We start from the raw sequence: 108,232 nt of genomic DNA, 5'->3' as shown, positions 1-108,232 counted from the left end.
GATCACCAACGGCCTGTCCAAGCTCTGCGCGGACGTCGGCGGCGGCTCGACCGCCGCCGGCGCCCAGATCATCCAGTGGACGTGCACCGGCGCCGCCAACCAGAGCTGGCAGGTCACCCCCGCCCCCGCGGGCGGCTACCGGATCGCCTCGCAGAAGAGCGGGCTGCTGCTCACCACGGCCTCCACCGCCGACGGCGCGCTCGTCACCCAGCAGGCCGACACCGGCTCGGCGCTCCAGCGCTGGACCGTCGGCTGACCCTCCTCCGGCGGGGTCCCGTCCGGGCCCCGCCGGGCCACCCCCCCATCTCACAGGACAGGCGGTGCCGCTCGATGAGCTCATCCCGATCCCACCCCATCCGCCGGACGTTCGCCGGGCTCGCCGCCGGCGCGCTGGCCCTCGGCCTGGTCACCGCCTGCGGCGGCGACGCCCAGGACGCGTCCGGCAAGGAGCTCGTCTACTGGTCGATGTGGAAGCAGGGCGAACCCCAGCAGGTGGCCCTGCAGGCCGCGATCACCCGCTTCACCCGGGCCACCGGCATCGAGGTCAGGGTCGAGTGGGCCGGCCGCGACGTGGTCAAGCAGAAACTGCCCGCCGCGCTCACCACGTCCAAGGTGCCGGACGTGGTCGACCAGTCCGACGACACGATCCGGCCGTTCATGGTGACCCCGGGCGTGGCCCGGGGGCTGGCCAAGGTGTACGAGGCCGACGTGCCCGGCGAGGCGGGCAAGAAGGTCAAGGACGTCATCCCGGCCAAGTACTCGCAGAGCCCGGCGTTGCGGCTGCCGGACGGCCAGCCGTACATGGTGCCCTACAGCGTGGCCGGCATCGGCCTGTTCTACGACGCCGCCACCCTCACCGAGACGCCGCCGAAGGACTGGACGGCGTTCCTGGCGCTGCTCGGCACCCTCAAGGACGGCGGCCGGACGGCCCCGCTCACCGCCGACGGCGAACAGTACTGGTCCGACTCGTACTGGATGAACTACTACCTCTACCGGACGATCGGCGCGGACGGCCTCAAGGCCATCGCCGAGGACCGCACCGGGCAGTCGTGGAAGAAGCCCGAGGTGCTGGCCGCCGCCCGGCAGATCGAGCGGTTCGCCAAGGAGGGCTACCTGCTCAAGGGGTACGACGCCGGCAAATACCCCGAGCAGCAGAAGAACTGGGCCCAGGGCCGGGCCGCGTTCATGATCATGGGTTCCTGGCTGCCCAGCGAGGTCGGCTCGTACGCCAGGGCCGGGTTCAAGCCCGCCTCCATGCCCTTCCCCGAGGTCGGCGGGCCGGCGAAGGGCGAGGAGGTCGTGCAGTTCGGCTTCGCGATGCCCGCCAAGGCCAGGAACGTCGAGGCCGGCGAGCGGTTCATCGCGTACCTGACGACCAAGGAGTTCGCCGACGACCTGGCCAGGACGGCCTCCGTGCTCTCGCCGCGGGCGGACGCGTTCGTGCCCGAGGCGCTGGCCGGGGTGAAGCGGCAGCTCGACAGCGTGCCCGAGACCTTCCCGTTCGCGGCCGGGCTCAGCGTGCCGGGCTGGACCGACAAGGTCTACTACCCGGCGGTGGGCGAGCTGTTCAACGGCAGGCTCACCGCGCAGGGGTTCGTGGACAAGATCACCGCGGTCCAGGCCGGCTTCTGGAAGAACCAGGGCAGCTGATGGCGGCCGAACCCGAGACGCGGCCCGGCCCGGCCGTACGGGCCCGGCAGCGGGCCTTCGTCCCCATGGTCGGCCCGGCCCTGGCGCTGCTGGGCGTCTTCGTCCTCGGCCCGGCCTGCTACGCGGTGTGGATCAGCCTCCAGCAGACCGCCGGGTACGGCGACTCCCGCTTCGTCGGCCTGCGCAACTACGCCCGCCTGCTGGGCGACCCGGTCTTCCACACCGCGCTGCTCAACACCCTGAAGCTGCTGGTCGTCGGCGGCGGCGTGACGTTCGCCGCCGGGTTCGCGCTCACGATGGTGCTCAGGGAGATGCGCGGACGGCTGGTCGCGCGCAACATCCTGTTCTTCCCCAACATCGTCAGCGCGCTGGTGCCGGCCATCGTGGCGGGATTCCTGTTCAACCCCGACGGGCTGGTCAACACCGTGCTGAGGGGCGTCTTCGGGGTGAGCGACCCGCCCAAGTGGCTGGCCGTGGACAACACGTTCACGCTCATCATGATCGTGGCGATCTGGGCGGCCGTCGGGTACTACACCACGATCATCATGGCCGCCGTCGACCGCATCCCCGCCTCCTTCCACGAGGACTGCGCGCTGCTCGGGGCCACGTCCTGGCAGCGGCTGCGGCACGTCACGATCCCGCTGACCTGGGACGTGCTCAGCGTCTGCGCGCTGCTGTGGACCATCAGCTCGATCAAGGTGTTCGAGCTGGTGCTGGTGTTCGGCGGCGGCACCGCGGGCACGCCGCCGAGCAGCACCTGGACCGTCGCCCTCTACAGCTACGCGGCCACGTACGGCGGCTCAGGCTCGCCGCCCGAGCTGGGGATGACCGCCGCCAGCGCGCTGTTCAGCCTGCTGATCGCGGCGGCCGTGGTGCTCCTGCTGCGGCGGGCGCTCGACCGTGAAGCCGTCCGGTTCTGAGAGGGGGCCGACCATGAGACCGACGAGGCTCGCGCCCATGAAGGCAGTCGTGTGGGCGGTCGTCGCCGCCGACGTGGCGCTGCTGGCGTGGGTGCTGATCACGTCGCTGAAGACCACCCGCGACGTGTTCGACCATCCCTGGCGGCTGCCGATCCCGCCGACGCTGGACAACTACCTGACCGCGCTGGAGGTCGGGAACTTCGGCCGGGCCGCGGTCAACAGCGCGGTCGTGGGCGTGCTGTCCTCGGTGCTGGCCGTGGTGGTCGCCGCGCCGGCCGCGTACGCGCTGACCCGGACCGCGAACCGCGCGGGACGGCCGCTGACGCTGCTGTTCGCGCTCGGGACCGGCGTGCCCACCCAGGTCATCCTGCTGCCGATCTTCCTCATGCTGAGCAGCCTGGAGCTCACCTCCACCCTGACCGGCCTCACCCTGGCCTACGTCGGCACGGCCATGCCGTTCACCGTCTTCCTGCTGACCGGCTTCTTCCGGTCGCTGCCCGGCGAGCTGGAGGAGGCCGCCGCGCTGGACGGCGCCGGGGTGTGGCGGACGTTCCTGCGCATCGTCGTGCCGGTCGCCCGGCCGGGGCTGGTCACCGTGTTCGTGCTGCAGCTCATCGTCTCCTGGAACGAGACCATGCTCGCCCTGGTGCTGATGCAGGACGACGAGAAGGAGACGCTGCCGGTGGCGCTGATCGGCTTCGCCCAGCAGCAGCAGTACACCGGCACCAACTGGGGCGGTATGTTCGCCGGCGTCTGCGTGGTCGTGCTGCCCATGGTGGTCCTGTTCGCCTGGGTGGGACGCCGCGTCACCGAAGGCATCACCCTGGGGATGGGGAAATGACGACGACCGTCCGCCGCATCATGATCACTCTGCCGGTCGCCCTGCCCGGCCCGGACAACCCGCTGCCGCCCCTCGGCGAGGCCGCCGGGCCCGCGGCCACGGTCGCCGGCGCGCCGCCCGACATGGCCTTCCAGCTCTCCTACGGCAGGCTCGCCTCCGTGCTGCCCTGCCGCGTCCAGGACGGCTACGACCGGGCACGCCGGCCCCGCCGGGTCGAGGCGATCCAGCTCGCCAACGACCGGCTGACCGCGACCGTGCTGCCCGGCTGGGGCGGACGGCTGTACTCGCTGGTCCACCGCGACCACGGCGAGCTGCTCTACCGGAACCCGGTGCTGCAACCGGCGAACTTCGGGCTGACCGGCGCCTGGTTCTCCGGCGGCGTGGAGTGGAACTCCGGCTCGACCGGGCACACCACGCTGACCTGCCGCCCGGTCTTCGCCGGGGAGGCCGAGGGGCCCGACGGCACGCCGATGGTCCGGATATGGGAGTGGGAACGCACCCGGGACCTGCCGTACCAGGTCGACTTCTGGCTGCCGCGCGGGTCGGACTTCCTGTACGTGGGCGTGCGCATGCGCAACCCGCACCCGCACGAGGTGCCGGCGTACTGGTGGTCGAACATCGCCGTCCCCGAGACCGGGCGGACGCGTGTGCTCGCCCCGGCCGGCACGGCCTGGCACTTCGGCTACGCCGGGCGGCTCGAACAGGTCCCGATCCCGGTCTGGGACGGCCTGGATCGCAGCTACCCGGCCCGCGCGGACCACGCCGCCGACTACTTCTTCGAGCTCGGCGACCGCCGTCCGTGGATCGCCGCGCTCGACGGCTCCGGCGCGGGCCTCGTGCACACCTCCACGCGGTCGCTGCACGGGCGCAAGCTCTTCCTGTGGGGACGCGGGCCCGGCGGACGCCGCTGGCAGGACTGGCTCACCGAGCCCGGCACCGGCGGCTACCTGGAGATCCAGGCGGGGCTGGCCCGTACCCAGCTCGAACACGTGCCGCTGCCCGGCGGGGGCGAGTTCTCCTGGCTGGAGGCGTACGGGCCGCTGCGCGCCGACCCCGCCGCCGCGCACGGCGCGGACTGGTCGGAGGCGGTGCGGGCGGCCGAGGAGGAGCTGGCGGCCCGGCTGCCGGCCGCCGAGGTGTCCGCCGCCTGGCGCAAGTGGCGGCCGCACGCCGACCAGGAGCCCGTCCGGATCCTGGCGGAGGGGTCCGGCTGGGGCGCCCTGGAGGTGGCGCGCGCCGGCGTCACCACGCCAGGCACCCCGTTCCCCCGGTCCACCCTCGGCGCCGGCCAGTCGCCCTGGCTGACTCTCCTCACCACCGGCGCCTTCCCCCGTCCCGAGCCCTCTCCCGGCGCGGATCCCGGGCACAGCCTCGTGTCCGCGCCGTGGCGGCGGCTGCTGGAGCGGGCGCCGGAGACCTGGGTGACGGCCTACCACCTGGGCGTGGCCGCCTGGCACGCGCAGGACCATGAGGGGGCGGTACGCGCGTGGCGGCGCTCCGCCGAGCTGCGCCCGAACCCCTGGGCGACCCGCTGCCTGGCCCGCACCACCGCGAACCCGGACGAACGGGCCACCCTGTACCTCACAGCCCTCCGCCGGACGGCCGGACTCGTCCGGGAGCGCCTGGCGGCGGAGGCGGCCGTCGCGCTGCTGGAGGCCGGCAGGGCCGCCGAGTGCCTGGCCGTCCTGGACACGCTGCCCGCGACCGGCCGGGCCGTCCTGCTCCGCGCCCGCGCCCTGCTCGCCGCAGGGGACCGGGACGGCGCCCGCGCGCTGTTCGACGCCGGCTTCGACGTCGATGACCTGCGAGAGGGCGAGGCCGTCCTGCACGACACGTGGTCGCGCCTGACCACCGACCCGCTGCCCGGACGCTACGACTTCCGCATGCACCCGGACGACGCCTGACCCCGCGCCGGAGTACGGCCGCTCTCGGCTCCGCGGTGGTCAGCCCAGCAGCGGGAAGCGGTCGTCGGCGGACGGGAGCCGTCCGGTGGCTTCGAGCACATACGTCGTCAGGTCCAGATGGGCCGGGCGGTCCGCGCCGAGCAGCCCGTCGAGCGTCTCGCCCGCCAGTTCCAGCGCCTCCCGGGCGGGCGGCCGCGCGGCCCGCAGGTCGAGGTGGTGGACGGCGGCCTCGGTCGCCAGCGTGGCCAGGAAGTCGGGCACGGCGATCACGTGGCCCTGCGTGGCGACGTGCCCCGCCGGGTCGGCCGCGAGCGCCGCCCGCACGGCGGCCGGGGCGGTGTCCTCCCACACCCGCAGCACCCCGGAGGGCCGGGTGAAGGCGGAGGCGGACCTGCGCACCCACCAGGCGTGGGCGTCCGCGCCGCCCCCGGCGCCCTCGGGGGCGTCCGGGACGGGCTGGAAGGAGCTCCAATAGGTGACGTGGTCGACGTCGGGCGGCCCGTCGGCGGGGGTGGCGAACGCGACGAGGGCTCGCTGGGCGTCGCACAGCACGTGAAACAGCAGATCCACCCCCGCCCAACCGGCACACCGGGTGGGGCTCAGCAGATCGGTCTCCTTCACCGCAGCCGTGAACTCCCGATAGGCGGCGTCGAGGGCGGTACGCGCACGTTCGATGTCCATGACCACGATTCTTCTCCCGCCCATGGCGACCATCCCCCCGGCCCGGCGCACACCCCGGCCGCTGCGGGAGGCGGGCCCGCCACTCCGCGCACGTCAGCCACCCGGCCCGTGGCGTCGCCGGCGGCCCGGCGTCGGCCGTGCCGGCGGCCCGGCGTCGGCCGTCCGGACGGAGCTCGACACTGTGAGGGCGGCAGGCTGGATCTTGAGTGGGCCGGCACCGCACGCTCGGGGGGCGGGCCTGTCCGCGTGCCGGACCGGTGTTCGGGTCCTGGACAGCAGAAAGGCCAGCCCTGTCGTTCCGGGCTGGCCTTGGAGTGTGGTGGACGATACTGGGATTGAACCAGTGACCTCTTCCGTGTCAGGGAAGCGCTCTCCCGCTGAGCTAATCGTCCTTGGAGGTGGAGACGGGATTTGAACCCGTGTGGACGGCTTTGCAGGCCGCTGCCTCGCCTCTCGGCCACTCCACCGAGTCGAACCACTCCGAGCGGAAGACGGGATTCGAACCCGCGACCCTCACCTTGGCAAGGTGATGCTCTACCACTGAGCCACTTCCGCGCTGTTGCGTGCCTAACTCTAGCGCCTTTTCCGACCAGATGCTTCCCGCTACTTGCGGAGCCGGCGAGCGACGCCGCGTTCGGTGGCCGGCAGGCTCAGGAAGATCTCCAGGATCCGGGTGAGCCGGTGGACCTCGATGCGGTGGAAGGCCGGACCCTCGGAGCGGGCCAGCAGCAACGTCAGGGCGAGCGGCGGGAGCGGGGCGTGGATGGCGTGCACGCCGCCGTCGAGCGTGAGGGCCGCCGGGCGTGGCGGGGCCGGGCTGGGGACGGTCAGGCCCTGCGGGGCGCGCCAGCTCGCGTAGACCACGCCGTGGTCGGCGGCGGTGGCGGCCCAGTCGGCGCTGAACAGCACCGGCAGCGAGTCGACGAGCGTGGTCAGCGCGCGGTCGCCCGCCGTGGTGATGTACTTGAGTATCTCCAGCTCGGGGTAGGTGCCGGCGGTCTCGCGGGTGGTCCAGATGCCTTCCACGCGGACGTCGTCGACGCTCTCCAGGCTCTTGACCAGCACCTCCCGCGGGGTGCTCTCGGGGCAGAAGACGGTGATGTCGTCGACCGCCGAGCCGGCCCCCCGGTCGAGGACGGTGACCTGGGTGATGTCGGCCCCCGCCGTGCCCAGGGCCTTGGTGACCTGGGCCAGAGACCCCGGACGGTCGGGCAGCGCCACGCGCACGCGAAGAAGCATCGATCCCTCCCTGGTGATGCCGTCCACAGCCTATAGGCGAATACCGCTTCCGGCCTGAGCTGCGCTACAACTGACGGAGTGAAGATTGGGCCGATTGGGGCATGGCCGCCCGTGGTGCTGGCGCCCATGGCGGGCATCACGAACGCGCCGTTCCGGGTGTTGTGCCGGGAACAGGGCGCCGGGCTGTTCGTGTGCGAGATGATCACGACGCGGGCGCTGGTCGAGCGCAATCCCAAGACGCTCAGGATGATCAGGTTCGCCGAGTCGGAGCGGCCGAGGAGCCTGCAGCTCTACGGCGTCGACCCCGACATCGTCGGGCGGGCGGTCCGGATGATCGCCGAGGAGGACCTCGCCGACCACGTCGATCTCAACTTCGGCTGCCCGGTGCCCAAGGTGACCAGGCGTGGGGGCGGGTCGGCGCTGCCGTACAAGAGGAACCTGCTGCGGCGGATCCTGCGGGCGGCGGTGGCGAACGCGGGGGCGCTGCCGGTGACGATGAAGATGCGCAAGGGCATCGACGACGACCACCTGACCTACCTCGACGCCGGCCGCATCGCGGCCGAGGAGGGCGTCGCGGCGATCGCCCTGCACGCCCGCACGGCGAAGCAGCACTACGGCGGCGTGGCCGACTGGGCGGCGATCGCGCGCCTGAAGGAGGCCGTGCCCGAGATCCCGGTGCTGGGCAACGGCGACATCTGGTCGGCCGACGACGCGTTGCGCATGGTGGCGCGCACCGGCTGCGACGGCGTCGTGGTCGGGCGCGGCTGCCTCGGGCGTCCGTGGCTGTTCAAGGACCTGGAGAACGCGTTCAACGGCAGCCCCGAGCGGGTCCGCCCGACGCTCGGCGAGGTGGCCGGGACGATGGAACGCCACGCGGCCGGCCTCACCGAGTGCTTCGACACCGAGCGGTACGCGATCGCGGACTTCCGCAAGCACGTCGGGTGGTACCTCAAGGGGTTCGAGGTCGGGAGCGCGCTGCGGCGGGAGCTGGCCACGGCCGAGTCGCTCGACGGGCTCCGGGAGGGGCTGGCCAAGCTCGACCGCGACCAGCCGTGGCCGCCGAACACCGACACCCCTCGCGGCAAGTCGGGCGAGCGTCAGAAGGTGCAACTGCCTGACGGGTGGCTCGACGACCCGTGGGACTGCGTGGTCCCGGACGAGGCGGAGTCGGACATATCCGGCGGCTGACGGACCGGTTCCTGGTGGGGCGGTCAGTGGGGGCCGGTGGCCTCGGTGCCGCAGGGGCCGCCGCCGGCCGACGGCTCCAGCAGCACGCGCTCGCCGTCCATCGTCAGCGTCTCGTACCAGGACGAGATGCGCTCGGCCGAGCGGCCGGTGTAGTGGCAGATGAAGCTGCGCCTGAACCGGTCGGCCGTGCTGTTCGGCTCCGACCCGTGCACCAGGCTGCCGTTGAAGAAGAGCACGTCGCCGGGCTGCATGTCCACGGGCACCCGCTCCAGGCCCGGCGGGGGCGGGACGTACTCGCGGGTGAAGGAGAGGTCCTGGTCGGCCTCCTCCGGGCAGAACAGGTCCATCAGATGGGTGCCGGGGACCACCTCCAGGCCGCCGTTGGCGCGGTCGACGCGGTCCAGCGCCACCCAGGCGGCCACGCACGTGCCCGGCTCGACGCGCAGGTAGAAGTTGTCCTGGTGCAGCGCCTGCCCGCGGGCGCCCGGCGGCTTGAAGTAGAACATGCTCTGGGCTGCTATCGGCTCCTCGCCCAGCAGCTCGCGCAGGATCGCGGCGAAGCGGGCGTCGAGCAGGTAGCGCAGCGCGACCTCGTTCACCTGGTGGGGGTGCATGATCCGGGGGTAGTCGCGCAGGGCGTCGTAGGGCGCGCCCGGCTCCTGCGGGACGGGCGAGAAATGCCCGGGTATCGGGCCGGCCGCGTGCAGGGCCATGAACTCCTCGCGCAGCTCGGCCACCTCCTCGGGAGCCAGCAGCGCGGGGACGAGCACGTACCCCCGGTCGTGGAAGTCGTTCAGCCTCATGCCCTTCACCGTAGGGACCCGGCGCGTGGGACGGTATGACCGTGACCGCTGAGAACCTGTCTGTTCCTGCTGCCGAGCTGATGATCGTCGGCCACTACGACAAGCCGGCCGGGTACGGCACCCGCCGCCCCCACGGTTCGCCGAGCTGGCTGCTGCTGTGGACCCAGGCGGGGGAGGGGCGGGTCGAGCAGGCGGGGGCGGCGTTCACCGTGCGGGAGGGGGACCTGGCGGTGCTCGGGCCGGGCTCGGCGCAGCGTTACCGGGTCGCGCCGGGGGCGGGGAGATGGCGGTTCTGGTGGGTGCACTTCCAGCCGCGCCCGTCCTGGACGGCCTGGCTCGCGCCGTACGCCCTGGCCACCGGCTGTCACTTGGTCGAGGGGGTGCCCGTCGGGGTGCGCGACCGCGTCGACCGGGCCTTCGACCGCGCGTTCCAGGACGCCCGCTGGATCCCCGGCCACACCGCCCCCGCCGCGCTGCCGTCCGCCGCGCCCGCCGGGCCGCCGTCGCCCGCGCCGGCGGTCGTCATGGCCAGTCCCGCCCGGGAGCTGGTGCTCGGGGCGGTGGAGGAGGTGCTGGTGCTGGCCACGGCCTCGGCGGGGGCCGTTCCCGCCCCTGGGGCCGAGGGCGGGGACGAGCGGGTGCGCCGGGTGCTCGACCTCATCGCCGCCGAGCCCGGGGCCCAGCACTCGGTCGCCTCGCTGGCCCGCGCGGTGGCGTTGTCGCCGTCCAGGTTCGCGCACCTGTTCGCGGCCGAGACCGGCCTGACCCCGATGGGCGCCGTGCGCCGGGCGCGGGTGCGGCACGCCGCGAGCCTGCTGGAGGTGACCGACCTGGACGTCGGCCAGGTGGCCGCCGCCTCGGGGTTCGTCAGCCCGTTCCACTTCAGCCGCGCCTTCAGGCGCGAGTACGGCCTGCCGCCCCGCGACTACCGCGCCCGCCTGCGCCGCCCCTGACCCCCGTCAGCCCCGGCCCGGCTCAAACCTCGACCGGCTCAGACCTCGACCGGCTCAGACCTCGACCGGCTCAGACCTCGACCGGGCCGCCGCTGCGCCAGTAGACGTTGCCCTCCCTGGACAGCAGCCCCTCGTCCACCAGGTAGCGGCGCAGCGCCGCGAAGTCGTCGTGGAAGGCCCGCAGAGCCACGTTGACGTCGGCCTCGGGGTAGCGCACGCCCGGCTCGAACACCCGCGAGACGTAACGCAGCACGATCAGCCGCTTGTCGCGGCGCATGCCCATGGTGGTCAGCCGGCCGTCGACCAGGAACGTGCGCAGCACCCGCTCCTCGGCGCTCAGCTCGGCGGGGGGCTCGGCCCGCTCCCGCAGCAGCTCGCGGAAGCGCTCCGGCCGGGCCCGCCACTTGCCGTCGTCGTCGCGTTCGGCCAGGCCGCCGCTGGCCAGGCGGTCGAGCGCCTTGGGGGGCAGGTCGCCGGTGTCACCGAGCACCAGGGACGCGAGTGCGCGCAGGGTGTCGTCCTGGCAGAGCAACCCGAGCACGCGTCTGAGGTCTTCGTCGCTCACCCCTACCATTTTGTCCCATGATCGCAGCACTGTTCGTCGCCGTCGGCCTGGCCATCCCGGGCAACTTCCTGCTGTACGAGAAGGACGCCGCCAAGAAGGACCCCAACCCCGAGCACAGCTGGACGGTGTCGGGCAGGAAGAACGCCCAGCTCGTCGTGAACCCGTGCCAGAAGGCGGGGCTGGGCCAGGCCGGCCGCACGGCGGCCAGGACGATCGTCTACACGTCGGTGCCCGACTACTCCAAGTCCGAGCAGGTGATCCTCTACTCCTCGCCGGAGGCGGCGGGCAAGGCGGTCGGCGACCTCAGGGCGGCCGTACGGGCCTGCGGCACCGCGGCGTACCGGTACGGCGCATCCAAGATCGCGCTCGGCGACGAGGGCCTGCTGGTCACCGGCCAGGCCTACGACCACGGCAAGCCGGCCGTCGGCGGCGAGCGGGCCGTCGTGACCCGTCGCGCCAACGCCCTGATCGTCTACACGGCGGGCGGCGAGTGGGGCAAGCCCGCCAAGGCCGACTTCAGCCGGCAGCGGAAGGACGCGGGCACGATGCTCGCCAAGATCTGCACGCTCGCGGAGTGCTGAATGTCTCGATCTTGAGACGTCGCCATGACCGGACGCCTACTTTCGCCGTCCGACAATGAAGCGACAAGCCGGTGCCGGAACGCCCTTGCCAGTCCGTTCCGGCACACGGCTTGTTCTCTTTCCGCAGCCGCTCAGAGCCGGTTGAGGCCGAGCACGTGCAGCACGGCCCGGCCCTCCTCGTCGGAGGAGGTCAGGTCGACCTGGGCGTCGATGCCCCAGTCGCCGTCGCCGGCCGGGTCCTTGATCGTCTGGCGCACCCGCCACAGGCCGCTCTCCTCCTCGATCCGCAGCAGCGCGGGCCCGCGCGCGTCGGCGTCGGTGAAGATCTCCTCGTGGTCGGCGTAGTACGCGTCGAGCGCCGCGCCCCAGTCGACGTCGGGGGCCAGCTCCTCCAGCTCGTCCTCCTTCTCGATGGCGCACAGCTCGACCAGCCGGAACATGGCGTTGCGCACCAGCACCCGGAAGGCCCGCGGGTTGGCCGTGACCGGCCGCACCTTGGTCTCCAGCTGCGCCTGGCGCTCCAGCGCCTCCTCGGGGTTGGTCAGCTTCTCCCACTCGTCGATCAGCGAGGAGTCGACCTGCCGGACCAGCTCGCCCAGCCACTCGATGAGATCGACCAGGTCCTCGGTCTTCAGGTGCTCGGGGACCGTGCGCGACAGCGTGCGGTAGGCGTCGGCCAGGTAGCGCAGCACCGTGCCCTCGGAGCGGGCCAGCTCGTAGAACTGGATGTACTCGCCGAACGTCATCGCGCGCTCGAACATGTCGCGCACCACCGACTTCGGGCTGACCGTGTAGTCGCCGACCCACGGGTGGCCGCGCCGGTAGGTCTCGTACGCCCCGAGCAGCAGGTCGTCGAGCGGCATCGGGTACATGACCTCGGCGAGCGCCTCCATGCGCTCCTCGTACTCCATGCCGTCGGCCTTCATCTGGGCGACCGCCTCGCCGCGCGCCTTCTTCAGCTGCGCCGACAGGATCTGGCGGGGGTCGTCGAGGATGGACTCGACGATCGAGACCATGTCCAGCGCGTACGAGGGCGACTCGCGGTCGAGCAGGTCGAAGGCGGCCAGCGCGAACGTGGACAGCGCCTGGTTGAGCGCGAAGTCCTCCTGCAGCTCGATCGTCAGCCGGGCCCGCCGGCCCTGCTCGTCGGGCTCGGCGAACTGCTCGACGATGCCGCCGGCCAGCAGCGACCGGTAGATGGCGATGGCCTGGCTGATGTGCCGCCGCTGCCACTTGCGGTCTTCGTGGTTGTCGGTGAGCAGGTGTCTCATCGCCTGGAAGCAGTCGCCCGGCCGGTTGATCACGGCCAGCAGCATCGCGTTGCTCACCTTGAAGCGGGAGTTGAGCGGCTCGGGCTCGGCCTGCTGCAACTTCTCGAACGTCTCCTCGCTCCAGCCGACGAACCCCTCCGGCGGCTTCTTGCGCGCGTAGCCGCGCCGCCGCTTGGGGTCGTCGCCGATCTTGGCAAGGGCCTTGGCGTTCTCGATGTCGTGCTCGGGGGCCTGGCAGGCGACGTAGCCGATGGTGTCGAAGCCCGCCCGCCCGGCCCGCCCGGCGATCTGGTGGAACTCGCGGGCGCGCAGCCGGCGGACCTTGTTGCCGTCGTACTTGGACAGGGCGGTGAACAGGACCGTGCGGATGGGCACGTTGACGCCGACGCCGAGCGTGTCGGTGCCGCAGATGACCTTCAGCAGCCCCGCCTGGGCCAGCCGCTCCACCAGCCGCCGGTATTTGGGCAGCATGCCGGCGTGGTGGACGCCGATGCCGTGCTTGACCAGCCGCGACAGCGCCCGGCCGAACCGGGTGGTGAACCGGAAGCCGCCGATCATCGCGGCGATGGCCTCCTTCTCGGCCTTGGTCGCCATGTTGATCGACATGAGCGCCTGGGCCCGCTCCATGGCCGCGGCCTGCGTGAAGTGCACGACGTAGACGGGGGCCTGCCCGGTGGTGAGCATCTCCTCCAGCGTCTCGTGCAGCGGCGTCATCCGGTAGGAGTACACCAGCGGCACCGGCCGCTCGGCGTGCTTGACCACCGCCGTGGGCCGCCCGGTGCGCCTGGTCAGGTCGCGCTCGAACATCGACACGTCGCCGAGCGTGGCCGACATCAGCACGAACTGCACGTTGGGCAGCTCCAGCAGCGGCACCTGCCAGGCCCACCCGCGGTCGGGCTCGGCGTAGAAGTGGAACTCGTCCATCACGACCTGGCCGATGTCGGCCGCCGCGCCGTCGCGCAGGGCCACGTTGGCCAGGATCTCGGCCGTGCAGCAGATGATGGGCGCGCCCGGGTTGACGCTGGCGTCGCCGGTCATCATGCCGACGTTGGCGGTGCCGAAGACGGCGCACAGGTCGAAGAACTTCTCCGACACCAGCGCCTTGATCGGCGCGGTGTAGAACGTGCGCATGTCACGGGTCAGCGCGGCGAAGTGGGCCCCGGCGGCGACCAGCGACTTGCCCGAGCCGGTCGGCGTGGCCAGGATCAGGTTGCTGCCGGAGACGACCTCGATGAGGGCCTCCTCCTGGGCGGGATAGAGCGTGAGCCCCCGTTCGGCGTTCCAGGCGACGAACGCGTCGAATATGACGTCGGGGTCGGCGTCGATGTCTTCCGGCAGGCGGTCAACGAGAAGGCTCACGTATCTATCCTGCCGAAGTTTGCCGGGTGGTCGAACCCGCGGCCCCTACCGGAGGTCGAGTTGCATCAGCACGGTGTCGATCCAGCGGCCGTGCTTGAACCCCACGTTGCTCAGCCGTCCCGCCTCCTGGAACCCGAAGGCGGCGTGCAGCCGCAGCGAGGCGGGGTCGCCGCCGTCGGCGATCACCGCGATCAGCGAGCGGGCGTCGGTCGCCGACGCGCGCCGGATCAGCTCGCCCAGCAGCAGGCGGCCGAGCCCGCGGCCGGTGGCGCCGGGCGCCAGGTAGATCGAGACCTCCAGGCTGTGCCGGTAGGCGGGCTTGGGCCGGTACTGGCTGAGGTAGGCGTAGCCGATGACCGGGCCGGTGACCGGGCCGTCGTCCGCGGCGTCGTCCGCGGCGTCGTCCGCGGCGTCGTCCGCGGCGTCGTCCGCGCCGTCGTCCGCGGCGTCGTCCTCGGCGACCAGGAACGGCAGCCCCGCCGCCGTGAGCGCCGCCGCCTTGGCCCGCCACTCGCCGGCCCCCGGCGGCGTCTCGTCGAACGTGGCCACGCCGCCGGTCACGTAGTGGGCGTAGATGGCGGTCACGGCGGGCACGTCGGCCTCGGTCAGGTCGCGGATCGTCGTCATGCCGCCCGATTGTGGCCGGGACGCGTTTCGCCGATGTTACGCGCGGGCCTTCGGCGCGGTCAGCAGCAGGCCGCCGAGCACCGCGAGCACCGCCAGGAACGGCCCGCCGCCCGGCACGAAGCCGCCCACGGTCAGCGTCAGGATCCCGGCCCCGACCAGCCCCGCCGCCCCCAGCATGACCCCGCGGCCGGCCGTCCCGTACGGCAGCGACGGCGGCGTCTCGAACCTCGCGAACGCCCGCACCAGCCCCCACATGACCAGGCACAACATCCCGAACCACACCGGCCAGCCGGCGAACCAGAACAGGCTGCCCGGCTCCGGCGTCTCCACGCCCAGCAGGACCACGACCACGCCGGTCACGGCGAACAGCGCGGGCATGTGCCACAGGTAGACCGTCATGATGCGCGGGCCGGCCCAGTCCAGGACGCGGCGCAGGGGCAGCCGGACCAGCCAGGGGCGCAGCAGCACGGCCAGGCCGATCTGGCCGATGCCGACGGCCATGATGGCCAGCGTGGGCGGGGCCATGTTGGACACCTCGGCGCCGGGCAGGCCGATCATGCTGCCGGGGTAGGGGCCGAACCCGACCAGCAGCGCCGCCACGCCGAACCCGCCGGCCGCCAGCAACGCGGGCAGCCGCACCCGGCCCTCGGCGTAGAAGAAGCCGATCTGGTGGACGGCCAGCCACACGAAGACGATGTTCACGTACCCGGCCGCCTCCAGGCCGGTCGAGAAGCGCACGACGTCCGTCAGCACCGCCCCGGCCGCCAGCGCGACGGGGACCAGCACGCCGAACCTGCGGTGCAGGCGCAGCGCGTACGGCGTGACCGTGACCGCGATCAGGTACACGGCCAGGAACCACAGCAGCTGCCCGGTCAGCTTGGCGCCCACCGCCAGCGGCTGCTCCGGCACCCCCAGCGTGAGCAGCACGTGGGGCAGCGGGATCCACACCGCCGCCAACGGCAGCAACGGCCAGGCCAGCCTGCGCAACCGCCCGGCCAGCCACTCCTGGTCGCTCTTGACCGACCGGCCGCGGCTGATCGCGTTGGCCGCGCCGCCGGCGAAGAACACCAGCGGCATGACCTGGCTGAGCCACGTCACCACCCACACCCCCGGCGTGGACAGCGCGTTGCCCGTGGTCAGGCGGCCGCCCTCGTAGGACAGGACGGGGATCGTCCAGTGCTGGAGCACGATGAGCGCCATGCCGAGCACGCGCAGCAGGTCGATGAACGGGTCCCTGGCCGTCGCGCGCGGCGCCCGTACCGGGGCGGGACGATCGAGCAGGACGGTCATGGGGGAGCCTCGTTTCGAGCGGGGGAGCGGATGACTCAAGGCTTCCGTCCCGGACGCCTGAGCACACTGCCGCGGGCCGCCGTCTTCAGGTCAAGATCACACCACCATGGGGGGTAGGGCCAGCCCTACCCCCGGACGCCTGCGTACCTGCTCGTACCGCTGCGCCGGGGGACTTAGCCTTCATTGCATGCGCTCCCTGATGAGGCGTGTCCTTCTCGACACCCGCTACACGCTGGTCGGTTTCCCGACGGCCGTCATCGGCTTCGTGACCATGGTCGCCGGTTTCGCCGCCGGCGTCGGCACCGCGGTCGTGTGGATCGGCGTGCCGCTGCTGGCCGGCACGCTCCTGGTCGCGAGGGGCTTCGCCGACGCCGAGCGCGGCTGGCTCTCCGACGTGCTCAAGCGCCCGCCGGTGCGGCCGCGCTACCGTCCGGCGCCCGAGGGGGCGGGCCGCTTCCGCCGCATCGTCAACCCGCTGACCAACGGCCAGTCGTGGCTCGACCTGCTGCACGGCATCCTGAACTTCCCGTTCGCCATCCTGGCGTTCGTGCTGACCGTGGTGTTCTGGGCGATCCCCGTCCTCGGGCTGACCTATCCGCTCTACGGCCTGGTCACCTCGCGCATCCCCGGCAACGCGGAGCTGCCCGAGCTGCTCGGGCTGGGCTCCGGCTACCTGGTGAACACGATCTTCTACGTCTCGCTCGGCCTGGTCTTCACGTTCGTCATGCCGTTCATGGTGCGCGGGGCCGCGCTGGTCAGGGCCGGGCTCGGCCGGGCGCTGCTGACCGGCGTCGCCGAGTTGCAGGAGCGCATCGACGACCTGGCCGAGGGCCGGGCGGCGGCCGTGTCGGCCGAGGCCAACGCGCTGCGCAAGCTGGAGCGCGACATCCACGACGGCCCGCAGCAGCGCCTGGTCTCCCTGGCCATGGAGCTGTCCAGGGCTCAGCGGCAGCTCGCCAAGGACCCCGAGGCCGCCTCGGCCACGATCAGCTCGGCGATCAGCGCCACCCGCGAGACGCTCGACGAGCTGCGGGCCCTGTCGCGCGGCATCGCGCCGCCCATCCTGTCCGACCGCGGCCTCGCGCCCGCGCTGGCCGCCCTCGCCGGGCGCTGCACGGTGCCGGTCGACCTCGACGTGCAGATCGTGGGCCGCTTCCAGGCGGCGACCGAGAACGCGATCTACTTCGTCTGCGCGGAAACCCTGACCAACGTGGCCAAACACAGCCGCGCGACCATCTGCACGGTTCAGCTGCTCCGCATCGGTGACGTCCTCATGCTCACGATCGGGGATGATGGTGTGGGCGGCGCACACGTCGCCAAGGGACACGGCCTGGCCGGTCTGGCCGACCGGCTCCGGGCCGTCGACGGGGAGCTCACCGTCAGGTCGCCGGACGGCGGGCCGACGGTGATCGTGGCGGAGGTGCCGTGCGCGTAGTCGTGGCCGATGACGCGGTTCTGATCAGGGAGGGCCTGGTCAGGCTGCTGGAGGAGTTCGGCTGCGAGGTGGTCGCCACCGTGGGGGACGGCGACGCCCTCGTGGAGGCGATCGTCGAGCACAGACCCGACGTGTCGGTGGTCGACGTGCGCATGCCGCCGTCGTTCACCGACGAGGGGCTGCGGGCGGCGGTCGAGGCCCGGCGCCGGGTGTCCGGCGCCCCGGTGCTCATCCTGTCGCAGTACGTCGAGGTCTCCTACGCCGACGACCTGCTCGCCGACGCCCGTGGCGCGGTGGGCTACCTGCTCAAGGACCGGGTCGTCGACGTCGACGAGTTCCTGGAGGGCCTGCGGCGGGTGGCGGCGGGAGGCACCGTGTTCGATCCGCAGGTGGTGTCCCAGTTGATGGTCCGCAGACGCAAGGACGACCCGCTGGCGCAGCTCACGCCGCGCGAGCGCGAGGTGCTCGGGCTGATGGCCGAGGGCAAGTCCAACCCGGCCATCGGGCGGCAGCTCGTCATCAGCGACGGCGCCGTGGAGAAGCACATCAGGAGCATCTTCAACAAGCTGGGCCTCTACGCCGACGACAGCGACCAGCATCGCCGCGTGCTCGCCGTGCTGGCCTACCTGAGGTCCTGACCTCAGCCTGACATCGACCGCCTGAGGTTGACCCCTCGGCCGGGCCCGCCGTGGAGCGTGCGCCGCTCTCCGGCCCCTCCTGGCCCTACGAGGGGTCGCCGGCCGGTCCGCGCGACGTGGCGCGCGGACCCGGCCGCCCGGTCCTAGCCGAGCGCGTCGACCAGCTTCTTGCGCTGCTGGGCGCCGAGGCCGCCGAGACGGCGCTTCTCGTCGACGCCGGCCTCCTCCATCAGCGCGGTGGCCTTGGCCGGGCCGACGCCCTTGACGGCGCGCAGGGCCTGGGACACCTTGATCTTCTTGGCGATGTCGTCGTCGCGCTCCAGGAGCTGGGCGAAGGTCAGCTCGCCCGCCTTGACCTTGGCGAGCAGGGCCGTGCGGGCCGCGCGGGCCTCGGCCGCCTTCGCCAGAGCCGCCTGACGCTGCTCGGGGGTGAGAGTGGGAAGTGCCATCTCGTTCTCTCCTCGGGGAGTTGGGTTCGGGAAACTGTTTCCCGTGGTGCAGTGGCTAATCATGGCGGATACCAGCGGTTCGTGTTGCGGAAAGCGCCCGCTCAACGAGTCCGCCACACCAGGGCGGCCGCTTCGGCGCACGCCACGTCCTGGCTGATCGTGCCGCCGCTGACCCCCACGCCGCCGGCCACCCGCTCCCCTTCGCCGTTGTCCGCCCAGAGGGGGATGCCACCCCCGAAACAGACGAATCTGTCACCAGTCAGACCGAAGAGCTCGCCGCCCGGCGCCACCAGCGGAGCGAGGTCCGCGGTGGCCGCGCGAAGGGCCACCGACGTGTACGCCTTGCCCGGCGCGAGCACCGGCCCGGCGATCTCCGCACCCGCCATACGCTGGAAAGACACCAGATGTCCGCCCGCGTCCACGACCGCCACCGAGACCAGCGCGCCCTCCCGGACGGCCTGCTTCAGAGCGGCCTCGGTCATGCGGAGCGCGAGTTCGAGATCCACGCGTTCACACCCCCGTCGATGATCATGAGCGCGCCGGGCCCTTCCATCCGTACAGTGCCGGGGGAGGAGGGCGCAAGATCGCCTGGTCGGGGCTCGTGCCGCCGGAAGTTATTGCAAGATTTTCCTCTTGAGGGTGGAATGCGTCACATTTCGTGATCCGGGCGTGTCGGCGCCCTGGTCGGGGCCCCTTTCGCGCCATCTCTCCAGCCCTTCGGGGGTCAGGAAGGCGTCGAACACCGACTCCATGGCCCCCAGCAGGGCCGCGCGCCAGCCCAGCGCGGCGGCCTCGATCCGGGGCGGACGCTCCCGCCGGATGGCCATCAGCGCGGGCCGGCAGGAGTCCGTCAGGGCCTCGCCCGCGCGCTCCAGCAGCGCGACGCCGTGCCCGGAGAGTGTGACGACCTCGGGGTCGTGCGCGTTGACCAGGGCGGCGATGCCCCGGCCGAGCGCGCGGGCCCCGGCCTCGACCGCCTCCGGGCTGCTTGCCAGCACCTCCTCCGCCTGCGCGCGGCCCCGGCCGCCGCCGTGGGCCAGGCCCACGTGGCGCAGCAGCGCGTTCGCGCCCACCTCCTGGCCCCAGCAGCCGGTCGCGCCGCACGCGCACGGCCGGTCGCCGCCGCCCAGCGGCATGTGGCCGAACTCGGCGCCGGGGCCGCTCGCGCCGTCCAGCGGCCGGCCGTCCACGACGAGGACGCCGCCGAGGTCGAAGTCCACGTGCAGGTGCAGGCCCACCCGCACGCCGCGCAGCCGTCCGCGCCGGGCCTCGGCCAGGGCGGCCAGGCCCGTGTCGTTGCCCACCAGGACCGGGTCCGGGCCGGCCGGCCGCCAGGCGAGGCCCAGCAGGCGGGGCACGTCCACCGACCGCCAGCCCAGGTGGGCGATGTCCACCAGCCCGTCGTGCCGGACCGGGCCGGCGAGGGCCACCCCGAGGCCGACCACCCGCCGCGACAGGTGGTCGGCCACCGCCTGGCCGAGCGAGGCCAGGGCGCCCTCCGGGGTGCCGTCGTGCGGCTGGACCTCCAGCACGCTCACCCGTCCGCCCAGCTCGCACGCCGCCAGCTCCCAGGCGTCCTCGCGCACGTCGGCGGCCAGGGCCAGCGGGCCCAGCGGGTGGGGGCCGGGCACCTGGGTGGGCCGTCCCCTGGGGTGCCCGGCGGCCGGCTCGGCGGCGGGCTCCTCGTGCAGCAGGGCGTCCTCGGCCAGGCCGGCGACCAGCACCGACGCCGTGCCCCTGGCCAGGTTGAGGTCGCGGGTGAGCTGCGACCTGGTACGGGTCGCCGCGCAGTCGTGCACCGCGCGCAGCAGCCTGACCCGGTTGTGCGCGCGAAGTTCGCCGCTCGTCGTAGCACTTTTCACAACTCCCAGCTTATGCTCTAGACGTGAACAAAAGCCTCATTGATGCCAGACGGGCACGTGTCGGAGTCTTCGGTCTCTTCTCCCTGAGCGGATTCGTGATGGGTCTGTGGGCGGCCGGCCTGCCCTCGTTGAACGACCGCCTCGGCCTCGGCGCCGCCAGGCTGGGCACCGTCCTGTTGCTGATCTCCGGCGGCGCGCTGGTGTCGATGCTGGTGGCCGGGCGGCTGGTGGACAGGTGGTCCAGCCGGCGGGTGTCCTGGATCGGCGGGCCGCTGTCGGCCGTGCTGCTCCTCGGGCCCGCGCTGGCCCCCTCGTACGGGCCGCTGATGGCGCTCGCGCTGGCGTTCGGGATGGGGCTGGGGGTGGTCGAGGTCGCCATCAACGCCCACTCCGTCGAGGTCGAGCGGGTCTACGGCCGGCCCGTCATCTCGGCCTTCCACGGCACGTGGAGCCTGGGCGGGGCGGCCGGGGGCGTGCTGACGTCCCTGGCGCTGCGGGCGTCGGTCGACCCGCAGGCGCTGCTGGTGGCGGGGGCGGTCGTCGTCCCGTTCCTGTACCTGCTGGCCTGCCGCCTGCTGCTGCCCGACGCCGCCCGGCAGGCCGGCGAGCAGGCCGACGGCGGCGAGGGCGCCGGCACGCTGAAGTGGGCGCTGATCGCGCTGCTCGGGGTGGCGGCCTTCGCCGGGCACCTGAGCGAGGGCGCGGCCATCGACTGGGCCGCCCTGCACGCCCGCTGGGTGCTGCACACCGACCCGGCCGACGCGCCGCTGGCCTACACGATCTTCTCGGTCGCGATGACGACCGTCCGCCTGCTCGGCGACCCGATCAGGGCCAGGCTGGGCTCGGTGCGCACGATCCAGCTCGCCGGCGGCTTCGCCACCCTGGGATACGTCCTGGTGCTCGCCGCCCCGGCGCTCGGCGGGCCGCTGCGCGTGGTGTGCGCGTGGACCGGCTGGGCGCTGGCGGGCGTGGGGCTGGCCACGGTCGTGCCGGTGCTGTTCAGCGCGGTCGGCGCGGCGGGCGGACCGGTGGGGCGCGCGCTGGCCATGGTGACGGCCTTCGGCTACAGCGGGCTGCTGCTCGGCCCGGCGGTCCTCGGGTACGTGGCCGAGGCCACGGAGTCGCTGCCGGTCGCCCTGATCATCCCGGCCGTCCTGGCCGCCGTCGTCGCGCTCAGCGGCGCCCCGGGGATCCGCCTGCTCACGCGGCAGTCGCCGCCCGCCCCCGTCCCCGCCGAACGCCCCGCGTAGCGGCCGAACGTCCCACGCGGCCCCGAACGCGCCGCGCGGCCGCCGGGCGTTCCCTGGGATGCCCTGAGCCGCTCCTGACGCGCCCGCTTCCCCGAACCCGGGGGAGCGGGCGCTCTTCTTTCGTCCATATGCCCGCTGACCTGGCGTTATGGGATCGTGACTTGACCCGGAAGTGAGGGCCCGGTTTCATGTGCGAAACACGGTAAACGTTTACAGACACTTTCCCGTAAACGTTTACCTTCTTGGAAGGACAGCCTTGGCCGACGGACCCACGATCACCACGATCGCCGAGCGCGCCGGTGTCTCGATCGCCTCCGTCTCGCGGGTCCTCAACGGCCTGCCGACCAGGCAGGAGACCGTGCGCAAGGTGATGGCCGCCGCCGACGAGCTGGGCTACGTGCGCAACGCCGTGGCCAGGTCGCTCAAGTCCCGGCGCACCCACCAGGTCGCCTTCGCCATGGCCGACGTCGGCAACCCCGCCTACCTGGCGATGCTGCGCCAGATCCAGCCGGTGCTCAAGGCGGCCGGCTACCGGCTCGTCCTGCACTCGACCGACGCCGTCGTGGCCGACGAGATCGACGTGCTGCACAGTCTGGGCGAGCGGTACGTGGACGGGCTGATCATGAGCCCGCTCCGGGTCACCGACGCCCACCTGCAGATGCTGGCCGCGGCCAGGGCGCCCGTCGTGATCATCGGCACGGTGCCGGAGGGCACGCCGGTGGACAACGTACGGGCCGACTCGCGCACCGGCGTCAAGCTCGCCGTCGACCACCTGCACGCGCTCGGCCGCCGGCGCATCGCGCTGGTCAACGGCCCGCCCGACACCTGGCCAGGCGCCTCGCGCGGCGCGGCCTACCGCGAGGCGCTGGAGCAGCTCGGCCTGCCCTACGACGACGACCTGGTCCAGATCGGCGACTTCTACCGCGCGCAAGGGGGCCGCGCGGTGGCCGAGCTGCTGGACCGGGCGCCCGACGTCGACGCGCTGATGTGCGCCAACGACCTGATCGCGCTCGGCGCGCTCGACGTGCTGCGCGCCGCCGGCCGCCGGGTGCCCGAGGACGTGGCGGTGGTCGGCATGGACGACACCGACCTGGCCGCCGCGTCCTGGCCGTCGCTGTCGAGCGTCTCGCTCGGCTCGGCCGAACGCGGCAAGGCCGCCGCGGAGCTGCTGCTCGACCGCCTGAACGGCGACGACGCCGCGCCGCGCGTGATCACCGTTCCGCCGCGCCTGGTGGTGCGGGCCTCGACGGCGGGCGAGACCTACGGACATGAGGGAGGCAGGACGTGACCGCGACCGTGACGACGGCGGCACCGCCCCGGCGCCCGCCTTCCCGGCGGCGTCCCAAGTCGCGCGGGAACCGCGAGATGTGGCTGCTCATGCTGCCCGCGCTGGTGCCCGTCGCGCTGTTCAGCGTCGGCCCGCTGCTGTACGGCATCGGCCTGGCCTTCACCGACGCCCGCAACACGCGCGTGCACGAGACCAGCTTCGTCGGTCTGGAGAACTTCGGCCGGCTGCTCACCGACGACGACTTCTGGGCCTCCTTCCGGATCGGCGCGATCTGGTCGGTCTCGGTGACCGTGCTGCAGTTCCTGGCCGCGCTCGGCCTGGCGGTGCTGCTCAACCAGAACCTGCGCTTCAGGACCCTGGCCCGGGTGCTCGCGGTGGTGCCGTGGGCGATGCCGCCGGTGGTCATCGGCCTGATGTGGAAGCTCGTCTACCACCCCGACGCGGGCATCCTGAACAGCCTGCTCGGCACGCACGTCAACTGGCTGGCCGACTTCTCGCTCGCGCTGCCCGCGATCATCGTGGTGGGCGTCTGGACCGGCATGCCGCAGACCACCGTGGTCCTGCTCGCCGGACTCCAGGGCATCCCGAAGGAGCTCTACGAGGCCGGCGAGGTCGACGGCGCGGGCCGCTGGCGGCGGTTCTGGAGCATCACGCTCCCGCAGCTGCGGCCGGTGATCGTGTCGATCACCTCGCTCGACTTCGTGTGGAACATCAACCAGTTCGGCCTGGTCTACGTGCTCACCCAGGGCGGGCCCGGCGGCCAGACCCGGCTGCCGATGTTGTTCGCCTACGAGGAGGCGTTCCGCTACCGGATGGCCGGATACGCCTCGATGCTCGGCCTGGCCATGGCGATCGTCGTGCTCACGGTGCTCGGCCTGTACCTGTGGCGCCAGATGAGGGAGACCCGATGAGACGCGCCCCGCAGTACGTCGCGCTGGTCGCGTACATCGTCTTCCTGGCGTTCCCGCTGTTCTGGCTGCTGTCCACGGCGCTGAAGACGCCCCAGGAGATGGCGCTGGCCGACCCGACGTGGATCCCGCGCGAGCCGACCCTGTCCAACTTCTCCGACGCCTTCGGCGAGCAGGACCTGATCGGCGCGGCCGGCCGCAGCCTGGTCGTGGCGCTGTTCAGCAGCGTGATCACCGTGCTGATCTCGCTGCCGGCCTCGTACGCCATGGCCCGCTACCGCAGCCTGCTCAACAAGGTCGCGATCGGGTGGGTGCTGGTCAGCCAGGTCTTCCCGTTCATCCTGATCATCATCCCGCTCTTCATGATCCTGCGGGATCTGGAGCTGGTGAACACCCTGCCGGGGCTCGTCGTCGTGCACGTGACGTTCACGCTGCCGTTCGCGCTGTGGATGCTCCAGGGCTACGTGCGGGCCGTGCCGCGCGAGTTGGAGGAGGCCGCGGCCGTCGACGGCGCGACCCGGCTGCGCTCGATCGCCAGCGTGGTGGCGCCGCTGCTCGCGCCCGGCGTGGTGGCCACGCTGCTGTTCTCTTTCATCTCGTCGTGGAACGAGTTCCTGTTCGCGCTCGTGATCCTCCAGGACCCCGACGTGATGACACTCCCGCTCACGCTGGTGCGGTTCACCGGCCCTGAGGGGGTGGCCAGGCTCGGCCCGCTGGCCGCGGCGTCGCTCATGGCGACGATCCCGAGCCTGATCTTCTTCGCAATCATTCAGCGGCGACTGAAGTCCGGCCTGATGGCCGGCGCCGTGAAGGGCTAGTAGGAGGCTCATATGCGAATCAAGTCCGCATTGGCGGCGGCGGCCGTCGTCGCGTTCGCCGCCGCGTGTGGCGGCAGCGGAGGAGGGGGCGGTGGAGAGGCCGCCTCGTCCGGCGAGCCGGTGAAGCTCAACTTCCTCAGCCTGGCCTGGCAGAAGGAGTCCGTCGCGGCCAACAAGCAGATCGTCGACGAGTGGAACAAGGCCAACCCCAAGACCCAGGTCACCTACGTGCAGGGCAGCTGGGACAACGTCAACGACCAGCTCGTCACCCAGTTCGCCGGCGGCACCGCGCCGGACGTGATCCACAACGACTCGCCGGCGCTGGCCGGGTTCGCCTCCGACGGCTACCTGCTCGACCTGACGAGCAAGCTGCCCGCCGACCTCAAGGGCGACATCCCGCAGTCCGCCTGGGACACCGTCACCTTCAACGGCGGCAAGGGCGAGCAGGGCATCTACGGCGTGCCGTTCCTGCAGGAGTCGCAGGTCATCATCGCCAACAAGAAGCTCCTGGACGCCTCCAAGGTGCGCGTCCCCACCGCGGACAACCCGTGGACCTGGGACGAGTTCTCCGAGGCCGCCAAGAAGATGACCAAGGGCGGCACGTTCGGCGTGGCCTGGCCGATGAAGTCGCCGGTCAACAAGACGCTCAACCTGGCGCTCAACTTCGGCGGCACGTTCTTCCAGACCGCCGACGGCAAGACCACGGTCAAGGTCGGGCCTGAGGAGCGCGAGGTGCTCCAGCGCATCCACGACCAGCTCTACAAGGACAAGTCCGCCGACCCGGCCGCGCTCGGCCAGGGCACCGCCGACCCGCTGCCCGCCTTCTACAAGGGCAAGTTCGCGCTGCTGCCGGCCGGCGTGTACCTGCGCCAGCAGGTTGCCGAGCAGGCCCCGGACGACTTCGACTGGGTGACCCTGCCCGCGCCGAAGGGCACCAGCGCCCAGCAGGGCGCGGTCTCGCAGACGCTGTCGATCGCCCAGGACAGCAAGCACCCGGACGAGGCCATGAAGTTCATCTCGTTCTTCCTCAACGGCGCCAACCAGGCCAAGCTCGCCAAGGGCGACTGGCTGCTGCCGACCTCGCAGACGGCCGCCGCCGACCCGGCGATGACCACCCAGGACAACGGCTGGGACGTCGCCACCGCCTCCGCCAAGAACCTGGTCGTGGCCCCGTTCCTGAAGGTGAACGGCTTCGACGAGTGGAAGAGCAAGGTCGCCACGCCGGTCCTCCAGGAGTACTTCGCCAATAAGATCACCATCGACGACGCGGCCAAGCGGCTCGTCGAGGACGGCAACCAGGTCTTGGAGCGGTACCAGCAGTGACTCATCGCCTGAGGGCCCGGGGGTGTCTGCTCGGCCTGGCGGCCGGCGACGCCCTCGGCGCCCCCGCCGAGAACCTGTCGCCGTCGGAGATCCGGCGGCGGTGGGGCCGGCTCACCGAGATCGAGGGCGGCGGCACCGACGACACCGAGTACGCCATCTTCGCCGCCTCGCTGCTCGTCCGGCACGGGCACGCCCTGACCGCGGCCGACGTCGCGCGGGCGTACCGGCAGGAGATCATCCCGTCGGTGACCGGGCCGATGCGCGGCGCCGGCTTCTCCGAGCTGGGCACGATCGAAGCGCTCCGCCGGGGGCTGGAGCCGCCGCTGACCGGGCGCGTCCACCAGCACGGCTGGTCCGACGGGCTGGCCATGCGGGCGGCGCCGTACGGGATCTTCTGCCCCGGCGACCCGGCCGAGGCGGCCCGCCTGATCGAACAGGACGGGCTGGTCAGCGGGTCGGGCGAGGGCATACTCGGCGGCCGCGCGGTCGCCGGGGCCGTGGCCGCCGCCATGGCGGGCGGCACGCCCGCCGAGGCCGTGGCCGCCGCGCTGTCGGTGATCCCCGCCGACTCCTGGACGGCCCGCGCGATCGTCAGGGCGCGCGACGTGCTCGCGACGGGCGCGGACGACGACCTGGCCCTGATCGAGGCGCTGCACGAGGCCGTCGTGGTCCGGCACTACCCCTGGACCGACCTCGCGCCCGAGGCCGTCGCGCTGGCGCTGGGCGCCGTCCTGGCGGGCGGCGGCGAGGTGGAGGCCACGGTGACGTTCGGGGTCAGCCTGGGCCGGGACGCCGACACGATCGGCGCCATCGCCGGCGCGGTCGCCGGCGCGATCCAGGGAGAACAGGGCGTGCCCGGACGATGGGCCGCCCGGATCGGCCCGGTGAGCGGCAAATGCCTGCCCGTCGTGGCCGGAAGACACGTGCTGGACGTCGCCGACGAACTGGCGGAAGGACTGTAGATCATCATGTCGGGGGACAGAATCAGGGGGGCCTTCATCGGGCTCGCCGTGGGCGACGCCGCCGGCTGGCCCGCGGCCAGGCACCGCGCCGCCCTGCACGCGCCCTGGAGCCGGCGCCTGCACCGCGAGCTGGACGCCTTCGCCGAGGAGCACCGGGTCACCACGCTGCCGGTGCCGTTCGCGCTCAACCAGCCGATCGCGCCGCTGGCCGTCGGGCCGTCCGACGACGCCGAATGGCTGGCCTGGACGCTGCTGACGATCGACCGGCCGCGGGCCGCGGCGTTCCGGGAGCTGACCGGCGTCCGGGCGCGCATCTCGGTGGCCACCGCGCTGGACAACCTGGCCAGGGGCGTCGAGCCGCCGGCCTCCGGACACGACAATCCCCACCACTTCGACGACGCCGCCGCCGTACGGGCGGTCGCGTTCGGGGCTCTGGGCAAGGACCCGACCGAGGACGCCCAGGTGACCAACGCCGGCGACGGCCTGCTCGGGGCTCAGGCCATGGCCGCCGCCGTGGCCGCCGCGGTCGCGTCGGGCTCGGTGGGCCAGGCCGTGGAGGCGGCGCTCGCCGTCCTGCCCGGCGACACCGCCATCGGGCACAACGCCCGGGTGGCGCTGGCCGCGGCGCGGAAGGCGGGCGACCCGTTCGGCGCGGTGCCCGCGCTGGACGCCGCGCTGCTCGACCACGTCTACAGCTACGGCGTGGGCGCCGCCCAGACGGTGCCCGTCGCCTTGGCGCTGGCCGAGGCGGCGGGGGGCGACCTGGCCCGCGCCGTCCCGGCCGCCGCCTGCCTGTCGGCGCTCGCCGACTCGGCGCCCGCGCTGACCGGCGCGCTGGCGGGGGCCGCCAGGGGGTACGGCGCGATCCCGGAGGGGTGGCTCGCGCCGGCCCGCACGCTGGCGGGCTGCTGCCTGCCGGAGCTGGCGGGCAAGGATCTGATCGAACTGACGAAGGGAATCGCATGACGCCGCTTGAGGACAGGGCCACTGGCTGCGTGGCGGGGGCGGCGGTCGGTGACGCGCTGGGCGGCGCCACCGAGGGCTGGACTCCCGAACAGATCGTGGAGCGGTACGGGGGCCGCGTCGAGGGCATCGTGCCGCCGTACAACGAGGACTGGCGCAACGCCCGGCCGATCGCGCCGTACCACAAGGGCGACGGGCACATCACCGACGACACCCTGATGACGCACGCCCTGATCCGCGTGTACGAGAAGGTCGGCGGGCACCTGGGCGCGTACGCGATGGCCGACCACTTCGTGCCGGAGCTGATGGGCGAGCGGCGGTGGATCCCCGAGCTGGAGGCCGAGGCGCTGCCGCTGCAGCGGATCTTCCTGGCCGAGAAGTGGATCGTGGCCCGCCTGCACTACGGGCACGTCGACCCGCGCGAGGCCGGCGTCGGCAACATCGTCAACTGCGGCGCGGCCATGTACGTCGCGCCCGTCGGCATCGTCAACGCCGCCGACCCCGACGCCGCCTACGCCGAGGCCGTCGACCTGACCGGGGCCCACCAGTCCAGCTACGGACGCGAGGCCGCCGGCGTGATGGCCGCCGCCGTCGCCGAGGCCATGCGGCCGGGCGCCACGGTCGACTCCGTGGTCGCCGCCTGCCTGCGCCTGGCCAAGGACGGCACCCGCGCCGCCATCGAGGCGGTCTGCGAGGCCGCGGCCGGCGTCGGCCACTGGGACGGCTCCTTCGAGGTGCTGCGCGCGGCCGTACGGCCCTTCGACACGGTCGCCGACACCTACCGCGACCAGGGGCTCGGCGCGCGCCGGCCGAGCCGGGTGCACAGCATCGAGGAGCTGCCGCTGGCGCTGGGCTTCCTGGTCGCGGCCAAGGGCGACTTCCGCGACACCGTGCTCGGCGGCGTGAACTACGGCCGCGACGCCGACTCGATCGCCTCCATGGGCGGAGCGATCGCGGGCGCCCTCGGGGGGCTGTCCGCGGTGCCCGCGCAGTGGGTGGAGCAGGTGGGGGCGGCCAGCCGTACCGACCTGGTCGCGCCCGGCCTGACGATCGCCGAGGTGGCGCGCCGGGTGCACGCCGACGACCTGGCGCGGCGGCGCGCCCACGAGGCCGCCTTCGCCGAGCTGGACGCTCGATGATCAGGCTCACCTGGGTCCAGCCGGAGGACCTGGTCGGCCACGAGCTGCGCCAGGCCGGCGAGGACGGCAGGGGCGACCTGCCGCAGGTGCGCGAGCTGGCCGGACGGTGGCACGCGGCGGGCGGCCACGACGCCCCGCCGCGCGCCGGCGCCTCCGAGGCCGCCGCGGCCCGGCTGCGTCCCCTGGCCGAGAGCCTGCTGGACGAGCTGGCCGCGATCCCCTCGCCGCTGGCCGAGCCCTCCGACCTGGACGCCATCGTCGCCGCCTGCCCCGACTGGCCCGCGGCCGGGATCGCGGCCCGGACCGCGGCGAAGGCGGACCCGGCGCGGCTGCTGGGCGCCTGGCAGGGACGGGCGGCCGGCTGCGTGCTGGGCAAGCCGGTGGAGAAGATCCCGCGCGCGGGCATCAGGCAGATCGCCGAGGCCACCGGCAACTGGCCGATCACCGGCTGGTTCACCGCCGAGGGCCTGCCGGAGGAGATCGCGCGCAGGTGGCCGTGGAACCGGCGCAGCGCGGTCAACTCGCTGGCCGAGAACATCGACGGCATCCCCGAGGACGACGACCTCAACTACCCGCTGCTGGCGCTGTCCGTCCTGGAGCGCCACGGCCGTGGCTTCACCACCGAGGACGTCGCCAAGCTGTGGCTGGACGAGCTGCCGGCCGGCCGCACGTTCACCGCTGAGCGGGTCGCCTACCGCAACCTGCTCGACGGCTTCGAGCCGCCGGAGACGGCCACCCGCCGCAACCCGTTCCGCGAGTGGATCGGCGCCTTCATCAGGACGGACGTCTACGGCTGGGCCAACCCCGGCGACCCCGCCACGGCCGCCGAACTGGCCTGGCGCGACGCCCGGCTGACCCACACCGCCAACGGGATCTACGGCGCGATGTTCGTCGCGGCCATGTGCGCCGCCTCGCTGGTCGCCGGCTCGGCGCGGGAGGCCGTCGAGGCGGGCCTGTCGGTCGTGCCGCGCGACTCCCGCCTGCACGAGGCGGTCAGCCTGGCCGTCGCCGACGCCGTCCGCGAGCCGGACTTCGAGCGTGTCATCGACCTGCTGCACCAGCGGCATGGCACGCTGCACTGGGTGCACACGATCAACAACGCCGCGCTGGTCGCCGCCACGCTGATCCACGGCGCGGGCGACTTCACCGCCACGGTCGCGGGCGCGGTCGCCGGCGGCTGGGACACCGACTCGGCCGGGGCCACGGCGGGGTCCGTGGCGGGCGCGCTGAAGGGCGGCGTGCCGGACCGCTGGCTCATGCGCGACAGCCTGGCCAGCAGCCTGACCGGCTTCGACGGGGTGGGGCTCGGCGAACTGGCGCGACGTACACAGGAGATGATGGCCCCATGATCTCGGTTTTCGGCAGCGCCAACATGGACCTCGTCGCGTACGTATCCCAGGCCCCCAAACGGGGCGAGACGGTCACCGGTCACCGGTTCCGGACCGTGCCCGGCGGCAAGGGCGCCAACCAGGCCATCGCCGCGGCCCGCGCCGGCGCGCAGGTGGCCTTCCTCGGCGCGGTCGGCGACGACGCCTTCGGGGCCGAGATGCGCTCCACCCTGGCCGAGGCCGGCGTGGACGTCCGCGGCCTGCGCCAGGTGCCCGGCCCCAGCGGCATCGCGCACATCGTGGTCGACGACGCCGGCGGCAACTCGATCATCGTCGTGCCCGGCGCGAACGGCACCGTGACCGGGCCGTCCGGCGGCGACCTGGCCACGATCGCCGGGTCGCGGGCCCTGCTGCTCCAGCTCGAACTGCCCATGGAGGCCGTCGTGGCCGCCGCGGAGGCGGCCCGGGTCTCCGGGGTGCCCGCCGTCCTGACCCCGGCGCCCGCGCAGCCGCTGCCCGACGAGCTGCTCGACGCGGTCACCATGATCGTCCCGAACGAGCACGAGGCCGCCGACATCACCGGCCAGGCCGACCCCGACGCCGCCCTCGACGCGCTCCTCGAACGCGTCGAGGAGGCCGTCATCACACTGGGCTCGCGCGGCGCGCTCTACGGCGCGCGCTCGGGCGAGCGGCTGCGGGTGCCCGCGATCGAGGTCAAGGCCGTGGACACCACGGCCGCCGGTGACACGTTCGTCGGCGCGCTGGCGGTCGCGCGGGCCGACGGCCTGGCCCCGGCCGAGGCGCTGCGCTTCGCCTCGGTGGCGGCGGCGCTGTCGGTCCAGCGGGCGGGCGCCAGCACGTCGATGCCGGTCAGGGCCGAGATCGAGGACGCGTTGCGGGAGCTGTCCTAGCCCGTCCCTTGACGTCCGGCCGGGCGTCAAGGGACGCCGTCACGGGCAGGTGGGGGCCATGAACCGAAAGCCCGACGACCTGCCCGCGGCGGTGGGAGGCGTGGAGGGGGAGAGCGACGTGGTCGCCGAGCGGTCCGCCTCCGGATCGCCCAGGACCCGCCGCCCTCTGTCCGCGGACCCGCCCGACGAGCTGGAGGAGCCCGTCCCGGAGGAGCCGCCCGAGGAGGACGACGAAGGCGAGGACGTCATCCGCCCCGACGCCGGCCCCACCGCCTGACCTGCCGCCCGCCGGGACCGCCTGCCCCCGCGGTCGTCAGGCGCCGGGTTGCGTGTGCAGCCGGGCGAGGGTCTGCTCCAGCTCGGCCTGCAGCAGGTCGCCGGCCGCCGCCGCGTCGCCGTCGCGGACCGCCGCCACCAGCGCGGCGTGCGCGTCGTGCCCCGGATTGCGGTCGTGCCCGCGCAGCTCCAGCAGCCCCACCATGTCGATCAGCCCCTCCCGCAACGCCGGCGCGAACTCGGCGAACAGGTCCGTGAGCACCGGATTGCCCGCCGCCGCCACGACCGCCGCGTGCAGCGCGATGTCGGCGTCGACGAACGCCGCGTCGTCCTCGCCCGCCGCCCGTTCGCGGGCCTGGAGCGCGGCCTCCATCGCCGCGACGTCCTCGTCGGTACGCCGGGCCGCCGCCAGCCTGGCCGCCTGGGTCTCGACCATCATGCGGACCTCGTACACGTCGGTGATCGCGGCCCGCCGCAGCCGCGCCGGCCAGTCCTCGGCCGGCTCCGAGGCGATGACGAACACCCCCGAGCCCTGACGGGCCCGCACGAGCCCCGCCCCGGCCAGCGCCCGCAGCGCCTCGCGGACCGTGGACCGGCCCACCCCGAGCGTCTTGGCCAGCGCGTTCTCGCCGGGCAGCCGGGTGCCGACCGGCCAGTGGCCCTCGGTGATCTGCTCACGCAGGTGCTGGACGGCCTGGTCGACCAGGGGGCTGCGGCGGAGGGCGCCGAGCGGCATATCTACCTCTCAGGTTGTCTGAGGACCTGTGTTGTGGTTAGTGTAGCCGCCATGTCGTCGTACGGTCTCCTTCTTCTCGGCCGCCGCGGCGGGGCCTGACCGGACCGGCACCCCGCCGCGGCGTGCGAGGTGCTGCCGGTCGTCCGACCGCCGAAGAAGGAACGAAGACGTGTACGCATGGAACCGGCAGCGCCCCAGCGCGATGCCCTCTCACCGTTACCGGCCCGCCCACGAGCGGGTCGAGGTGCCCCTGACCGGCGAGCGCGCCTGGCCCTCGCGCCGCATCACCGCCGCCCCCCTCTGGGTCCCGGTCGACCTGCGCGACGGCAACCAGGCGCTGGCCGAGCCGATGGACCCGGCGCGCAAGCGACGCCTGTTCGACCTCCAGGTGCGCATGGGCTTCAAGGAGATCGAGGTCGGCTACCCGTCGGCCAGCAGGCTCGACTTCGACTTCCTCAGGGAGCTGGCCGAGCCCGGCGCGGTGCCCGACGACGTGACCGTGGTGGCCTTCACCGCCGCCCGGCAGGACCTGATCGAGCGCACCTTCGAGTCGATCCGCGGCCTTCCCGACGTGGTCGTGCACCTCTACACCGCGACCGCGCCCACCTGGCGGAACGTGGTGCTCGGCCACGATCGCGACGCCCTGCGCAAGCTCGTCCTGGACGCGGCCGGCCAGGTCGCCCGCCTGGCCGACGGGCTCCCCGTGCGCTTCGAGTTCTCGCCCGAGGTGTTCAACCTCACCGAGCCCGACTACGTGCTGGAGATCTGCAACGAGCTGACCGCCCTCTGGGACGCCTCCCCGGACCGCCCGGTGATCCACAACCTGCCCGCGACCGTCGAGATCGCCACCCCCAACGTGTACGCCGACCAGATCGAGTACATGCACCGCCACCTCGACCGCCGCGACTCGGTGATCCTGTCGGTGCACCCGCACAACGACCGCGGCACCGGCGTGGCCTGCGCCGAGCTGGCCGTGCTCGCCGGGGCGCAGCGGGTGGAGGGCTGCCTGTTCGGCAACGGCGAGCGCACCGGCAACGTCGACCTGGTGACCCTCGCGCTCAACCTGCACTCCCAGGGCGTCGACCCGATGATCGACTTCTCCGCCATCGACGAGATCCGGCGAGTCGTCGAGCACTGCAACCGCCTGCCCGTGCACGACCGCCACCCCTACGCCGGCGACCTGGTCTACACCGCCTTCTCCGGCACCCACCAGGACGCCATCGGCAAGGGCCTGGCCCACCACGCCGCGCGGGCCGCCGAGCTGGGCGTGCCGCCTGAGCAGGCGCCGTGGGAGGTGCCGTACCTGCCCATCGACCCGGCCGACGTGGGGCGCGGCTACCAGGCGGTCATCCGGGTCAACAGCCAGTCGGGCAAGGGCGGCATCGCGTACCTGCTGGGCGCCCGCCACGGCCTCGACCTGCCGCGCCGTCTGCAGATCGACTTCGCCGCGACGGTGCAGCGGGCCACGGACGACAGCGGCGAGGAGATCACCGCCGACGAGTTGCGGGCGCTCTTCCACGCCACCTACATCGCGCCCGGCGAGCGCTCCGGGTTCGCCTCCTGGCGCACGGCCGAGACCGCGCCGGGCACGCACGAGTTCGAGGGCGTCCTGGAGTCGGGGCGGGTGCTGCGCGGCACCGGCAACGGGCCGCTGTCCGCGCTGACCGCCGCGCTGGCCGGGGACGGCGTCGAGGTCGACGTCCTGCACTACGCCGAGCACGCCGTGGACCCGGGGACGGGCAGCAGCGCCGTCGCGTACGTGGAGGCCCGGGTCGGGGGCGTGATCGGCTGGGGCGCCGGTCAGGACACCTCCGTGCTCACCGCGTCGGTACGGGCGGTGCTGGCCGCCGTCGAACGGCTCAGTACGTCAGGTACATGACGCACTCGTCCCGGTAATGCAGGGTCCTCGACCGCAGCCGGCGCGGGTCGGCCAGCACGGCCCGGGAGACCGACGGCACGACGGAGCCGCGTACCGGGGCGAACAGCCGGGCCACGTCGGCGGGTGAGGCGCCCTGCGCGCCGAGCCCGGGAGCCAGGATCGGGCCGTTGAGGTCGGCCAGGGAGTGGTCGAGCGCGGGCAGCGTGGCGCCCATGACCACTCCCACCGGCCCGAACGGCTCGTGACCCGCGTTGGCCGCGGCGGCCCCGGCGATCACCAGGTCGGCCACCCGCTGCTGCAGCCCGGCCGCCGCCGGGTTGGAGGTGCGGGCCAGCACGAAGACGCCGGCGTCGTTGGCCACCGCCGAGGTGATCGCCACCTCCAGCGAGCCGAACCCCAGGTAGGGGCTGAGCGTCACCGCGTCGGCGGCCAGTGGGCTGCCCTGGTCGAGGTAGGCCTCGGCGTAGGCGGCCATGGTGGTGTCGACGTCGCCGCGCTTGACGTCGAGCAGCACCAGCGTGCCGGCCTCGCGCAGGTCGGCGATGGTGCGTTCCAGGACGGCGACGCCGCGGCTGCCCCAGCGCTCGTAGAAGGCCGACTGCGGCTTGACCACGGCGGCCACGTCGCTGATCGTGTCGGCCACCGTGCGGCTGAAGCGCTCAAGGCCGCCCGGTGAGTCGTCGAGGCCCCAGGCGTCGAGCAACGCCGGGCTCGGATCGATGCCCACACAGAGCGGGCCGAATTTGTCCAGCCTGGCACGCAGGCGTGTGCCGAACGACTCGTTCATCTAGGCCCCCTTGCGACCCTAACGCACACTAACCCGCCGCCGCCGGAAGCCGGAACGCATCGGCCCCGGATGATATGGCTCGTGCCGTGGGTCTTCCGGAAGCGGGCGCCTGGGTAGATGATGCGGCATGTACGAGATCGCCCAGCGGGTGCTGGTGCTGGAGACCGTCCCGCCGCGCGAGGTGACCGTCGCCGTCGGCATGCCGTACGAGGAGGCGGGGGAGTGGTCGTGCCCGTACCGGATCGACGGGCTGGCCGGATGGGAGCACGAGCGCCGGGCGACCGGGCGCGACTCGCTGGAGGCGGTCGAGGTGGCGCTGGCCATGGTGCGCGCGGCGCTGGCCGGCTCGCACGAGGCCAAGGAGGGCCTGCTCCGGCCGGACGACGCCCCGCCGGACCGCCAGCTCACCCGGACCGTGTACGTCAGCTGGAACAAGGAACAAGACATCGCCTATATCGCGATGAAGCACGAAATCGTGCCAGGTGAGGCGGTACGGCAGACCGTCTCGGAGGACGCCGTCCTCGACTACGGCGCCTCGGGCGACCTGCTGGGCCTGGAGCTGCTCAACGCCGCCACCCGCCTCCCCGCCGAGATGCGCCTCTGAGACCCACCGGACGCGCGACCGCTCAGCCCGTCAGCAGCCAGCGCCAGCGCGGCAGTTCCAGCACCACGGTGACCACCGCCAGCACCGTGACCACCGCCGCCACGACCGCGTGCCAGGCCACCCACGCCGCCGCCACCGCCACCACGAGCTGCAGGGCGACCAGCCCGACGGTCACGAACCCGGGCACGGCGACCAGCACGCCCCGCTTGTCGCCGGGCGTGGCGAACACCGTCGGCAGCCCGATCAGCACCACGACCGACAACACGGCCTGCCACACCGACCCGGGAAGCAGCGCCCACGGCGCCGCGACCCAGGCGACCAGCTCCGACGCGAACCGGAAGACGGAGGCGACCCGGTCGTCCGGACGCGGTCCGGACCGGGCGAAACGCCCCGATAGGGAAGACACGAGGGCACCCTACTCCTGCCCCCCTCCCGGCCGGGATCTACGGTGGGGACGTGACCTCCGCCACCCCGCCCCGCATCGTGGCCACCGATCTCGACGGCACCCTCCTGACCTCCGCCGGCGTCGTCTCCCCGCGCACCCGGCAGGCCCTGGGCCTGGCCCGCGCCGCCGGAGCGGAGATCGTCTTCGTGACCGCCCGCCCGCCGCGCTCCATCCACGCCATCGCCGGCCAGGCGGGCCTGACGGGCCTCGCGATCTGCAGCAACGGCGCCCTCCTGTACGACCTGGCCGCCGCGCGGATCGTGGCCAGCCGCACGATCGAGCCGCAGGCCGCCAGGAAGGTGGCCGACAGCCTGGCCGCGGCCCTGCCCGGGGCGGCCTTCGCCGTCGAGACCGGTACCGGCGTGCTCACCGAGGCCGGCTACACCAGACGGGTCGAGCACGACGTGGCGCACTACCGGGAGGTGGCCTCGGCGTGCGAGGCCGGCGAGCCGATCGTCAAGCTCCTGGTGCTCTCGCCCGCGCACACCCTCGACGAGATGTCGGCCCTGGCTGCGGCGGCCGTGGGGGAGCTGGCCGAGGTCACCCACTCCGGGGTGCCGGGGCTCCTGGAGGTCAGCGCGCTGGGCGTGACCAAGGCGGGCATGCTGGCCGAGCTGTGCCTGGCACGCGGGGTCGCGCCCGCCGAGGTGGTGGCGTTCGGCGACATGCCCAACGACCTGGCCGTGCTGGCCTTCGCCGGGGCCGGTTACGCGATGGCCAACGCCCACCCGCTGGTGCTGGCCACGGCCGGGCACCGCACGTCCTCCAACGACGAGGACGGCGTGGCCGAGGTCCTCGAACGCCTCTGCGGCTGACCCGGTCGACGTTCTCGAACGCCTCTGCGGCTGACCCGGTCGACGTTCTCGAACGCCTCTATGGCTGACCCGGCCGGGGTCCGGCGCCCGCCCGCCCCCGCGGGCGGGCGCCGGGGATCTCAGGCGTCGTCGTCCGACACCCTGGACGTGCCCTCGCACCCGGTGGGGGCGCCGCTCAGCACCGGCAGCAGGCCGCCGCAGGTGCTCACCGGGAGCGACACCGGCTCGACGATCTCGTCGTTGAAGACGACCACGTCGCCGATGAGCGGCCGCGGCCCCTGGGCAGGCGCCGCGGCCGAGGCGTACGCCGGCGCCGCCGACGCCGCCCAGCCCGCGCCGGCCAGCAGCCCCGCGCCGGCCGCCAGTGCGATCGCTAGGCGGCGGCGACCCGCTCCTGCGCGACGCCGCCGGGCTGCTGGTCCCGGTGCGCCTGCTGGACGTGCCGCCCGCCCGCCATGATGCGATCCATCACGGCCAGCGCCAGCGCCGAGACCACGAAGGTGAGATGGATCAATGTCTTCCATACGAGTTCCCTGTCGGTGATGGCCGGCCGGGCGGCGTTGATGAAGATCTGCAGGAGATGCACCCCCGAGATCCCGATGATCGCCATGGCCAGCTTGACTTTGAGGACGTTTGCATTGACATGGGACAACCACTCCGGCTGATCGGGATGGCCGTCGATGCGCAGCCGTGAGACGAAGGTCTCGTAGCCGCCGATGATGACCATGATCAGCAGGTTCGAGACCATCACGACGTCGACGAGCCCGAGGACGATCAGCATGATCGTGGTCTCCGGGGGGTTGCCGCCGAACCCGAGTTCGACCAGGTGGGCGAGTTCGACCATGAACCGCCACACGTAGACGACCTGGGCGACGATCAGCCCGAGGTAGAGCGGCGCCTGTATCCACCGGCTGAGGAACATGACGTAGCCGATGTGCTCCAGCGTGCTCCGCGGCCGGGGAGCGGACCCGGCCTCGGCCACGGTCAACTGTGGTGGCCTCACTACGACGTGAAGATGTTGACCCGGTCGACGATGGCCTGGACATTGATGTTCCCCGGATCGTTTCGGCCCCCTGACCCGAGGGCGATTGGGGGAACGGCGGCCGCCGCCGCCAGAGCGAGGACCGCTGCGCTGGTCAGGATTCGGAACTTCAATGGGGACTCCTCGACTGCTGCTGGTCGGGCACGGGGATTGCGCTGTCGGAGCTGTCGGAGCTGTCGGAGGGGGGGCAGGGCCGGTGGCGGGGGTGCGGCGTGGCTCGCTGCACCGCCCGCGCGGTGGCCGGCCGGTCAGGGATGCAGGCAGCCCGCCGCGGGGATCTCGGTCGGCGCCTGGGGGGCCGCCGGGTCCACCAGGGCGGCCAGGCCCGCGGCGGCCTCGGCCGCGCACGGGACCGCGGTGGCGGGATCGACGACGGCGTACGCGGGCGCCGCGAAGAGGGCGGCGGCGAGGGCCGCGGTCAGCGCGCCTCCGATGACGGCGGCGCGGCGGCGTTGGACGTCAGGCATGAGTACCTCCTGGGGATGGTGGGATCAACCACCGACTTGCTACCCAGAGTAATTACTCAGTAACGCTGCGTTAAAGAATCCTCATGAAGCGGGGGAGTTCGAGTCCGTCCAGCGGTCCTGGGCGTCCATGACGTCCTCGGCGTGGTCGTGGGCCCACACGCCGAACGCCTCGATCGGGCCGAGCAGGGAGCGGCCCAGGTCGGTCAGCGCGTACTCGACGCGGGGCGGGGCCTCGGCGTAGGCCCGGCGGGCGACCAGCCCGTTGAACTCCAGGCGGCGCAGTGTCTCCGTGAGCACCTTGGGGCTGATCCCGCCGATCTGCGCGCGCAGCTCCCCTGGACGGCACGGGCCGTGGCGCAGCGACCAGACGACGACCGCGTTCCAGGTGTTGGCGATCAGGTCGAAGGCCAGTCTGGCCTGGCAGTCGGCGAGGAACACGTAACGCCTCCGATAGGCACCGATCGGTGCGTGACGGGATTTCTAGAGTCCTTGTCCTAGTAAAGCCCTTTCGCAGCACGGAGGACGACATGAAGATCGGGATTCTGGGCGCCGGCGGCATGGCCGACGCGCTCGGCACGCAGTGGATCAGGGCCGGGCACGAGGTGACGGTCAGCGGACGCGACCCCGAGCGCGCCCGTGCCCGCGCGGAGAGCATGAACGCCCAGGCCGGCCGCCCGGGGGCGCGGTGGGGGAGCTGGGCGGAGGCGGCCGCGTCCGGCGAGGTGGTGATGGTGGGCGTCCGGGAGGCGGGGCTGGGCGACGTGCTGGCCGCCGCCGGCCCGGCCTTGCGCGGCAAGCCGATCATCGACGTGACGAACGCCGCCGCCCCCGACAGGTACGACGTCACGCGTCCGCTCGCCCGCCGGATCGCCGACCTCACGGGCGGGCACGTGGTGAAGGCGTTCAACCTGTGCCACGTGGACGTGTGGCGGATGACGCCGCCCGTGTTCGGCGGCCGCCCGCTGGCGGTGCCCCTGTGCGGTGACGACGTCCGGGCGCTCGACCTGGTCCGGGGCCTGGTCCGCGACCTGGGCTGCACCCCGCTGGACGGCGGCGGCCTGGACCGGGCCGTGCAGCTGGAGGCGACGGCCGCGTTCGTGATCGGGCTCTGGTTCGGCGGCGCGGACGCCCAGGCGATCCTGCCCCCGCTGGCCTCCTCGGGAGCGCACGACCCGGCGTGAGCGTACGACCCGGCGTGAGCGTACAACCCGGCGTGAGCCCGCGCGGGCCTACGGCGGGCGTACGGCGGGCGTACGACGCTGGGCGTAGCGAGGATGACGACGGGCGGCGGATGCCCGGCTCCGGCGGCGGCGCGATCCTGGGGGCGTCCACCCGAGGTCGAAGGAGAGTCCAGTGGTCACCCAGGTCGTCAAGGGGAGCGGGTATCTGACCGCGTTCAAGGCCCTCGCCACGCTCAGCATGTTGTCGGTGCTCCTGCAGGCCGTCACGGCGGGGCAGCTCATGAGCGGGGCCGGCGCGGGCCTGCACGGGGCCGGGGCGGGCGCCGTCCACCTGCTCGGGCTGCTCCAGCTCGTCGCGGCCGTGCTGCTGTGGCGGCCGGGGCGCGGCGCGGGCTGGCCCGCGCTGGTCAGCCTTGGGGTGCTGCTGCTCGGGTTCCTGCAGTCGATGCTCGGCGGGTCGGGGGCGGTGGCCGCGCACGTGCCGCTGGGCATGACGATCTTCGGGCTCAGCGTGTGGCTCGTCGCCTGGGCCTGGCGCCGCTGACCTGCGCCGCTGACCTGCGCCGACTCCGTGCGCCGACTCCCTGCCCCGACCCCCTGCGCCGGCCTTCCCGGCGGGGGCGGTCGAGGGGGCGGTCAGGTCCCGGCGGGGTGGCGGGCCAGGTGGTCGGCCTGGCGCACCGGCTCGGGCAGGCGGTAGCGCGGCGTGAGCAGCAGGGTCTGGGACGTGGCGGTGTCCAGGCCGATGCGGTGGCCCTGGGAGACGTAGACCGGTCTGGTGTCCCGCCGCGTGCGCAGCGCCCTGCCCACCGTGACGCCCTCGTGGACGATCGGCGTCCAGTCCCCGCGCTCCCGGCCGGGCGGCTCGTGCTCGCCCACGAACGGCGTCTTGGCCACGCCGAGCGCGGGCAGGCCGGTCAGCACGCCGAGATGGCAGGCCAGGCCGAAACCGCGCGGGTGGGCCAGGCCGTGGCCGTCGCAGACCAGCAGGTCGGGGGTGACGGCGAGCCGTTCGAGCGCCTCCACCAGGGTGGGCAGCTCGCGGAAGGCGAACAGGCCGGGCACGTAAGGGAAGGCGGCCCGGCCGTGGGCCACCGCCCGCTCGACCGGTTCCAGCGTCGCCGCGTCCAGGACGACCACCGCCGCCGTCACCTCGTCGTCGCCGTGGTAGTGCACGTCGAGACCGGCCACCAGAGGGAAGTCCGTGGGCCCGGCGAGCTCCACGCGGCCGCGCAACCGGTCCTGGACGGCCTCGGCCTCGGCCGCGTCGGCCGGCCAGGCGTGAAGTCTGTCTACCCGCATTCCCCCCACGTTAGGGCCATTCATCCCACGCCCCGGCCACCGCCCGCCCCACCCGCCCCGGTCGCCCCGGTCGCCCCGGCCGTCGGGCACGCCGGGCCGCAGAGCGCCTCCGACTGCGAAGGCGGTAGGTCAGGCGTGGACGATCTTGGCGAAGCGGGTCGCCACCTCGCGCCAGATCGGCGTGGAGACCGGCTCGTCGGCCACCGCGCCCGCGTAGACCTCCGCGGGGTCGAAGCCGTCGGGCGTCCACTCGCGCACGCGCGCGGGCAGCACCTCGGGATGGAACTGCACCCCCCACGCCCGCTCGCCCACCCGGAACGCCTGGTAGGGGCAGGCGCGCGTCTCGGCCAGCCACACCGCGCCGGCGGGCAGCCGGGTGACGGCGTCCTTGTGGTGCTCGATCGCGGGCACCACCGGCGGCAGGCCCTGGAACAGCGGGTCGTCGGCCGCCTCGGGCCGGATCGTGACCGGCAGGCTGCCGTTCTCCGGCGCGCCGGTGTCGCCGGTCACCTCGCCGCCGGCCACCTCGGCCAGCATCTGGCCGCCCAGGCAGATGCCGAACAGCGGCACGCCGTCCGCCAGCGCCTGGCCCACCAGCCGGCGGGCATCGGCCAGCCACGGGGCCCGGTCGTCCTCGGAGGGCAGGTAGCCGCCGCCGAGCATGATCATGGCGTCGTGCCGGTCCAGCCGGTCGGGCAGCGGGGCGCCCTCGTGCGCGAGCACCACGTCGAGCCGCAACCCGGCCTCCTCCAGCCAGTCGCCGAGCCGGCTCGGGCCGCCGCTCCTGCTGTTCTGCACGATCAGGACGTCACCCATCGATGGTCTCCACTCTCGGATGTCGGGGCTCAGGGCAGGTTCGCCGCGCGGGCGGTGTGGCGCAGCAGCAGCGCGGTCGTCACCGGGCCGACGCCGCCGGGCACCGGGGTCAGCGCGCCGGCCACCTCCGCGACCGCCGCGAAGTCGACGTCGCCGGTGAGCCCGCCGTCGTCGGTCGGGTTGGTGCCCACGTCGATGACCACCGCGCCGGGCGCGACGTGCGCGGCGCCGATCAGCCCGGCGCGGCCGACGGCGGCCACCAGCACCTCGGCCCCGGCGGTGACGGCGGCCAGGTCGCGGGTGCGCGAATGGCAGACGGTGACCGTGGCGTGCCGGTCGAGCAGCAGATGGGCCAGCGGCTTGCCGACCACGGTCGAGCGGCCGACGACCACCGCCCGCCGCCCTTCGAGCGGCACCTCGTAGTGGTCGAGCAGGGCCATGACGGCCGCCGCCGTGGCGGGCGGGAACGCGGGCAGCCCGGCGGCCAGGCGGCCGAGCGAGAGCGGGTTCGCGCCGTCGACGTCCTTGCGCGGGTCGATGGCGGCGGCCAGCTCCTGCGCCGAGGCCCCGGCGGGCAGCGGCGTCTGGAGCATGACCCCGTGGACGGCGTCGTCGGCGCTGAGCCCGGCCAGCGTCTCGTGGATCCTGCCGGGGTCGGCGTCGGCGCCGAGGTCGACGATGTCGCAGGCGACGCCGACGCCCGCGGCGGCCTTGGCGATCGAGCGGACGTACCACAGGCTGGCCTCGTCGGCCGTCGCCACCACGACGGCCAGCCTGGGCTGCGGCCCGGCGGCGGCCTCGGCCTGCGTCTGGGCCTTGATCGCGGTGGCCAGGTCGCGGCCGGTCAGCGTCCTCATCGGGCGATCTCCTCGCGTACCCCGGCGGTGATCCGGTCGGCCGTGGCGACGGCCGTCTCGACGCCCGCCAGGCGGGCCGTCAGCTCCTCGCGGACCTGCTCGTCCTTGATGCCCCGCAGGTTGACCTCGACGTTCACCCGGGCGGTGGTGAGCGCGGCGCGGGCGGCCTCGGCCGCGGCGGCGACGTCGGTGACGACGTTGCGGTTGCCGATCGGCAGCAGCAGCTCGCAGAGCTCGACCAGGCGCGTGGCGGCCGCCACCACCAGGGCCGGGGGCTCGGCCGCGCCGGCCAGGGCGCGGGCGATGGAGACGCTGCGCTCCTCGCCCTTGGGCAGCCGGTAGGCGTCGGAGACCGCGGTGAAGGCGGCCGCGTCTTCCTCGGCCAGCCGCAGCGTCCGCGCGCGGAGGGCGTCGGTCTCCTCGATCACCGCGGTGACCGTCTCGGCGTGTTCGGCGTACCGCTCGCCGGTGGTGTAGCGGGCCACCATGCCGAGCAGCGCCGCGGACTGGGCCGCGTGCAGGGCGGCGGTGGCCCCGCCGCCGGGGGCGGGCACCTTGTCGGCCAGCTCGGCCAGGAAGTCGACGATCTTCGAGTCGCGCATGGCCGCATTCTGCCAGGCCCGGCCGGGCTCACTCGCGGTGCATCGGCCTGGTGACGTCGTGCGGCGTGCCCTGCGGCAGGTACGGCGACCCCGCCGAGCCGTACTCGGAGGCGTAGGCCGACGGCCGCGCCGGGGACCGCCACCGCGACGGGAAGGCCGACACGACCAGCAGCGCCACGCCGAGGAACAGCATGACCCCGGTGTAGATCGTGGTCTGCAGGCCCGCTCCCAGGCTGCCGGTGACCAGCCCGTCGGGGAGGACGCGGAACCCGGCGCCCAGCTCCACCGCGGGCACCAGGCCGAGCGCGGTGTAGGCCAGTCCGCCGAGCAGCGAGGCGATCGGTGACAGGCGCGAGCCGGCCAGGAACGCCAGACCGGCCCCGGCCGCCGCGATCACGGCCAGCCCGATCCAGGAGACCCTGAACCGCGTGGCCATGGTCAGGCCGAGCTCGCCGATGCCGTACATGAGGCAGGCGGCGATCAGCGGCGGAAGGAGCAGCCCCGCGACCACTCCCAGACCATGACGGGCACCGTTGGACATGATCAACCCCGTTTGTTCGGCTTGTGCACCAACCTACCCTGATCGCCGGATCAGTGCTTGATCGTGTACTTGTCGCCGTACACCTTCCAGGTCAGCGGCGGCCTGAGGTCGAGGTTGCCCTTCCTGAGGAAGACGCGCTGCATGGTGTCGACCCGGGTGGTGTCGTCGTGGGCGTCCTCGGCCTTCATCGCCGCCTTCCTGGCGTCGAGGAACGCGTTGAGGTAGGCGACCTCGTCGCCGCCGCGGGCGGGGGAGGCTGCCTTGGCCAGCGCGGCCTTCCTGATGCCGCCGAAGCTGAGCTTGTCGGAGCCGGGGCCGTGCATGACCATGGCGTCGTAGTAGGCGAACTGGCCGAGCGCCCGCAGGCCGTCCTTCTTGGCCCGGCGGACGGCCGGGTCGAAGTAGACGCGGTCGCGCTCGTGGTCCTGGGCCCGCCGGAAGACGGGGTCGGCCGCGGCCTTCTTCCAGTCCTTGACGAACGGCTTGCCGAGGCCCTTGTGGGAGTCGGTGCCGTTGACCCTGCGCAGCGCGGGCAGGTACTTGGCCAGCACGTTCGAGGGCTTGCGCCGGGTGTAGAGCTCGACCAGCTCCAGCATGTCGCCGGTGCCGGAGCAGAAGCCGATGATGCCCGCGGTGTAGCCGCGTTCGTCCTTGATGTCCTCGATGTAGCCGTACTGGGCCTTCCAGTCCAGCGAGGAGTTCTCCGCGCTGGACACCAGCTGCATGGCGATGTCCTTCTTGTGTGGGTTATTGAGGTCTGCGGGGGAGACGCAGGTCAAGGCAAGGGACAGCGAGAGGCATGTAGCGGTCAGCACCGCTGCAAACTAGCGCAGTGGGCGCAAAGCCGCGAGTTGCTCCGCGAACGGGACGACCTCGTCGTCAGCCCCGGCCCCGCCTTCTTCCTCAGCCGCGGCCGGGCGGGGAGCGCGGCCCGCCAGCAGGCCGGCCAGCTCGCCGGCGGCCCGGTCGATGCGCTCGCCGAGCCCGTCGGTGAAGGAGTCGCCGCCGCCGCCCCAGTCCTCCGAGGCGGCGTAGACGGCGGTCGGCACGACGACGGCCCGCAGGTAGGCGAACAGCGGGCGCAGCGCGTGCTCCAGCACGAGCGAGTGGCGGGCGGTGCCGCCCGTGGCGGCGATCAGCACGGGCGTGCCCGCCAGGGCCGTGTTGTCCAGGACGTCGAAGAACGACTTGAACAGCCCGCTGTAGGAGCCGCTGAAGGTCGGCGTGACCGCGATGAGCCCGTCGGCCTGCGTCACGGCCTCGACCACCTCGCGCAGCCGGGCGCCGGGGAAGCCGGTCACCAGGTTGTTGGCGATGTCCACGGCCAGGTCGCGCAGCTCGACCACGCGCACCTCGGCAGCGCCGTCCAGCCGCCGCCGGGTGGCCTCGGCCAGCCGGTCGGCGAGCAGGCGGGTGGAGGACGGCTGGGTCAGGCCGGCCGTGACGACGACGAGCTTCATGGGGGGATCTCCTTCCCTGGAGGGGTCAGACCTCGACGGCCTGGGACGTACGGGCCTGGAGCAGCGAGGCGTGCGCCGGCGCGTCCGGGACGTCGGCCGGGCGGTCCTTGGCCATCTCCTTGCGCAGCACCGGCACGACCTCCTCGCCCAGGATGTCGAGCTGCTCCAGCACGGTCTTCAGCGGCAGGCCGGCGTGGTCCATGAGGAACAGCTGGCGCTGGTAGTCGCCGAAGAACTCGCGGAACTCCAGCGTCCGGTCGATGACCTGCTGCGGGCTGCCCACGGTGAGCGGGGTCTCGGCGGTGAACTCCTCCAGCGACGGCCCGTGGCCGTACACGGGGGCGTTGTCGAAGTAGGGGCGGAACTCGCGGACCGCGTCCTGGGAGTTCTTGCGCATGAACACCTGGCCGCCCAGGCCGACGATCGCCTGCTCGGGCGTGCCGTGCCCGTAGTGGGCGTAGCGCCGGCGGTAGAGGTTGATCAGGCGGATGAAGTGCTCCTTGGGCCAGAAGATGTTGTTGGCGAAGAAGCCGTCACCGTAGTAGGCGGCCTGCTCGGCGATCTCCGGGCTGCGGATCGAGCCGTGCCACACGAACGGCGGCACCCCGTCGAGCGGGCGCGGCGTGCTGGTGAACCCCTGCAGCGGGGTGCGGAAGCGGCCCTCCCAGTCGACGACGTCCTCGCGCCAGAGCTGGTGCAGCAGCGCGTAGTTCTCCACGGCCAGCGGGATGCCCTGGCGGATGTCCTGCCCGAACCACGGGTAGACCGGCCCGGTGTTGCCACGGCCCAGCATGAGGTCCACCCGGCCGTCGGCCAGGTGCTGGAGCATGGCGAAGTCCTCGGCGATCTTGACCGGGTCGTTGGTCGTGATCAACGTCGTGGCGGTGGACAGGATCAGCCGCTCGGTCCTGGCCGCGATGTAGCCGAGCATGGTGGTCGGCGAGGACGGCACGAACGGCGGGTTGTGGTGCTCGCCCGTCGCGAACACGTCGAGGCCGACCTCCTCGGCCTTGAGCGCGATCGCCACCATCGCCTTGATCCGCTCGTGCTCGGTCGGGGTCCTGCCGGTGGTGGGGTCGGTGGTCACGTCGCCCACGCTGAAGATTCCGAACTGCACTTTAGTCACCATCCATGACTGTTGAATCTTTGACAGGTACCGTAGCGTCCCGGCCTCCGCCGTTATTCCATCATCCCGGTCAGGCGCCCGCGCGGGCGCGGAAGGCCGCCGCCTTGGCGCGGTTGCCGCAGCCGCGCATGTCGCACCAGCGGCGGGTGCGGCGGTGGGAGGCGTCGACGTACAGGCGGGTGCAGGGGTCGGCCTCGCACTCGCGGATCAGCTCCGCCTGCGGGCCGCCGAGCAGCTCGATCGCCGCGCGCGCCGTCGTGGACAGCGCGCCGGGCAGGCCGCCGCCGCGCCGCAGGACGCGCTCGTCGAGCGCGACGTCCGCGGGCGGGCGCCGGGCGGTCTCGTTGAGCAGGTCGCGGTCGGCCCGGTCGTACGGGCTGCCCTCGCGGGCGGCCGTGGCCAGCCGGTAGATCGCCTCGCGCAGGGCCGTCGCCCGCGCCAGGTCGTCGTCGCCGGTCTCGGGCGGCTCGTCGAGGAGCCCGGCGGCGACCGTCCAGCGGGCCAGGTCGGCGGGGGAGGCCAGCAGGTCGATGCGCGCGCCCCGGCGGTGGCCGATGGTGCCGGCGAGGTCGAGGCCGAGGTTGCCGCTGACGAAGGTGAAGTCCACGGCTCCCATCGTAACCGCGTTGACAAGTTACTTCCGGCGCTGCCAAGGTTTCTAACCATTGAATCCGGTTACTTTGGGGGCATCGTGGCGACACTCAGCACCGTCGGCGGCGGGACGCGCCGGTTCGGCGCGCGGCACCGATGGGTCGTGCTGTCCGTGGGCGTCGGCGCCCAGGCCAGCTTCTCGGCCATGTTCTCCGGCATCCCGCTGACCGCGGTCTCCATGCGCTCGGGCTACCACCTGTCGCTGGGCTCACTCGGCCTGGTCCTGTCCTGCCTGGGGCTGGGCGTGGCCGCCTCCGACATCGCGTGGGGCATGCTCACCGACCGCTGGGGCGACCGCCGCGTGCTGCTGGCCGGGCTGACCGCCACGGGCGCGCTGCTGGCGGTGATGGCCGCCGCCGTCACGCCGGCCGAGCACGCCGGGGTGGCCCTGCTGGCGGCGTGCCTGCTGGCCGCCGGGGCGCTGGGCGGCAGCGTGAACGGCGCCTCCGGGCGGGCCGTCATGACCTGGTTCGCCGACGGCGAGCGGGGGCTGGCCATGAGCGTCCGCCAGACGGCCGTCCCCGTCGGCGGCGCGGTCGGGGTCGCCCTGCTGCCCTGGCTCGCCGAGCGGTACGGGTTCCGCGCCGTCTACGCCGTACCGGCGGTGTTCTGTCTGCTGGCGGCGGCGGCCACCTGGCGCTGGCTGCACGAGCCGGCGCCCGCCGCCGCGGCCGCCGCCCCGGAGCCCGGCCCCTCCCCGCTGCGCCGCTGGGACGTGTGGCGGGTGGCGCTGGCCAGCGGGCTGCTCACCGTGCCGCAGTTCGCCGTGCTGTCCTTCACCGCGATCTTCCTGCACGACGTCAAGGGGGCCGGCGCCGGCCTGGCCGCCCTCACCGTGCTCGTCGCCCAGCTCGGCGGCGGCGCGGCGCGCATCTGGACCGGCCGGCGCACCGACCGCCGCGGCGGGCGGCGCACCTGGATCCGCGCCATCGGGACCCTGTCCGGCGTCGTGATGGCCGCCGCCGCGGTGCTCACCTCGGCGCCCACCCCGCTCACCGTCGCCGCCCTGGCGATCGGCGGCCTGCTGGCCAACTCCTGGCACGGCATCGCCTACACCGAGATCGCCGCCATGGCGGGCGCGGCCAGGGCGGGCACCGCGCTCGGCCTGGAGGGCACCGCCTGCTTCGCCTCGGGCTTCGTGACCCCGCTGCTCGTCCCGGTGGTGCTCGGCCTCGCCTCGTGGGAGGCGGTGTGGGGGCTGGCCGCGCTCGCCTCGCTGGTGGCCGTGCCGCTGATCCCGGGGGCCGTGCGGCCGGTGCCGCGGGCCGCCGTCACAGGGCGTTGATCGCCGCCGGGCCGAGGATCCGCTCGGGCGCGCCGCGCTCGGCCACGGTGATCATCGCCTGGCCGATGCGCTCGGTCGTCGTCACCGACGCCGGGAACAGCCGCCGCAGCAGCGGGTAGAGCGGCGCGGCCACGACGTAGGCCAGCCGGTACCAGCGGGTGCGCGAGGTCACGCCGTGCATCGGCTGGATGTAGCCGGGACGGAACATGTAGGCGTGGAACGGCAGCGCGAGCAGCGCGTTCTCCGTCGCGCCCTTCACCCTGGCCCACATCGCGCGGCCGTGCGCGTCCGTGCCGGCCCCCGAGACGTAGACGAAGGTCGAGGACGGGCTGAGCCGGGCCAGCGTGGTGCCGGCCGCCAGCGTGTAGTCGTAGGTGATCCGCCGGTACTCCTGCTCGCTCATGCCCGCCGCGGACACGCCGAGGCAGAAGAAGCACGCGTCGTAGCCGGCCAGCTCGCCCTCGACGGCCGACAGGTCCGACAGGTCGGCATGGAGCAGCTCGCGCAGCTTGGGGTGGACCGTCCCCGTGGGCGACCGGCCGACCGTGAGCACGGCCGTCACGCGCTCGTCGAGCAGGCACTCCCTGAGCACGCCGCGCCCGACCATGCCGGTCGCCCCGAAGATGATCACTCTCATGGTTCAGCCAGATCCCACCCGCCGCGCCGCCGCAGCACTCCCAGATAGTACGCCGCCGACACCACCGCGATCCCGGCGGTGACGTACAGGCTGGGCCGGCCGATCGACGGGTCCAGCGCGTTGAGGTAGATCACGTACGCCAGCGCGGCCAGCGCCAGCACCGGCGCGAGCGGGAACCACGGCATCCGGTACGCCGCGTGGCCGGTCGTGCCGTTGCGCCGCCCGGCGATCGCGCCCAGGCACAGCGCCGCGTACACGGCCACGATCGAGGTGCCGGTCACCACCAGCAGGAAGCGCTCGTCGATGAAGCAGCAGGCCGCGCTGACCACGCCGGTCAGGACCGTGGCCACCCACGGCGAGCCGTACCGGGCGTGGATCGACGACAGCAGGCGGCTGACCGGCGCGGGCCAGGCGCGGTCCCGTCCGGTGCTGAACAACATGCGCGAGGTGATGAGGATGATGGCCAGCACGGCGTTGAGGATGGCCAGCGCCACGGCCAGGGAGATCACCGTGTTGGCCACGGACCCGGCGCGGGCGGTGACGAAGTACTGCATCATGTTCTCCGCGCCGAACAGGCCCTCCAGCGACGGCGCGCCCACCAGCACCGCCGTCACCGGCACCAGCTCGGCCGCCACGGTGACGCCCAGCGCCCACAGCACGGTCTTGGCGATGCTCTTCGGCGCGTCGTGCACCTCCTCGCCGAAGTAGACCGCCGAGCCGTACCCGTTGTAGGAGAAGATCGCCACCGCGGTCGCCGCGCCGATCAGGCCCAGCGAGGCGGGCACCAGCGCGCCGCCGTCCCCGGCCACCACCGGATGGGTGATCAGCTCGACCGGCGAGCGCTGCGGACTGAACAGGCCGAGCGCCGCCACGACCACCAGCGCGATCATCTCGATGGCCAGGAACACCCCGGTCACCCAGGCGTTCAGCTTGATGTCGAAGACCGCCACGACGGTGGTGAGCAGGCACGTCACGGCCGCCACCAGCGGCCCGTCCAGCCCCGGGAGGACGACCGACAGGTACGCGCCCACGCCCAGCGCGATGACGGCGATGATGAGCAGCTGCGTGATGAGGATCAGCCCGAGCACCACGAAGCCGGGCAGCCGGCCGAGCGTCCGGGCGGTGATGGCGTACTCGCCGCCGGTGAGCGGGAACGCCGAGCCCAGCTCGGCGTAGACGAAGGCCATGAACACGCCCACGACGGCGCCGGCCAGGTAGCTGAGGATCGCGCCGCTGCCGGCCTGGGAGATCACGCCGGGGGCGATGATGAAGACCGAGGACGCGGGGGTGATGGCGGACAGGGTGAGGAGGAGGGTGCCGAGGAGCTTGAGTCCCCGGTGCAGGTGTGGATGGGCGGCCGTTGATGCCACGACGCCTCCTTGGGGGGTTCCTTGAGCGAGTATCAAAGAACTATCGGGGGCGTTCGTCAAGGATGGCTTGCGTTTTTTGAAGCGTCTATGAAGAATCGCGGCCATGGCGCGACCCAGCCGGGCCCGGGAGAAGCGGGCCGAACTCGTCTCCGCCGCCCGCCGGGCGGTGCTCGAACGCGGCATCCTCGACCTGCGGCTGCGTGACGTCGCCGAGGTCGCCGGCATGTCGGCGGGGTCGGTGCTGTACTACTTCCCGAGCATGGCCGGCCTGCTGCAGGAGGTGCAGCGCGAGGCGGTCGACCGGTTCTGCGCCGCCCGCGAGGCCGCCGCCGCCCGCGAGCCCGACCTGCGGCGGCGCCTGGTCATCACCATCGGCAGCGGCCTGCCCGCCGGTCCGGGCGACGAGCTGTGCGTGCTGCTGTACGAGCTGGGGGCGCACGCCCGGCGCGACCCGGCGTACGCGGCCCAGCACATCCGGCTGTACGAGCGGCAGGTGGCCCTGTACGCCGCGATCCTGGAGGCGGGGTCGGCGACCGGCGTCTTCACGCTGACCCGGGACGCCATGACGATCGCCCGGAACCTGGTGGCGCTGGAGGACGGGCTGGGGTTGCACCTGCTGGACGCGGTGCAGCCGTTCGACACGGAGACGGCCCGCGACCTCCTCCTGTCCTACGCCACAGACGCCACCCACTGCCCCCTGACCCGCACGTGACCCCCTCTGTCCGGTCTGTCCGGGCGCCACACCCCATCCGCCATCCCGCCTCCGGTGCGTCTACCGGCGGCCGCGACGCCGTGCGATCATCGGCCCGTGACGTCCCTCCCTGATCCCGGCACGCGCAAGTACGCCACCCTCGGGCTGAGCGTGCTCTGCGCAGCGGCCCTCACCGGCTACGGACTGGTGGCCTGGAGCATCTGGCGGCTGGACTGGATGCCCACGGAGCTCCTGGCCAAGTGCGGCATCGCGGCCGCGGTGCTCCCCGGCGCCGGCCTCGCCCTCGGGTACGCGTTCGCGGCACGGCGGCCCACGCCCGTACGGCTCTTCGCGGCCTCGGCGGGCGCGGCGATCGGAGCAGTGTGCCTGCTCCTGGCCACTGTCGGCTACATCTGGTTCTCGATGTCGGCGAACGTGTAGCCACGGCAGCAACCCGAGGGAACATTCGTCCAATCCTCCGGCGCGGGACGGCCGCCACAGTGGCCCCATGACCAGTTCCCACGGCGACACCACCGAGAGCACGATCCTCTCCCTGGACGACGGCGACCTCCACGTCTGCCAGGACGGCCCCCGCGACGCCCCCGCCCTCCTCCTCATCCACGGTTCGGCGTCCTCGGCCCGCTCCTGGGACCAGATGGTCCCCCTGCTCACGGGCTCCCATCGCGTCATCCGGATCGACCTGCTCGGCCACGGCCGCTCCGCCAAACCGGACGACCGCGGCTACACCACCGCCGACCAGGCACGCCGGGTCGGCGAGGCGCTGGACCGGCTCGGCGTACGGGAGGCCGTGGTCGCGGGCCACTCCAGCGGCGGCGTGGTCGCCACCGCCCTGGCCGAACGGCGTCCCGGCCTGGTGACGGCGCTCGTCCTCATCAACACCGGGCCTGACCTGGACGCCTTCATCGCCCCGGCGTCGGCCGCGTTCGCCCCCTCGCAGTGGCCGCCGACCGACGAGCAGATCCGCCTGTTCGCGAGCCCGGGCTTCAGCCGTCCCGGCTACCAGCCCCCGGACGAGCTGCTGGACGAGGTGCGATGCATGACCCTCCACACGCTCGCCGCGACCATGCAGGGCACCCGCGACTACCTGCACGAACGGCCGCTGCCCGACCGCCTGGCGCCTCTGGGCAAGCCGTTGCTGGTGATCTTCGGCGCGGACGACCGCCGGTGGCGCTCCTCGTCCGCGTCCGGCTACCGCGTCGTGCCGGGGGCCGAGATCGAGCTCCTGCCCGGCCTCGGCCACACCCCCATCCTGGAGGACCCCCAGCAGACCGCCATCCCCCTCCTCGCCTTCACCACAACCCACCCCGAACAGCCACACTGAGCCCGCCGTGCCCGCAGGCGGCCAAGCCAGGAAGCCGTCGCGGCCGGGGGGGTCGGGGATGGGGTCACCGGGCTGTGCGCCAGCTCTGTTCCTCCACCAGCTCCTGGCTGCGCCAGCCGCCGGAAGTACGCCGCAGGCGGTGGTGGTACCAGCCGCCGCCGTGCAGGAACCCCTTGGCGTCGGCCGCGGCCATGTCCCGCGTTGGGGCGAGGGTGTCGGTGAACGGCGCGCTGACCCGCGCCTCGTCCCCGGTGAGGACGATCCGCGGGGCCCCGATCAGGTGCAGGCGTCCGGGCCAGTGCGGCAGCACCTCGGCGAGCCAGCTCTTGACCTCCGCCAGCCCGCCCCTGATCCCGCCCGCGGACCGGTAGTCGATGACCGCCTCCGGGCTGAACACCTCGTCGAGCAGGTCCCACTCGCCGGAGTCGACGGCCCGCGAGTACCGGGCCAGCAGGTCGGTGATCTCCAGGCGGTCGGCGATCTCCTGAACGTCCATGCCCTGATCGAACCAAACGCTTGCTACAAGCGCCAGGCCCCCGCGCCGGGGAGGGGCCGGAAGGGCCGCGAAAAAGCGTCAGCCAGGTCGGCGACCCGCCGACCTGGCTGATGAGAGATGGTGGACGATACTGGGATTGAACCAGTGACCTCTTCCGTGTCAGGGAAGCGCTCTCCCGCTGAGCTAATCGTCCTTCGTAGAGGTGGCGACGGGATTTGAACCCGTGTGGACGGCTTTGCAGGCCGCTGCCTCGCCTCTCGGCCACGCCACCGAGCCGGAAGCTCCGAGCGGAAGACGGGATTCGAACCCGCGACCCTCACCTTGGCAAGGTGATGCTCTACCACTGAGCCACTTCCGCGTGCGCCCCGCTCGTGCCGGGCGACGAGAGAACTCTAGCGAATCCTCGCCGAGTCCCCAAACCGGAGCGCTTCCGCGCAGGTCGTCCCAGGTGCGGCCCGGCCGCGCCCCGGGGCGGGACCCGGGGCGGAGGCGCAAGGAGGGCACGGCCCGTCAGCGGCCCAGTTGCATGCCCGCCGGATGCGGCCCCTCCGTCTCAAGCCGGTACTCCCGCCCCGACACCGCCCGGTTGTCGTCGATGACCCGCTCCGACGGCGGCTTCTCCCCGCCCAAGACCGCCTCCTGCATGCGCGTGAAGCGCTCGTGGGCCTCCTGGACGTACCCGGTGCCGAGCGTGGTGCAGTCGATCTGGGTGGCCAGCAGCTCCCGCAGGTACGCCTTGTTCGGCTCGAACGTCACCGGCGGCGGCAGCTCGGGAGCCAGCACCTGGTCGGGATCCCGTCCGTCGAACCGCTTGAACAGCTCGCAGGCCAGCCGCAGATGCTCGATCTCCATGTTCAGGTGCAGCTCCCAGACGGCCTTCACCCTGGGGTCGGACTCGGTCTCCATGAACGAGTGGTAGAGGTAGCACTCGTTGTACTCGTGGTTGAGCAGCATCTCCCACCAGCTCTCGCCCGGGTCGACCAGCGACTCGTAGTGGGTGACGTGCTCCTCCTCCACCATGGCGATCTCCTGGTAGAGCTGCCGGGCGATCGGCTCCATGGCCAGCGGCCCGACGTTCATGTAGAAGTTCATGGTCTGCTGCTCGGCCGCCATGACGGTCAGGGCGTGCAGTTTCGACAGCGGCTCGGTGCGGTGCCGGTCGTACGGCTCGCGCACGTTGTCGACCGGGTCCCGGTGGTGCAGGTACGTCGGCCGCCCCGGCATGACCTCGGTGACCCCGTCCACGATCTTCTCGGCCTTGCGGTGCTCGATCATCTCGTAGAGGTTGGCGTACCGGTAGAGGTGGTCGAAGTCCTCCAGCACTCCGAACTGGTACGCCTGCGTCAGGTACGGGTCGGGCTCCATGCGCGCCACCCACGCCGTCAGGTCCACCGCGACCTGCTCGTAGGCGATGGTGGTCTCCAGCACCGACGCGACGCCGGGCAGCAGCCAGTTGACCGCCTTCTGCTGCTGCGCCTCGATGTGGCGCACCCGGGCGAGCTGCCGCTTCAATTCCAGGTCGGTGCAGTGGCGGGCGAGCTGGTGGCTGAACAGGACCGCCTCGGTCTCGATGCCGTTCATCGTGATGATCCGGCAGCGGGTGTACGGGTCGGCGTGGTCGGGATCGATGGGCGAGACGTTGAGCTCCCGCCAGTCGCGCAGCTGCTCGTCCAGCGGGATGCCCCGCTCCTGAAGTGGGTCGAAGGCCATGTCGCTGCGCCTACCCGCGGCCTGGTGGGGCAACCTCCGCGTTGCGTCGCCGAACGATCCGCGTTCGGTAAGGAGGCGCGTGCCCGACCGGCGCCCGGGTAGGCCGCTGGACGTGGCTGAACACGATGTCATCGACGTGCTGATGGCCCAGCACGGCCAGATCAGGGACCTGTTCGACGAGGTGGAGCAGGCGCCGCCGGAACGGGTGGAGGAGGCGTTCGAGCGGCTGATCCGCCTGCTGGCCGTGCACGAGACCGCCGAGGAGGAGATCGTCCACCCCTACGCGCGCAGGAAGGTGGACGGCGGTCCAGGCGTGGTGGCCGACCGGCTGGCCGAGGAGAACCGGGCCAAGCGGCTGCTCGTCGAGATCGACCGGGCGGGCGTGGACGACCCGGCGTTCTGGGAGAAGCTGGCCGAGCTGCGCACGGCGGTCACCATGCACGCCCGCAGCGAGGAGCGCTACGAGTTCGCCCAGCTGCGCGACAGCACCTCCGTCGTGGAACGCCGGGCCATGGCGGCGGCGGTGCGGGCGGCCGAGGCGGTCGGGCCGCTGCGGCCGCGTCCCGGCGTGGAGTCGGCCACGAAGAACGTGCTGATCGGCACGCCCCTCGCGCTGATGGACCGGGCCCGCGAGATCATCAGGAAGGCCCTGGGGAGCGGCTGACACTTCGTCCCCGGACGAAATGTCGGTGCGTTAGCGTCGTGGGCATGGAGCACATCGCCCGTGACGCCGACATCGCGCCCGTCGCCGCGCTCATCGCCGACCCCACCAGGGCCGCCATGCTCACAGCGCTGCTCGGCGGCCGGGCCCTGGCCGCCGGCGAGCTGGCCAGGGTCGCCGGGGTGAGCGCCGCGACCGCCAGCGCCCATCTGGCCCGGCTGCTCGACGGAAGCCTGGTCGACGTCGTCCGGCAGGGCCGCCACCGCTACTACCGGCTGGCCGGGCACGAGATCGCCGAGGTGCTGGAGACCCTGGCCAGGGTGAGCGCCCGCCCGCCGGTGCGCTCCCTGCGGCAGTCCCGGCAGGCGCGCCTGCTGGAGGAGGCCCGCACCTGCTACGACCATCTGGCCGGACGCGCCGGCGTCGCCCTGCTCGACCGGCTCAGGGACGGCGGCTTCTACGACCGCCAGGACCTCACCCCCGACGGCGAACGCCTGCTGACGAGCCTGGGCGTGGACGTCGAGGGCGCCCGCAGGACCAGGCGGCGCTTCGCCCCGGAATGCCTCGACTGGACCGAACGCCGGTCGCATCTCGGCGGAGCACTGGGCGCCGCGATCACTGACGTCCTGCTGGAACGCGGCTGGTACCGGCGCGGATCGGTGCCACGCGCGGTGGTCCTCACCGACGAGGGCAGGGAGGGGCTGGCGGCGATCTTCCCGAGTAAGGAGCTAACATCGGGTACGCCGGTTACCTAAAGCGAGAGAGACGATCATGCGCGACAACGGAGTCGTGAACGTCGGCCCCGAGCCTTTGAGCTTCGACGACGTCATCAAGGTGGCCCGCCACGGCGCCGCCGTGCAGCTCACCGACGACGCGGTGGCCGCCATGGCGGCCGCCCGCCAGCGGGTGGACGAACTTGCCGAGAGCCCCGTGCCCGCCTACGGCGTCTCCACCGGGTTCGGCGCCCTGGCCACCCGGCACATCGACCCCGCGCTGCGCGCCCAGCTCCAGCGCTCGCTGGTGCGCTCGCACGCGGCGGGCAGCGGCCCCGAGGTGGAGACCGAGGTGGTGCGCGCGCTCATGCTGCTGCGCCTGCACACCCTGGCCACCGGCCACACCGGCATCAGGCCGGGCACCGCCAAGACCCTGGCCGCGCTGCTCACCGCCGGCATCACGCCGGTCGTGCACGAGTACGGCAGCCTCGGCTGCTCCGGCGACCTCGCGCCGCTGGCCCACGTGGCGCTGACGCTGATGGGCGAGGGCGTCGTCCGCGACGCCGCGGGGGAGCTCCAGCCCGCCGGGGAGGCGCTCAAGCAGGCCGGCATCGAGCCGGTCGAGCTGGCCGCCAAGGAGGGCCTGGCCCTGATCAACGGCACCGACGGCATGCTGGGCATGCTCATCCTGGCCATCTCCGACCTCACCAGGCTGGTCAGGACCGCCGACATCAGCGCGGCGATGAGCGTCGAGGCGCTGCTCGGCACCGACCGCGTCTTCATGCCGGAGCTCCAGGCCCTGCGCCCGCACCCCGGCCTGGCCAGGTCCGCCGCCAACATGACCAAGATCCTGGCCGGCTCCGGCGTCATGGCCAGCCATCGCGACCCGCAGGCGTGCACCCGCGTCCAGGACGCGTACTCGCTGCGCTGCGCCCCGCAGGTCGCCGGCGCCGCCCGTGACACGATCGCGCACGCCGCCACCGTGGCCGGCTGGGAGCTGGCCAGCGCCGTGGACAACCCGGCCGTGCTGGACGACGGCCGGGTGGAGTCCAACGGCAACTTCCACGGCGCGCCCGTGGGCTACGTGCTCGACTTCCTCGCCGTCGTGGCCGCCGACCTGGCCTCGATGTCCGAACGCCGCACCGACCGCTTCCTCGACGTGGCCCGCAACCACGGCCTGCCCGCGTTCCTGGCCGACGACCCCGGCGTCGACTCCGGGCACATGATCGCCCAGTACACCCAGGCCGCGATCGTCTCGGAGCTGAAGCGGCTGGCCGTGCCCGCCAGCGTCGACTCCATCCCCAGCTCGGCCATGCAGGAGGACCACGTCTCCATGGGCTGGTCGGCGGCGCGCAAGCTGCGCAGGTCGATCGACGGGCTGACGCGGGTGCTGGCCGTCGAGGTGCTCACCGCGGCCCGCGCGCTCGACCTGCGCGCCCCCCTGGAGCCCGCGCCGGCGACCGCGGCCGTGGTCAGGGCGCTGCGCGAGAACGTGCCCGCGCCGGGCCCCGACCGCTTCCTCGCGCCGGAGATCGAGTCCGCCGTGCGGCTGGTGGCCGAGGGCGGCGTCGTGGCCGCGGCGGAGTCGGTCACCGGGCCGCTCGACTAGCCCCTCCCGCTCAGCGGGGGAGGGCGACGATCAGGTCCATCTCCATCACCAGCCCCGGCCGGAACAGCTTCGACACCTCGACGGTCGTGCTGGCCGGGGGAGTGCCGGTGACGTACCGGTTGCGCACGTCCCTGAGCTGGAGGATGTCGTCCATGTCCGTCAGGTACGTGCGGATGAAGGCGACGTCCTGCCAGGTCGCGCCCTGGTCGGCCAGGATGCGCGTGGTGACCGCGAAGATGTGCTCGGCCTGGTCCTTGAGCGAGCCGGGGGCGACCACGTGCCCCTGCTCGTCGAAGGCGGCCTGGCCGGAGACGTAGAGCATGTCGCCGACCCGCACGGCGTGCGAGTACGCGCCGTTCGTGGCCGGGATCGTGGACAGGTTCAGCGGCACCGCGCGCGCGGCGGGCGCGGTGCCGCTGCCGCTGCCGGTGTCGGTGTCGGTGCCGCTGTCGGTGGCGGTGGCGGTGGCGGGGGCGCCGCCGACGTGCTCGGCCACCGCCGTCAGGTCGCGTTCGCCCAGCCCGGCCGCCCGCGCGTCCTGGAGGCGTCGCCGGGCGGTCGTGGCCATCGACGCGCCCTCCCACGCCGCCAGCTCCAGGTCCTTGGCGGCCAGGCCGAGCGAGTACCGGGTCTCGGCGGCGGGCGTGCGCAGCCGTTCGGCGACCTGGCCGAGCGGCGTGCCGGCCAGCACGTCGAGCAGCGCGTCCCGGTCCACGCCGTGCGCCGCCCCGTACGCCAGCGTCTCGGCGACCAGCACCTGCGCGGGCACGATCGCGCTCATGACGGCGATCTTCATCGCCGCGCCGGACCCCAGCGGCCCGGTCTCGCGCACGCCGCCGAAGACCGACAACACCTCGCGGCAGCCCGACACGTCGCCGCCGGCCAGCACCACCAGCGAGCCGTCCGCCGCCGGGCCCACGCTGCCCAGCACCGGCGCGTCCACCAGCGCGACCGACGCGGGCAGCAGCTCACGCAGCTCGCGCACCGCCTCCGGGCCGATCGTGGACATCTCCACCACCGTCGCGCCGGGCCGCAGACCGGGCAGCGCGGCCGTCAGCACCTCGCGCACCGCCGCCGGATCGCTGAGCATGCTGATCACCAGCTCGGCGCCCTCCACCGCCTCGGCGGCCGCCACACCGGTCCCACGCCGCCACGTCGTCACCTTGTGCCCGGCCTCCACGAGTCGCCGAGCCATGGGGACGCCCATGCGTCCCTGTCCGAGAAATGCAATCACGGGAACAGTGAACAGGGATGCGAGGTATTCCACCACCGACTAGATTGCATGGCAGCCATGCATGAGACGAATGCCTTCGACCTCCAAGCCCTCCGCCTCTTCGACGAGGTGGCCAGGAGCGGTTCCTTCACCGCCGCCGCCGAGCTGCTCGGCTACACACAGTCGGCGGTCTCCCGGCGCATCGCCGCGCTGGAACGGGCCGGCGGCGGCCCCCTGTTCGAACGCCTGGCGCGCGGCGTGCGCCTGACCCCCGCCGGCACGGCCCTGCACCGGCACGCCGTCGCCGTGCTCGACCGGCTGGCCCGCGCCGGCGAGGAACTGGCCGCCATCCACGCCGGGCGCGGCGGCACGCTGCGCGTGGGCGCGTTCGCCACCGCCAACGTCGACCTCATGCCCTCCACACTGAAGCGCTTCCTGGCCGCCCATCCCGGCGTCGAGCTGCGGATGACGGAGGCGCTGACCTCGCGGCTCATGGAACGCCTGCACGCCGGGGCGCTCGACGTGGCCGTGATCAGCGACTACCCGGCCGGACTGCCCGCCGAGGACGCCCGGCTCGTCCGGCTCTGCCAGGACCGGCTGCTCGTCGCGCTGCCCGCCGGTCACCCGCTGGCCGCCGAGCCCGACGTGGACCTGCGCGACCTGGCCGAGGAGAGCTGGATCGAGGCCGCGCCGCGCGGGCAGCCGACGCCGCTGGTGGCCGCGTGCGCCGCCGCCGGGTTCACGCCGCGCGGCGGGCTGCGGGTGGCCGAATGGTCGGGCAAGTTCGGGTTCGTCGCCGCCGGGTTCGGCGTGACGCTGGTGCCCGAGCTGGCCGCGCGGGCGGTGCCGCCGAACCTGGTGCTCAAGCCGCTGCGCGAGGCCACCCCCGTCCGCACGGTGTACGCGGCCCTTCCCGAGGTTCCCCTGCCCTCCGCGCTGCAACTGGTCGAGATGCTGGGACAATGGGAGATGTGTACGACGGTTTCGCCCACTTAAACGGTCATCTCGCCACCGGACTCCGCGACGTGACGACCGACCTCGCCGCCCTCGACGGCGAGGGCTGGTGGGCCGTCGTCGTCGACTACGAGGGCACGGCGACCTGCGCCCGCTTCGACCGCGTGCGCCCGTCCGCGCTGCCCTCGCCCAGGAGCCCTTGGCACGGTCCACATCCGGGCCAGTGGCATACCTCGCTCGACCGGGCCGCCTACGAACGCGGCGTGCGCGCGATCCGCGACCACATCGAGCGGGGCGAGGTCTACCAGGCCAACCTCTGCCGCGTCCTGTCCGCACCCGTCCCGCCCGGCGCCGATCCGCTGGCGCTGGCCGCGCGGCTGGCCGAGGGCAACCCGGCCCCGTACGCCGCCGTCGTCGACGTGCCCGGGCTGAGCGTGGTGTCGGCCTCGCCGGAGCTCTACCTGTCGCGCGAGGGCGACGTCGTGGAGTCCGGCCCCATCAAGGGCACCGGCGTCACCGCCGCCGACCTGCTGGAGAAGGACTACGCCGAGAACGTCATGATCGTCGACCTGGTCCGCAACGACCTGGGCCGGGTCGCGGCGGTCGGCTCGGTCGAGGTGCCCTCCCTGTGCGCGGTCGAGGAGCATCCGGGTCTCGTCCACCTCGTCTCCACCGTGCGGGCCAGGCTCGCGCCAGGAGCGGGCTGGCCGGAGCTGTTCGCCGCCACTTTCCCGCCCGGGTCTGTCACGGGCGCGCCCAAGTCGTCCGCTCTGCGCATCATCAATGAGCTCGAACCGGTCCCCCGGGGGCCCTACTGTGGTGCCGTGGGCTGGGTCGACGCCGACCGGGGCAGGGCGGCGCTGGCCGTGGGCATCAGAACATTCTGGATCTCAGCAGGCGAGATCCGCTTCGGCACCGGCGCGGGCATCACGTGGGGCAGCGACCCCGCGCGTGAATGGTCCGAGACCGAGCTGAAGGCGTCCAGGCTCATCTCACTGGCATCCTCAGGAGGAAACGCATGAACATCCCTGTCTGGGTCAACGGGGAACTGATCGACCCCGCGCAGGCCACCGTGTCCGTGTTCGACCACGGGCTCATGGTCGGCGACGGCGTCTTCGAGACGATCAAGATCGTCGACGGCGAGTCGTTCGCGCTCACCCGGCACCTCGACCGGCTCACCCTCTCGGCCCAGCGCATGGACCTGCCCGAGCCCGACGTCGAGGCCATCGCCGAAGGCGTCGGCAAGCTGCTGGCGGCCGCCCCCGCCTGGTCGCTCGGCCGCATCCGCATCACCTACACCAGCGGTCCTGGCCCGCTCGGCTCCGACCGGGGCAACCAGGGAACCACCTCGATCGTCATCGTCGACGAGCAGAAGCCGTTCCCCGAGACCGCCAACGTGGCCGTCGTCCCCTGGCCGCGCAACGAGCGCGGCGCGCTGTCCGGCGTCAAGAGCACCTCCTACGGCGACAACGCCAAGGCCCTGCTGCACGCCAAGAACCAGGGCGCCGGGGAGGCGATCTTCGGCAACCTCGCGGGCGACCTGTGCGAGGGCACCGGCTCCAACATCTTCATCGTGCGCGACGGCCGCCTGATCACCCCCACGCTCGCCTCCGGCTGCCTGGCCGGCGTCACCCGCGCGCTGGTGCTCGAATGGTGCGGCGGCGAGGAGACCGACGTCCCGCTGCAGGCCCTGTACGAGGCCGAGGAGGCGTTCCTCACCTCCACCACCCGCGACATCCAGCCGATCAGGCTGGTCGACCGGACCGAGCTGCCCACCGCGCCCGGCCCGATCACCGCCAAGGCCATGCGGATCTTCGCTGAGCGCGCCGCCGCCGACCTCAACCCCTGACCCGCCCTCGACAGGGCCCCGCCTCCGGGGCCCTGTCCCTTCATCCGTCAGTACGACTTCTGCGTCTGGACGTTGAACTCGTCCATCTTCACCTGTTTGGCCGGATCGGTGACCGGGTCGTCGATGCGCAGCACGTCCAGGCCCTCGCGCATGTCGCTGGAGTAGATGTAGCCGTTGTAGTAGTAGGCCGACCACGAGCCGGCGATGCCGCCCTCCGGGTACGGACGCCGCTCGAAGAAGCCGATCTCCTTCGGGTTGGCCGAGTCGGTGAAGTCCCAGATCGACACCCCGCCCTGGTACCACGACTGGACCATGACGTCCTTGCCCTTCACCGGGATCAGCGAGCCGTTGTGGGCCACGCAGTTCTCGTCCTTCTCCTGGTTCCGCGGGATCTTGAAGTAGCCGCGCCGCTCCAGCTTGCCGTTCACCAGGTCGTACACGGCGTCGGCGCCCTTGGTGCGCGGCGTGCCGGCGTCGCAGGTGGCCTGGCTGCCGCCGCCCAGCTCGTCCCCGAAGACGACCTTCGTCGCGTCGTTGTTGAACGTCGCCGAGTGCCAGATCTGGAAGTTCTCGGTGTCGCGGATCTGCTGGATCACCCGTGGGTTGACCGGGTCGGAGATGTCGAGCAGCACGCCGTCGCCGAAGCAGGCCGCCGCGGCGAGCTTCTTCTCCGGGTAGGCGGTGATGTCGTGGCAGCCGGCGAACATCTCGGTGTTCTGCTGCTGGGGGAAGATGTTCGGCTGCGCCACGACCTTGGCGGACCTGGGGTCGTCGAGCGGGATCTCCACGATCTGGATGTTCTGGTGCGGCGCCGGGCACGTCCGCGAGTCCGGCTCCGGGCCGGGGGAGGAGACGTAGACGTAGAGCTTGTCGTCGGTGGGCACCATGGTGTGCGTGTGGGAGCCGCAGTCCGTGCGCACCGCGCCGACGTAGCGCGGGCTCTTCTTGTCGCTGACGTCGAAGAGGCGCAGGCCCTCCCAGTCGCGGGAGTTCTCGCCGGAGTCGCAGCCCTCGCCGTCGCGCGGCTCGTCGATCGACAGGATCAGCAGGTCGCCGTGCACGCTGACGTCGTTCTGCTGCGCCGGGCAGGACACCTGGCTCACCGTCTTCGGCTTGGCCGGGTCACTGATGTCGTAGATCGTGAAACCGGCGAAGTTCCCGACGAATACGTAATTGCCCTGAAAGGCCAGGTCGGTGTTGAAGCTGTCGTCCCCGGCGAACGGGCCGGAGCGCGGGACGTTCGCCACGTGCTTGACGTTGGCGCTGGTCAGCACCTCGCCCGTGCCTGACGCCGTGCCGGACGCCGTGCCCGACGCCGTGCCGCTCTCCTGCGAGGAGGCCGGCCCCGGATCACCGGCCGACGGCGGTTCCGCCGCGCACGCCGAGGCCAGCAACAACGCCGCGCACAACACCGCTCCGCGCAACTTGGCGAAGATCAACACGCGTCCCCTTTATCTCTCGTGGCTCACTATGGAAGTTATGCCAGCACGTTGGTGGCCGCGTACGATCTCCATCACAGTTGTGATGACATTTGCGCTTTCGGCCTGTTCTCAGCCGCCTGCCCCGGACATCCCGGTCGTCGGGACGGACGCCCCCGTCCTGGTGCCCGCCAGCCCCGGAGCCCCGGCCCGGACGGCCACCCCCGGGGAACGCGTCGGCCCGAGCCCGGCCCCCACCCTCGCCGCCGACGTGCGCTTCGCCCAGGCGATGATCCCGCACCACCGGCAGGCGCTGGAGATGACCTCCCTGGTCGAGGCCCGTACGACCACCCCGGTCATCCGCGCGCTCGCCCGCTCGATCACCGCCGCCCAGACCCCCGAGATCAGGTCCATGACCGTCTGGCTCGCCGAACTCGGCCGCCCGGCCCCCGCCGGCCACGACCACGGCGCGGCGGCCGGCTACGGCATGGCCACCGAACAGCAGCTGAACGCCCTGCGAGGGGCCAAGGGGGCCGCGTTCGACCAGCTGTTCCTGCGCCTGATGACCCGGCACCACCAAGGGGCGGTGAAGATGGCGGGGGAGGAGCTGGCCGGCGGCCGCGACTACCGCATGCGCCTGCTGGCCAGGGACGTCTACTCCGGCCAGAGCATCGAGATCGAACGCATGCGCCAGGCCGCGACCACGCTCCCGTCCCTCCCGTCCTGACGCCGCACATGCCGAGGCCCCGGCGTCGGGGTGGACGCCGGGGCCTCGGATGGCGATGGTTCAGGACGGCCAGAGCATGTTGGTGAGCTCGGCGTCCAGGTCCATGAAATCGGTCTCGCGCCCCGCGGGCACCTTCTCGTACGTCCGGTGGAGGAACTCCGTGAGGGGGGCCAGCGGCACTTCGAAGAGCGCCTGCCCGAACGGCGAGGTGAGGCTGATGTGCAGGGTGCGCTCGCCATCGGCGCGTGCGGGCCATACCTGCACGTCGCCGTCGCCGACCCGCCGCACGATGCCTACGGTCAGCAGTTCACGAGCAAAGATCCACTCGACCGGCTCGTCGTTCCCTACGTGGAAGGCCATGCGGATGGCATACGGATCGTCGGCTGTGTAGCTCAGTCCGGCGAGCAGGGGGACGGTAGTACGGTCGGGGACCACTAGCCGAAGGCCAAGCTCGGCGGAGACGGTGGTGCTGTTCATCGTCAGCCAAACCTTTTCGTCGTAGGTCCCCTCTTCGGGGCTTTCACTGCTCTGACGGACTTCGTCCTGAGCTATGACGCGGAACGAAGAAACCTGTAGGAAAGATTCCGCCTCAAGGGCCTTCTGTAACGCACATCACAGCTGGACATTTGGGCATCTACCTGGCTAAACGGCATCAATCGGGTCGTATTTGCGAGGGTTTTGCTGTTGTAGAGCCTGCCCCGACAGGCTCGACCAAGAACGTTTCTACCGAAAAGATCGCGATCGGTGTCTTCCGGGACACGTCGATGGTATGACACCGACCCACCACGCCGATGGGCAACCGCCGCCTTTCGCTCGAATCCCTCGCGCCAGGAGCTCCCGAAGATCGCCCCGCGACCGCTCCGTTTCGCCACCACCCCGAGAGTGCGGTATGGTTTTCCCCGTCAGCACCGCAAGGCGCCGACAGGGCGGGCGATTAGCTCAGCGGGAGAGCGCTTCGTTCACACCGAAGAGGTCACTGGTTCGATCCCAGTATCGCCCACTCGTAAGTCGCAGGTGAAGGGGTTTCGGAGATCGTCCGAAGCCCCTTCTCTCATGTCCGAGGGTCGACGGGAGCCAGCGGAGAGCCATCCCACTCGGATGCTCAACCCGTCGGCTTCTCAGCCCTCCTCCATGTCCGCCGGGGAAACATCCCCGCGTCCGCGGGGCCTACGCGTACGGCCTGACCAGGGCGGCCACTGTGGAGAGAAGATCCCCGCGTCCGCGGGGCCGACACCGCGCTGCTCGGCAATGTCCAACCCGAGTCGGGAACATCCCCGCGCGGGGATCGTCCCGAGGCGTCCCTGATGCCGAGCCACACCAGCCCGTCGGCCCCGCACGCGCGGGGATCGTCCGAACGTTCACGCCGCGTTCCTGGCGGTCGAGCAGTCGGCCCCGCACGCGGGGATCGTCCGATGAGCGTCAGCGGCCTGGCGGTGCTCGGCACGTCGGCCCCGCACGCGCGTGGATCGTCCGGGCGGCGGTGGCGAGGTCACCGACCTGGAGCCGTCGGCCCCGCACGCGCGGGGGTCGTCCCCACTGGAACTGTGTCACTCCTGGCGCCTACGGGTCGGCTCCGCAGGGCGGGGTCGTCCGTCTGAGCTTGGCAGGGAGTTCCTGAAGGAATGTCGGTCGGCGACGCAGTGCACATGGAGGGACCGGCCGAACGACGATATGTGTGAGAGAACGCCGATCGGTCCATCCCGCTGGCAGCCGAGAATCGTGCGGTTCCAGACCATCGATGGTGAGAGTGAACATAGGGACTATCTCCATAGCGGAGAGGAGCCGCGGGAGCCAATTGGGGGAGCCATCGCCCTTCGATTCCAGCAGGCTTGCCACGTCTTCCTGGGACGTTCTGCCAGGTGAGAGGCGCCCCGATCGACTCACATCGACGTGTTCAGACTGGCCTGCGTTCCTTCACAGGGAAGAGGTCGCTGGTTCGATTACGGGATCGCCCGCTCGTAAGGTGCAGATGGAGGGGTTTTTAGATCATCGAAACCCCTTCTCTCATTTTGAGGGGCCGATCCGGGAACAGTCCCGCTTGGATCTCAATCGTCGGCTTCTCGCCGTGGATGGTGATCCGGCCTTGAGCTGCTGGGTGGCCGGGCCTGGCTCTGTTCGTGGAACGCGACGTCGAGGTGAGCGACGACGGGATCGTGCTCGGCTGCACTGTGCCCTGGAGAACCTTGACCGTCCGCTCACCGTCGAGGAGCCGGCCGTCCATGCCGGCACGACTGTCCGCGGTGTCCACCGCGACCTGCGGGCGGCGACGGGCGCGAGCGCCATGAAGTGGCTGCCGCACAGCCCCGCCCCGCCGGGAGCCGGCAGGGCGTCATCCCTGAAGACGAGCTTCGTCGGGCTCTACCCTCCTGGGTTGAGCCGGGGGTCCTTCTTGCGCCAGAGGCGGCGGGCGTGCGCGGTTGGCAGCGTGAAGGGGGTGAAACGTGCACTCATCATCACCGTCCTGGCTCTCACGCTGGCCGGCTGCGGGTCCACCCCGCCGCAGCGCCTGACCGTCCCGAAGCCGACGGGCCCGCATCCGGTGGGCACCGTCTCGGTCCACCTGGTGGATCGGTCCCGCCCGGATCCCTGGAACGGCTCCGGCAGGAGGCGGGAGCTGATGGTCAGCCTGTGGTATCCGGCCCGGGACGCGCAGGCCCATCCGGTCGCCCCCTGGATGCCGAGGGCGGCGGCGGACCGGTACCTGAAGATGAACGACCTGGAGCCGGGCTCGGTGCTGCTGGACAGGACCGACGGCCACGAGGGCGCGCCCGCCGACACGAGCCTGGGCGAGCTGCCGGTCGTCCTGTACTCGCCGGGCGCCAACGCCTCGCGCGCGTACGGGACCGGCGTCGTCGAGGAGCTGGCCAGCCGGGGATACGCGGTGGTCACCGTCGATCACCCCCATGACGCGGCGGTGGTGGAGTTCCCCGGCGGCCGGGTGGAGACGGGGGCCGAGGTGACCGATTTCGCCAAGGCGGTCGACGTCCGGGTGGCCGACGTGCGTTTCGTTCTGGACAGCTTGCCTGCCCTGGAGGAGAAGGTGCCCGGCCGTGCCGGGAAGCCGGTCTTCGACCTCGCGCGGATCGGGATGTTCGGGCATTCGCTCGGCGGCGCGGCCACCTCCTCCGCCATGTACGCCGACCCGCGGATCAAGGCCGGGCTCGGCCTGGACGGCGCCGTCTTCGGCAAGGTGGCGAAGTCCGGCCTCGACCGGCCGTACATGGTCGTCGACACCGACGGGAAGGGCGGCATGGCCACCAATCCGACACTGCGTGCCTTCTGGGACGGGTTGCGGGGATGGCGGCTCAACGTGACGCTCAAGGGGGCGGCGCACAACTCCTTCGGCGACGACGTCCTGCTTATCCCCATGTCGGCCGGGCCGCTGGGGCTGCGGAAGGAGCAGCTGGAGGAGGTCGTCGGCACGATCTCGGCCGAGCGGGCGCTGGCCTTCCAGCGCGCCTACCCGCTGGCCTTCTTCGAGCAGGCGTTGCGCGGCCGTCCGCAGGCGTTGCTGCGGGGCCCGTCAGCCGCCTTCCCCGAGGTCTCCTACCGCCGCTGACGGCGCCCGCCCGCCGGCCGTGACCACGCCGCCCTCGTAGGCGGCGATGACGAGCTGCGCCCGGTCGTGCGCGGCGAGCTTGGCCAGCAGGCTGCGGACATGGGTCTTGACCGTCGCCTCCCCGATGCCGAGCCGCTCGGCGATCCGCGGGTTGGTCAGCCCCCGGGCCACCAGCACCAGCACCTCGCGCTCCCGTCCGGACACCTGGGCCAGCCCCGCCGCCAGCCGGGCCGGGATCGCGGCGGGCTCGCGCCGGGCGAACTCCGCGATGAGCCGCGTGGTGACCGACGGGGCCAGCAGCGCCTGCCCCTCCCCGACGATGCGCAGCGCCGCCAGCAGGTCGCCGGGGCCGGTGTCCTTGAGCAGGAATCCGCTGGCTCCGGCGCGCAATGCCCCGTAGACGTACTCGTCGAGATCGAACGTGGTCAGCATCAGCACCCGTGTCCCGGCGGTCGCCGGGTCGGCCCGGATCAGCTCGGTGGCCCTGATCCCGTCGAGGCCGGGCATGCGGACGTCCATGAGCACCAGGTCGGGCCGCAGGTCGCGGGCCAGTTCCACGGCCTGCTGCCCGGTGCCGGCCTCGCCGGCGGTGGTCAGGCCGGGGGCGGTGTCGATCAGCCTGCGCAGGCCCGCGCGCAGCAACGCCTGGTCGTCGGCGATCAGTACCGTGAACGTGCTCACCTGTCGTCCTCCCCGGACCCGGACCCGGACCCGGACCCGGATCCGCTCGGCAAGGGCAGTCTCGCGCGGACGGCGAAGCCGCCGCCGGGCTCCGGCCCGGCCGAGAACGTCCCGCCGTGCAGGGTCACCCGCTCTTCCAGCCCGGCCAGCCCGTGTCCTCCCGTACGCGGCGCACCCCCGCGGCCGTCGTCGACGATCTCGACCACCACTTCGCGCCGCGCCCGGGTGACGACGGTCACCCGGCACCGGGCCGGGCCGGCGTGTCTGAGCACGTTCGTCAGCGACTCCTGCACGAGGCGATGGACGACCAGGGCCGCCTCGCCGCCGAGCGCGAGGCCGGGCTCGACGTCGAGCTCCACCCGCACGTCACCGTCCGGGATCGCCGCGACCAGCTCGCGCAGCGTGTCCATCATGCGCGGCGCGCCGTCGTCCCGATCTTCCGGGAGGTCGCGGAGCAGGCCCAGAAGGCGGCGCAAGTCCGTGAGCGCCTTCCGGCTGGTCTGCTCGATGATCGACAACGCCTCCCCGGCCTCCTCGGGGTGCGTGGCGGCGACGTGGTTGGCGATGCCGGCCCGCATGGAGATCAGGCCCATGCTGTGGGCGACGACGTCGTGCACCTCACGAGCCACCCGCAGCCGTTCCGCCGTCGCCGCGGCCTGCGCCGACCGTGCGACGGCCTGCGCGGCGTACGCGCGCTGCTCCCGTACGGCGAGTCCGATCGTCCACGCCAGAGCGAGCAGCAGCCAGGCGAATCCGCACGCCGAGGCCGCCTCCGTCCAGGAGGGGGCGCCGATCGCGGCGCCGGCGGCGGTCACCGTCAGCGCGGCCACCAGCGCCGTCACCGCCGTCCGGCGCGCCTGCAGCAGCGCCACCGCGTGCAGGGCGACGGCCAAGGGCACGAACGCCTCCTGCCACCCGGCGAACGGCGCGATCACCGCCGCCAGCAGGACCGCCGCGCACACCGGCACGGGCCACCGGCGCCGCACCGCCGTCGGCAGGCAGGCCAGCGCGATCACCGGCACGGCCACGAAGGGCGGCACCCCCGCGGACCCGGGCGCCAGCACTGCCGGCACCGAGAACCCGGCGGCTAGGGGGACGGCCGCGAACACGTCGAGGGCGACCCAGTGTCCCGGCCGCAGCCTGCGCGCGATCAAGGGACGCCGTTCGGCCATGCGCCCACCCTAGACGGGCCGGCCTCGGCGGCGGGCGTGATGTGGATCATGAAGCTGGCGCCGCTCCTCGGTGGATGGTGTTCCGCTGCGGGATCTAGGGTGCGGGCATGTCGTACGTGCTCCACGGTGTCGTCGGTGAGTTCGACCGTCTCCGCTCCCTGTCGGGTGAAGTGCCACGGGCTGTGGTGGCGCCTCTCGGGCAACGCCTGGGGCTGCTGCCGGTGACCGACGAGATCTTCGGCGAGCCGGCCGGCGCGCGGCAGGAGAGCGGGCCGTTCACGCTCATGTCCCCGGGGCTCGCCGGAAGGCTGAAGGACTGGTCCCGCGGCGGCCATGTCGCCTACGTGGAAGCGGACTTCTGGGGTGGCAGCGGCAGCCAGGCCGCCGCCCTGTGGGAGAACGGCCGTCGCAGCTGGGGGCCCGAGCACGCCTCGATCCAGGCCGGACCGCTGCGCGACGACTGGCCGATCAACGCCGTGCTCGCGCGCCTCGGAGCGGTCAGAGCAGGTGCGGCGGACCTGTTCGACGCGGTCGGCCTCGGGCGGGAACGCGACATGGAGGGGTGGCGCCGGGCGGCCCTGGACGCCCCCGGTTACGACGCGTGGGAGGCCGCATGCCGCGCCAGGGAGGAGGCCGACGCCCGCGCCGCCGCCGAACGTGACAGGTACGCCAGGCGTGACGACGTCCCCGTCGTGCTCGACGGCAGGACGGTGATGCGGCTGCTCGGCCTCCCGCCCTCCCCGATGGTGGGGGCCGCGATCCGGCATCTCCAGGAGGTACACCTGGAACGCGGTCCCCTCACCCGGGACGAGGCCGCCACCGAGCTTCGCCGCTGGGCCCGGAGCTTCCGCAGCACCCGATGACGCACGATGCTCCCGGCGGCACTGACGTGCCGGTGGCGTCCGCCCGAGCGCCAGGCCGAGACGGCCGCTCGCGGCGATTTGGCCCATCCAAATGACCGGGAGTTGGCTCTAGGTTGACGCTGATGTCGCCCCCCTAAGATCCACGATCATGAATTCTTTTCCGATGCGTCTCATCGCCGCGGGCGCCTTCGTGGCGATGGCCGCGGCGGCCACACCCGCGTACGCCGCCGCGCCCGCCGGCGACGCCGTGGTGAACGGTTCGCTGGACAACGGGGTCAAGGGCTGGTGGGCGTCCAAGAACACGCCGATCAAGGTGACGGGCGGGCGCCTGTGCGCCCAGGTGCCCGCGGGGGGTGACAACGTGTGGGCCGCGATGGTGGGGCAGAGCGGCATCGAGGTCCGGGGCGGCCAGACCTACCAGTTGAGCTTCGAGGCGACCGCCACGAAGACGACGAGGATCAGGTCGCTGGTCCAGGGCGGCGGCACGAAGCCCGCCGCGATCGTGGACGGCTACCCCGAGGTCGGCGGCAGCTCCAAGAAGTTCACCTACGCGGCCACGGCCAAGGTGTCGGACTCGGAGGCTCAGGTGTTGTTCCAGGTGGGCGGTGCGGACGCGCCGTACACGTTGTGCCTGGACAATGTCTCCCTCGTGCCCGTGCACCAGAGCGTGGTGAACGGTTCGCTGGACAACGGGGTCAAGGGCTGGTGGGCGTCCAAGAACACGCCGCTCAAGGTGACGGGCGGGCGCCTGTGCGCCCAGGTCCCCGCGGGCGGTGACAACGTGTGGGCCTCGATGGTCGGGCAGAGCGGCATCGCCGTGGAGGCCGGGAAGACGTACCGGCTGAGCTTCAAGGCGTCGGCGACGCGGCCGGTGAAGATCAGGTCGGTGGTCCAGGACAGCGGCTCGAAGCCCGCCGCGATCGTGGACGGCTACCCCGAGGTGGGCACCGGGTCCAGGACCTACTCCTACCAGAACACCGCCAAGACCTCGGACCAGGAGGCCCAGGTGTTGTTCCAGGTGGGCGGTGCGGACGCGCCGTACACGCTGTGCCTGGACGACATCCTGCTCACCGACTAGAACGCCGGCGCAGCGGTCCGGCCGTCCTGGCGCGAGCCCGGCGGACCGCTGCGCCGGTGGGGCCGCCGGTCACCGAGGCTCGTCCGGCACGCCGGTGACCGGCACACCGCCCTGCGCCGCCGCGCGTGCCCGCTGCTTCTTCTCGCGGATGACCGCGTGGGCGTCGGCGACGGGGCCGAGGTGCCGGAGCTTGTCGGGGTTGACGATCGAGCGGATGGTCTGGATGCGTCCGTCCAGGATGTCGAGCGTCCAGATGCTGACGATCCGGCCGTCGCGGTCGCGGATGATCGCGCCCGGCTGGCCGTTCACCTCGTGCGCCTCCAGCACCGCGCCGATCCGGGCGAACGGCGCGACGGCGGCGGACAGCACGCGCGCCACCTTCGCGAGGCCGAGGACGGGCAGCGTGCCGCCGATCTTGCCGCCGCCGTCGTTGACCAGCCGGACGTCGGCGGCCAGCAGTTCCCGCAGCCCTTCGACGTCCCCCTCCCTGAGCGCGCCGAAGAACCGCCCGGCAAGCAGGTCCCGGGACCGGCGATCGGCCTGGAAGCGGGGGCGGCCCGCGTCCATGTGGCGGCGCGCCTGCACCGCGAGCTGGCGGCAGGCCGCCTCCGACCGCTCCACGGCGGAGGCGATCTCCCGGTGGCTGAAGGCGAACACCTCGCGCAGCACGAAGACCGCGCGCTCCAGCGGGCTCAGCCGCTCCAGCAGGATCAGCGCCGCCATCGACACCGAGTCGGCCAGCTCCGCCGACCGCTCCGGGTCCTGGTAGGGGTCGGTCAGCAGCGGTTCGGGGAACCACGGCCCGACGTAGGCCTCGCGCCGGACGCGGGCCGAGCGCAGCACGTCGATCGAGATCCGGGTCACCGTCGCCGACAGGAAGGCCTTGGGCGAGTCGGGCTGGGATGCGGCGCCCTCGTAGCGCAGCCAGGTCTCCTGGACGGCGTCCTCGGCTTCGCTCACACTGCCCAGGATCCGGTAGGCGATCGCGAACAGCAGCGGTCGTAGCTCCTGGAACTCCTCGGTGCGGGTCACGCCGACCATTGGTACCACCATGGCTGGACAAAGGCGACAAAGTGTTGCAGGTCACACTCGCCCGAGCTCACATCCGTGCGGGGCTGTCTCGTCCAGGGGGTGTAACAGCTGAAAGGAGCGCAGCATGCAGAAGGTCTGGTTCGTCACCGGCTCGTCCCGCGGCCTGGGCCGCCACTTCGTGGCGGCCGCCCTGTCGCGCGGTGACCGGGTCGCCGCCACCGCCCGGAGCACCGCCAGCCTGAAGGAGCTGGTCGACGTCCACGGCGACGCGGTGCTCCCGCTGGAGATGGACGTGACCGACAGGGCCGCGGTCTTCGAGAGCGTGCGGCGAGCGAAGGAGCACTTCGGCCGGCTCGACGTCATCGTGAACAACGCCGGTTACGCCCAGGTCGGCGCGGTCGAGGAGCTGACCGAGCAGGACCTGCGCGACCAGCTGGAGACCAACCTGTTCGGCGCGGTGTGGGTGGTCCAGGCCGCGCTGCCGTACCTGCGCGAGCAGCGCTCGGGGCACATCATCCAGCTGTCCTCGGCCGCCGGGGTCATCGCCATGCCGCTCGGCGGCGCCTACCACGCCTCCAAGTGGGCCCTGGAGGGGCTGAACGAGGCGCTCGCCGGCGAGGTCGCCGAGTTCGGCGTCAAGGTGACCATCGTCGAGCCCGGCGGCTTCGCCACCCGGAACGGCAATAACCCCGACCCGCTCGCCAACGGCCACATGGCCACGACCGACCCGGCCTACGACGGTCTCCGCGAGCGCCTCGGTGCGATGGCGGGAAAGATGCCCGCGGGGGACCCGGCCGCCGCGGCGCAGGCGCTCCTGAAGCTCGTCGACTCCGCCAACCCGCCCATGCGGGTGCTGTTCGGCAAGGGCTTCCACCCGCTGATCCAGCAGGCCTACGCCGACCGGCTCCAGACCTGGGCCGACTGGCAGGACCTGTCGATCGAGGCGCACGGCCCGCTCCGAGCCGGCTGACCGGCCTGCTCGGTCCTGACCCCTGACAAGAACATCGGTCCTGACGCCTGACAAGAACATCGGTCTTGCCCCCTGACAAAAGTAAGGGTCCGAGCCTGTCTTTCGGGCATGTGGGGGGTGGTGGCGTCATTTCTACAGTTCTGTGCATGATCAGAACTCGCCGTAACCCCGCCCCCCTCCTCCTCGCCCTGACCCTGGCACTCCCGGCGACGGCCGCGGCGGCGGCGCCCGCCGCTGCCGCCTCCGTCGGCTCCACCGCGGGCACCTCCGACGTGCGCGTCGCGATCCCGCACCCCACCGGCCAGTACGAAGTGGGCCGCGACACCCTGCATCTCGTCGACGCCGACCGCCGCGACCCGTGGATGCCGGAAGCCGCACGCGAGCTGATGGTCTCGGTGTACTTCCCGGCGCGCACCGGCGGGAGCGCCGCGCCGTACATGACCGTCGACGAGGCCCGGCTGCTCCTCAAGGGGCAGCGGCTCGACGCCGTCTTCAAGCCCGGGCAACTCGCCGACGTCAGCACCAACGCGCACCTGAACGCCCGTCCCGTCGGCGGCCGGCACCCCTTGGTGGTGCTCTCCCCGGGGTTCACCCTCAACCGGGCCACCCTGACCACGCTCGCCGAGGACCTCGCCTCCAAGGGGTACGTCGTCGCCCTCGTCGATCACGCCTACGAGTCGTTCGGCACGACCTTCCCCGGCGGCCGTACCCTGACCTGCGTCGCGTGCGAGACGGTGGAGAGCGCCCCCTCCGACGAGGCGGAGAAGGAGCTGATGGCCAAGGCCGCGGTCAACCGGGCGGCCGACCTGTCCTTCGTGATCGACCGGCTGACCCGTCCCGCACGGTCCGCGCCCGCCTGGCGGCACTGGCAGATGATCGACCCGCGCCGGATCGGCGCCGCGGGCCACTCGCTCGGCGGCAACGCCGCGGCCGGTGTCATGGCCGCCGACCGGCGGGTCCGCGCCGGGGTGAACCTGGACGGCTCGTTCTTCGCCCCGGTCGCGGTCTCCGGCCTCGGCGGGCGGCCGTTCCTCATGCTCGGCACCAAGGTCCAGCACTCACCCGGCGCCGCCGACACCACCTGGACCCGGGACTGGCCCCGCCTGGACGGCTGGAAGCGCTGGCTCACCGTGGCCGACTCCGGCCACTTCACCTTCATCGACCTGCCCATCCTGGGCGCCCAGGCGGGGATCGTCGACCCTGCCGCGCCCCTGTCGGGCGAGCGGTCAGGGGAGATCACCACGTCGTACGTCGGCGCCTTCTTCGGCCGGCACCTCCGCGGCGAGCAGCATCCCCTGCTGGACGGCCCGTCCGCCGCCAACCCGGAAGTGGCCTTCCAGAACCCCTGAGGCCGGGCCGGCCGCCTGTGCTCGCCGGCGCGACCTGTCCGCGGGGCTGCCGAACGGGCTCCCGCCCCCGGGTGCCGACCCAGTCGGGCAGGAAGGGGCAGTCGACGACGGTCCAGCGCACCGACGTCGGCCGGGTCGCCTCCTCGACGTGGATCACGAGGGGCTCGGGGGGCGGTCATGGCCGCGTCCTTTCAGTGGTCGGAGGCCGATGCCGCGGCGGCGATCGGTTCGAGCTCCGCGGCCAGCTCGTCGAGCTCGTCCGTGCTGAGCACGTCGTACGCCGGCGCGGCCAGTTCGTCGGTGAGCGCCTCGATCCGCTGCTTGGTCTCGCGGCCGGCGTCGGTGAACCCGCCGGCGGCGTCCACGAGGCCGCGGTCGCGCAGCCCGTCGACCACGGCGGTCAGCCGGGCCTTGGGCAGGTGGTGGATCCGGCCGAACTCCTCCGCCCGCATGCCGAGGGAGACGGCCATGAGGACGTGGGCCTCGGTGCCGCCGATGCCGTGGGCGACAAGGGCGGCGTTGTGGCCGTCCCCGCGGTGCTCCCGCAGCAGCGTCGCCGCGTGCCAGAGCCTGGCGACCGGCTCCTCGGGCACGTCGAGCGCCCGCAGCCCGGCGTACAGGGGCCGGCCCTCGGTCGGCGCGCTGAGCGCCGCCCGGGTGGCGAGGTCGGCGGCCCGCGCCAGTCCGGGCGAGCCGGCGAGCTCTCCGATCCGCTGCCGCAGGGCGGCGGTGCTGCCCTGTTCGCGCACGGTGATCGCCTCCTGCGGGGTGATCTTTCCCCACACCCAGGGGATGTGGCGGGCCACCTCGCCGTCGGCGAAGTTGTAGAAGACCGCGTGGACCACCTCGGCCGGTGCCAGGCCCAGCGGGGCGGCGCGGCCGGCGAAGTAGCCGTCCCAGTAGTTGCGCATGCCGACGGCCAGGAACGCCTCGTTCGCCACCTCGGAGAAGGTGGCGGTGGCGATCGGCTCGATGAGCTCGGACATGCGGTGGATCCTGGCCTGCGGGTGGTGCTGCATCGGTCGGCGTCTCCCTCGTTCGTGCTGGTCGTGACAGCCCCTCGTGGCGACTGTTCACCCTGGCTACGAACGACGCGGCCCGGATCCGACAACTCCGGCCGATAATTTTCCGCCGTGATTGTGATCTACGTTGTAAAGGCGATGGCTCTCGGAGCGGGTTTCCCGATAGGAGGATTCAATGTAGGTTAGCCTAACCTAACTAAGGAGGAGCTCTGTGGTGGTTGATCCTTTTCGTGCCTTCGACGTCCGGGTTCGGGGCCTGCGGCGGCTGAGCCCGTCGTTCCTCCGCGTCACCTTCACCGGGGATGACCTGCACGAGTTCGCGGACAACGGGTACGACCAGCGCGTCAAGCTGGTCCTGCCGACCCCCGGCGCGGGCGTCACGCGCTTCCCGCGCGGAGCCGACTGGTTCAAGCAGTGGTACGCCCAGGGCGACGAGCGCAACCCGCTGCGCACCTACACCGTCCGCGCGGTCCGCCCCGAGGCGGCCGAGGTCGACATCGACGTCGTCCTGCACGACGACTGCGCCGGGCCCGCCGGGCCGGCCGCCCGCTGGATCGCCGCCTGCGAGCCGGGCTCGACGGCGGCGATCTTCGGCCCGAACGGCCTCTACGACGGCTTCCACGGCGGTCTGGAGTTCCGGCCGCCCGCCGGCTTCGGCACCGTGCTGCTCGCCGGTGACGAGACCGCCGTCCCGGCGATCGTCGGCATCCTGGAGCGGCTGCCCGCCCATGTCACCGGCGAGGCCCTGCTGGAGGTGCCGCACGAGGAGGACTTCCTTCCGGTCGCCGGCGCGCCGGGCGTGCGGGTCACCTGGCTCGCCCGCGGCGACGCTCCCTGGGGCGCCCGCCTGGAGCCCGCCGTCGCGGAGGCCGCCGCCAGGCTCCTTCCGGCGGGCGCGGCAGGCGCCGAGCCCGAGGAGATCGACGTCGACGCCGAGATCCTCTGGGAGATCCCCGAGACCGGCGACGGCCCCTGCTACGCCTGGCTGGCCGGCGAGGCGGCCGTGATCAAGCGGCTGCGCCGTCACCTGGTCTCCGAGCGCGGCATGGACCGCAAGGCCGTGGCCTTCATGGGCTACTGGCGTCAGGGCCGCTCCGAGGACGCGTGAGCCCGCCATGACGACCGCCCCCCTTCTCCCGGACCGCTCCGGCCCGGACCGCTCCGGCCCGCCGCTCACCGGCCCCGCGCTCACCGGCACTGACCTGTGTCTCGGCTACGCGGGTCGTCCCGTCGTCGACGGCGCCTGCATCAGCCTGGTCACCGGCGCCGTCACCGCCCTGGTCGGCCCGAACGGCAGCGGCAAGTCCACCCTGCTGCGCGCCCTGGCCCGGCTGCACCGCCCCGACTCCGGCGAGGTCCGGCTGGCCGGCGGCGCCGACGCCCTGGCCCTGTCCGCCCGCGACTTCGCCCGCCGGGTGACGCTGCTGGCGCAGAGCCGTCCCACCCCGACCGGCGTGCGCGTCAAGGACGTGGTCGGCTACGGCCGCCACCCCCACCGCGGCCGCTGGCGCGCGGGCGACCCCGGCGGCGAGGCGGCGATCGAGCGCGCCATGGAGCTGACCGGCGTGCGCGCCATGGCCGGACGCGCCGTCGACGAACTGTCCGGCGGCGAGATGCAGCGCGTGTGGCTGGCCACCTGCCTGGCCCAGGACGCCGGCGTGCTCCTGCTCGACGAGCCCACCACCTTCCTCGACCTGCGCTACCAGGTCGAGCTGCTCGAACTCGTGCGCGACCTGGCCGACCGGCACGGTGTGGCCGTCGGCGTCGTCCTGCACGACCTCAACCAGGCCGCCGAGATCGCCGACCGGGTCGTGCTGCTCCAGGGCGGCCGGGTCCGGGCCGACGGCGCGCCGCCTGAGGTGCTCACCGAAGACCTGCTCACCGAGGCCTACGGCATCCGCGTCGAGGCCACGATCGATCCGCTCACCGGACTGGTCCGCACCAGGCCGCTGGGCCGCCACCTGGCGATGAAAGGCTGAAAGATCCCCATGCGTTCCCTCCCGGCGGTCATGGCCGCCATGTTGCTGCTGACCGCCTGCGGCACGACGGAGCCCCCCGCCGCCCCCGCGGCCCGGGAGCCGTCGGCGGGCGCCGCGGCCCCGATCACCGTGACCGACGCCCGGGGCAAGCGGGTCACCCTCGACAGGCCCGCGACCCGCGTCGTCGGCCTGGAATGGGGGGAGGTCGAGATGCTGGTGGCACTCGGGGTCCAGCCGGTCGGCGCGGCCGACGTCAAGGGCTACGGCACCTGGGTCACCGCGGCCCCGCTCGACGCCTCCGTCAAGGACGTCGGCACCCGCCAGGAGCCCAGCGTCGACTCCATCGCCGCCCTCCAGCCGGACCTCGTCGTCATGGAGTCCGACGACTCCGCCCTCATCGGCCAGCTGGAGAAGATCGCCCCGGTCATCGTCGCCAAGGGCAGCGACGCCGCCGCGAACCTCACCCGCATGCGCGACGACCTCACCCTGCTCGCCGCCGCCGTCGGCAGGACGGAGCAGGCGACCAAGGTGATGGCCGACTTCGACGCCGCCATGGCCGACGGCAGGGCCAGGATCGCCGCCTCCGGCTCGGCCGGGCAGAAGTTCATGATGGCCGACGGCTGGAAGGACGGCAGCAAGATCTCCATCCGCCCGTTCGGCAAGGGCGCCCTGGTCTCCGACGTGGCCGAGCGGCTCGGCCTCACCAACGCCTGGACCGGCCAGGTCGACGAGCAGTGGGGCCTCGGCAGCACCGACGTCGAGGGCATGACCGCGGTCAAGGACGAGAACCTGCGCTTCTTCTACAACGCCTCCGACGGCGTGGACGTCTTCGCCGGCCTGGCGGGCAACTCCCTGTGGAAGTCGCTGAGCTTCGTCAAGCGGAACCAGATCACCAAACTGCCCGACGGCATCTGGACCTTCGGCGGCCCCCTGTCGTGCCGGCAGTACGCCGACGCCCTGGTGAAGGCCTACGCCGGGTGATCACCGCAGTCGAGGCCCCCGCGACGCCGCTGCGCAGGCTCGGCGTCGCGGGGACCTTCCTGGTGGCCCTGGCCGTCATCGCGGCCCTCGCCGCGCTGCACCTGACGCAGGGCACCTCCGACACCGACCTGTTCGCCCTCGACGAGCAGGCGATGAACGTGCTGGTCGCCTCCCGGCTGCCGCGGCTGCTGGCGGCGGTCTGCGTCGGCGTCGCGCTCGGCGCGGCGGGCGCGCTGCTGCAGTCGGTCGCGCGCAACCCGCTGGCCTCGCCCGACACCCTCGCCGTCAGCAACGGCGCGTACCTGGCGGTCGTGCTGGCCGCCACCTTCGGGCTGAGCCTGCCGGCCTTCCTGTCCGGCGGCCTGTCCTTCCTCGGCGGCCTGGCCGCGGCCGCTCTGGTGCTCGCCCTGTCGGCGGGCGGCAGGACCGGCACCACTCGGCTGATCCTGGCCGGCTCCGCGACCGCGCTGGCCCTGCAGTCGGCGACCACCCTGCTCATGATCCTCTTCCAGGAGGAGAACACCGGCCTGTTCGCCTGGGGCAGCGGCTCGCTCGTGCAGAGCGACCTCGGTGGCGTCACCCAGATGGCCCCGGTGATCGTGGTGGCGGTCGGGGCGGCCGTCGCCCTCGGCTCCCGCCTCGACATCCTCGGCCTGGGCGACGACACCGCCTCGGTGCTGGGCGTCGACGTCCGGCGGTTGCGGCTGACCGTCGTCGTGCTCGCCGTCCTGCTCTCGGCCGCCGCGGTGACCGTGGCCGGGCCCGTCGGCTTCGTGGGGCTGTGCGCGCCGGTCGTCGTCCGCCTGCTGGCCCGGCGGCTGCCCGAGCTGGGCCGGCATCGCGTCCTGGTGCCGCTCTCGGCGCTGGCCGGCGTGGTCGTCCTGCTCGCCGCCGACGTCGCGCTGCGCTTCGTGCTCGGCGCGCAGGCCGGGGTGGACGTGCCGCCGGGCGTGGTGACCGCGATGCTGGGCGCGGGCGTGCTCATGTGGCTGGCCCGCCGGCACCGCGACGCCGGTCCGGCCCGGCGGCCGCCGACCGTCCGCACCGCCGACCGCGGCCGCGCCGCCTTCGCGGTGATCCTGCTGTCCGGTACGGCGCTGCTGGTCGTCGCCGTCGTGCTGGGCCTGCTCGGCGGCGACACCTGGTTGCTGCTCGGCGACGTCGCCAACTGGCTGCGGGGCAGGACCGGCAGGGCGCTGACGTACGTGCTCGACCAGCGCTGGCCGCGCGTCGCGGCGGCGGTCCTGGCCGGTGCGGCGCTCGCCGTCTCCGGCGCAGTTTTCCAGGCCGTCTCCCGCAACCCGCTGGCCGAGCCGGGCGTGCTCGGCATCACCGCGGGCGCCGGCGCGGCGGCCGTCGCGACGCTCACGCTCGTGCCCATGGCCGGGATCGCCGTGGTGTCCGGCGCGGCCGGGGTCGGCGCGCTCGCCGCCTTCGCCCTGGTCCATCTGCTGGCCTGGCGCGGCGGGCTCAGCTCCGACCGGCTCGTGCTCATGGGCATCGGCGCGCACGCGCTGTTCAACGCGGTCACCGTGCTGATCATCGTGAGGTCCGACCCGTGGAACACCGCCAAGGCGCTCACCTGGCTCTCCGGTTCCACCTACGGGCGGGTTCCGGCCCAGCTCCTGCCGGTCGCCGTGGCGCTCGCGCTCTTCCTCCCGCTCGCTCTGTGGCTGCGGCGCGACCTCGACCTGCTGGCGCTCGACGAGGACACGCCCCGGGTGCTCGGGGTGCCGCTGGAACCCGTGCGGCTGCTCGCGCTGGGCGGCGCCGTGCTCGTCACCTCCACCGCGGTCTCGGCCGTCGGCGTGGTGGGGTTCGTCGGGCTCGTCGCCCCGCACGCGGCCCGCGCGCTGGTCGGCGGCAGGCATGTGCGGCTCCTGCCCGCGGCGGCGCTTCTCGGGGCGGTGCTGGTGAGCCTGGCCGACACGCTGGGCCGTACCGTGATCGCGCCCGCCCAGGTGCCGGCCGGGCTGGTCACCTCGCTGCTCGGCACGCCGTACTTCGTGTGGCTGCTCTGGCGTTCGCGCGCCGGGGGCCGGGCCGCCGCACAGTGAGGTTCCCAGGCGTGCGGGTTCACGCCCACTCGGCGCCGAGCAGCCGTTCCAGCTCGGCCTGCGTCCGGTCGGGGTCGTAGCCGGGGACGGCCTCGCGCATGAGGTCGTGGGTGCGCCGCTGGACGTCGGCGGCGGCCGCCCGTACCGCCGCGAGCGTCTCCTCGGCCAGGTCGTGGCCGCCCAGCCGCAGGGCGCGCTGGTCGTAGCGGACGTCGAGGACGCGTCCGTCGGCGTCGACGGTCACCCGCACGCGGCCCGACGGCCCTTCGCCGGTGCCGATGACGGCCCGCAAGTCCTCCTGCGCCGACTCCAGCCAGGCCAGCATGCGCTCGCCCCGGCGGGCGGCCTCGTCGAGCTCGCGTTCGCTGATGTTGGCGGGGTCGATCTCCGGCCCGAACACGCTTCGCCTCCTAGTAAAGGTCGTTGAGTGCCTGCTCGACCCGCGCGCGCACGAAGGTCTCGTCCAACGGCGCGGGGACGGCGGCGGTGGCGTCCCGCACCCCGTCGGCGATCTCCCGCGCCTGCCGTGCGGCGTCGTCCTGCGCGGCCCGCAGCACCTCGGCGGTCTTCCTGCCGAGCGCGGCCTCGTCCAGGCGCAGCGCCCGCGGGTCGATGCGCAGGCGGGTGGGGACGCCGTTGCCGTCGGCGAACGCCTCGACCAGCCCGTCGTCGCTCTCCGCGCGGCCCTCCACGCGGCCGATGGACGCCCGCGCGTCGTGCAGCGCCCGGATGGCGCGGCGGCTCTGGGCGACGTACTCGTGCAGGTACTCGGCGTCGTCCTCAGGAGCTGGTGAACGCATGTCGAACCCCCGACAGTCAGTCACGTGAACGTTCAGTGTAGAGGTAAACCTCTGTGCCGGAATTGACTGGATATGCTTTCTGGGCATGACGGGATTTGAGATCGCCGCGGGGGCGGTGGGTCGTGACGGCGCGTACGTCACCGACCATGGGGCGAACTACGACGCCGCGGTCACGCGGCTGCGGCAGCGGGGGAGCGGCGCCCGGACCTTCGGCGGCGAGGGGCTGTTCGCCACCATCATCGCCACCTACAACGAATGCCTGCAGACCTCGCTCGACGCGCTGACGGGGATCGGCGGGCAGATCGCCGAGACCGGCGAGGGGCTGCGCATGGTGGCGAGGAACACCCGGGCGGCGGAGAGCGCCACCGTCGAGAGCTTCGAGAGCCCCGCATGGCGGTGACACTCGACCCGCACGTGGCGGGCTTCCTCAACCTCATCGGTTTCCCCTGGCCGAACGACAACGAGGACGAGTGGCGTCTTGAGGCCGACGACTGGCGGGTCGTCCTGGCCGCGTCGTCGGCCCAGGGCGCCGCGGCCGACGAGTCGGTCCGCAACGCGGGGCAGTCCTACCAGGGCGACTCGGCCACGCAGCTGGCCGGCCACTGGAACCAGGTCGGCGACGGCGGCGGCCACATCTCCCAGGCCGCCTCGGCGGCGAAGGTCGCGCCGGCCGTCCTCGACGGCACCGCGAACGTGGTCAGCGCGGTCAAGCTGGCCGTGGGCACGCAGGCCGCGTACGGACTGACCGCCGCCACCCAGGCGCTGCTGTTCGGCGGCGCCGCGGGCGGCATGATCGCCCTCGCCCGCATGCAGATGACCCGCCACGCCGTGGGCAAGGTGGCGCTCGAAGGCGCCGAGGGCACCGCCAGGGGGCTGGCCCCGGTGCTGAGCGGCCGGGTGACCGAGACCATGCGCCGCATCATGAAGGAGATGGAGAAGCGGCCGCACGCCCGCGACGGCATTCTCCAGATCCGGCGCAGGCGCGGCGGGGGCGGCGGCGGAGGCAAGGGCGGGAAGGGCGGCGGCTACGACCCGAACGCCTCGGCGAGCTTCGACAACGCCGCGCAGCGGATGCACGGCAGGTTGCCCAACAGCAACGACGTCAGCAAGATGACACCGGAGCAGGCCAGGCAGGCGGCGGCCGAGGTCAAGGACAGCATCCTCACGCGGAAGATGAACGAGGCCCGGCTCGGCAAGGACTCCGGGCACGCCGCCCGGCTGGAGCAGGAGCAGAAGCTCCTGAGCGACCTTGAGCGCAAGGCCAACGAGGGGAAATAGCACCACATGCAGACACAGACGGGCGACGACCTGATGGCGCGCATCCTCGCCCGCCCCGCCGACGACGAGGCCCGCGGCCAGGCCGCCAACGACCTGCTCAACGAGCTGTTCGACGGCTATCCCGTCGAGAACCTGCGCGTCCTGCTGCGCAGCGGCGACGACGACGCCGTGCAGACCGGCGCCTGGCTGCTGTCGGAGCTGGGCGAGCCGGCCGAGCCGCTGCTGGACGAGGTCCCCGCCCTGCTGGCCCACCCGCGGACCCAGGTGCGGTTCTTCGCCGTCGAGTTCGTGCTGCTCGCCGCGGACGAGCGGCACGCCGGCGTCATCGCCCAGACCCTCGCCCTGAGCCGGACGTCCGACACCGCCATCCGGTGGAAGGTCCTGCACTTCCTGGCGATGGCCTCGACCGAACAGCTCATGGCGGGGCTGTCCCGGCTGGCCGACCCCGAGGTCGGACGGCTCGCGGCCGGGCTGGTCGCCGCCGACACCGAGGACCCCGACCCGGGCGAGGTCGTCGCCGCGCTGGAGGGCGACGACCCGGTGGCCCGGCTGTTCGCCGCGGCGATCGCGACGCGCATGGCCGAGGACGACGCGGCGTTGCTGCGGCTCGCCGCCAGGGTGAAGGACGAGGAGGTCAGTTCGTTCGCGCAGTGGCAGCTCATGCGGCTCCAGGGCTAGCGCGCACGCCTCAGCGGCCGTCGAGGAGGAGCGGCGGCAGGATCAGCAGCCAGAAGACGGCGACGGCCGCGCAGCTGATCAGGGTGCGGGCGAGGCGTGACGGGGCTCGCCGTCGGCGCGCCGGCGTGTCCACGGCCCTGGTCACCGCGGCTCGGACGCGGAGCCCAGGTTCTGCTCCAGCCGTTCGATGCGCTCGATGAGCGGCTGCAACTGCTGCCGCACCGCCACGGCCAGCGCCTGCGCCGGATCGCCGGCGGCCGACGTCTGGGCGCGCAGGTGCACGTAGCCGGCCAGGGCCGCCGTCACGGCCCGGCGGACCAGGCGGGACTCGGCGCCCAGCGCCCGCAGGACCTGGCCGGCGGTGCCGTCGGGCTCGGTGATCAGCCCCAGCAGCAGGTGTTCGCAGCCGACGTAGTTGTGGCCCATCGCGGTCGCCTCGGTGACCGTCAGTTCGAGGGCGCCGGCGGCGGCGTCGCTGAAGTGCACCGCCGAGTTCCCGCCGGCCCCGCCTTCCTCGACGGCCGGCCGCCGGTCCAGGTCGCGCTGGACCTGGGCGGGGTCGAGGTCGACGGCTCTGAGCACGTGCAGCGCCAGGTTCTGCCCCTCGGCCAGCATCCCGGCCAGCAGGTGCCCGGTGCCGACGGCCGGCGCCGCGTCGGCGCGGGCCCGGTCGATGGCCAGCTTGACGACCGTGCGGGCGCGGTCGGTGAAGCGCGGCAGCCGTTCGGCCAGGTCGCCGGCGTCCAGTTCGCCGAGGGCGGTCTGGCGGATGGCGGTGATCCTGCGCACCGCCTGCTCCAGCGCGCGCTGGCAGATCGCCGACACCGGGACGCCGGCGGCCTTGACCGCCTCGGCCAGCTCGTCGGGAAGGTACACGTTGATCTTCGGCATGGCGACGCCTTTCCAGCCTTGGGGGTATCGGCGGGTTACCTTCTACCTATACACCCATAGGGGTTAGGTGTTACAGGCTTTATGCCCCCACGGAAATTGCCCTCGGCGGCCTGGCCGTGCGCCGCGCCCTCCGCCGTACCGGCTGACCGGCCGGTACGAGGCGCACGTCAGCGGACGGGCGGATCCCACCAGGTCAGGTTGGCGGCGGCCTGGGACACCGGTTCGATGATCTCCCACGCCTCGGCGATGCGGCCGCCGTCCAGGCGCCAGATGTCCACGACCACGATCTCCGGGCCGCCGTCCGGCGCCTGGCGGCGCGAGTGCATCACGACGTGGTCGCCGTCGGCCAGCACGTGGTCGATCTCCACCCGCATGCCGGCCAGCGGGACGAGCGCGGCACGCACGGCGCCGAGCCATTCCGTCTTGGTCGAGGCCGCCGAACCGGGCCGGTGGTGGCGGAAGTCGTCGCTCAGCAGGGGCGCGAGCGCGTCGACGTCGCCCGTCCCGATCAGTTCCGTCAGCGCGCGCTGCACGATGGCCTTGTTGTCGTTCGTCATGGGGACACTCTGGACGGCCCTGCCGGGGATGTCGATGAAAGGGGATTTCATGGCGGACGTCCAGTAGTCTCGGCGGCCATGCGGACTGTCGGGGACATGTTGCGGCAATGGCGGCACCGCCGGCGGCTCAGCCAGCTCGATCTCGCGCTCGCCGCCGGCGTCTCGGCCCGGCACGTGAGCCTGGTGGAGACCGGTAAGTCCAACCCGAGCGCCGAGATGATCCTGCGGCTGGCCGGCCGGCTGGACGTACCGCTGCGGGAGCGCAACCGGCTGCTGCTCGCCGCCGGCTTCGCCCCGCGGTACGCCGAGCGGCCGCTCACCGGGGACGCGCTGTCGACGGCCGGGGAGGCGATCGCGCGGGTGCTGCGCGCCCACGAGCCGTACCCGGCGGTCGTCCTCGACCGCCGGTGGAACATCGTGATGAGCAACCGGGCCATCGACCCGTTCCTCGTGGACGTCGCGCCCGACCTGCTGCGCGCGCCGGTCAACATCGTCCGGCTGGGGCTGGAGCGCGGCGGGCTCGCGCCCCGGATCGTCAACCTGCCCGAGGTGCGCGCGGTGCTCCGGGCCAGGATCTCACGCCAGCTCGCCGTCGCCCCCGACGCCGAGCTGCAGGCGATCTACGAGGAGCTGCTCGCGCCGGGCTTCGAGGAGGCGGGCCGGTCGGCCGGGTCGGAGGTCACCGTCCCGATGATCTTCCGGTTCGGCGACGCCGAACTGCGGCTGTTCTCGACCACCACCACGTTCGGCACCCCGATGGACATCACGCTGGACGAGATCTCGATCGAGTCGTACTACCCGGCCGACGCCGAGACCGCCGCCTATTTCGTGAAGTTCGGCGCGGAGGTGCTGGCGGGGGAGTGACCGCGTGGGCGGGTTCTCCCGGTACGGACCGGGCGCCCCCGATCGGCGATGACGAACGTCATCGCCGATCGTCCACTTCCGCATCTGCCGGTCGGACGGCGGCGCGGCGGAGACTTTCCGGCGACGGCGACTTCGTGCCCCCTTCGGATCCTCTCGGGGAAAAGGGGCCTCGAAGCCTGAGCACTCCGGAAGGGAACACTCCGATGAGCAAGGTCATCTGCGCCCACGCGGTGTCGGTCGACGGCTTCATCACCGGCCGCGACCCCGGCGCCGGGCGCGGCCTCGGCGACGCGTCCATGCTGTTCGACTGGTACTTCGACGGCGACACCCCCAGCCAGGTCTTCGACGGGTTCAAGCTGAGCGCGCCCAGCGCCCGGCTCTTCGACGCCCTGGCCGCCCGCGTCGGCGCGATCGTCGCCGGACGCCGCACCTACGACGACTCCGACCACTTCGGCGGCGGCAGCCCCCACCCGGGCGTCCGGCTGATCGTCCTCAGCCACCGCCCGGCGCCGGAGATCACCGGCCGCCAGACGCTGGTCACCACCGGCGTCCACGACGCGATCGCCGCCGCCCGCGAGGCCGCCGGCGGCAAGGACGTCGGCCTCATGGGCGGCGGCGTGGTCACCGAGGCGCTGCGGGCGGGCCTGGTCGACGAGGTCGTCCTGCACCAGGTGCCCGTCCTGCTCGGCGGCGGCCGGCCGTTCTTCGGTGAGCTGCCGGAGCACGTACGCCTGCGCCTGGTCGAGGCCGTGCCCGCGCCGGGCGTGACCCACCTGCGCTACGAGGTGGCCCGATGATCCTCGTCACCGGAGGGCTCGGCATGATCGGCGCGCACACCGCCCGCGCGCTCGCCGACCTCGGACGCCGGGTCGTCGTCACCGCGCACCGCCGGACCGAGGTCCCCTCGTTCCTGGCCGGCCGGGTCGCCGTGGAGCCGCTGGACGTCACCGACCGGGACGCCTTCCTGGCCCTGGCCGCCCGCCACGACGTCGGCGACATCGTCCACCTGGCCGGCGGCATCCCCGGCGCGGACCCGGTGGACTTCTTCCGCGCGGACACCACCGGCCTGCTCAACGCGCTGGAGGTGGCGCGGACCAGGGGCGTGCGCAGGTTCGCCGTCGCGAGCAGCCTGGGCGTCTACGCCGGGCGGCCGGAGACCCGGTGGCACGAGGAGCTGCCGCTGCCCGCCGCGGACCTGCCGCACCCGATCGTCGCCCTCAAGAAGGCCGCCGAGCCCCTGACCACGCACGGCCTCCAGGGCAGCGGGGTCCAGCCGGTCGTGCTCAGGATCGGCAGCGTGTGGGGGCCGCTCATGGACCCGGAGTCGCCGTTCAACCACATCCCGCCGTACGTCGGCGCCGCCCTGCGGGGCGAGCGGCCGCCGCCGCTGCACGCCGGCGACGGCGGCGACACCTGCTACGCGCCCGACGCCGGGCGCGCGATCGCCCTGCTGATGACCGCGCGAGCCCTGCCGCACACCGTCTACAACGTCTCCAGCGGCCGGCCGTTCACCAACCGCGACCTCGCCGACGCCGTACGGGCGGCCGTCCCCGGCTCCCGGCCCGGCCTCCTGCCCGGACGATCCGGCACTGACGGGGACGACCCCTGCCTCGACATCGCCCGGCTCACCCGCGACACCGGCTTCGAGCCGGCCTTCGACCTGGCCGCGGCGGTCGCCGACTACGTCGCCTGGCGCGCCCGCGACCCCCGCTAGCGCGACCGGGCGAGCAGCCCGGGGTCAGACCACCTCGAAGGTGCTCATCATGGCCATGTCCTCGTGTTCGAGGTTGTGGCAGTGCAGGACGTACCGGCCTCGGTAGCCGGTGAAGCGGGTGATGATCTCCACGGTCTGCGCCTCCCGCAGCTCGACGGTGTCCTTCCACTCCGGCGGGCCGTCCGGCCGTTCGCCGCCGACCGAGAGCACCTGGAAGGGCGCCAGGTGCAGGTGCACGGGGTGGGCGACGTCGCTGGTCACCCGCCAGATCTCGACCTGGCCGAGCTTGGGCCGGGCATCGACGCGGCGCACGTCGAAGGGCTTGCCGTTGATCAGCCAGCCGGTGTGGCCGCGCAGGTCGCCGCTGCTGAACTCGAAGTCGCGGGTCACCGCGGCCGCGGCGGGGTCGAGGCGTTCGACGGTGGACAGGACCTTGGGGATCGCCGAGTCGTCGCGGGCGTCGCGCTCGACGGTGAACCGCATCACCCGGGCCTGCGGCCCTTCCCCGAGCAGGTTGCGCAGCTCGACGTGGTCGCCGACCCGGTAGGCGGCGAAGTCCACGATCACGTCCGCGCGTTCCCCGGGCGCCAGCCGTATGCGCTGGAGCGGACGCGGCGCCGCCAGCAGGCCGCCGTCGCTGCCGATCTGGGTCAGGGTGCCGCCGGGCGACAGGGCCAGCTCGTACGTGCGGGCGTTGGAGGCGTTGAGCAGCCGCAGCCGGTGGCGGGCGCGGTCCACGCCGAGCCGCGGCCAGGGCGCGCCGTTGACCAGGATGACGTCCCCCAGCACGCCGCCCATGAACGCCTCGCGGGCGCCGGGGCCGTCCTGCCTGCCGGGGTAGGGCATCGTCCCGTCGGCCTGGAAGGCGCGGTCGCAGATCAGCAGCGGCACGTCCCGATCGCCGGAGGGGAGCGGCAGCCGGTCCTGCTCGTCGTCGTCCACGATGAAGAAGCCGGCCAGTCCGCGCCAGACCTGCGGCCCGGTGTGGTCCATGCGGTGGTCGTGGTACCACAGCGTGGCCGCGCGCTGCTCCAGCGGGAAGACGTGGTCGCGGTGCGCGCCCGGCTGGACCAGGTCGGTGGGGAAGCCGTCGGACTCGGGCGGGGTGTGCCCGCCGTGCAGGTGGGTGACCGTCGGAGCGGGCAGGCGGTTGCCGACGCGCACGACGGTCCGGCGGCCGGAGCGCGCCCGGATGGTGGGGCCGGGGAACTGCCCGTCGTACCCCCAGACCGGGGTGCGCAGGCCCGGCAGGATCTCCACCTCGGCCGGGCGCTGGAGGAGTTCGTAGTAGTCGGCGCCCGCGTCCGTCCTGGCCGGTCTGGCCACGGCGGGCCGCGGGAGCGGCACGGCGTACGGCGCGGGCAGCGGCGCCTGGCTGGTCATCAGCTGGGGCAGCGGCGTGCGGGTCAGCAGCGAGCAGCCCGAGACGCCCGAGACGCCCAGCGCCGCGCCCACGCCGAGCAGCCGCAGCGCCTGCCGCCTGGTCATGCCGGTCATGCCGGTCATGCCGACGTCGTCCGGAGGCGGCCGGCGGACCAGACCCGCGCGGTCTGCACCATGCTGCCGCCGAACATCAGCACGCCGAGCGGCACGTGCACGCCCTTCACGTGCGCCATGCCCAGCGCCATCTGGACCAGCGTCGCCACCAGCATGCCGACGGCGGCCAGGATGGCCGCCCGCTGCTTGGTCATCACCGCGGCGACCAGGTACAGCAGCACGGTGGCCGCGACGGCCAGCGCCGTGGCGCTGTGGGCGGCCCGGCCGCCCGGCGAGCTGAGCAGCAGCCCGGCGGTGACGGCCTGCAGCAGCAGGGCGACGGTCTGCGCGGCGAGCGCGATACGCAGGAACATGACGGTTCTCCTAACGGGACGAGGTCGAGGGACGGGCGGCGACCGCGGCGACGACGACCGGCACGAAGGCGGCCGGCGCGGCGGCGCCGGAAGCCGGCCGGCGCGGCAGGTCGCGACCGGCGAGCGCCAGCCCGAAGGTGGTCAGGATGGCCAGGGTCATCGCGCTCTGCATGACCGGCTCGTTGACCTTCATCATCGTGGTGTGGAAGGTCAGGCGCACGTCCAGCGGCACGGCGCCGAACGTGGGCACCACGTCGGCGGCGCCGTATCCGAACGCGCCCGCGAGCAGCCCGGTCGCCGGTAGCGCGGCGCCCTGGAGGTACCTGACTCGGGTTCTCATGTCTGGTAATCGTCGTCGGGCCGGGGCTCCGTGGCGTCCCACCGGCGGACTCATCTGCCGCTACCCCAGCGGGATCAAATGCCGGCCGCGTCTACGACGACGGATGTAGTGCCGCGCTACCGCGCCGTACGGACCGGCGCCGCAAAAGGCCCGTGACCAGGGCGTTGCTGGTCACGGGCCGGGGTGTACGCGGGGCCGTCAGGCGTCGCAGAACCAGCCGTTCTCGACCCAGCCGTTGGCGTTGACGTCGCCGTAGGCGAAGCCGTACACCCATTCCTTGTAGGCGCCGTCGAAGCCCTTGACGGTGAAGGTCTGGCCCCGGTGGAGGGTGCCGACGAAGTCGCGGACCATCAGGTCGTCCGCGCACACCGTCAGCCGGCGGCCGACGTCGTCCGCCCCCGCGTACGGGTACGGTCCGGCGGCCTGGGCCACCCCGCCGCTCACGGCGAGCACCGCCGCCAGCGTGCCCGCGCCGACGATGAGCCGTGCGATGTGCTTGCGCGTTTTCATCGAAACCGGTCGTCCTCTCGGTCTTCGGGAATCTCCGTGCGGCAAGCTACCCGGCCAGGCCGAAAAATGGGGGGTTTCCGATATTTCCGGGCGTTAACGAAGGTAGGAGGCGCCGTTGAGGTCGAGGACGGTGCCGCTGGCCCATTCGGCCGCCGGTGAGGCCAGGTAGAGCACGGCGGCGGCGATCTCGTCCGCCTCCCCGACCCGGCCGAACGGGCTCTGCGCGCGGATCGCGTCCCCCGCGGGCGGTTTGAGGTGCTCGGTGGTCATGTCCGTCGCCACGAAGCCGGGGGCCACGGCGGCGACCGCGATGCCGTGCGGCGCGAGGGCGACGGCCAGCGACTGGCTCATCGCGTTCAGACCCGCCTTGCTGGCCCCGTAACCGGGGGCGTCGGGCTCGCCGCGGAAGGCGCCGCGGGAGCTGACGTTGACGATGCGGCCGCCGGCGCGCATGTGGCGCAGGGCGCACCAGGCCAGGTTCGCCGGGCCCATCAGGTTCACCTCGAACGCCTGGCGCCAGGCGGCCTGCCACTCCTCGTACGACGTCGTGGTGATGGGGTGGAGATGGTAGACGCCCGCGTTGTTGACCAGGACGTCGAGCCCGCCCAGCGCCCCCGCCGCCTCGTCGGCCATGCGCCGCACGCCCTCGGCGTCGGCCAGATCGGCCTGGACGACGACGTGCCCCGAGCCGGCCAGCTCGCCCAGCACGCCTTCGGCCGCCCGCGCCGAGTCGCGATGGTGGACCGCGACCCGGTCACCCTGGGCGGCGAACGCGATCGCCACCGCCCTGCCGATGCCCCTGGACGCTCCCGTGACGAGTACCGCGCGACCGCTCACCCGCCGCACCCTAGCAGCCGCCCGCCGAAGGCTTCCGCGGGCCCCGCAGGCGCCGGGTCAGCCGCCGTGTTCGGCCCAGTCGTGCAGGGCGTCGACGGTGCCGGAGGCGTCGAGGTTGAGCGCCGCCTCGATCAGCGCCAGATGCGTGAACGCCTGCGGGTAGTTCCCCGCCATGTGCCCGTCGCCGGTCATCTCCTCGGCGAACAGCCCGAGCGGCTCGGCCCGCGCGCACAGCGTCTCGAACCGGTCGCGGGCCTCGGCCGTCCGGCCGGCCAGCACCAGCGCCGAGACCATCTCGAACGAGCACATCAGGAACGCCCCCTCCGGCCCGTCCACGCCGTCGCGGGTGGTCTCGGGGTCGTAGCGGTGCACGAGCGCGCCGCCCTCGCCCAGGCGGGCCTGGATGTGGTCGAGGGTGCCGAGCACGCGGGGGTCGTCGCCGTCCAGGAAGCCGAGCAGCGGCAGCCGCAGCAGCGAGCCGTCGGCCTGGTCGGACCCGTAGGACTGGGTGAAGGCGCCGACGTCGGCGTTGTAGCCGCGCTCCAGCAGCTCGGCGCGGACGGCCGCGCGCTCGGCCCGCCACTGCGCCAGGGGCAGGCCGGGCTCGCCGGTCGCCTCCGCCAGCCGGACCGCGCGGTCGAAGCAGACCCAGGCGTACAGCTTGGAGTAGGTCCAGTGACGTTCGCCGCCGCGCACCTCCCAGATGCCGGCGTCCGGCTCCCGCCACCGCTCGCGGGCCCGCTCCACCAGCCGCCACAACACCGGGCCGCCGCTCAGCTCACCGGTCACGCCGTGGTAGGCCATGGCCGCGTCCAGGATGTGGCCGTAGCCGTCGAGCTGGTGCTGACCCGCGGCGCCGTTGCCGATCCGCACCGGACGCGAGCCCGCGTACCCCTCCAGATGGCCGAGGACGGTCTCGCCGGCGACCGGCCCGCCGCCGACGCCGAAGACCGGCGGCAGGTCGCCCTCGTGGATCGCGCACTGGCCGAGCAGGAACGTCAGGTAGCGGCCCGCCTCCTCGCGATGGCCCAGGCGCAGCAGCGCCAGCACCATGAGCGCGGCGTCGCGGTGCCACACGTAGCGGTAGTCCCAGTTGCGCTGCCCGCCGAGCCATTCCGGCAGCGACGTCGTGGGCGCCGCGAGCAGCCCGCCGCTCTCGTCGAACAGCAGCCCGCGCAGCACGACCGCGCTGTGCCGCACCTGCCGCGCCCCCACCCCGTCGTAGGCCGACCGCGACGACCACGACCGCCACGACCGCACGGTGTCGGCCAGCAGCCGCTCGGGGGCGCTGACGGGCGCGTGCCCCTGACCCGCGTAGTCGAGCGCGACCGCCCACGACTCGCCCGCGCCGAGCGTGGTCTCGGCCATCGGCCGTGCCGTCGGCCCGTCGGCCACCCCTTCCGTCACCCCTGCCATGCCGGTCAGCAGCAGGCCGGACTCCTCGGCCAGCACGCCGTCGCGCGGCGTCCAGCGGGCCTCGCGGGTGGCGTAGTCGGGCCTGGCCAGCACCCGCGAGCGCACGACCGCCCGCCCCCGCTCGCACCTGGCCCACCGCACCAGCAGCCGGACGGGCACCACGCCGCTGCCGCCCGTCCCCGGCGGCGACATGGCGAAGAAGTCGTGCACCACGACCTCGCAGTCGCGGCCGACCCAGCGGGTGCGCAGCACCAGCGTCTCCTCGACGTAGCCGCGCTCCTCGACCCGCGCGCCGGCCACGTCGAACTCCCACGCCCCGCCGAGCCGCCGGTCGAGGATGCGCGCGAACACGCTCGGGCCGTCGAAGCGCGGCGCGCACATCCACTCCACCGCCCCGCCGGGCGCGACCAGTGCCGCCGTGTGACAGTCCGACAGGAACGCGTACGCCCCGATCGGTGGAAATCCCCCGGCCATCCGTGCACCCCGTACCTCTTCATCGCGCCCCCCGTGCCGGGTTGCCCGATGTCGCCGCAGGTTAAACGGGGTGCGCGGGCAGCCGCCGGTCGAGCAGGAGCGCGCCGCGGCCCGGCAGCAGGGAGGCGCACCACTCGCGCAGCGCGGCCGGCCGGGGGCCGCCGACGTCGGCGGTGTCGAGCAGGTCGGCCCAGTCGAGCAGCGACTCGGCCAGCATGAGCGGCACCCCGCTGCGTTCGTGCACCTCGGCGGCGGCCTCGAAGTGCTCGCTCGCCCGCGCCGGGTCGCCCATCGTCACGCACAGGTGGGCCAGGTAGTGGTGGCCGCAATGGTGGGCGACCGTGCCGTGGCCGAACGTCTCGCCGTCGGCGGCCAGCGACGCGTACAGCCGCTCGGCCAGCTCGGGACGGCGCAGCCGCGCGGCGGCCACGGCCAGGTTGTCCAGGGCGGGCCGGTGGGCCATGTTGCGCGGCGGCACGCCGCCGCGGTCGGCCAGGATGCGGTCGAGCAGCGGCCCGGCCTCCTCGTCGCCCATCTCGCACAGGTAGCGCAGTACGGCGTGCACCGGATCGACGCGCGGCGCCTGGGCGGCGCGGCGCAGCCGGTCGCGCAGCTCCCACAACCGGCCCTGCAGCCGGCGGATCTCGGAGATCTGCTCGGAGTAGATGGCCACGGCCTCCAGGCGGCGGCCGATCTCGGTGCCGAGCCGCATGGCCGACAGCGCCTCGGTCTCGGCCTGGGCCAGGTCGCCCTGCATGAGCGTCAGGCCCGCCCTGGAGTAGCCGATCAGCCAGTTGAGCTGCGGCTGGGCCAGCCGGCGGGCCAGCTCGTCGGCCTGGTCGAGCAGTGTCGCGGCGCGCGCGGTGTCGCCGCTGTCCAGCACCGGCGGGGTGCGCTGGACGTAGGCGTGGAACAGCGCCAGGTCGTCGCCCGTGCGGCGGGCCGCCTCCAGCATCTCGTCGCCGTCGCGGTGGCGCTGGTGCAGCGGGTCGGCCGGGATGATCGTCAGGCTGCGCATGCCGAGCACGCTGGCCAGCGTGCGCGGGTCGCCCGACTTGCGGGCCAGCGCCACCGCCTCGTCGCTCAGCGCGAAGCGCCGCTCGCCGTCGGGCGCCCAGATCAGCTCGGAGGCGAGCAGGGCGGCCAGCAGCGCCCGGGTGCTGAGGTCGGTCGAGTCGACCAGCTTGCGCGCCTCGGTCAGCAGCGCGATGCGGCGCTGGTCGGGGGCGGCGGAGATGCTGGAGAAGCCGCGGTCGCCGCCGAGCGCGGCCACCACGATCAGGTCGTCGCGCCCGCACTCCCTGGCCAGCTCGGCGGCCTGGTGCAGGGTCTCGCGCGCCTCCGGGTGCCCGGCCAGCCACATCGCCCGGCCGCAGTCCATCAGCAGCTCGGCACGCCGTTCCGGGGAGGCGCCGGGGAAGTCCGCCAGCAGGCCGAGCACCCGCTGGTACCAGGTGACCGCCTCGCGGTGGGCCAGCCCGGCCAGCGCGTGGCGGGCCGCCTGCACGCCCGCCTCGGCGGCCTCGGCCGTCCGGCGCGGGTCGCGGCCGTGCTCGGCGGCGGCCAGCAGATGGGTGGCCACGACGTACGGGCGCGACTTCATGGCCTGCGGGTCGGCCTGGCACAGGGCGTCGGCGACCCGGCCGTGCAGCAGCCCGGCGCGGGGGGCCGACAGCGTGGCGTACAGGGCGGTGCGGGTCAGCTCGTGGGAGAACTGGCACTGGCCGCCGTCGGCCATGGTCACCAGGCCCGCGCCCATGGCCTCCTCGACGGCGGCGACGAAGCGCGCCTCGTCCAGGCCGAGGCCCAGGCGCAGCGCGGCCGACTCCATGCGCTCGCCCACGGCCAGGAGGCTGACCAGGTCGCGGGCGTCGGGGTGGAGCTGCGCCAGACGCGCCCGGACCATGCGGGTGACCGAGTCGGGGACGGTCAGCGCGTCGAGGTCGGCGCCCGCCGCCAGCTCTCTGGCCACCTCGGTGACCAGGAACGCGTTCCCGCCGGTGATCCGGTACAGCAGCTCGGGGTCGCCGTCGCTGCGCACCTCCGACAGGGCCCGGCTGACCTCGTCCATGCCGAAGGAGGAGACCTGCACCAGGCGGCCGCCGGCGGTCAGCTTGTGCAGCTCGGGCATCGCCGACTCGACGGGCACCGGGCGCGAGGTGGCCAGGATCAGCAGCGGCAGCGAGTCGGCGTCCCACATCAGGGAGTGCAGCATCTGCAGCGACTCCAGCGTCGCCCACTGCAGGTCGTCGATCACCAGCAGCACCGGCCGCACGGTGGCCAGGCGCTCGATGAGCGTGCGGGCCGCGGCCATCAGGTGGTAACGCTCGGAGACCGGCTCGGTGGCGGGCGGGACGGCCAGCGACAGCGGGGGAGCGGCCAGCGAGGGCGCCAGCCGGACGAGCTGCCCGCACTGCTGGTCGACCCCGGCCCGCAACAACAGCGCCGGCGAGGTGCGGGCCAGCCGCTCGACCGCCCCGGCGATCGGCTCGTACGCCTGCCGCGCCGGATCGGTGCACCGCCCCGCCAGCACGGTGAACTGCCGCTTGAGCGCCCGCCGCGCCACGACCGAGGCCAGCCGGGTCTTGCCGACCCCCGGATCGCCCTGCAGGATCACCAGCCCGCTGCCGAACTCGGCCGCCCCCAGCTCCTCCTCCAGCGCCCGCAGCTCCTCGTCCCGGCCGACGAACGGCAGCACGTGCCCGCTGTCCAGCCAGGGCGCCAGCCCGCCGGCATGCTGGTTGTCGGCGCTCTGCCAGTGGAGCTCGTAGGTGTGCATCGGCTCCCGCAGGCCCTTGCCCGGCAGCCGGCCCAGGTCTTTGAACTCGTGCCGGCTGCGGCCCTGGGCCAGGCGGCGCACCAGGTCGGTGCAGAGCACCTGGCCGCCCTCGGCCACCGCGACCAGCCGGGCCGCCTCGACCGTGGGCAGCCCGCTGACGTCGTCGGCGCCCCAGCACACGTCGCCCGCCGCCAGCGCGGCCCTGATCGAGATCTTCTCCAGCGCCCGCTCGTTCTCGGCCGCGACGGCCTGCTCGACGGCGATGACCGCGTCGAGCCCGGCCGTGGCCGAGCCGAACACCGCCATCAGCCCGTCGCCCAGGCTCTTGGTGAACGTCGAGCCGCTGGCCGTCACCACCGAGTGCAGGAGCTGGTAGAGCCGGCGGAAGACGACGTTCGCGCGTTCCTCGCCCAGCCTGATCCGCAGGGCTGTGGAGCTGACCACGTCGGTGAACAGGATGGTGGCCGTGGTCAGCGTGCCCGGCTCGTGCGGGGTGCTCACGCGGGTGGTCCCTCCTTCCGCACGGGGGCCCTGGCCGTCTTGCCCACGCCCTTCCGCACGCCCTTGCGGACGCTGTGGCGGAGCCTGCGCGTGCGGCGCGCCGTCTTCGACTGCCGGACGCGCCACTGGGCGGCCAGCTCCTCGGGGATCTGGAAGGCGGCGTGGCCGCCCGAGTAGCGGTCGATCATGGCGATGACGATGTGCTTGCCCGCCCGGCGCACCAGCCAGCGCACCACCGCGTCGACCGGGCCCATCAGGCGGCCGTACCGGTTGCCGGCCCTGGCCGCGGCGAACAGCGCGTTGAACCACCACGCCGGCGGCGGCACGTCGAGCAGCGCCGGGACCTGGGCGGCGTTGTAGCGGGCGTCGCGGAAGACCCAGTGCACCAGGCTGCGCGGCAGCTTGCGCCAGCCCAGGTGCATGAACTCCTCCATCTCCGCCAGCAGCACGGCCATCAGCCTGCGGCCCTCGTCGCTCGACTCGTACAGGCGGCCGAGCCGTTCGCTGACCGGCGGCACGTCGTCGAGGGTGAGCGGCCGGTCGCGGCACGCCTCGACGCCCATGAGGTGGCCGAAGACGCTCCACGTGTACAGGTGGGCGGCCTTGTCGTCGTCGCTGAGGCGCACCCCCATGCTCTCCAGAGCCTCCCACGTGACGACCGAGAAGTCGAAGATGGTGGCCAGCAGCAGTTCCTGGTTGACCGGCGGGCCGAACCTGGCGGTGTCCCAGTCGTCGCCGAAGTGCTCGGTGGCCAGCGCGCGCACGAACGAGTGCAGGATGCGCAGCCCGATCGCCGTCGTGTGCCCGGGACGGCCCGGCCGCAGGCTGTCGGTGGCCTTCAGGCCCATGACGTCCACCAGCATCTGGCCGGTCTCGGCGACCCGGCGGGTGAGGCTGTGCGTCGCCAGGTCGGAGACGCCGGCCAGCACCTTGGCGCTGGAGATCTCGACGTAGGCCATGGGCAGGCACTTGCAGAACAGCGCGACCGACTGGTACAGCCCGTAGTCGGAGAAGACGGCCTGGCCGCGGGCCAGCAGCTCGGCGTCCTGGCCCCACTCGGGCAGGTCCTTGTCGAAGTCGATGGCGTCGAAGATGGCCGAGGGGCCGGTCTCGCCCGAGGGCGCCCGCGCCTCCCGCTTGGCCCGGCCGAGCTCCACCACGACCGCGCGCAGCAGGGACAGCGCGTTCTCCCCTTCGGGCCTGGTCTCCAGGTAGCCGGCCACGATCTTGTCGATGTCCGGGTCGGCCTGCTGCCGTAACTGCCGGAACCGTTCCGCCGGCCAGCGCTCGGCGGGGGCGTTGTCGTGCTCGTTCATGTTCGGCGTACTCCAGATCCGGTCAGAGACCTCCGCGTTTGCGCAGCGCCTCGACGTCCAGCAACGTGATGGTCCGCCCCTTCATGGCGATGAGGCCGCGGGCGGCGAGCGACTGCAGGGCCCGGTTGACCGCCGGGCGGGACGCGCCGATCAGCGCGGCGAGGTCCGACTGGGTCAGCCCCGGCATGTCCACGACCGGGCCCTGGGTCTGGCCGCGCTTGACCGACAGTTGCAGCAGCAGCTTGGCCAGGCGCCCGCCCAGGTCGAGGAAGGCCAGGTCGGCGGCCTGCCCGGTGAGCCTGCGCACCATCTGCCCGAGCATGCGCAGGAACTCGTCGGCGAGCCCGGGATGCTCCCGCATCAGCTCCAGCAGCCGCGCCCTGGGCAGCGCGAAGATCCAGCAGGGGCGTACGGCGATGATCGACGCCGACCGCGGCGAGTCGTCCAGCAGCGCCATCTCGCCGAAGGTCTCCGCCCGGCCCAGCATGTTGAGCACGATCTCGTCGCCGTGCTCGGTGGTGAAGACGACCTTCACCAGGCCGTCGAGCAGCACGTACAGGGATTCGCCCGGATCGCCCTGGTGCAGGATGATCTGCCCGTTGCGGTATCTGCGCGCCACCCCGGCGCGCACGGTGCCGGTGATCCCGGCCGGTCCGAGCACACGGAACAGCGGGACCTCCGCCAGCACGGCGGCGACCGCCTGGACGTCGTGTGGAACCGCCCCGCTGCTGGCGCTCATGGAAGAACTTTAGGACGCGAACGCCGATCGGGCAGTAAGTGGTAAGCGATCTCCCGAATGTGACGAGCGCCACACCCGCACTGTGTCGTCCGCGACAGTGCGCGAAGGCCGCCGGGAGCACCGTTGGGGGGCCGGTCGAACGAGGTTGACCCCCGAGGACCCCGGCCGGCGGGGAGACGATGATGCAGTTGGATACGTTGGAGCGCCGCGACACCGCCACCCTCGTGTCGGACGCCCAGGAGGGCGACGCCCAGGCGTGGGAGCGGCTGGTCGAGGAGTTCACGCCGATGCTGCGGTCGAGGATCCGGCGCTTCCGGCTCGGCCACGAGGACGCCCAGGACGTGCTCCAGACCACCTGGTTGCTGGCCTGGCAGAACCTCAAGAGCGTCGAGGACCCCCAGCGCATGCCCGGCTGGCTGGCCACGATCGCCTTCCGCGAGTGCCTGAAGCTGACCAGGCGCACCCGGGAGATCTGCACGCCCGACCTCGACACGCTCGGCAGCACGGACGACGTGGACAGGGAACTGGCCAGGATCTGGCTGGCCGGCACGCTGGAGGAGCTGGTCGAGGAGCTGCCCGCGGCCCAGCGCGTGCTGTTTCGAGCACTCACGGAAACCTCCGAGCCGCACTACGTGGACGTCGCCCGCCGGCTGGGCCGGCCGGTCGGCAGCATCGGCCCCACCCGCGCCCGCTGCTTCGCCAGGCTGCGCGGGCTGCTGCAGGACCGCGAGATCACCAGGGACTTCCTGGACTGAGTCCTAGTTTCCTGACCGGTCAAGAGGGATCGCCTCCAGGAAGGGCTCGAAGTCGAAGCGCGCCATCTCGTAGGCGTCGGGATCGGTCTCCTCGGGGAAGGCGTACATCGTGCGCCGCGTCCCGGGGAGCAGCCGGTCGGCCCGCGGCGCCTCGGGGACCGGCTCCGGCAGCGCGCCGCGGGCCGTCTCCGCCTCCAGGGCCGCGGTGAGCTCCGGCCCGAACGGCGGGTCGTAGAGCGCGCCCACCCGCTGGTAGGTGCGGAAGTAGCCGACGATGAAGCGCATGCGGTCGGGGTAGGACACCCAGTCGGTCACCCCGGTCGTGGCCTGCTCGACGTCGTCCGGGATGAACTCCTCGGCGAGCTTGCGCACCTTCTCGTTCCTGATCGGCCGCCAGGCGAGCGCCATGTCCACGCCCGGCGGCGGGGCCAGCGGCCGGCCGACCCTGACGTCGCTGAGCGGCGTGCGCACGGCGAACAGGTGACGGGTGTACAGCGAGGACCACTTGGCCTCCAGCACGCGCGTCAGCCACGGCTGGTCCTCGTGCCGGGCGCTGAACAGCGGGAAGCGCGGGTAGGGCCGCCGGGTCACCAGCGAGCGCAGCGACCGCCACGACATCCGGGTCAGCCACCGCACCGGCCGGTACAGCACCAGCTCCAGAGCCTTCTGCGCGCGCTTCTGCTCGTACGCCGACAGCGCCACACTGGCCCCGAACATCAGCTCGGCCCGCTCGTCGGGGTCGGTGGCCGCGTGCGCCTGCCGCAGCAGCAGGGCGGCGTCCCGCAGGTAGCGCTCGTCGGCCTCCTCCAGCAGCCCGGACAGGAACTCCGGCGGCATCGGCGTGTTCTCCGACTCCGGGCTCACCTTGACGTAGCAGTCGGGCGTGCCGTTCCACAGGTTGGCCGCCAGGCTGGCGGTCTCCAGGAAGATCGCCCGGTTGGCCAGCGCCAGCCCGAGCCGGTAGCTGGGGCCGAGCAGGGTCAGCAACATGGCGCGGAACAGGCGGCGCAGGCGGGCGGGCACGTGCAGCCGGTCGCCGAAACCGGTCAGGAAGGGCGAGCCCGGAGTCAGGTCGAGGCTCTCGGCGACCGCCTTGGAGGTCCATTTGGCGTAGCAGTACCAGTTGGTCGCGTCCTGGCCCAGGTGCTGGGCGAGGTCCCCGGCGACACGGTGGTAGCCATGGGCGATGACCATGGCCTCAAGCGCAGGGTTCCTGTCCTTGCAGGCGGCGATGCGCAGCACGTCGTCCGCCGTCATCGGAGCGCCTGGCGCAAGCGCTTGTTCCACTTCGGACATGAGGTCTCCCGTCAGTGGTCCCCCCTGGGACCGTCGATCCTCACCGGGTCAGAGCGTGTCCGGTGACGTGAGATACAGGGCGGCGGTCCCGCTTTCCCCGTGACCGCCGCCCGGAGCGTAGGGCGGGTGACTTGCGGTGCGGTTGCAGGGCGATCCGAGCCCCCGCCGGAGCGCCCGCCGCCCCGGGAGGGGCCCGGGGCGGCGGCCGGCTACTCCCGCACCGATATCTTGCTGATCACGACGAAGCCGCCGAGCGCCCCCGCGGAGCCGGCGGCCGTCGTCGTGGTGAGGTTGACCACCAGGTCATAGGTGCCCGGGCCGAGCTGGCCGCGCATCGGGACCGACGCGGTGTACCGTCCCGAGCCAGGGGTGAACGTCATCTCCACGGGAGGCGAGGGATGACGGGTCTCACCACCTCCCAGCAGGTCGGCGATGATCTCCACGTGCCACCGCCCCGCCAGCCAGTCGACCAGCTCGCCGGCGACCTCCCAGCTCACGTCAACGGTCCAGCCCTCGCCGCATCTCACGACGTTCGTGGGCTGGGCGCCCGGGTCCACAACCTGACCGTGCAGCACGCCGCTCAACTGCTCGGCCGGAACCTTCATCACCTGGAACTCACCGGTCGCCATGTCGCTGTCTCCTTTCCGGGGGGAACCAGGTCCCCGTACGGAGAGGCAGAGCGGTGGGACAGCCGGGTAAATACCGGGTGTATTCAAGGACACAAAGCCGGGACGCACCACCCCGGCCACTACGGTGGAGGCATGATCGACGACCGCCCGGACCTCGCGTCGAAGGCCCGGCTCGCCGCCGGGTGGCTCGCGCTCGCGGGCGGCTCCCCGGCCGCGCGGGCCGCCGGCGCCGAGCTGATCGCCCGCTGGGCCGAACCCCACCGCCGCTACCACACCCTCGCCCATCTCGCCGCCGTGCTGGCCGCCGTCGACGACCTGGCGGGGGAGGCCGCCGACGCCGCCGCCGTGCGCCTGGCCGCCTGGTTCCACGACGCCGTCTACGACGGCAGGCCCGGCTGGGACGAGGAGCGCAGTGCCCAGCTCGCCCAGGCGCGCCTGCCCCGCTGCGGGGTGCCGCCCGGCCGGATCGCCGCGACCGCCCGGCTGGTCCGCCTGACCGCCGCCCACGACACGGTGGCCGCCGGCGACCGCGACGGGGCCGTGCTGTGCGACGCCGACCTGGCCGTGCTGGGCCGTCCCGGCTACGATGCCTACGCCACCGACATCCGCCGCGAGTACGCGCACGTGCCCGACGACCTGTTCCGGCAGGGCCGCGCGCAGGTGCTGCGCAGGCTGCTGGCCGCGCCGCGGCTCTACCGCACGGACCGGGCCCGCGAGCTGTGGGAGGAACCCGCCCGCGCCAACATGACCGCCGAGCTGGCCCGCCTCGCGGGAGACTAGGGCGCGCCGGCGTCGTGGCGCTTGCGGCGGCGCAGACCGGCGGCGATCAGGCGGCGCAGCAGCTCGCGCGAGCTGACCGGCTCGGCGCCCAGCGACACCGCCCGCGCGTGCACGGTCTCCGGGACGTCGTAGTGGTCCCGGTCGAAGGCCCGGCCCGGCACCCCGAGCCGGGCCGCGAACGCGTGAAGCTCCTCCAGCGAGCTGTCGCTCACCAGGTGCGACCACATCAGGCCGCGCGGCCCCGGCCAGTCGGGGGGATCGATCAGAACCGTCACGCCCTCAAGGGTAGGACCCTGCCGCGCACGCCCAGCTCGCCCAGATCGGGCACCACGACGTGCGCGCCGTGCCCGGCCAGCGCGGCGGCGTCGCCCGGCCCGTCCCGGGTGACCGCCACGACCAGCCCGAATCCGCCCTTGCCGCCCGCCTGGACGCCCGGCAGCGCCGCGTCCACCACGGCGGCCCGTCCGGCGGGCAGCGCCAGGCGGCGCACGGCCTCCAGGAACAGGGCGGGGTCCGGCTTGCCCGGCAGGTTCATCAGGGCCGCGTCGCCGCCGTCCACGACCAGGTCGAACAGGTGCGCCACGCCCGCGGCGGTGACCAGCCGGCGGCCGTGCAGGCTGGCCGAGACGGCGGCCGTGCGGGCGCCCCGGTGGCGCAGCTCGTGCAGCAGGGCCACGGTGGCGGGGAAGGCGGCCACGCCGTACTTGTCCACCTGCGCGAGGAAGATCTGGTCCTTGGCCAGGCCGAGCCCGTGCACGGTGGGCGCGCCCGGCTCGTCGTCGGGACCGCCTTCGGGCACGGTTTCTGGCACGGTGAGGCCGCGCGCGGCGAGGAAGGTGCGCACGCCGTCGAGCCGCGGCCGGCCGTCGACGTGCCGGAGGTAGTCGTCACGGATGTCGAACGGGTCGCAGCGGCCGCGCAGAAAGGCGTCGAAGACGTGTTTCCAGGCGGCCGCGTGCACCCGGGCGGTGTCGGTGACCACGCCGTCGATGTCGAACACCACGGCGCGGATCGAGGCCAGATCGATGACGGGCTCGTTCACACTGTGAACGTAACCGCTCTACCAGGCGACGGGTAGCTCCTTGACCCCGTACACGATGGCCAGCTCCCTGAACGGCACCTCGCCCGAGACGTGCAGGTCCGGGAAGCGGCGCAGCAGGGCGGGGAAGGCGATGCGCATCTCCATCTGGGCGAGCGGCGCGCCGATGCAGCGGTGGATGCCGTGGCCGAAGGCCAGGTGCGAGCGGGCGGTCTCGCGGCCCGGACGCACCTCGTCCATGTCGGGGCCCAGCGAGGGGTCGCGGTTGGCGCCGGTCAGCGAGCACAGCACCATCTCACCCTTCTTGATCGGCACGCCGTGCAGCTCCAGGTCCTCGCGGGCGAAGCGCGGGAAGGCCACCTGCACGACCGTCATGTAGCGCAGCAGCTCCTCGACGACGTCGTTGACATAGCCGTCCACCTCGCGCACCTTGGCGGCCTGCTCGGGGTGGCGCATGAGCCAGAGCGCGCCGAGGGCGAGCATGCTGGTGCTGGTGTCGTGGCCGCCGGTGAGCAGGCCGTCGGACATGCTGGCCAGCGTGCGGTCGTCGAGGTCGTCGCCGTGCTCGCGCAGGAGCTGGCCGAGCAGGCCCTCGCCGGGGTCGCGCCGCTCGCGGGCGACCAGGTCCACCAGGTACGCCATCGCGTCGTTGATCGCCTGCAGGGACGCCTCGGGGCCGGCCGACAGGTCGAACCGGTCCTTGCTGATCCTGACGAAGTCGGCGCGCTCCTCGTACGGGACGCCGAGCAGCTCGCACACCACCAGCGACGGGATCGGCAGCGCGAAGTCCTCGACCAGGTCCGCGGGCGGGCCCTTGGCCTCGATGCGGTCCAGGTGCTCCTCGACCATCGCCTCGATGCGCGGCTCCAGCCGGCGCAGGCGGCGCATGGTGAACTCGGGGGTCAGGTACTTGCGCAGCCGCGTGTGCTCGGGCGGGTCCCGGAAGCCGAGGCCGCCGGGGTCCTCCTGGTTGGAGCCCAGGCCGGAGATGCCGGCGAAGTCGTTGCTGAACCGCTCGTGGTCGCCGAGCACACCGCGTACGTCCTCCCAGCGCGTGACCAGGTGCACGGTCTGGTCGCCGGGGATCTTCATGGGGAAGACGGCGTGCTCGGCCCGGATGCGGCCGAGCTCGGCGACCGGGTCGAAGTCCTCGCGCATGAACTGGACGAAGGGGAACTCTGAGTCAGACATGGATATCCGTCCTGCTGGGATACATCGCACTATGTTGGGATAAATCCCTCGGTAGATGGTCCCATCCGGACAGGCGGCTGTTGCCCTCCGAAAGGACGAAATTGCCGCTCACTCTCACGTCCCACCTGGCCACCCGCCCGATCGTCCATCTGGCCGCGCGTCCGGCCGCCCGCCGCGTGATCCCGTGCGGGAGGCCGTGCGGGAGGCCGTGCGGGAGGCCGGGGTGCGCCTCATTGTGCGCCGGGTCGCTCGCCGCCGACTAGCCACAACCCCCTTCTGGTACGGCGTGTGTCACAGGAACCGGTGGGAGACAGGGGAAATCGGTGGCGTTTGGCGTACAAGGGGGCGACAGTCTGCGATGATCTCGTCCCAAGACAAGCTGGAGTTGAGCCTCGCGGATAGTGACTGATGCCGACTTTTGAGGAAATAGCAGCCTTCGTCGCCGAGAAGCCGTTCGCCACCGCCGTCATCGCCCTGCTGGGCCTGGCCGGGCTCGTGCTGGCGTTCCTGGTGCTCCGGATGGCCTGGCGCGCGGGCACCTGGTTATTCGCCCGCTACGTCGCCCCCCGTCCCGTCGAGGACGTGCTCACCGTCGTCGCCGCCTCCATCGCCACCGGCGTGTCCGCCCAGGGCATGTGGCGCTTCTCCGGGGACGTGCTGGGCCTGGACGGACCGCTCCGGCTGCTGCTGTTCGCCTTCATCGAGGTCGCCATCATCACCTCGGCCGTCCGCGCCCGCCGCAACATGCGGGAGAACTTCTCCGCCGGCATCGACGGCATCGCGGTCTGGGCGCTGACCTGCCTGACCGCCGTCCTGTCCAGCATGGACGCCCGCAGCCTCCCCGAGGCCGTCTTCCGCCTGGCCGCCCCGCTGGTCGCCGCCTGGCTCTGGGAACGCGGCATGGCCATCGAACGCCACCGCATCCGCGGCACCGGCCGCATCAACTGGCGCCTGACCCCCGAACGCCTGCTCGTCCGCATGGGCCTGGCCGAGGTCAGCGACCGCACCGCCTCCGAGGTCGACGCCCACCGCCGGCTCACCCGCGTCGCCCTGGCCGCCAAGCGCGCCAAGGCGCTGCGCGACAGCGGCGCCTCCGAGCGCAAGATGCGCGGCGCGCTGGCCAGGCTCGACAAGGCCATGGACCAGGCCGTCGAGCACACCGGGCTGGCCGTCGACCAGCAGCGTCAGGAGGCGCTGCTGGCCCAGATCGCCGCCCTGTACAACACCACCGCGCTCATCGACGCCGACCCGCGCGTGCCGTGGGAGCCGGAGGCCGACCACCGTCCCGTGCCCGCCCGCCCGGCGCTGCCGCCCGCGCTGGCCCAGCTCGTCGAGGACGAGGACGAGGACGTCGAGGTGTTCGACGCCACCCCCCAGGTCGTCGACACCGCCCAGCGCGCCGCCCAGATCAGGGCCGCCCGCGAGTTCTGGGACCGGCAGATCGCCAAGCGCATCGTGCCGCGCTCGGTGGACATCGCCCAGGAGATCGGCGTCCCGCTGGCCACCGCGCGCGAGTATCGTGCCCTGTGGAAGCTGGAGCCGCAGGCGCACGCCCTGATCGAGGCTCTGTACCAGCAGCACGGCATCGTCGACACCGGCGCCTTCCCGGCCATCGCCGACGACGGGCGGGTGCTGGCCAAGTAGGGGGAGCTCGGGGTTGCGGGAGCGCACGCTCGAACGCGTCAGGAAACTCCTGGCCAAGGCCGAACGCACGGACAACGAGCACGAGCGGGCCACCTTCCTGGCGGCCGCCTCCGCCCTGATGGCCAAGTACGGAATCGACACCCTCCCGCCGCCCGGCGCCCGCCAGACCCCCGGCGACCGGATCGTCACCCTGCCCGCCCCGTGGGCCAGGGAGAAGGCCCGCCTGGTCAGCCTGGTGGCCCAGGCCGTCCGCTGCCGCCCGCTGCTGATCGGCCGCGGCGACGGCGGCCAGCGGGTGCACGTGTTCGGCTTCGCCGCCGACCTCGAACGCGCCGACGTGCTGGCCACGTCGCTGCTGCTGCAGATGGCCTCCGGCCTGGCCCGCGTACGGCCGCCGGGCGAGCTCGCCGCCGCGCGGGCCTACCGGCGCTCGTGGCTGCTGGGGTTCACCGACGAGGTGTACCGGCTGCTGCGCGAGGCCGAGTCGCGCGCCGCGACCGAGGCCGAGGCCGCCGGGGCCGGCACCGCGCTGGTGCTGGCCGACCGCCGGGCCGAGGTCGACCTGGCGGTGGCCGCCCACTATCCGCGCATCCGCATGTCCGTCCCGACGACCAGCGGCACGGGCTACCGCGCGGGCGTGCTGGCGGGCCGGCACGCCGACCTCGGACGCACCGGCATGCCCACCGCCACCGCCCGCGAGCTGTCCCGCTGAGCCGCTCAGCCGCCCAGTCGCTCAGCCGCTCAGTCGCCCAGCCGCTCAGTCGCCCAGCCGCTCAGTCGCCCAGCCGCTCAGTCGCTCAGCCCAGCGCGGCCGAGACCAGCGAACGGGCCTCCTCCTGCACCTTGGCCAGGTGGTCGGGGCCCTTGAAGGACTCGGCGTAGATCTTGTAGACGTCCTCGGTGCCCGACGGGCGGGCGGCGAACCAGGCGTTCTCGGTCGAGACCTTCACGCCGCCGAGCGCCGCGCCGTTGCCGGGGGCCGCGGTCTGCACCGCCGTGATCGGCTCGCCGGCCAGCGACGACGCCGTCACCTGGTCGGCCGACAGCTTGGCCAGCACCGCCTTCTCCTCGCGGGTGGCGGGCGCGTCGACCCGGGCGTAGGCGGGCTCGCCGAACCGCTCGGTCAGGCGGTGGTAGTGCGCGCTCGGCGACTCGCCGGTCACGGCCAGGATCTCCGAGGCCAGCAGGGCGAGGATGAGACCGTCCTTGTCGGTGGACCAGGGGGAGCCGTCGCGCCGCAGGAACGAGGCCCCGGCGCTCTCCTCGCCGCCGAACCCGAGGGAGCCGTCGAGCAGCCCGGGGACGAACCACTTGAAACCGACGGGCACCTCATAGAGGCGCCGGTCGAGCGAGGCGGCGACCCGGTCGATGACGCCGCTGCTCACCATCGTCTTGCCGACCCCCGCCGCGGCGGGCCAGCCTTCGCGGTGGGCGTACAGGTAGGAGATGGCGACGGCCAGGTAGTGGTTGGGGTTCATCAGGCCGTCGGGGGTGACGACGCCGTGGCGGTCGGCGTCGGCGTCGTTGCCGGTGGCGATGTCGTACCTGTCGCGCTGGGCGATCAGCGACGCCATCGCGTACGGCGACGAGCAGTCCATGCGGATCTTGCCGTCCCAGTCGAGCGTCATGAACCGCCAGGTGGGGTCGACCAGCGGGTTGACCACGGTCAGGTCGAGGCGGTGGCGCTCGGCGATCTCGCCCCAATAGGCCACGCTCGCCCCGCCCAGCGGGTCGGCCCCGATGCGCACCCCGGCCGACCTGATCGCGTCGAGGTCCACCACGGACGGCAGGTCGTCGACGTACGCGCCGAGGAAGTCGTAGCGGCCGGCCGCGTCGAGGGCCTTGGCGTAGGAGATCCTGGACACGCCCTTCATGCCGTCGGCCAGCAGCTGGTTGGCGCGGTCCTGGATCCAGGAGGTGGCGTCGGTGTCGGCGGGGCCGCCGTGCGGCGGGTTGTACTTGAAGCCGCCGTCGGAGGGCGGGTTGTGCGACGGCGTCACCACCACGCCGTCGGCGAGCCCGGACGTGCGGCCCCGGTTGTGTCGCAGGACGGCGTGCGAGACGGCGGGGGTCGGCGTGTAGCCGTCGCGGGAGTCGATCAGCACCTCGACCCCGTTGGCCGCGAGCACCTCCAGCGCCGACACGCGGGCGGGCTCGGACAGCGCGTGCGTGTCGATGCCCAGGAACAGCGGCCCGTCGGTGCCCTGGGAGGCGCGGTATTCGCAGATGGCCTGGCTGGTGGCCAGGATGTGGTCCTCGTTGAAGGCCGTCCGCAGCGAGGACCCGCGGTGGCCCGACGTGCCGAACGCCACCCGCTGCGCCACCTCGGCGGGGTCGGGGTGCAGGGCGTAGTAGGAGGTCACCAGCCGGGCGACGTCGACCAGGTCGGCGGGCTGGGCGGGCTGTCCTGCGCGATCGTGCGTCATGAGGCCACTTTACAAATCCGCCCCCTTCGTACGGGTGAGCGCGCCCGGCGGCGTGGGAAGATACAGGCGCGTCTGCCTCCAGAACGGAGTTCTGTTTCCATGCGTTTCGGATATTTCCTGAATGAACGGCAAGGGCCCGACCCGCTCGGCGCGCTCCGCGACGAGATCGCCCAGGCGGCCGAGGACGGCTTCGCCTCCGCCTGGCTGTCCCACATCTTCGGCCTCGACGCCCTCACCGCGCTGGCCGTGGCCGGCTCCCAGGTGCCCGGCATCGAGCTCGGCACCTCCGTCGTGCCCACCTACCCGCGGCACCCGGCGGCCCTGGCCCAGCAGGCGATGACGGCCAACGCCGCGCTCGGCGGCCGGCTGGCCCTCGGCATCGGCCTGTCGCACCAGGTCGTCATCGAGCACATGTTCGGCCTCAGCTTCGAGCGTCCCTACCGCCACATGAAGGAGTACCTCGACGTGCTGCTCCCGGCCAGCCGGGGCGAGCAGGTCAAGGCGGCGGGCGAGACGATCAGGGCCGATGTGCGGCTCACCACGCCGGGCGCGGGCTTCCCGGTGCTCATCGCCGCCCTCGGCCCGCGCATGCTGAAGCTGGCCGGCACGGTCGCCGACGGCACGGTGCTGTGGATGACCGGCCCGAAGACGGTGGCCGAGCACGTCGCCCCGACCATCACCGCCGCCGCCGCGGAGGCGGGCCGCCCGGCGCCGCGGATCGTCTGCGCGCTGCCCGTCTGCGTCACCGACGATCCCGCCGCGGCCGTCGAGCGCGCC

General features: G+C 73.0%; 114 protein-coding genes and 7 tRNA genes (2 of these 121 only partly in view). 58 read left to right on the top strand and 63 right to left on the bottom strand.

Translation table 11 applies throughout. From position 1 onward, the window contains the following. From ACIBQ6_RS30795 to ACIBQ6_RS30775, 5 genes are all read left to right on the top strand, one after another. Positions 1–256, top strand: the 3' portion of a protein-coding gene (locus tag ACIBQ6_RS30795; RefSeq protein ID WP_397216113.1) for an RICIN domain-containing protein. It extends 1,946 nt beyond the left edge of the window; only the last 256 of its 2,202 coding nucleotides appear in the window; the start codon falls outside the window, past its left edge; it ends in the stop codon at positions 254–256. 74 nt (positions 257–330) lie between these two features. Beyond that, positions 331–1,650, top strand: a complete 1,320-nt coding sequence (locus ACIBQ6_RS30790) for an ABC transporter substrate-binding protein (RefSeq protein WP_397216112.1) — start codon at positions 331–333, stop codon at positions 1,648–1,650. Next, positions 1,650–2,570 carry a carbohydrate ABC transporter permease gene (locus ACIBQ6_RS30785; protein WP_397216111.1) on the top strand — a complete coding sequence of 307 codons (921 nt, stop codon included), beginning with the start codon at positions 1,650–1,652 and terminating at the stop codon, positions 2,568–2,570. The genes ACIBQ6_RS30790 and ACIBQ6_RS30785 overlap by 1 nt, the downstream gene beginning before the upstream one ends. Before the next feature lie 37 nt (positions 2,571–2,607). Continuing rightward, complete coding sequence (locus tag ACIBQ6_RS30780) at positions 2,608–3,411, top strand: carbohydrate ABC transporter permease (protein WP_358285492.1); 804 nt, start codon at positions 2,608–2,610, stop codon at positions 3,409–3,411. Then, positions 3,408–5,315, top strand: a complete 1,908-nt coding sequence (locus ACIBQ6_RS30775; RefSeq protein ID WP_397216110.1) for a DUF5107 domain-containing protein — start codon at positions 3,408–3,410, stop codon at positions 5,313–5,315. The genes ACIBQ6_RS30780 and ACIBQ6_RS30775 overlap by 4 nt, the downstream gene beginning before the upstream one ends. A gap of 39 nt (positions 5,316–5,354) precedes the next feature. Here the strand turns inward: ACIBQ6_RS30775 and ACIBQ6_RS30770 are convergent, their stop codons facing one another. From ACIBQ6_RS30770 to ACIBQ6_RS30750, 5 genes are all read right to left on the bottom strand, one after another. Beyond that, the gene (locus ACIBQ6_RS30770) at positions 5,355–5,996 is read right to left on the bottom strand and encodes a maleylpyruvate isomerase N-terminal domain-containing protein (RefSeq protein ID WP_397216109.1); all 642 of its coding nucleotides are present in this window, start codon (positions 5,994–5,996) and stop codon (positions 5,355–5,357) included. A gap of 317 nt (positions 5,997–6,313) precedes the next feature. Then, positions 6,314–6,388, bottom strand: a tRNA-Val gene (locus ACIBQ6_RS30765). A 1-nt stretch (position 6,389) separates the two neighbouring features. Further along, positions 6,390–6,463 (bottom strand) — tRNA-Cys (locus ACIBQ6_RS30760). A gap of 16 nt (positions 6,464–6,479) precedes the next feature. Beyond that, positions 6,480–6,551 (bottom strand) — tRNA-Gly (locus ACIBQ6_RS30755). Positions 6,552–6,599: 48 nt separating this feature from the next. Further along, entirely contained in the window at positions 6,600–7,235 is a 636-nt protein-coding gene (locus ACIBQ6_RS30750) for an ACT domain-containing protein (protein WP_358285500.1), read from the bottom strand. Positions 7,236–7,313: 78 nt separating this feature from the next. Here ACIBQ6_RS30750 and dusB point away from each other — a divergent pair, with 78 nt between their 5' ends. Then, positions 7,314–8,423, top strand: a complete 1,110-nt coding sequence (gene dusB, locus ACIBQ6_RS30745) for a tRNA dihydrouridine synthase DusB (protein ID WP_397216108.1) — start codon at positions 7,314–7,316, stop codon at positions 8,421–8,423. Between the two features lie 23 nt (positions 8,424–8,446). On the opposite strand, the gene ACIBQ6_RS30740 is transcribed toward dusB, so the two are convergent. Next, positions 8,447–9,226, bottom strand: coding sequence for a phytanoyl-CoA dioxygenase family protein (locus tag ACIBQ6_RS30740; RefSeq protein WP_397216107.1), 780 nt, complete (start codon positions 9,224–9,226; stop codon positions 8,447–8,449). 41 nt (positions 9,227–9,267) lie between these two features. On the opposite strand from ACIBQ6_RS30740, the gene ACIBQ6_RS30735 reads away from it, so the two are divergent. Then, positions 9,268–10,179 (top strand): helix-turn-helix domain-containing protein, encoded by a 912-nt coding sequence (locus tag ACIBQ6_RS30735; protein WP_397216106.1) that lies wholly within the window; start codon positions 9,268–9,270, stop codon positions 10,177–10,179. A 70-nt stretch (positions 10,180–10,249) separates the two neighbouring features. Here ACIBQ6_RS30735 and ACIBQ6_RS30730 read toward each other — a convergent pair whose 3' ends face one another. Further along, positions 10,250–10,753, bottom strand: a complete 504-nt coding sequence (locus ACIBQ6_RS30730) for a DUF2087 domain-containing protein (protein WP_352361199.1) — start codon at positions 10,751–10,753, stop codon at positions 10,250–10,252. Positions 10,754–10,761: 8 nt separating this feature from the next. Between ACIBQ6_RS30730 and ACIBQ6_RS30725 the strand changes: the two genes are divergently transcribed. Next, positions 10,762–11,325, top strand: coding sequence for a hypothetical protein (locus ACIBQ6_RS30725; protein WP_397216105.1), 564 nt, complete (start codon positions 10,762–10,764; stop codon positions 11,323–11,325). A gap of 131 nt (positions 11,326–11,456) precedes the next feature. Here the strand turns inward: ACIBQ6_RS30725 and ACIBQ6_RS30720 are convergent, their stop codons facing one another. Genes ACIBQ6_RS30720 through ACIBQ6_RS30710 form a run of 3 tightly spaced genes read right to left on the bottom strand, consistent with a single transcriptional unit; the run spans position 11,457 to position 15,872 of the window. After that, on the bottom strand, positions 11,457–13,955 hold the full coding sequence (locus ACIBQ6_RS30720; protein ID WP_358285510.1) for a DUF3516 domain-containing protein: 2,499 nt from the start codon (positions 13,953–13,955) through the stop codon (positions 11,457–11,459). 45 nt (positions 13,956–14,000) lie between these two features. Beyond that, a complete protein-coding gene (locus ACIBQ6_RS30715) occupies positions 14,001–14,582 on the bottom strand; it encodes a GNAT family N-acetyltransferase (protein WP_397216104.1) in 582 nt (193 codons plus the stop codon). A gap of 36 nt (positions 14,583–14,618) precedes the next feature. Continuing rightward, entirely contained in the window at positions 14,619–15,872 is a 1,254-nt protein-coding gene (locus ACIBQ6_RS30710; RefSeq protein WP_397216103.1) for an acyltransferase, read from the bottom strand. 187 nt (positions 15,873–16,059) lie between these two features. On the opposite strand from ACIBQ6_RS30710, the gene ACIBQ6_RS30705 reads away from it, so the two are divergent. Together ACIBQ6_RS30705 and ACIBQ6_RS30700 are read left to right on the top strand one after the other, a co-directional pair. Further along, entirely contained in the window at positions 16,060–17,307 is a 1,248-nt protein-coding gene (locus ACIBQ6_RS30705; RefSeq protein WP_358285516.1) for a sensor domain-containing protein, read from the top strand. Beyond that, a complete protein-coding gene (locus ACIBQ6_RS30700; RefSeq protein ID WP_358285518.1) occupies positions 17,298–17,945 on the top strand; it encodes a response regulator transcription factor in 648 nt (215 codons plus the stop codon). The genes ACIBQ6_RS30705 and ACIBQ6_RS30700 overlap by 10 nt, the downstream gene beginning before the upstream one ends. Before the next feature lie 143 nt (positions 17,946–18,088). Here ACIBQ6_RS30700 and mihF read toward each other — a convergent pair whose 3' ends face one another. The 3 genes from mihF to ACIBQ6_RS30685 form a co-directional block, all read right to left on the bottom strand. Further along, complete coding sequence (gene mihF, locus ACIBQ6_RS30695) at positions 18,089–18,394, bottom strand: integration host factor, actinobacterial type (protein ID WP_043641121.1); 306 nt, start codon at positions 18,392–18,394, stop codon at positions 18,089–18,091. A gap of 101 nt (positions 18,395–18,495) precedes the next feature. Continuing rightward, positions 18,496–18,900: a heme-binding protein gene (locus ACIBQ6_RS30690; protein WP_358285520.1), complete on the bottom strand. Its 405-nt coding sequence runs from the start codon at positions 18,898–18,900 to the stop codon at positions 18,496–18,498. Positions 18,901–19,008: 108 nt separating this feature from the next. Continuing rightward, complete coding sequence (locus ACIBQ6_RS30685) at positions 19,009–20,256, bottom strand: ROK family protein (RefSeq protein ID WP_397216102.1); 1,248 nt, start codon at positions 20,254–20,256, stop codon at positions 19,009–19,011. Between the two features lie 23 nt (positions 20,257–20,279). On the opposite strand from ACIBQ6_RS30685, the gene ACIBQ6_RS30680 reads away from it, so the two are divergent. The 11 genes from ACIBQ6_RS30680 to ACIBQ6_RS30630 all read left to right on the top strand — a co-directional run bounded on the left by ACIBQ6_RS30680 (position 20,280) and on the right by ACIBQ6_RS30630 (position 31,423). Then, on the top strand, positions 20,280–21,506 hold the full coding sequence (locus ACIBQ6_RS30680) for an MFS transporter (protein WP_358285525.1): 1,227 nt from the start codon (positions 20,280–20,282) through the stop codon (positions 21,504–21,506). Between the two features lie 256 nt (positions 21,507–21,762). Further along, positions 21,763–22,794, top strand: coding sequence for a LacI family DNA-binding transcriptional regulator (locus ACIBQ6_RS30675; RefSeq protein ID WP_352361218.1), 1,032 nt, complete (start codon positions 21,763–21,765; stop codon positions 22,792–22,794). After that, on the top strand, positions 22,791–23,705 hold the full coding sequence (locus ACIBQ6_RS30670) for a sugar ABC transporter permease (protein WP_357964307.1): 915 nt from the start codon (positions 22,791–22,793) through the stop codon (positions 23,703–23,705). The genes ACIBQ6_RS30675 and ACIBQ6_RS30670 overlap by 4 nt, the downstream gene beginning before the upstream one ends. After that, positions 23,702–24,520: a carbohydrate ABC transporter permease gene (locus ACIBQ6_RS30665; RefSeq protein WP_357706637.1), complete on the top strand. Its 819-nt coding sequence runs from the start codon at positions 23,702–23,704 to the stop codon at positions 24,518–24,520. Before ACIBQ6_RS30670 ends, ACIBQ6_RS30665 begins: the two co-directional genes overlap by 4 nt. Positions 24,521–24,532: 12 nt before the next feature. After that, positions 24,533–25,843 carry a sugar ABC transporter substrate-binding protein gene (locus ACIBQ6_RS30660; RefSeq protein WP_352361224.1) on the top strand — a complete coding sequence of 437 codons (1,311 nt, stop codon included), beginning with the start codon at positions 24,533–24,535 and terminating at the stop codon, positions 25,841–25,843. Next, the gene (locus ACIBQ6_RS30655) at positions 25,840–26,805 is read left to right on the top strand and encodes an ADP-ribosylglycohydrolase family protein (RefSeq protein WP_358285530.1); all 966 of its coding nucleotides are present in this window, start codon (positions 25,840–25,842) and stop codon (positions 26,803–26,805) included. Before ACIBQ6_RS30660 ends, ACIBQ6_RS30655 begins: the two co-directional genes overlap by 4 nt. 6 nt (positions 26,806–26,811) lie before the next feature. Further along, positions 26,812–27,771, top strand: a complete 960-nt coding sequence (locus ACIBQ6_RS30650) for an ADP-ribosylglycohydrolase family protein (RefSeq protein WP_358285532.1) — start codon at positions 26,812–26,814, stop codon at positions 27,769–27,771. Beyond that, entirely contained in the window at positions 27,768–28,907 is a 1,140-nt protein-coding gene (locus ACIBQ6_RS30645; protein ID WP_397216099.1) for an ADP-ribosylglycohydrolase family protein, read from the top strand. The genes ACIBQ6_RS30650 and ACIBQ6_RS30645 overlap by 4 nt, the downstream gene beginning before the upstream one ends. After that, entirely contained in the window at positions 28,904–30,256 is a 1,353-nt protein-coding gene (locus ACIBQ6_RS30640; protein ID WP_397216097.1) for an ADP-ribosylglycohydrolase family protein, read from the top strand. The genes ACIBQ6_RS30645 and ACIBQ6_RS30640 overlap by 4 nt, the downstream gene beginning before the upstream one ends. Next, complete coding sequence (gene rbsK, locus ACIBQ6_RS30635) at positions 30,253–31,146, top strand: ribokinase (RefSeq protein ID WP_358285538.1); 894 nt, start codon at positions 30,253–30,255, stop codon at positions 31,144–31,146. The genes ACIBQ6_RS30640 and rbsK overlap by 4 nt, the downstream gene beginning before the upstream one ends. 58 nt (positions 31,147–31,204) lie before the next feature. Then, complete coding sequence (locus tag ACIBQ6_RS30630) at positions 31,205–31,423, top strand: hypothetical protein (protein ID WP_352361234.1); 219 nt, start codon at positions 31,205–31,207, stop codon at positions 31,421–31,423. Positions 31,424–31,459: 36 nt separating this feature from the next. Here ACIBQ6_RS30630 and ACIBQ6_RS30625 read toward each other — a convergent pair whose 3' ends face one another. After that, positions 31,460–32,158, bottom strand: coding sequence for an FCD domain-containing protein (locus ACIBQ6_RS30625; RefSeq protein WP_352361236.1), 699 nt, complete (start codon positions 32,156–32,158; stop codon positions 31,460–31,462). A 202-nt stretch (positions 32,159–32,360) separates the two neighbouring features. On the opposite strand from ACIBQ6_RS30625, the gene ACIBQ6_RS30620 reads away from it, so the two are divergent. Next, the gene (locus ACIBQ6_RS30620; protein ID WP_397216344.1) at positions 32,361–34,037 is read left to right on the top strand and encodes a 2-isopropylmalate synthase; all 1,677 of its coding nucleotides are present in this window, start codon (positions 32,361–32,363) and stop codon (positions 34,035–34,037) included. Here ACIBQ6_RS30620 and pyrF read toward each other — a convergent pair. Next, complete coding sequence (pyrF, locus tag ACIBQ6_RS30615; protein ID WP_397216094.1) at positions 34,018–34,824, bottom strand: orotidine-5'-phosphate decarboxylase; 807 nt, start codon at positions 34,822–34,824, stop codon at positions 34,018–34,020. The genes ACIBQ6_RS30620 and pyrF overlap by 20 nt on opposite strands. A gap of 127 nt (positions 34,825–34,951) precedes the next feature. On the opposite strand from pyrF, the gene ACIBQ6_RS30610 reads away from it, so the two are divergent. Then, positions 34,952–35,428 carry a DUF2283 domain-containing protein gene (locus tag ACIBQ6_RS30610; protein WP_358285548.1) on the top strand — a complete coding sequence of 159 codons (477 nt, stop codon included), beginning with the start codon at positions 34,952–34,954 and terminating at the stop codon, positions 35,426–35,428. Between the two features lie 22 nt (positions 35,429–35,450). On the opposite strand, the gene ACIBQ6_RS30605 is transcribed toward ACIBQ6_RS30610, so the two are convergent. Beyond that, entirely contained in the window at positions 35,451–35,834 is a 384-nt protein-coding gene (locus tag ACIBQ6_RS30605) for a hypothetical protein (RefSeq protein WP_358285550.1), read from the bottom strand. A 50-nt stretch (positions 35,835–35,884) separates the two neighbouring features. Here ACIBQ6_RS30605 and ACIBQ6_RS30600 point away from each other — a divergent pair, with 50 nt between their 5' ends. Then, complete coding sequence (locus ACIBQ6_RS30600; protein ID WP_397216091.1) at positions 35,885–36,688, top strand: HAD hydrolase family protein; 804 nt, start codon at positions 35,885–35,887, stop codon at positions 36,686–36,688. A gap of 119 nt (positions 36,689–36,807) precedes the next feature. Here the strand turns inward: ACIBQ6_RS30600 and ACIBQ6_RS30595 are convergent, their stop codons facing one another. From ACIBQ6_RS30595 to ACIBQ6_RS30580, 4 genes are all read right to left on the bottom strand, one after another. Beyond that, positions 36,808–36,942, bottom strand: a complete 135-nt coding sequence (locus ACIBQ6_RS30595) for a hypothetical protein (protein WP_352361246.1) — start codon at positions 36,940–36,942, stop codon at positions 36,808–36,810. Positions 36,943–37,061: 119 nt separating this feature from the next. Beyond that, on the bottom strand, positions 37,062–37,670 hold the full coding sequence (locus ACIBQ6_RS30590; protein WP_397216342.1) for a TIGR00645 family protein: 609 nt from the start codon (positions 37,668–37,670) through the stop codon (positions 37,062–37,064). A 308-nt stretch (positions 37,671–37,978) separates the two neighbouring features. Then, positions 37,979–38,197, bottom strand: a complete 219-nt coding sequence (locus ACIBQ6_RS30585) for a hypothetical protein (RefSeq protein WP_358285553.1) — start codon at positions 38,195–38,197, stop codon at positions 37,979–37,981. Positions 38,198–38,278: 81 nt separating this feature from the next. Then, a complete protein-coding gene (locus ACIBQ6_RS30580) occupies positions 38,279–38,635 on the bottom strand; it encodes a winged helix-turn-helix transcriptional regulator (RefSeq protein ID WP_397216089.1) in 357 nt (118 codons plus the stop codon). A gap of 89 nt (positions 38,636–38,724) precedes the next feature. Here ACIBQ6_RS30580 and ACIBQ6_RS30575 point away from each other — a divergent pair, with 89 nt between their 5' ends. Together ACIBQ6_RS30575 and ACIBQ6_RS30570 are read left to right on the top strand one after the other, a co-directional pair. After that, positions 38,725–39,378, top strand: a complete 654-nt coding sequence (locus ACIBQ6_RS30575; protein WP_352361254.1) for an NAD(P)-binding domain-containing protein — start codon at positions 38,725–38,727, stop codon at positions 39,376–39,378. 172 nt (positions 39,379–39,550) lie between these two features. Then, the gene (locus tag ACIBQ6_RS30570; protein ID WP_358285557.1) at positions 39,551–39,922 is read left to right on the top strand and encodes a hypothetical protein; all 372 of its coding nucleotides are present in this window, start codon (positions 39,551–39,553) and stop codon (positions 39,920–39,922) included. A 92-nt stretch (positions 39,923–40,014) separates the two neighbouring features. On the opposite strand, the gene ACIBQ6_RS30565 is transcribed toward ACIBQ6_RS30570, so the two are convergent. The 9 genes from ACIBQ6_RS30565 to ACIBQ6_RS30525 all read right to left on the bottom strand — a co-directional run bounded on the left by ACIBQ6_RS30565 (position 40,015) and on the right by ACIBQ6_RS30525 (position 46,689). Then, positions 40,015–40,680: an endonuclease V gene (locus ACIBQ6_RS30565; RefSeq protein ID WP_397216087.1), complete on the bottom strand. Its 666-nt coding sequence runs from the start codon at positions 40,678–40,680 to the stop codon at positions 40,015–40,017. Positions 40,681–40,809: 129 nt separating this feature from the next. Continuing rightward, a complete protein-coding gene (locus tag ACIBQ6_RS30560; RefSeq protein WP_358285562.1) occupies positions 40,810–41,496 on the bottom strand; it encodes a type 1 glutamine amidotransferase in 687 nt (228 codons plus the stop codon). A gap of 29 nt (positions 41,497–41,525) precedes the next feature. Further along, positions 41,526–42,353 (bottom strand): bifunctional 5,10-methylenetetrahydrofolate dehydrogenase/5,10-methenyltetrahydrofolate cyclohydrolase, encoded by an 828-nt coding sequence (locus tag ACIBQ6_RS30555; protein WP_358285564.1) that lies wholly within the window; start codon positions 42,351–42,353, stop codon positions 41,526–41,528. Further along, positions 42,350–42,955, bottom strand: a complete 606-nt coding sequence (locus ACIBQ6_RS30550) for a cyclodeaminase/cyclohydrolase family protein (protein ID WP_397216084.1) — start codon at positions 42,953–42,955, stop codon at positions 42,350–42,352. Before ACIBQ6_RS30550 ends, ACIBQ6_RS30555 begins: the two co-directional genes overlap by 4 nt. 28 nt (positions 42,956–42,983) lie before the next feature. Continuing rightward, positions 42,984–43,496: a hypothetical protein gene (locus ACIBQ6_RS30545; protein ID WP_358285567.1), complete on the bottom strand. Its 513-nt coding sequence runs from the start codon at positions 43,494–43,496 to the stop codon at positions 42,984–42,986. A 50-nt stretch (positions 43,497–43,546) separates the two neighbouring features. After that, positions 43,547–44,221 (bottom strand): chitosanase, encoded by a 675-nt coding sequence (locus ACIBQ6_RS30540; RefSeq protein WP_358285570.1) that lies wholly within the window; start codon positions 44,219–44,221, stop codon positions 43,547–43,549. A 99-nt stretch (positions 44,222–44,320) separates the two neighbouring features. Next, a complete protein-coding gene (locus tag ACIBQ6_RS30535; RefSeq protein ID WP_397216082.1) occupies positions 44,321–44,956 on the bottom strand; it encodes an FMN reductase in 636 nt (211 codons plus the stop codon). Between the two features lie 25 nt (positions 44,957–44,981). Then, entirely contained in the window at positions 44,982–46,073 is a 1,092-nt protein-coding gene (locus tag ACIBQ6_RS30530) for an LLM class flavin-dependent oxidoreductase (protein ID WP_397216080.1), read from the bottom strand. A 79-nt stretch (positions 46,074–46,152) separates the two neighbouring features. Next, positions 46,153–46,689 (bottom strand): CGNR zinc finger domain-containing protein, encoded by a 537-nt coding sequence (locus ACIBQ6_RS30525; protein WP_397216078.1) that lies wholly within the window; start codon positions 46,687–46,689, stop codon positions 46,153–46,155. 84 nt (positions 46,690–46,773) lie between these two features. Between ACIBQ6_RS30525 and ACIBQ6_RS30520 the strand changes: the two genes are divergently transcribed. Next, positions 46,774–48,018: an MFS transporter gene (locus ACIBQ6_RS30520; RefSeq protein ID WP_397216076.1), complete on the top strand. Its 1,245-nt coding sequence runs from the start codon at positions 46,774–46,776 to the stop codon at positions 48,016–48,018. On the opposite strand, the gene ACIBQ6_RS30515 is transcribed toward ACIBQ6_RS30520, so the two are convergent. Further along, entirely contained in the window at positions 48,005–48,655 is a 651-nt protein-coding gene (locus ACIBQ6_RS30515) for an NAD-dependent epimerase/dehydratase family protein (protein WP_358285582.1), read from the bottom strand. The genes ACIBQ6_RS30520 and ACIBQ6_RS30515 overlap by 14 nt on opposite strands. Next, positions 48,652–50,025, bottom strand: a complete 1,374-nt coding sequence (locus ACIBQ6_RS30510) for an APC family permease (protein WP_397216073.1) — start codon at positions 50,023–50,025, stop codon at positions 48,652–48,654. Before ACIBQ6_RS30510 ends, ACIBQ6_RS30515 begins: the two co-directional genes overlap by 4 nt. A 103-nt stretch (positions 50,026–50,128) precedes the next feature. Here ACIBQ6_RS30510 and ACIBQ6_RS30505 point away from each other — a divergent pair, with 103 nt between their 5' ends. The 3 genes from ACIBQ6_RS30505 to ACIBQ6_RS30495 all read left to right on the top strand — a co-directional run bounded on the left by ACIBQ6_RS30505 (position 50,129) and on the right by ACIBQ6_RS30495 (position 52,058). Then, positions 50,129–50,737, top strand: coding sequence for a TetR/AcrR family transcriptional regulator (locus ACIBQ6_RS30505; protein ID WP_358285587.1), 609 nt, complete (start codon positions 50,129–50,131; stop codon positions 50,735–50,737). A gap of 96 nt (positions 50,738–50,833) precedes the next feature. Then, on the top strand, positions 50,834–51,157 hold the full coding sequence (locus ACIBQ6_RS30500; protein ID WP_397216071.1) for a hypothetical protein: 324 nt from the start codon (positions 50,834–50,836) through the stop codon (positions 51,155–51,157). Between the two features lie 67 nt (positions 51,158–51,224). Beyond that, positions 51,225–52,058, top strand: a complete 834-nt coding sequence (locus ACIBQ6_RS30495) for an alpha/beta fold hydrolase (RefSeq protein ID WP_397216069.1) — start codon at positions 51,225–51,227, stop codon at positions 52,056–52,058. Between the two features lie 64 nt (positions 52,059–52,122). On the opposite strand, the gene ACIBQ6_RS30490 is transcribed toward ACIBQ6_RS30495, so the two are convergent. The 5 genes from ACIBQ6_RS30490 to ACIBQ6_RS30470 form a co-directional block, all read right to left on the bottom strand. After that, positions 52,123–52,554: a nuclear transport factor 2 family protein gene (locus ACIBQ6_RS30490; RefSeq protein ID WP_397216067.1), complete on the bottom strand. Its 432-nt coding sequence runs from the start codon at positions 52,552–52,554 to the stop codon at positions 52,123–52,125. Positions 52,555–52,672: 118 nt separating this feature from the next. After that, positions 52,673–52,747: transfer RNA gene (locus tag ACIBQ6_RS30485), tRNA-Val, on the bottom strand. Between the two features lie 7 nt (positions 52,748–52,754). Then, positions 52,755–52,825, bottom strand: a tRNA-Cys gene (locus ACIBQ6_RS30480). A 15-nt stretch (positions 52,826–52,840) separates the two neighbouring features. Then, positions 52,841–52,912: transfer RNA gene (locus ACIBQ6_RS30475), tRNA-Gly, on the bottom strand. 152 nt (positions 52,913–53,064) lie between these two features. Beyond that, entirely contained in the window at positions 53,065–54,264 is a 1,200-nt protein-coding gene (locus tag ACIBQ6_RS30470) for a hypothetical protein (RefSeq protein WP_358285595.1), read from the bottom strand. Between the two features lie 112 nt (positions 54,265–54,376). On the opposite strand from ACIBQ6_RS30470, the gene ACIBQ6_RS30465 reads away from it, so the two are divergent. The 3 genes from ACIBQ6_RS30465 to hutH are packed head-to-tail and all read left to right on the top strand — an operon-like array spanning position 54,377 to position 57,247. Beyond that, positions 54,377–54,928, top strand: a complete 552-nt coding sequence (locus ACIBQ6_RS30465; RefSeq protein WP_397216065.1) for a hemerythrin domain-containing protein — start codon at positions 54,377–54,379, stop codon at positions 54,926–54,928. A 44-nt stretch (positions 54,929–54,972) separates the two neighbouring features. Further along, positions 54,973–55,680, top strand: coding sequence for an ArsR/SmtB family transcription factor (locus tag ACIBQ6_RS30460; RefSeq protein WP_397216063.1), 708 nt, complete (start codon positions 54,973–54,975; stop codon positions 55,678–55,680). A gap of 16 nt (positions 55,681–55,696) precedes the next feature. Beyond that, entirely contained in the window at positions 55,697–57,247 is a 1,551-nt protein-coding gene (gene hutH / locus ACIBQ6_RS30455; protein ID WP_358285601.1) for a histidine ammonia-lyase, read from the top strand. 10 nt (positions 57,248–57,257) lie between these two features. Here the strand turns inward: hutH and ACIBQ6_RS30450 are convergent, their stop codons facing one another. Continuing rightward, positions 57,258–58,481 (bottom strand): Rid family hydrolase, encoded by a 1,224-nt coding sequence (locus ACIBQ6_RS30450; protein WP_397216061.1) that lies wholly within the window; start codon positions 58,479–58,481, stop codon positions 57,258–57,260. Between the two features lie 57 nt (positions 58,482–58,538). Between ACIBQ6_RS30450 and ACIBQ6_RS30445 the strand changes: the two genes are divergently transcribed. Genes ACIBQ6_RS30445 through ACIBQ6_RS30435 form a run of 3 tightly spaced genes read left to right on the top strand, consistent with a single transcriptional unit; the run spans position 58,539 to position 61,263 of the window. Beyond that, complete coding sequence (locus ACIBQ6_RS30445; RefSeq protein WP_397165748.1) at positions 58,539–59,456, top strand: LysR family transcriptional regulator; 918 nt, start codon at positions 58,539–58,541, stop codon at positions 59,454–59,456. 29 nt (positions 59,457–59,485) lie between these two features. Next, positions 59,486–60,436 carry a chorismate-binding protein gene (locus tag ACIBQ6_RS30440; protein WP_358285607.1) on the top strand — a complete coding sequence of 317 codons (951 nt, stop codon included), beginning with the start codon at positions 59,486–59,488 and terminating at the stop codon, positions 60,434–60,436. After that, the gene (locus ACIBQ6_RS30435; protein ID WP_397216059.1) at positions 60,433–61,263 is read left to right on the top strand and encodes an aminotransferase class IV; all 831 of its coding nucleotides are present in this window, start codon (positions 60,433–60,435) and stop codon (positions 61,261–61,263) included. The genes ACIBQ6_RS30440 and ACIBQ6_RS30435 overlap by 4 nt, the downstream gene beginning before the upstream one ends. A 47-nt stretch (positions 61,264–61,310) precedes the next feature. Here ACIBQ6_RS30435 and ACIBQ6_RS30430 read toward each other — a convergent pair whose 3' ends face one another. After that, positions 61,311–62,702, bottom strand: a complete 1,392-nt coding sequence (locus ACIBQ6_RS30430) for an LVIVD repeat-containing protein (RefSeq protein ID WP_397216340.1) — start codon at positions 62,700–62,702, stop codon at positions 61,311–61,313. A gap of 85 nt (positions 62,703–62,787) precedes the next feature. Here ACIBQ6_RS30430 and ACIBQ6_RS30425 point away from each other — a divergent pair, with 85 nt between their 5' ends. Continuing rightward, positions 62,788–63,408, top strand: a complete 621-nt coding sequence (locus ACIBQ6_RS30425) for a DUF305 domain-containing protein (protein ID WP_397216057.1) — start codon at positions 62,788–62,790, stop codon at positions 63,406–63,408. A gap of 60 nt (positions 63,409–63,468) precedes the next feature. On the opposite strand, the gene ACIBQ6_RS30420 is transcribed toward ACIBQ6_RS30425, so the two are convergent. Next, positions 63,469–63,885, bottom strand: coding sequence for an SsgA family sporulation/cell division regulator (locus ACIBQ6_RS30420; RefSeq protein WP_020547189.1), 417 nt, complete (start codon positions 63,883–63,885; stop codon positions 63,469–63,471). Positions 63,886–64,336: 451 nt separating this feature from the next. Here ACIBQ6_RS30420 and ACIBQ6_RS30415 point away from each other — a divergent pair. Both ACIBQ6_RS30415 and ACIBQ6_RS30410 read left to right on the top strand, forming a co-directional pair. Continuing rightward, positions 64,337–64,408 (top strand) — tRNA-Val (locus ACIBQ6_RS30415). A 1,434-nt stretch (positions 64,409–65,842) separates the two neighbouring features. Further along, entirely contained in the window at positions 65,843–66,967 is a 1,125-nt protein-coding gene (locus ACIBQ6_RS30410; RefSeq protein ID WP_397216055.1) for an alpha/beta hydrolase family protein, read from the top strand. Here the strand turns inward: ACIBQ6_RS30410 and ACIBQ6_RS30405 are convergent. Then, positions 66,932–67,648 (bottom strand): response regulator, encoded by a 717-nt coding sequence (locus ACIBQ6_RS30405; RefSeq protein WP_397216053.1) that lies wholly within the window; start codon positions 67,646–67,648, stop codon positions 66,932–66,934. The two genes, ACIBQ6_RS30410 and ACIBQ6_RS30405, sit on opposite strands and share 36 nt — an antisense overlap. After that, positions 67,645–68,820 (bottom strand): sensor histidine kinase, encoded by a 1,176-nt coding sequence (locus ACIBQ6_RS30400; RefSeq protein WP_397216051.1) that lies wholly within the window; start codon positions 68,818–68,820, stop codon positions 67,645–67,647. Before ACIBQ6_RS30400 ends, ACIBQ6_RS30405 begins: the two co-directional genes overlap by 4 nt. 107 nt (positions 68,821–68,927) lie before the next feature. Between ACIBQ6_RS30400 and ACIBQ6_RS30395 the strand changes: the two genes are divergently transcribed. Next, on the top strand, positions 68,928–69,683 hold the full coding sequence (locus ACIBQ6_RS30395; RefSeq protein ID WP_397216049.1) for a hypothetical protein: 756 nt from the start codon (positions 68,928–68,930) through the stop codon (positions 69,681–69,683). 148 nt (positions 69,684–69,831) lie between these two features. Beyond that, entirely contained in the window at positions 69,832–70,761 is a 930-nt protein-coding gene (locus ACIBQ6_RS30390) for a carbohydrate binding domain-containing protein (RefSeq protein WP_397216047.1), read from the top strand. Between the two features lie 69 nt (positions 70,762–70,830). Here the strand turns inward: ACIBQ6_RS30390 and ACIBQ6_RS30385 are convergent, their stop codons facing one another. Next, positions 70,831–71,793: an RNA polymerase sigma-70 factor gene (locus ACIBQ6_RS30385; RefSeq protein ID WP_397216338.1), complete on the bottom strand. Its 963-nt coding sequence runs from the start codon at positions 71,791–71,793 to the stop codon at positions 70,831–70,833. A 124-nt stretch (positions 71,794–71,917) separates the two neighbouring features. Here ACIBQ6_RS30385 and ACIBQ6_RS30380 point away from each other — a divergent pair, with 124 nt between their 5' ends. Together ACIBQ6_RS30380 and ACIBQ6_RS30375 are read left to right on the top strand one after the other, a co-directional pair. Continuing rightward, positions 71,918–72,763, top strand: coding sequence for an SDR family NAD(P)-dependent oxidoreductase (locus tag ACIBQ6_RS30380; RefSeq protein WP_397216045.1), 846 nt, complete (start codon positions 71,918–71,920; stop codon positions 72,761–72,763). A gap of 146 nt (positions 72,764–72,909) precedes the next feature. Next, a complete protein-coding gene (locus tag ACIBQ6_RS30375; protein ID WP_397216043.1) occupies positions 72,910–74,112 on the top strand; it encodes an alpha/beta hydrolase family protein in 1,203 nt (400 codons plus the stop codon). A gap of 191 nt (positions 74,113–74,303) precedes the next feature. Here the strand turns inward: ACIBQ6_RS30375 and ACIBQ6_RS30370 are convergent, their stop codons facing one another. Beyond that, a complete protein-coding gene (locus ACIBQ6_RS30370) occupies positions 74,304–75,131 on the bottom strand; it encodes a MarR family winged helix-turn-helix transcriptional regulator (protein WP_397216041.1) in 828 nt (275 codons plus the stop codon). 214 nt (positions 75,132–75,345) lie between these two features. Here ACIBQ6_RS30370 and ACIBQ6_RS30365 point away from each other — a divergent pair, with 214 nt between their 5' ends. From ACIBQ6_RS30365 to ACIBQ6_RS30350, 4 genes are read left to right on the top strand one after another with little or no spacing between them, the layout of a single operon-like run. Next, a complete protein-coding gene (locus ACIBQ6_RS30365) occupies positions 75,346–76,242 on the top strand; it encodes a siderophore-interacting protein (protein ID WP_397216039.1) in 897 nt (298 codons plus the stop codon). A 7-nt stretch (positions 76,243–76,249) separates the two neighbouring features. After that, positions 76,250–77,113 (top strand): ABC transporter ATP-binding protein, encoded by an 864-nt coding sequence (locus ACIBQ6_RS30360; RefSeq protein ID WP_397216037.1) that lies wholly within the window; start codon positions 76,250–76,252, stop codon positions 77,111–77,113. Positions 77,114–77,122: 9 nt separating this feature from the next. Continuing rightward, the gene (locus ACIBQ6_RS30355; RefSeq protein ID WP_397216035.1) at positions 77,123–78,094 is read left to right on the top strand and encodes an ABC transporter substrate-binding protein; all 972 of its coding nucleotides are present in this window, start codon (positions 77,123–77,125) and stop codon (positions 78,092–78,094) included. After that, the gene (locus ACIBQ6_RS30350; RefSeq protein ID WP_397216033.1) at positions 78,091–80,151 is read left to right on the top strand and encodes an iron ABC transporter permease; all 2,061 of its coding nucleotides are present in this window, start codon (positions 78,091–78,093) and stop codon (positions 80,149–80,151) included. The genes ACIBQ6_RS30355 and ACIBQ6_RS30350 overlap by 4 nt, the downstream gene beginning before the upstream one ends. Before the next feature lie 19 nt (positions 80,152–80,170). Here ACIBQ6_RS30350 and ACIBQ6_RS30345 read toward each other — a convergent pair whose 3' ends face one another. Both ACIBQ6_RS30345 and ACIBQ6_RS30340 read right to left on the bottom strand, forming a co-directional pair. Further along, on the bottom strand, positions 80,171–80,551 hold the full coding sequence (locus tag ACIBQ6_RS30345) for a YbaB/EbfC family nucleoid-associated protein (protein WP_358285649.1): 381 nt from the start codon (positions 80,549–80,551) through the stop codon (positions 80,171–80,173). 10 nt (positions 80,552–80,561) lie between these two features. Beyond that, complete coding sequence (locus tag ACIBQ6_RS30340; RefSeq protein WP_358285651.1) at positions 80,562–80,975, bottom strand: YbaB/EbfC family nucleoid-associated protein; 414 nt, start codon at positions 80,973–80,975, stop codon at positions 80,562–80,564. A gap of 61 nt (positions 80,976–81,036) precedes the next feature. On the opposite strand from ACIBQ6_RS30340, the gene ACIBQ6_RS30335 reads away from it, so the two are divergent. The 3 genes from ACIBQ6_RS30335 to ACIBQ6_RS30325 are packed head-to-tail and all read left to right on the top strand — an operon-like array spanning position 81,037 to position 82,907. Next, a complete protein-coding gene (locus ACIBQ6_RS30335) occupies positions 81,037–81,351 on the top strand; it encodes a hypothetical protein (RefSeq protein ID WP_358285653.1) in 315 nt (104 codons plus the stop codon). Then, on the top strand, positions 81,342–82,229 hold the full coding sequence (locus ACIBQ6_RS30330) for a hypothetical protein (protein WP_397216030.1): 888 nt from the start codon (positions 81,342–81,344) through the stop codon (positions 82,227–82,229). The genes ACIBQ6_RS30335 and ACIBQ6_RS30330 overlap by 10 nt, the downstream gene beginning before the upstream one ends. Before the next feature lie 6 nt (positions 82,230–82,235). Further along, positions 82,236–82,907 (top strand): hypothetical protein, encoded by a 672-nt coding sequence (locus ACIBQ6_RS30325; RefSeq protein WP_358285659.1) that lies wholly within the window; start codon positions 82,236–82,238, stop codon positions 82,905–82,907. Positions 82,908–82,917: 10 nt separating this feature from the next. On the opposite strand, the gene ACIBQ6_RS30320 is transcribed toward ACIBQ6_RS30325, so the two are convergent. The 3 genes from ACIBQ6_RS30320 to ACIBQ6_RS30310 form a co-directional block, all read right to left on the bottom strand. Further along, on the bottom strand, positions 82,918–83,052 hold the full coding sequence (locus tag ACIBQ6_RS30320) for a hypothetical protein (RefSeq protein WP_397216028.1): 135 nt from the start codon (positions 83,050–83,052) through the stop codon (positions 82,918–82,920). Beyond that, complete coding sequence (locus tag ACIBQ6_RS30315) at positions 83,049–83,798, bottom strand: Clp protease N-terminal domain-containing protein (protein WP_397216026.1); 750 nt, start codon at positions 83,796–83,798, stop codon at positions 83,049–83,051. Before ACIBQ6_RS30315 ends, ACIBQ6_RS30320 begins: the two co-directional genes overlap by 4 nt. Before the next feature lie 167 nt (positions 83,799–83,965). Beyond that, positions 83,966–84,355 carry a nuclear transport factor 2 family protein gene (locus ACIBQ6_RS30310; protein WP_358285666.1) on the bottom strand — a complete coding sequence of 130 codons (390 nt, stop codon included), beginning with the start codon at positions 84,353–84,355 and terminating at the stop codon, positions 83,966–83,968. 78 nt (positions 84,356–84,433) lie between these two features. Between ACIBQ6_RS30310 and ACIBQ6_RS30305 the strand changes: the two genes are divergently transcribed. From ACIBQ6_RS30305 to ACIBQ6_RS30295, 3 genes are all read left to right on the top strand, one after another. Further along, positions 84,434–85,219 carry a helix-turn-helix domain-containing protein gene (locus ACIBQ6_RS30305; protein WP_397216024.1) on the top strand — a complete coding sequence of 262 codons (786 nt, stop codon included), beginning with the start codon at positions 84,434–84,436 and terminating at the stop codon, positions 85,217–85,219. A 203-nt stretch (positions 85,220–85,422) separates the two neighbouring features. Beyond that, positions 85,423–86,016 (top strand): dihydrofolate reductase family protein, encoded by a 594-nt coding sequence (locus ACIBQ6_RS30300; protein WP_358285670.1) that lies wholly within the window; start codon positions 85,423–85,425, stop codon positions 86,014–86,016. Next, a complete protein-coding gene (locus ACIBQ6_RS30295) occupies positions 86,013–86,933 on the top strand; it encodes an NAD-dependent epimerase/dehydratase family protein (RefSeq protein ID WP_397216022.1) in 921 nt (306 codons plus the stop codon). Before ACIBQ6_RS30300 ends, ACIBQ6_RS30295 begins: the two co-directional genes overlap by 4 nt. A gap of 24 nt (positions 86,934–86,957) precedes the next feature. Here the strand turns inward: ACIBQ6_RS30295 and ACIBQ6_RS30290 are convergent, their stop codons facing one another. From ACIBQ6_RS30290 to ACIBQ6_RS30250, 9 genes are all read right to left on the bottom strand, one after another. Beyond that, positions 86,958–88,439: a multicopper oxidase family protein gene (locus tag ACIBQ6_RS30290; protein ID WP_358285675.1), complete on the bottom strand. Its 1,482-nt coding sequence runs from the start codon at positions 88,437–88,439 to the stop codon at positions 86,958–86,960. Continuing rightward, entirely contained in the window at positions 88,436–88,783 is a 348-nt protein-coding gene (locus ACIBQ6_RS30285; RefSeq protein ID WP_358285677.1) for a hypothetical protein, read from the bottom strand. Before ACIBQ6_RS30285 ends, ACIBQ6_RS30290 begins: the two co-directional genes overlap by 4 nt. Positions 88,784–88,793: 10 nt before the next feature. Further along, positions 88,794–89,123: a hypothetical protein gene (locus ACIBQ6_RS30280; RefSeq protein ID WP_397216019.1), complete on the bottom strand. Its 330-nt coding sequence runs from the start codon at positions 89,121–89,123 to the stop codon at positions 88,794–88,796. Positions 89,124–89,321: 198 nt separating this feature from the next. Further along, positions 89,322–89,633 carry a hypothetical protein gene (locus ACIBQ6_RS30275; protein WP_397216017.1) on the bottom strand — a complete coding sequence of 104 codons (312 nt, stop codon included), beginning with the start codon at positions 89,631–89,633 and terminating at the stop codon, positions 89,322–89,324. Between the two features lie 93 nt (positions 89,634–89,726). Then, on the bottom strand, positions 89,727–90,470 hold the full coding sequence (locus ACIBQ6_RS30270) for an SDR family NAD(P)-dependent oxidoreductase (RefSeq protein WP_397216015.1): 744 nt from the start codon (positions 90,468–90,470) through the stop codon (positions 89,727–89,729). 57 nt (positions 90,471–90,527) lie between these two features. Beyond that, complete coding sequence (locus ACIBQ6_RS30265; protein WP_397216013.1) at positions 90,528–92,360, bottom strand: glycoside hydrolase family 15 protein; 1,833 nt, start codon at positions 92,358–92,360, stop codon at positions 90,528–90,530. A 61-nt stretch (positions 92,361–92,421) separates the two neighbouring features. Next, on the bottom strand, positions 92,422–95,640 hold the full coding sequence (locus ACIBQ6_RS30260) for an ATP-binding protein (protein WP_397216011.1): 3,219 nt from the start codon (positions 95,638–95,640) through the stop codon (positions 92,422–92,424). Next, complete coding sequence (locus tag ACIBQ6_RS30255) at positions 95,637–96,956, bottom strand: oxygenase MpaB family protein (protein ID WP_358285689.1); 1,320 nt, start codon at positions 96,954–96,956, stop codon at positions 95,637–95,639. Before ACIBQ6_RS30255 ends, ACIBQ6_RS30260 begins: the two co-directional genes overlap by 4 nt. A gap of 22 nt (positions 96,957–96,978) precedes the next feature. Further along, positions 96,979–97,695: a Crp/Fnr family transcriptional regulator gene (locus tag ACIBQ6_RS30250; RefSeq protein ID WP_358285691.1), complete on the bottom strand. Its 717-nt coding sequence runs from the start codon at positions 97,693–97,695 to the stop codon at positions 96,979–96,981. A gap of 188 nt (positions 97,696–97,883) precedes the next feature. On the opposite strand from ACIBQ6_RS30250, the gene ACIBQ6_RS30245 reads away from it, so the two are divergent. Then, positions 97,884–98,450: a sigma-70 family RNA polymerase sigma factor gene (locus tag ACIBQ6_RS30245; protein WP_352327786.1), complete on the top strand. Its 567-nt coding sequence runs from the start codon at positions 97,884–97,886 to the stop codon at positions 98,448–98,450. Positions 98,451–98,453: 3 nt separating this feature from the next. Here the strand turns inward: ACIBQ6_RS30245 and ACIBQ6_RS30240 are convergent, their stop codons facing one another. Together ACIBQ6_RS30240 and ACIBQ6_RS30235 are read right to left on the bottom strand one after the other, a co-directional pair. Continuing rightward, complete coding sequence (locus ACIBQ6_RS30240; RefSeq protein ID WP_397216008.1) at positions 98,454–99,707, bottom strand: hypothetical protein; 1,254 nt, start codon at positions 99,705–99,707, stop codon at positions 98,454–98,456. A 248-nt stretch (positions 99,708–99,955) separates the two neighbouring features. Then, positions 99,956–100,375: a hypothetical protein gene (locus ACIBQ6_RS30235; protein WP_352361364.1), complete on the bottom strand. Its 420-nt coding sequence runs from the start codon at positions 100,373–100,375 to the stop codon at positions 99,956–99,958. A 132-nt stretch (positions 100,376–100,507) separates the two neighbouring features. Here ACIBQ6_RS30235 and ACIBQ6_RS30230 point away from each other — a divergent pair, with 132 nt between their 5' ends. Further along, entirely contained in the window at positions 100,508–101,155 is a 648-nt protein-coding gene (locus ACIBQ6_RS30230) for a metal-dependent phosphohydrolase (RefSeq protein ID WP_397216006.1), read from the top strand. Here ACIBQ6_RS30230 and ACIBQ6_RS30225 read toward each other — a convergent pair. Genes ACIBQ6_RS30225 through ACIBQ6_RS30215 form a run of 3 tightly spaced genes read right to left on the bottom strand, consistent with a single transcriptional unit; the run spans position 101,152 to position 103,385 of the window. Further along, positions 101,152–101,430 carry a DUF4031 domain-containing protein gene (locus ACIBQ6_RS30225; RefSeq protein WP_352361368.1) on the bottom strand — a complete coding sequence of 93 codons (279 nt, stop codon included), beginning with the start codon at positions 101,428–101,430 and terminating at the stop codon, positions 101,152–101,154. The genes ACIBQ6_RS30230 and ACIBQ6_RS30225 overlap by 4 nt on opposite strands. Beyond that, the gene (locus ACIBQ6_RS30220) at positions 101,427–102,197 is read right to left on the bottom strand and encodes an HAD family hydrolase (protein WP_397216004.1); all 771 of its coding nucleotides are present in this window, start codon (positions 102,195–102,197) and stop codon (positions 101,427–101,429) included. The genes ACIBQ6_RS30225 and ACIBQ6_RS30220 overlap by 4 nt, the downstream gene beginning before the upstream one ends. A gap of 18 nt (positions 102,198–102,215) precedes the next feature. Further along, positions 102,216–103,385, bottom strand: coding sequence for a cytochrome P450 (locus tag ACIBQ6_RS30215; RefSeq protein WP_352322574.1), 1,170 nt, complete (start codon positions 103,383–103,385; stop codon positions 102,216–102,218). A gap of 408 nt (positions 103,386–103,793) precedes the next feature. On the opposite strand from ACIBQ6_RS30215, the gene ACIBQ6_RS30210 reads away from it, so the two are divergent. Both ACIBQ6_RS30210 and ACIBQ6_RS30205 read left to right on the top strand, forming a co-directional pair. Beyond that, a complete protein-coding gene (locus ACIBQ6_RS30210) occupies positions 103,794–105,029 on the top strand; it encodes a hypothetical protein (protein WP_358285701.1) in 1,236 nt (411 codons plus the stop codon). Positions 105,030–105,042: 13 nt separating this feature from the next. After that, on the top strand, positions 105,043–105,741 hold the full coding sequence (locus tag ACIBQ6_RS30205) for a DUF2786 domain-containing protein (protein ID WP_397216002.1): 699 nt from the start codon (positions 105,043–105,045) through the stop codon (positions 105,739–105,741). Positions 105,742–105,826: 85 nt separating this feature from the next. Here the strand turns inward: ACIBQ6_RS30205 and pgm are convergent, their stop codons facing one another. Then, positions 105,827–107,455: a phosphoglucomutase (alpha-D-glucose-1,6-bisphosphate-dependent) gene (gene pgm, locus ACIBQ6_RS30200; protein ID WP_397216000.1), complete on the bottom strand. Its 1,629-nt coding sequence runs from the start codon at positions 107,453–107,455 to the stop codon at positions 105,827–105,829. A 99-nt stretch (positions 107,456–107,554) separates the two neighbouring features. On the opposite strand from pgm, the gene ACIBQ6_RS30195 reads away from it, so the two are divergent. Further along, positions 107,555–108,232, top strand: the 5' portion of a protein-coding gene (locus tag ACIBQ6_RS30195) for an LLM class F420-dependent oxidoreductase (protein WP_352361378.1). Its footprint extends 225 nt past the window's final position; the window shows 678 of its 903 coding nt (coding positions 1–678); the start codon lies at positions 107,555–107,557; its stop codon lies beyond the right edge, outside the window.

It is taken from the genome of Nonomuraea sp. NPDC049655, from assembly GCF_044465465.1.
GTDB lineage: Bacteria > Actinomycetota > Actinomycetes > Streptosporangiales > Streptosporangiaceae > Nonomuraea.
Note: the sequence above shows the minus strand (reverse complement) of the source record. Positions and strands in the feature narration are given on the sequence as shown.

Coding starts and splice junctions, on each gene's coding strand:
- ACIBQ6_RS30620 (WP_397216344.1), top strand. CDS start 32,361: ATGCCCTCTCACCGTTACCGGCCCGCCCACGAGCGGGTCGAGGTGCCC.
- mihF (WP_043641121.1), bottom strand. CDS start 18,394: ATGGCACTTCCCACTCTCACCCCCGAGCAGCGTCAGGCGGCTCTGGCG.
- ACIBQ6_RS30705 (WP_358285516.1), top strand. CDS start 16,060: ATGCGCTCCCTGATGAGGCGTGTCCTTCTCGACACCCGCTACACGCTG.
- ACIBQ6_RS30790 (WP_397216112.1), top strand. CDS start 331: ATGAGCTCATCCCGATCCCACCCCATCCGCCGGACGTTCGCCGGGCTC.
- ACIBQ6_RS30255 (WP_358285689.1), bottom strand. CDS start 96,956: ATGAACGAGCACGACAACGCCCCCGCCGAGCGCTGGCCGGCGGAACGG.
- ACIBQ6_RS30490 (WP_397216067.1), bottom strand. CDS start 52,554: ATGGACGTTCAGGAGATCGCCGACCGCCTGGAGATCACCGACCTGCTG.
- ACIBQ6_RS30730 (WP_352361199.1), bottom strand. CDS start 10,753: ATGGTAGGGGTGAGCGACGAAGACCTCAGACGCGTGCTCGGGTTGCTC.
- ACIBQ6_RS30315 (WP_397216026.1), bottom strand. CDS start 83,798: ATGCCGAAGATCAACGTGTACCTTCCCGACGAGCTGGCCGAGGCGGTC.
- ACIBQ6_RS30625 (WP_352361236.1), bottom strand. CDS start 32,158: ATGCCGCTCGGCGCCCTCCGCCGCAGCCCCCTGGTCGACCAGGCCGTC.
- ACIBQ6_RS30640 (WP_397216097.1), top strand. CDS start 28,904: ATGATCAGGCTCACCTGGGTCCAGCCGGAGGACCTGGTCGGCCACGAG.
- ACIBQ6_RS30630 (WP_352361234.1), top strand. CDS start 31,205: ATGAACCGAAAGCCCGACGACCTGCCCGCGGCGGTGGGAGGCGTGGAG.
- ACIBQ6_RS30575 (WP_352361254.1), top strand. CDS start 38,725: ATGAAGATCGGGATTCTGGGCGCCGGCGGCATGGCCGACGCGCTCGGC.
- ACIBQ6_RS30515 (WP_358285582.1), bottom strand. CDS start 48,655: ATGAGAGTGATCATCTTCGGGGCGACCGGCATGGTCGGGCGCGGCGTG.
- ACIBQ6_RS30470 (WP_358285595.1), bottom strand. CDS start 54,264: ATGGCCTTCGACCCACTTCAGGAGCGGGGCATCCCGCTGGACGAGCAG.
- ACIBQ6_RS30785 (WP_397216111.1), top strand. CDS start 1,650: ATGGCGGCCGAACCCGAGACGCGGCCCGGCCCGGCCGTACGGGCCCGG.
- ACIBQ6_RS30375 (WP_397216043.1), top strand. CDS start 72,910: ATGATCAGAACTCGCCGTAACCCCGCCCCCCTCCTCCTCGCCCTGACC.
- pyrF (WP_397216094.1), bottom strand. CDS start 34,824: ATGAACGAGTCGTTCGGCACACGCCTGCGTGCCAGGCTGGACAAATTC.
- ACIBQ6_RS30740 (WP_397216107.1), bottom strand. CDS start 9,226: ATGAGGCTGAACGACTTCCACGACCGGGGGTACGTGCTCGTCCCCGCG.
- ACIBQ6_RS30395 (WP_397216049.1), top strand. CDS start 68,928: ATGTCGTACGTGCTCCACGGTGTCGTCGGTGAGTTCGACCGTCTCCGC.
- ACIBQ6_RS30235 (WP_352361364.1), bottom strand. CDS start 100,375: ATGGCGACCGGTGAGTTCCAGGTGATGAAGGTTCCGGCCGAGCAGTTG.
- ACIBQ6_RS30330 (WP_397216030.1), top strand. CDS start 81,342: ATGGCGGTGACACTCGACCCGCACGTGGCGGGCTTCCTCAACCTCATC.
- ACIBQ6_RS30540 (WP_358285570.1), bottom strand. CDS start 44,221: ATGCAGCTGGTGTCCAGCGCGGAGAACTCCTCGCTGGACTGGAAGGCC.
- ACIBQ6_RS30775 (WP_397216110.1), top strand. CDS start 3,408: ATGACGACGACCGTCCGCCGCATCATGATCACTCTGCCGGTCGCCCTG.
- ACIBQ6_RS30725 (WP_397216105.1), top strand. CDS start 10,762: ATGATCGCAGCACTGTTCGTCGCCGTCGGCCTGGCCATCCCGGGCAAC.
- ACIBQ6_RS30295 (WP_397216022.1), top strand. CDS start 86,013: ATGATCCTCGTCACCGGAGGGCTCGGCATGATCGGCGCGCACACCGCC.
- ACIBQ6_RS30280 (WP_397216019.1), bottom strand. CDS start 89,123: ATGAGAACCCGAGTCAGGTACCTCCAGGGCGCCGCGCTACCGGCGACC.
- ACIBQ6_RS30715 (WP_397216104.1), bottom strand. CDS start 14,582: ATGACGACGATCCGCGACCTGACCGAGGCCGACGTGCCCGCCGTGACC.
- ACIBQ6_RS30305 (WP_397216024.1), top strand. CDS start 84,434: ATGCGGACTGTCGGGGACATGTTGCGGCAATGGCGGCACCGCCGGCGG.
- ACIBQ6_RS30380 (WP_397216045.1), top strand. CDS start 71,918: ATGCAGAAGGTCTGGTTCGTCACCGGCTCGTCCCGCGGCCTGGGCCGC.
- ACIBQ6_RS30300 (WP_358285670.1), top strand. CDS start 85,423: ATGAGCAAGGTCATCTGCGCCCACGCGGTGTCGGTCGACGGCTTCATC.
- ACIBQ6_RS30660 (WP_352361224.1), top strand. CDS start 24,533: ATGCGAATCAAGTCCGCATTGGCGGCGGCGGCCGTCGTCGCGTTCGCC.
- ACIBQ6_RS30610 (WP_358285548.1), top strand. CDS start 34,952: ATGTACGAGATCGCCCAGCGGGTGCTGGTGCTGGAGACCGTCCCGCCG.
- ACIBQ6_RS30565 (WP_397216087.1), bottom strand. CDS start 40,680: ATGCGGGTAGACAGACTTCACGCCTGGCCGGCCGACGCGGCCGAGGCC.
- ACIBQ6_RS30420 (WP_020547189.1), bottom strand. CDS start 63,885: ATGAACAGCACCACCGTCTCCGCCGAGCTTGGCCTTCGGCTAGTGGTC.
- ACIBQ6_RS30585 (WP_358285553.1), bottom strand. CDS start 38,197: ATGCCTGACGTCCAACGCCGCCGCGCCGCCGTCATCGGAGGCGCGCTG.
- ACIBQ6_RS30215 (WP_352322574.1), bottom strand. CDS start 103,385: ATGTCTGACTCAGAGTTCCCCTTCGTCCAGTTCATGCGCGAGGACTTC.
- ACIBQ6_RS30425 (WP_397216057.1), top strand. CDS start 62,788: ATGACATTTGCGCTTTCGGCCTGTTCTCAGCCGCCTGCCCCGGACATC.
- ACIBQ6_RS30355 (WP_397216035.1), top strand. CDS start 77,123: ATGCGTTCCCTCCCGGCGGTCATGGCCGCCATGTTGCTGCTGACCGCC.
- ACIBQ6_RS30495 (WP_397216069.1), top strand. CDS start 51,225: ATGACCAGTTCCCACGGCGACACCACCGAGAGCACGATCCTCTCCCTG.
- rbsK (WP_358285538.1), top strand. CDS start 30,253: ATGATCTCGGTTTTCGGCAGCGCCAACATGGACCTCGTCGCGTACGTA.
- ACIBQ6_RS30770 (WP_397216109.1), bottom strand. CDS start 5,996: ATGGACATCGAACGTGCGCGTACCGCCCTCGACGCCGCCTATCGGGAG.
- ACIBQ6_RS30240 (WP_397216008.1), bottom strand. CDS start 99,707: ATGACGGCGGACGACGTGCTGCGCATCGCCGCCTGCAAGGACAGGAAC.
- ACIBQ6_RS30710 (WP_397216103.1), bottom strand. CDS start 15,872: ATGACCGTCCTGCTCGATCGTCCCGCCCCGGTACGGGCGCCGCGCGCG.
- ACIBQ6_RS30550 (WP_397216084.1), bottom strand. CDS start 42,955: ATGCGCGACTCGAAGATCGTCGACTTCCTGGCCGAGCTGGCCGACAAG.
- ACIBQ6_RS30560 (WP_358285562.1), bottom strand. CDS start 41,496: ATGGGTGACGTCCTGATCGTGCAGAACAGCAGGAGCGGCGGCCCGAGC.
- ACIBQ6_RS30370 (WP_397216041.1), bottom strand. CDS start 75,131: ATGCAGCACCACCCGCAGGCCAGGATCCACCGCATGTCCGAGCTCATC.
- ACIBQ6_RS30210 (WP_358285701.1), top strand. CDS start 103,794: ATGCCGACTTTTGAGGAAATAGCAGCCTTCGTCGCCGAGAAGCCGTTC.
- ACIBQ6_RS30750 (WP_358285500.1), bottom strand. CDS start 7,235: ATGCTTCTTCGCGTGCGCGTGGCGCTGCCCGACCGTCCGGGGTCTCTG.
- ACIBQ6_RS30645 (WP_397216099.1), top strand. CDS start 27,768: ATGACGCCGCTTGAGGACAGGGCCACTGGCTGCGTGGCGGGGGCGGCG.
- hutH (WP_358285601.1), top strand. CDS start 55,697: ATGCGCGACAACGGAGTCGTGAACGTCGGCCCCGAGCCTTTGAGCTTC.
- pgm (WP_397216000.1), bottom strand. CDS start 107,455: ATGACGCACGATCGCGCAGGACAGCCCGCCCAGCCCGCCGACCTGGTC.
- ACIBQ6_RS30310 (WP_358285666.1), bottom strand. CDS start 84,355: ATGACGAACGACAACAAGGCCATCGTGCAGCGCGCGCTGACGGAACTG.
- ACIBQ6_RS30555 (WP_358285564.1), bottom strand. CDS start 42,353: ATGAGGACGCTGACCGGCCGCGACCTGGCCACCGCGATCAAGGCCCAG.
- ACIBQ6_RS30650 (WP_358285532.1), top strand. CDS start 26,812: ATGTCGGGGGACAGAATCAGGGGGGCCTTCATCGGGCTCGCCGTGGGC.
- ACIBQ6_RS30275 (WP_397216017.1), bottom strand. CDS start 89,633: ATGAAAACGCGCAAGCACATCGCACGGCTCATCGTCGGCGCGGGCACG.
- ACIBQ6_RS30400 (WP_397216051.1), bottom strand. CDS start 68,820: ATGGCCGAACGGCGTCCCTTGATCGCGCGCAGGCTGCGGCCGGGACAC.
- ACIBQ6_RS30325 (WP_358285659.1), top strand. CDS start 82,236: ATGCAGACACAGACGGGCGACGACCTGATGGCGCGCATCCTCGCCCGC.
- ACIBQ6_RS30435 (WP_397216059.1), top strand. CDS start 60,433: ATGAACATCCCTGTCTGGGTCAACGGGGAACTGATCGACCCCGCGCAG.
- ACIBQ6_RS30285 (WP_358285677.1), bottom strand. CDS start 88,783: ATGTTCCTGCGTATCGCGCTCGCCGCGCAGACCGTCGCCCTGCTGCTG.
- ACIBQ6_RS30535 (WP_397216082.1), bottom strand. CDS start 44,956: ATGAAGCTCGTCGTCGTCACGGCCGGCCTGACCCAGCCGTCCTCCACC.
- ACIBQ6_RS30290 (WP_358285675.1), bottom strand. CDS start 88,439: ATGACCGGCATGACCGGCATGACCAGGCGGCAGGCGCTGCGGCTGCTC.
- ACIBQ6_RS30505 (WP_358285587.1), top strand. CDS start 50,129: ATGGCGCGACCCAGCCGGGCCCGGGAGAAGCGGGCCGAACTCGTCTCC.
- ACIBQ6_RS30230 (WP_397216006.1), top strand. CDS start 100,508: ATGATCGACGACCGCCCGGACCTCGCGTCGAAGGCCCGGCTCGCCGCC.
- ACIBQ6_RS30665 (WP_357706637.1), top strand. CDS start 23,702: ATGAGACGCGCCCCGCAGTACGTCGCGCTGGTCGCGTACATCGTCTTC.
- ACIBQ6_RS30335 (WP_358285653.1), top strand. CDS start 81,037: ATGACGGGATTTGAGATCGCCGCGGGGGCGGTGGGTCGTGACGGCGCG.
- ACIBQ6_RS30460 (WP_397216063.1), top strand. CDS start 54,973: ATGGAGCACATCGCCCGTGACGCCGACATCGCGCCCGTCGCCGCGCTC.
- ACIBQ6_RS30265 (WP_397216013.1), bottom strand. CDS start 92,360: ATGGCCGGGGGATTTCCACCGATCGGGGCGTACGCGTTCCTGTCGGAC.
- ACIBQ6_RS30250 (WP_358285691.1), bottom strand. CDS start 97,695: ATGAGCGCCAGCAGCGGGGCGGTTCCACACGACGTCCAGGCGGTCGCC.
- ACIBQ6_RS30360 (WP_397216037.1), top strand. CDS start 76,250: ATGACGACCGCCCCCCTTCTCCCGGACCGCTCCGGCCCGGACCGCTCC.
- ACIBQ6_RS30780 (WP_358285492.1), top strand. CDS start 2,608: ATGAAGGCAGTCGTGTGGGCGGTCGTCGCCGCCGACGTGGCGCTGCTG.
- ACIBQ6_RS30545 (WP_358285567.1), bottom strand. CDS start 43,496: ATGTCCAACGGTGCCCGTCATGGTCTGGGAGTGGTCGCGGGGCTGCTC.
- ACIBQ6_RS30390 (WP_397216047.1), top strand. CDS start 69,832: ATGAATTCTTTTCCGATGCGTCTCATCGCCGCGGGCGCCTTCGTGGCG.
- ACIBQ6_RS30445 (WP_397165748.1), top strand. CDS start 58,539: ATGCATGAGACGAATGCCTTCGACCTCCAAGCCCTCCGCCTCTTCGAC.